Annotated in this window: 103 protein-coding genes, 3 tRNA genes and 3 pseudogenes (1 of these 109 only partly in view); 27 read left to right on the forward strand and 82 right to left on the reverse strand. The window is 46.1% G+C overall.

Annotated features, from left to right (window positions below; genetic code table 11):
• Positions 1–12: 12 nt before the first annotated feature.
• A complete protein-coding gene (locus tag H5647_RS18340; RefSeq protein ID WP_045860510.1) occupies positions 13–2,838 on the reverse strand; it encodes an insulinase family protein in 2,826 nt (941 codons plus the stop codon).
• 127 nt (positions 2,839–2,965) lie between these two features.
• Between H5647_RS18340 and H5647_RS18345 the strand changes: the two genes are divergently transcribed.
• The gene (locus H5647_RS18345; RefSeq protein WP_045860511.1) at positions 2,966–3,319 is read left to right on the forward strand and encodes a VOC family protein; all 354 of its coding nucleotides are present in this window, start codon (positions 2,966–2,968) and stop codon (positions 3,317–3,319) included.
• Positions 3,320–3,467: 148 nt separating this feature from the next.
• Here H5647_RS18345 and pckA read toward each other — a convergent pair whose 3' ends face one another.
• The 4 genes from pckA to prfB all read right to left on the reverse strand — a co-directional run bounded on the left by pckA (position 3,468) and on the right by prfB (position 8,895).
• The gene (pckA, locus tag H5647_RS18350; RefSeq protein ID WP_045860512.1) at positions 3,468–5,090 is read right to left on the reverse strand and encodes a phosphoenolpyruvate carboxykinase (ATP); all 1,623 of its coding nucleotides are present in this window, start codon (positions 5,088–5,090) and stop codon (positions 3,468–3,470) included.
• 322 nt (positions 5,091–5,412) lie between these two features.
• Positions 5,413–6,102 (reverse strand): uracil-DNA glycosylase, encoded by a 690-nt coding sequence (ung, locus tag H5647_RS18355; RefSeq protein ID WP_045860513.1) that lies wholly within the window; start codon positions 6,100–6,102, stop codon positions 5,413–5,415.
• 12 nt (positions 6,103–6,114) lie between these two features.
• Positions 6,115–7,623 (reverse strand): lysine--tRNA ligase, encoded by a 1,509-nt coding sequence (gene lysS / locus H5647_RS18360; protein WP_045860514.1) that lies wholly within the window; start codon positions 7,621–7,623, stop codon positions 6,115–6,117.
• A gap of 176 nt (positions 7,624–7,799) precedes the next feature.
• Positions 7,800–8,895 (reverse strand): peptide chain release factor 2 gene (prfB, locus tag H5647_RS18365; protein WP_121495390.1). Its coding sequence is split into 2 segments (ribosomal slippage): positions 7,800–8,822 and positions 8,824–8,895, totalling 1,095 coding nucleotides; the frame shifts between segments, so codons are not numbered across the junction.
• Positions 8,896–9,166: 271 nt separating this feature from the next.
• Here prfB and H5647_RS18370 point away from each other — a divergent pair.
• Both H5647_RS18370 and H5647_RS18375 read left to right on the forward strand, forming a co-directional pair.
• Positions 9,167–12,064, forward strand: a complete 2,898-nt coding sequence (locus tag H5647_RS18370; RefSeq protein ID WP_045860516.1) for an MECDP-synthase — start codon at positions 9,167–9,169, stop codon at positions 12,062–12,064.
• Positions 12,065–12,243: 179 nt separating this feature from the next.
• Complete coding sequence (locus H5647_RS18375; protein ID WP_045860517.1) at positions 12,244–12,480, forward strand: hypothetical protein; 237 nt, start codon at positions 12,244–12,246, stop codon at positions 12,478–12,480.
• Between the two features lie 15 nt (positions 12,481–12,495).
• Here the strand turns inward: H5647_RS18375 and recJ are convergent, their stop codons facing one another.
• From recJ to ffh, 10 genes are all read right to left on the reverse strand, one after another.
• On the reverse strand, positions 12,496–14,232 hold the full coding sequence (gene recJ / locus H5647_RS18380) for a single-stranded-DNA-specific exonuclease RecJ (protein ID WP_052692279.1): 1,737 nt from the start codon (positions 14,230–14,232) through the stop codon (positions 12,496–12,498).
• A gap of 444 nt (positions 14,233–14,676) precedes the next feature.
• Positions 14,677–15,501, reverse strand: a complete 825-nt coding sequence (locus H5647_RS18385) for a nitrate- and nitrite sensing domain-containing protein (RefSeq protein WP_045860518.1) — start codon at positions 15,499–15,501, stop codon at positions 14,677–14,679.
• Positions 15,502–15,768: 267 nt separating this feature from the next.
• A complete protein-coding gene (gene thrC / locus H5647_RS18390) occupies positions 15,769–17,178 on the reverse strand; it encodes a threonine synthase (protein ID WP_045860519.1) in 1,410 nt (469 codons plus the stop codon).
• A 28-nt stretch (positions 17,179–17,206) separates the two neighbouring features.
• Positions 17,207–18,529: a homoserine dehydrogenase gene (locus H5647_RS18395; protein WP_045860520.1), complete on the reverse strand. Its 1,323-nt coding sequence runs from the start codon at positions 18,527–18,529 to the stop codon at positions 17,207–17,209.
• 230 nt (positions 18,530–18,759) lie between these two features.
• Positions 18,760–19,599, reverse strand: a complete 840-nt coding sequence (locus tag H5647_RS18400; RefSeq protein WP_045860522.1) for a DsbC family protein — start codon at positions 19,597–19,599, stop codon at positions 18,760–18,762.
• Positions 19,600–19,873: 274 nt separating this feature from the next.
• On the reverse strand, positions 19,874–20,230 hold the full coding sequence (gene rplS / locus H5647_RS18405; RefSeq protein ID WP_045860523.1) for a 50S ribosomal protein L19: 357 nt from the start codon (positions 20,228–20,230) through the stop codon (positions 19,874–19,876).
• 50 nt (positions 20,231–20,280) lie between these two features.
• Positions 20,281–21,045: a tRNA (guanosine(37)-N1)-methyltransferase TrmD gene (trmD, locus tag H5647_RS18410; protein WP_045860524.1), complete on the reverse strand. Its 765-nt coding sequence runs from the start codon at positions 21,043–21,045 to the stop codon at positions 20,281–20,283.
• Positions 21,046–21,053: 8 nt separating this feature from the next.
• Positions 21,054–21,593 (reverse strand): ribosome maturation factor RimM, encoded by a 540-nt coding sequence (gene rimM, locus H5647_RS18415; protein ID WP_045860525.1) that lies wholly within the window; start codon positions 21,591–21,593, stop codon positions 21,054–21,056.
• Between the two features lie 24 nt (positions 21,594–21,617).
• The gene (gene rpsP / locus H5647_RS18420; RefSeq protein ID WP_045860526.1) at positions 21,618–21,866 is read right to left on the reverse strand and encodes a 30S ribosomal protein S16; all 249 of its coding nucleotides are present in this window, start codon (positions 21,864–21,866) and stop codon (positions 21,618–21,620) included.
• Positions 21,867–22,021: 155 nt separating this feature from the next.
• Positions 22,022–23,428 (reverse strand): signal recognition particle protein, encoded by a 1,407-nt coding sequence (gene ffh, locus H5647_RS18425; protein WP_045860527.1) that lies wholly within the window; start codon positions 23,426–23,428, stop codon positions 22,022–22,024.
• A gap of 265 nt (positions 23,429–23,693) precedes the next feature.
• Between ffh and H5647_RS18430 the strand changes: the two genes are divergently transcribed.
• Together H5647_RS18430 and H5647_RS18435 are read left to right on the forward strand one after the other, a co-directional pair.
• Positions 23,694–24,485 (forward strand): cytochrome C assembly family protein, encoded by a 792-nt coding sequence (locus H5647_RS18430; protein WP_045861527.1) that lies wholly within the window; start codon positions 23,694–23,696, stop codon positions 24,483–24,485.
• A 94-nt stretch (positions 24,486–24,579) separates the two neighbouring features.
• Positions 24,580–25,854, forward strand: coding sequence for an HlyC/CorC family transporter (locus H5647_RS18435; RefSeq protein WP_045861528.1), 1,275 nt, complete (start codon positions 24,580–24,582; stop codon positions 25,852–25,854).
• A gap of 30 nt (positions 25,855–25,884) precedes the next feature.
• On the opposite strand, the gene H5647_RS18440 is transcribed toward H5647_RS18435, so the two are convergent.
• Positions 25,885–26,442 carry an NUDIX hydrolase gene (locus H5647_RS18440; RefSeq protein ID WP_052692280.1) on the reverse strand — a complete coding sequence of 186 codons (558 nt, stop codon included), beginning with the start codon at positions 26,440–26,442 and terminating at the stop codon, positions 25,885–25,887.
• Between the two features lie 414 nt (positions 26,443–26,856).
• Between H5647_RS18440 and H5647_RS18445 the strand changes: the two genes are divergently transcribed.
• Entirely contained in the window at positions 26,857–27,195 is a 339-nt protein-coding gene (locus H5647_RS18445; protein WP_045860530.1) for a DUF3135 domain-containing protein, read from the forward strand.
• Here H5647_RS18445 and H5647_RS18450 read toward each other — a convergent pair.
• Positions 27,176–27,511 carry an NGG1p interacting factor 3 protein, NIF3 gene (locus H5647_RS18450; RefSeq protein WP_045860531.1) on the reverse strand — a complete coding sequence of 112 codons (336 nt, stop codon included), beginning with the start codon at positions 27,509–27,511 and terminating at the stop codon, positions 27,176–27,178. The two genes, H5647_RS18445 and H5647_RS18450, sit on opposite strands and share 20 nt — an antisense overlap.
• An 83-nt stretch (positions 27,512–27,594) precedes the next feature.
• Here H5647_RS18450 and H5647_RS18455 point away from each other — a divergent pair, with 83 nt between their 5' ends.
• A complete protein-coding gene (locus H5647_RS18455; RefSeq protein ID WP_045860532.1) occupies positions 27,595–28,446 on the forward strand; it encodes a 6-carboxytetrahydropterin synthase in 852 nt (283 codons plus the stop codon).
• Here the strand turns inward: H5647_RS18455 and H5647_RS18460 are convergent.
• The 8 genes from H5647_RS18460 to H5647_RS18495 form a co-directional block, all read right to left on the reverse strand.
• Entirely contained in the window at positions 28,430–29,152 is a 723-nt protein-coding gene (locus H5647_RS18460; protein WP_045860533.1) for an NRDE family protein, read from the reverse strand. The two genes, H5647_RS18455 and H5647_RS18460, sit on opposite strands and share 17 nt — an antisense overlap.
• Positions 29,153–29,716 carry a hypothetical protein gene (locus tag H5647_RS18465; protein ID WP_045860534.1) on the reverse strand — a complete coding sequence of 188 codons (564 nt, stop codon included), beginning with the start codon at positions 29,714–29,716 and terminating at the stop codon, positions 29,153–29,155. It lies immediately after the preceding gene.
• The gene (locus H5647_RS18470; RefSeq protein ID WP_045860535.1) at positions 29,717–30,187 is read right to left on the reverse strand and encodes a DoxX family protein; all 471 of its coding nucleotides are present in this window, start codon (positions 30,185–30,187) and stop codon (positions 29,717–29,719) included. It lies immediately after the preceding gene.
• A 1-nt stretch (position 30,188) separates the two neighbouring features.
• A complete protein-coding gene (locus tag H5647_RS18475; protein WP_045860536.1) occupies positions 30,189–31,313 on the reverse strand; it encodes an ATP-grasp domain-containing protein in 1,125 nt (374 codons plus the stop codon).
• Positions 31,313–31,897: a DedA family protein gene (locus tag H5647_RS18480; protein ID WP_052692183.1), complete on the reverse strand. Its 585-nt coding sequence runs from the start codon at positions 31,895–31,897 to the stop codon at positions 31,313–31,315. The genes H5647_RS18475 and H5647_RS18480 overlap by 1 nt, the downstream gene beginning before the upstream one ends.
• A 156-nt stretch (positions 31,898–32,053) precedes the next feature.
• On the reverse strand, positions 32,054–33,469 hold the full coding sequence (locus tag H5647_RS18485) for a M20/M25/M40 family metallo-hydrolase (protein ID WP_121495391.1): 1,416 nt from the start codon (positions 33,467–33,469) through the stop codon (positions 32,054–32,056).
• A 140-nt stretch (positions 33,470–33,609) separates the two neighbouring features.
• Positions 33,610–34,998 carry a DUF2130 domain-containing protein gene (locus tag H5647_RS18490; protein ID WP_045860537.1) on the reverse strand — a complete coding sequence of 463 codons (1,389 nt, stop codon included), beginning with the start codon at positions 34,996–34,998 and terminating at the stop codon, positions 33,610–33,612.
• A gap of 249 nt (positions 34,999–35,247) precedes the next feature.
• A complete protein-coding gene (locus H5647_RS18495; RefSeq protein ID WP_045860538.1) occupies positions 35,248–36,849 on the reverse strand; it encodes a cation:proton antiporter family protein in 1,602 nt (533 codons plus the stop codon).
• A 398-nt stretch (positions 36,850–37,247) separates the two neighbouring features.
• Here H5647_RS18495 and rlmF point away from each other — a divergent pair, with 398 nt between their 5' ends.
• Positions 37,248–38,201: a 23S rRNA (adenine(1618)-N(6))-methyltransferase RlmF gene (rlmF, locus tag H5647_RS18500; protein WP_045860539.1), complete on the forward strand. Its 954-nt coding sequence runs from the start codon at positions 37,248–37,250 to the stop codon at positions 38,199–38,201.
• 295 nt (positions 38,202–38,496) lie between these two features.
• Positions 38,497–40,605: pseudogene (locus H5647_RS18505) on the forward strand (glycoside hydrolase family 3 N-terminal domain-containing protein); the annotation flags it as partial.
• Here H5647_RS18505 and H5647_RS22505 read toward each other — a convergent pair.
• The 8 genes and pseudogenes from H5647_RS22505 to H5647_RS18540 all read right to left on the reverse strand — a co-directional run.
• Positions 40,585–40,659 (reverse strand): annotated as a pseudogene (locus H5647_RS22505) (hypothetical protein); the annotation flags it as partial. The pseudogenes H5647_RS18505 and H5647_RS22505 sit on opposite strands and share 21 nt — an antisense overlap.
• Complete coding sequence (locus H5647_RS18510; RefSeq protein WP_045860540.1) at positions 40,659–41,519, reverse strand: PA4780 family RIO1-like protein kinase; 861 nt, start codon at positions 41,517–41,519, stop codon at positions 40,659–40,661. The gene H5647_RS18510 and the pseudogene H5647_RS22505, both read right to left, overlap by 1 nt.
• 728 nt (positions 41,520–42,247) lie before the next feature.
• Positions 42,248–43,207, reverse strand: coding sequence for a transcription termination factor Rho (rho, locus tag H5647_RS18515; RefSeq protein ID WP_052692188.1), 960 nt, complete (start codon positions 43,205–43,207; stop codon positions 42,248–42,250).
• Positions 43,208–43,428: 221 nt separating this feature from the next.
• Positions 43,429–43,956, reverse strand: a complete 528-nt coding sequence (gene hemG / locus H5647_RS18520) for a menaquinone-dependent protoporphyrinogen IX dehydrogenase (protein WP_045861533.1) — start codon at positions 43,954–43,956, stop codon at positions 43,429–43,431.
• A 386-nt stretch (positions 43,957–44,342) separates the two neighbouring features.
• Positions 44,343–44,510, reverse strand: a pseudogene (locus tag H5647_RS18525) (transposase); the annotation flags it as partial.
• 464 nt (positions 44,511–44,974) lie between these two features.
• Positions 44,975–46,384, reverse strand: a complete 1,410-nt coding sequence (locus tag H5647_RS18530) for a DUF6880 family protein (RefSeq protein WP_045860541.1) — start codon at positions 46,382–46,384, stop codon at positions 44,975–44,977.
• A gap of 416 nt (positions 46,385–46,800) precedes the next feature.
• Positions 46,801–47,304, reverse strand: coding sequence for an RNA methyltransferase (locus H5647_RS18535; RefSeq protein WP_045860542.1), 504 nt, complete (start codon positions 47,302–47,304; stop codon positions 46,801–46,803).
• 350 nt (positions 47,305–47,654) lie between these two features.
• Positions 47,655–47,742: transfer RNA gene (locus tag H5647_RS18540), tRNA-Ser, on the reverse strand.
• A 273-nt stretch (positions 47,743–48,015) separates the two neighbouring features.
• Between H5647_RS18540 and H5647_RS22245 the strand changes: the two genes are divergently transcribed.
• The 3 genes from H5647_RS22245 (at position 48,016) to H5647_RS18550 (ending at position 50,907) form a co-directional block, all read left to right on the forward strand.
• Positions 48,016–48,561 (forward strand): hypothetical protein, encoded by a 546-nt coding sequence (locus tag H5647_RS22245; RefSeq protein WP_236074966.1) that lies wholly within the window; start codon positions 48,016–48,018, stop codon positions 48,559–48,561.
• Position 48,562: 1 nt separating this feature from the next.
• A complete protein-coding gene (locus H5647_RS22250; RefSeq protein ID WP_236074967.1) occupies positions 48,563–49,282 on the forward strand; it encodes a hypothetical protein in 720 nt (239 codons plus the stop codon).
• Between the two features lie 233 nt (positions 49,283–49,515).
• The gene (locus H5647_RS18550) at positions 49,516–50,907 is read left to right on the forward strand and encodes an adenylate/guanylate cyclase domain-containing protein (RefSeq protein ID WP_045861534.1); all 1,392 of its coding nucleotides are present in this window, start codon (positions 49,516–49,518) and stop codon (positions 50,905–50,907) included.
• Between the two features lie 2 nt (positions 50,908–50,909).
• On the opposite strand, the gene queF is transcribed toward H5647_RS18550, so the two are convergent.
• The 3 genes from queF to H5647_RS18565 form a co-directional block, all read right to left on the reverse strand.
• Positions 50,910–51,737 (reverse strand): NADPH-dependent 7-cyano-7-deazaguanine reductase QueF, encoded by an 828-nt coding sequence (gene queF, locus H5647_RS18555; RefSeq protein ID WP_045860543.1) that lies wholly within the window; start codon positions 51,735–51,737, stop codon positions 50,910–50,912.
• 128 nt (positions 51,738–51,865) lie between these two features.
• Entirely contained in the window at positions 51,866–52,639 is a 774-nt protein-coding gene (locus H5647_RS18560; RefSeq protein WP_045860544.1) for an ABC transporter permease, read from the reverse strand.
• A complete protein-coding gene (locus H5647_RS18565) occupies positions 52,636–53,628 on the reverse strand; it encodes an ABC transporter ATP-binding protein (protein ID WP_045860545.1) in 993 nt (330 codons plus the stop codon). Before H5647_RS18565 ends, H5647_RS18560 begins: the two co-directional genes overlap by 4 nt.
• Before the next feature lie 17 nt (positions 53,629–53,645).
• On the opposite strand from H5647_RS18565, the gene H5647_RS18570 reads away from it, so the two are divergent.
• A complete protein-coding gene (locus H5647_RS18570) occupies positions 53,646–54,083 on the forward strand; it encodes a PA2817 family protein (RefSeq protein WP_052692189.1) in 438 nt (145 codons plus the stop codon).
• Positions 54,084–54,218: 135 nt separating this feature from the next.
• On the opposite strand, the gene H5647_RS18575 is transcribed toward H5647_RS18570, so the two are convergent.
• Together H5647_RS18575 and H5647_RS18580 are read right to left on the reverse strand one after the other, a co-directional pair.
• A tRNA-Gly gene (locus H5647_RS18575) sits at positions 54,219–54,294 on the reverse strand.
• Between the two features lies 1 nt (position 54,295).
• Positions 54,296–54,371 (reverse strand) — tRNA-Glu (locus tag H5647_RS18580).
• Between the two features lie 329 nt (positions 54,372–54,700).
• Between H5647_RS18580 and H5647_RS18585 the strand changes: the two genes are divergently transcribed.
• Positions 54,701–55,492: a hypothetical protein gene (locus H5647_RS18585; RefSeq protein WP_045861536.1), complete on the forward strand. Its 792-nt coding sequence runs from the start codon at positions 54,701–54,703 to the stop codon at positions 55,490–55,492.
• A 27-nt stretch (positions 55,493–55,519) separates the two neighbouring features.
• Here the strand turns inward: H5647_RS18585 and H5647_RS18590 are convergent, their stop codons facing one another.
• Both H5647_RS18590 and msrB read right to left on the reverse strand, forming a co-directional pair.
• Complete coding sequence (locus H5647_RS18590; protein WP_045860546.1) at positions 55,520–56,194, reverse strand: DNA-3-methyladenine glycosylase I; 675 nt, start codon at positions 56,192–56,194, stop codon at positions 55,520–55,522.
• Between the two features lie 70 nt (positions 56,195–56,264).
• Entirely contained in the window at positions 56,265–56,660 is a 396-nt protein-coding gene (msrB, locus tag H5647_RS18595) for a peptide-methionine (R)-S-oxide reductase MsrB (protein WP_045860547.1), read from the reverse strand.
• 58 nt (positions 56,661–56,718) lie between these two features.
• Here msrB and H5647_RS18600 point away from each other — a divergent pair, with 58 nt between their 5' ends.
• The 3 genes from H5647_RS18600 (at position 56,719) to H5647_RS18610 (ending at position 60,775) form a co-directional block, all read left to right on the forward strand.
• On the forward strand, positions 56,719–57,933 hold the full coding sequence (locus H5647_RS18600; RefSeq protein WP_045860548.1) for a pyridoxal phosphate-dependent aminotransferase: 1,215 nt from the start codon (positions 56,719–56,721) through the stop codon (positions 57,931–57,933).
• A gap of 8 nt (positions 57,934–57,941) precedes the next feature.
• Positions 57,942–58,391 carry a hypothetical protein gene (locus tag H5647_RS18605; protein ID WP_045860549.1) on the forward strand — a complete coding sequence of 150 codons (450 nt, stop codon included), beginning with the start codon at positions 57,942–57,944 and terminating at the stop codon, positions 58,389–58,391.
• A gap of 206 nt (positions 58,392–58,597) precedes the next feature.
• Entirely contained in the window at positions 58,598–60,775 is a 2,178-nt protein-coding gene (locus H5647_RS18610; protein WP_045860550.1) for a putative bifunctional diguanylate cyclase/phosphodiesterase, read from the forward strand.
• A gap of 47 nt (positions 60,776–60,822) precedes the next feature.
• Here H5647_RS18610 and H5647_RS18615 read toward each other — a convergent pair whose 3' ends face one another.
• From H5647_RS18615 to H5647_RS18630, 4 genes are read right to left on the reverse strand one after another with little or no spacing between them, the layout of a single operon-like run.
• Positions 60,823–62,997, reverse strand: coding sequence for a class I SAM-dependent methyltransferase (locus H5647_RS18615; RefSeq protein WP_045860551.1), 2,175 nt, complete (start codon positions 62,995–62,997; stop codon positions 60,823–60,825).
• 1 nt (position 62,998) lies between these two features.
• Positions 62,999–64,117 carry a 4-phosphoerythronate dehydrogenase gene (locus H5647_RS18620; RefSeq protein ID WP_045860552.1) on the reverse strand — a complete coding sequence of 373 codons (1,119 nt, stop codon included), beginning with the start codon at positions 64,115–64,117 and terminating at the stop codon, positions 62,999–63,001.
• On the reverse strand, positions 64,114–65,016 hold the full coding sequence (locus tag H5647_RS18625; protein WP_045860553.1) for a 5'-3' exonuclease: 903 nt from the start codon (positions 65,014–65,016) through the stop codon (positions 64,114–64,116). Before H5647_RS18625 ends, H5647_RS18620 begins: the two co-directional genes overlap by 4 nt.
• Positions 65,017–65,038: 22 nt before the next feature.
• The gene (locus H5647_RS18630) at positions 65,039–65,569 is read right to left on the reverse strand and encodes an elongation factor P hydroxylase (RefSeq protein ID WP_045860554.1); all 531 of its coding nucleotides are present in this window, start codon (positions 65,567–65,569) and stop codon (positions 65,039–65,041) included.
• Between the two features lie 272 nt (positions 65,570–65,841).
• Between H5647_RS18630 and H5647_RS18635 the strand changes: the two genes are divergently transcribed.
• Entirely contained in the window at positions 65,842–66,555 is a 714-nt protein-coding gene (locus H5647_RS18635; RefSeq protein ID WP_045860555.1) for a hypothetical protein, read from the forward strand.
• A 115-nt stretch (positions 66,556–66,670) separates the two neighbouring features.
• Here H5647_RS18635 and tusA read toward each other — a convergent pair whose 3' ends face one another.
• Positions 66,671–66,901, reverse strand: a complete 231-nt coding sequence (tusA, locus tag H5647_RS18640; protein WP_045860556.1) for a sulfurtransferase TusA — start codon at positions 66,899–66,901, stop codon at positions 66,671–66,673.
• Positions 66,902–67,060: 159 nt separating this feature from the next.
• Here tusA and H5647_RS18645 point away from each other — a divergent pair, with 159 nt between their 5' ends.
• On the forward strand, positions 67,061–67,342 hold the full coding sequence (locus H5647_RS18645) for an antibiotic biosynthesis monooxygenase family protein (RefSeq protein ID WP_045860557.1): 282 nt from the start codon (positions 67,061–67,063) through the stop codon (positions 67,340–67,342).
• A 12-nt stretch (positions 67,343–67,354) separates the two neighbouring features.
• Here the strand turns inward: H5647_RS18645 and rlmM are convergent, their stop codons facing one another.
• A complete protein-coding gene (rlmM, locus tag H5647_RS18650; protein WP_045860558.1) occupies positions 67,355–68,419 on the reverse strand; it encodes a 23S rRNA (cytidine(2498)-2'-O)-methyltransferase RlmM in 1,065 nt (354 codons plus the stop codon).
• Between the two features lie 208 nt (positions 68,420–68,627).
• Between rlmM and H5647_RS18655 the strand changes: the two genes are divergently transcribed.
• Entirely contained in the window at positions 68,628–71,963 is a 3,336-nt protein-coding gene (locus H5647_RS18655; RefSeq protein WP_236074968.1) for a ligand-binding sensor domain-containing protein, read from the forward strand.
• Between the two features lie 16 nt (positions 71,964–71,979).
• On the opposite strand, the gene H5647_RS18660 is transcribed toward H5647_RS18655, so the two are convergent.
• Both H5647_RS18660 and H5647_RS18665 read right to left on the reverse strand, forming a co-directional pair.
• Positions 71,980–72,684 (reverse strand): alpha/beta family hydrolase, encoded by a 705-nt coding sequence (locus tag H5647_RS18660; RefSeq protein WP_045860560.1) that lies wholly within the window; start codon positions 72,682–72,684, stop codon positions 71,980–71,982.
• Positions 72,685–72,758: 74 nt separating this feature from the next.
• A complete protein-coding gene (locus tag H5647_RS18665) occupies positions 72,759–72,998 on the reverse strand; it encodes a YheU family protein (protein ID WP_045860561.1) in 240 nt (79 codons plus the stop codon).
• Positions 72,999–73,116: 118 nt separating this feature from the next.
• Between H5647_RS18665 and H5647_RS18670 the strand changes: the two genes are divergently transcribed.
• Positions 73,117–73,644 carry a glycine cleavage system protein R gene (locus H5647_RS18670; protein WP_045860562.1) on the forward strand — a complete coding sequence of 176 codons (528 nt, stop codon included), beginning with the start codon at positions 73,117–73,119 and terminating at the stop codon, positions 73,642–73,644.
• 12 nt (positions 73,645–73,656) lie between these two features.
• Here H5647_RS18670 and H5647_RS18675 read toward each other — a convergent pair whose 3' ends face one another.
• Positions 73,657–74,046: a DUF2721 domain-containing protein gene (locus H5647_RS18675; RefSeq protein WP_045860563.1), complete on the reverse strand. Its 390-nt coding sequence runs from the start codon at positions 74,044–74,046 to the stop codon at positions 73,657–73,659.
• 128 nt (positions 74,047–74,174) lie between these two features.
• Here H5647_RS18675 and H5647_RS18680 point away from each other — a divergent pair, with 128 nt between their 5' ends.
• The gene (locus tag H5647_RS18680; RefSeq protein WP_045860564.1) at positions 74,175–75,770 is read left to right on the forward strand and encodes an ExeA family protein; all 1,596 of its coding nucleotides are present in this window, start codon (positions 74,175–74,177) and stop codon (positions 75,768–75,770) included.
• Positions 75,771–75,788: 18 nt separating this feature from the next.
• A complete protein-coding gene (locus tag H5647_RS18685; protein ID WP_045860565.1) occupies positions 75,789–76,598 on the forward strand; it encodes a general secretion pathway protein GspB in 810 nt (269 codons plus the stop codon).
• A 54-nt stretch (positions 76,599–76,652) separates the two neighbouring features.
• Here the strand turns inward: H5647_RS18685 and H5647_RS18690 are convergent, their stop codons facing one another.
• The 16 genes from H5647_RS18690 to H5647_RS18765 all read right to left on the reverse strand — a co-directional run bounded on the left by H5647_RS18690 (position 76,653) and on the right by H5647_RS18765 (position 93,579).
• A complete protein-coding gene (locus tag H5647_RS18690; protein WP_052692192.1) occupies positions 76,653–80,342 on the reverse strand; it encodes a LamG domain-containing protein in 3,690 nt (1,229 codons plus the stop codon).
• A gap of 13 nt (positions 80,343–80,355) precedes the next feature.
• The gene (locus tag H5647_RS18695) at positions 80,356–80,802 is read right to left on the reverse strand and encodes a hypothetical protein (RefSeq protein WP_045860566.1); all 447 of its coding nucleotides are present in this window, start codon (positions 80,800–80,802) and stop codon (positions 80,356–80,358) included.
• A complete protein-coding gene (locus H5647_RS18700; protein WP_045860567.1) occupies positions 80,792–81,598 on the reverse strand; it encodes a PulJ/GspJ family protein in 807 nt (268 codons plus the stop codon). The genes H5647_RS18695 and H5647_RS18700 overlap by 11 nt, the downstream gene beginning before the upstream one ends.
• An 18-nt stretch (positions 81,599–81,616) precedes the next feature.
• The gene (locus H5647_RS18705; protein WP_045861538.1) at positions 81,617–82,090 is read right to left on the reverse strand and encodes a type IV pilus modification PilV family protein; all 474 of its coding nucleotides are present in this window, start codon (positions 82,088–82,090) and stop codon (positions 81,617–81,619) included.
• 129 nt (positions 82,091–82,219) lie between these two features.
• Positions 82,220–82,639 (reverse strand): pilus assembly FimT family protein, encoded by a 420-nt coding sequence (locus H5647_RS18710; protein WP_052692194.1) that lies wholly within the window; start codon positions 82,637–82,639, stop codon positions 82,220–82,222.
• Positions 82,640–82,676: 37 nt separating this feature from the next.
• Positions 82,677–83,069 (reverse strand): pilin, encoded by a 393-nt coding sequence (locus H5647_RS18715; protein WP_045860568.1) that lies wholly within the window; start codon positions 83,067–83,069, stop codon positions 82,677–82,679.
• A gap of 169 nt (positions 83,070–83,238) precedes the next feature.
• Positions 83,239–83,808 carry a type II secretion system protein gene (locus tag H5647_RS18720; RefSeq protein ID WP_236074969.1) on the reverse strand — a complete coding sequence of 190 codons (570 nt, stop codon included), beginning with the start codon at positions 83,806–83,808 and terminating at the stop codon, positions 83,239–83,241.
• The gene (locus H5647_RS18725; protein WP_045860569.1) at positions 83,808–85,037 is read right to left on the reverse strand and encodes a type II secretion system F family protein; all 1,230 of its coding nucleotides are present in this window, start codon (positions 85,035–85,037) and stop codon (positions 83,808–83,810) included. Before H5647_RS18725 ends, H5647_RS18720 begins: the two co-directional genes overlap by 1 nt.
• 9 nt (positions 85,038–85,046) lie before the next feature.
• Positions 85,047–86,795, reverse strand: coding sequence for a GspE/PulE family protein (locus H5647_RS18730; protein WP_045860570.1), 1,749 nt, complete (start codon positions 86,793–86,795; stop codon positions 85,047–85,049).
• Positions 86,792–88,228, reverse strand: a complete 1,437-nt coding sequence (locus H5647_RS18735; RefSeq protein WP_045860571.1) for a tetratricopeptide repeat protein — start codon at positions 88,226–88,228, stop codon at positions 86,792–86,794. The genes H5647_RS18730 and H5647_RS18735 overlap by 4 nt, the downstream gene beginning before the upstream one ends.
• The gene (locus H5647_RS18740; protein ID WP_045860572.1) at positions 88,225–89,094 is read right to left on the reverse strand and encodes an ExeA family protein; all 870 of its coding nucleotides are present in this window, start codon (positions 89,092–89,094) and stop codon (positions 88,225–88,227) included. Before H5647_RS18740 ends, H5647_RS18735 begins: the two co-directional genes overlap by 4 nt.
• A gap of 8 nt (positions 89,095–89,102) precedes the next feature.
• Entirely contained in the window at positions 89,103–90,833 is a 1,731-nt protein-coding gene (gene mshL / locus H5647_RS18745; protein ID WP_236074970.1) for a pilus (MSHA type) biogenesis protein MshL, read from the reverse strand.
• A gap of 21 nt (positions 90,834–90,854) precedes the next feature.
• Positions 90,855–91,202 carry a hypothetical protein gene (locus H5647_RS18750; protein WP_052692196.1) on the reverse strand — a complete coding sequence of 116 codons (348 nt, stop codon included), beginning with the start codon at positions 91,200–91,202 and terminating at the stop codon, positions 90,855–90,857.
• A complete protein-coding gene (locus tag H5647_RS18755; protein ID WP_045860573.1) occupies positions 91,195–91,971 on the reverse strand; it encodes a hypothetical protein in 777 nt (258 codons plus the stop codon). Before H5647_RS18755 ends, H5647_RS18750 begins: the two co-directional genes overlap by 8 nt.
• A 2-nt stretch (positions 91,972–91,973) precedes the next feature.
• Positions 91,974–92,591: a hypothetical protein gene (locus tag H5647_RS18760; RefSeq protein WP_045860574.1), complete on the reverse strand. Its 618-nt coding sequence runs from the start codon at positions 92,589–92,591 to the stop codon at positions 91,974–91,976.
• A gap of 4 nt (positions 92,592–92,595) precedes the next feature.
• A complete protein-coding gene (locus H5647_RS18765; protein WP_045860575.1) occupies positions 92,596–93,579 on the reverse strand; it encodes a hypothetical protein in 984 nt (327 codons plus the stop codon).
• 141 nt (positions 93,580–93,720) lie between these two features.
• Here H5647_RS18765 and trmL point away from each other — a divergent pair, with 141 nt between their 5' ends.
• Positions 93,721–94,206, forward strand: coding sequence for a tRNA (uridine(34)/cytosine(34)/5-carboxymethylaminomethyluridine(34)-2'-O)-methyltransferase TrmL (trmL, locus tag H5647_RS18770; RefSeq protein WP_045860576.1), 486 nt, complete (start codon positions 93,721–93,723; stop codon positions 94,204–94,206).
• A gap of 355 nt (positions 94,207–94,561) precedes the next feature.
• Positions 94,562–95,629 (forward strand): glycosyl hydrolase, encoded by a 1,068-nt coding sequence (locus tag H5647_RS18775; protein ID WP_082087118.1) that lies wholly within the window; start codon positions 94,562–94,564, stop codon positions 95,627–95,629.
• Between the two features lie 59 nt (positions 95,630–95,688).
• Here the strand turns inward: H5647_RS18775 and H5647_RS18780 are convergent, their stop codons facing one another.
• Positions 95,689–97,116 carry a succinylglutamate desuccinylase/aspartoacylase family protein gene (locus H5647_RS18780; protein ID WP_052692197.1) on the reverse strand — a complete coding sequence of 476 codons (1,428 nt, stop codon included), beginning with the start codon at positions 97,114–97,116 and terminating at the stop codon, positions 95,689–95,691.
• 167 nt (positions 97,117–97,283) lie between these two features.
• Between H5647_RS18780 and H5647_RS18785 the strand changes: the two genes are divergently transcribed.
• The gene (locus tag H5647_RS18785) at positions 97,284–99,254 is read left to right on the forward strand and encodes a VacB/RNase II family 3'-5' exoribonuclease (protein ID WP_045860577.1); all 1,971 of its coding nucleotides are present in this window, start codon (positions 97,284–97,286) and stop codon (positions 99,252–99,254) included.
• 302 nt (positions 99,255–99,556) lie between these two features.
• On the opposite strand, the gene H5647_RS18790 is transcribed toward H5647_RS18785, so the two are convergent.
• From H5647_RS18790 to H5647_RS18855, 14 genes are all read right to left on the reverse strand, one after another.
• Positions 99,557–100,126, reverse strand: a complete 570-nt coding sequence (locus H5647_RS18790; protein ID WP_052692199.1) for an SCO family protein — start codon at positions 100,124–100,126, stop codon at positions 99,557–99,559.
• Positions 100,127–100,214: 88 nt separating this feature from the next.
• Positions 100,215–102,494 (reverse strand): galactose oxidase-like domain-containing protein, encoded by a 2,280-nt coding sequence (locus H5647_RS18795; RefSeq protein ID WP_052692201.1) that lies wholly within the window; start codon positions 102,492–102,494, stop codon positions 100,215–100,217.
• A gap of 487 nt (positions 102,495–102,981) precedes the next feature.
• Positions 102,982–103,227: a zinc-binding metallopeptidase family protein gene (locus H5647_RS18800; RefSeq protein WP_162926441.1), complete on the reverse strand. Its 246-nt coding sequence runs from the start codon at positions 103,225–103,227 to the stop codon at positions 102,982–102,984.
• 278 nt (positions 103,228–103,505) lie between these two features.
• A complete protein-coding gene (locus H5647_RS18805) occupies positions 103,506–103,961 on the reverse strand; it encodes a methyltransferase family protein (RefSeq protein WP_200911606.1) in 456 nt (151 codons plus the stop codon).
• 86 nt (positions 103,962–104,047) lie between these two features.
• A complete protein-coding gene (locus tag H5647_RS18810) occupies positions 104,048–104,512 on the reverse strand; it encodes an OsmC family protein (RefSeq protein ID WP_045860578.1) in 465 nt (154 codons plus the stop codon).
• Positions 104,513–105,201: 689 nt separating this feature from the next.
• Positions 105,202–105,657 (reverse strand): GNAT family N-acetyltransferase, encoded by a 456-nt coding sequence (locus H5647_RS18815; protein ID WP_045860579.1) that lies wholly within the window; start codon positions 105,655–105,657, stop codon positions 105,202–105,204.
• Between the two features lie 46 nt (positions 105,658–105,703).
• The gene (gene gloA2 / locus H5647_RS18820; RefSeq protein ID WP_045860580.1) at positions 105,704–106,087 is read right to left on the reverse strand and encodes an SMU1112c/YaeR family gloxylase I-like metalloprotein; all 384 of its coding nucleotides are present in this window, start codon (positions 106,085–106,087) and stop codon (positions 105,704–105,706) included.
• 120 nt (positions 106,088–106,207) lie between these two features.
• Positions 106,208–106,594, reverse strand: coding sequence for a tautomerase family protein (locus H5647_RS18825; RefSeq protein WP_045860581.1), 387 nt, complete (start codon positions 106,592–106,594; stop codon positions 106,208–106,210).
• Positions 106,595–106,661: 67 nt separating this feature from the next.
• A complete protein-coding gene (locus H5647_RS18830) occupies positions 106,662–107,378 on the reverse strand; it encodes a hypothetical protein (protein WP_052692205.1) in 717 nt (238 codons plus the stop codon).
• A gap of 677 nt (positions 107,379–108,055) precedes the next feature.
• Positions 108,056–108,415: an FHA domain-containing protein gene (locus H5647_RS18835; RefSeq protein WP_045860583.1), complete on the reverse strand. Its 360-nt coding sequence runs from the start codon at positions 108,413–108,415 to the stop codon at positions 108,056–108,058.
• A gap of 45 nt (positions 108,416–108,460) precedes the next feature.
• Positions 108,461–110,926 (reverse strand): serine/threonine-protein kinase, encoded by a 2,466-nt coding sequence (locus H5647_RS18840; protein ID WP_045860584.1) that lies wholly within the window; start codon positions 110,924–110,926, stop codon positions 108,461–108,463.
• Positions 110,927–111,060: 134 nt separating this feature from the next.
• Entirely contained in the window at positions 111,061–111,414 is a 354-nt protein-coding gene (locus tag H5647_RS18845; RefSeq protein ID WP_045860585.1) for an FHA domain-containing protein, read from the reverse strand.
• Positions 111,415–111,566: 152 nt separating this feature from the next.
• Positions 111,567–112,076, reverse strand: a complete 510-nt coding sequence (locus H5647_RS18850) for an STAS domain-containing protein (RefSeq protein ID WP_045860586.1) — start codon at positions 112,074–112,076, stop codon at positions 111,567–111,569.
• The gene (locus H5647_RS18855; RefSeq protein WP_045860587.1) at positions 112,073–113,317 is read right to left on the reverse strand and encodes a PP2C family protein-serine/threonine phosphatase; all 1,245 of its coding nucleotides are present in this window, start codon (positions 113,315–113,317) and stop codon (positions 112,073–112,075) included. The genes H5647_RS18850 and H5647_RS18855 overlap by 4 nt, the downstream gene beginning before the upstream one ends.
• Positions 113,318–113,532: 215 nt before the next feature.
• On the opposite strand from H5647_RS18855, the gene H5647_RS18860 reads away from it, so the two are divergent.
• Positions 113,533–113,856: a PilZ domain-containing protein gene (locus H5647_RS18860; RefSeq protein WP_045860588.1), complete on the forward strand. Its 324-nt coding sequence runs from the start codon at positions 113,533–113,535 to the stop codon at positions 113,854–113,856.
• A 263-nt stretch (positions 113,857–114,119) separates the two neighbouring features.
• Here H5647_RS18860 and H5647_RS18865 read toward each other — a convergent pair whose 3' ends face one another.
• Positions 114,120–114,950 carry an MlaA family lipoprotein gene (locus tag H5647_RS18865; protein ID WP_045861549.1) on the reverse strand — a complete coding sequence of 277 codons (831 nt, stop codon included), beginning with the start codon at positions 114,948–114,950 and terminating at the stop codon, positions 114,120–114,122.
• Positions 114,951–114,994: 44 nt separating this feature from the next.
• Positions 114,995–115,343 carry the end of an ATP-dependent RNA helicase HrpA gene (hrpA, locus tag H5647_RS18870; RefSeq protein ID WP_045860589.1) on the reverse strand. It continues 3,737 nt past the right edge of the window, so the window shows 349 of its 4,086 coding nt (coding positions 3,738–4,086); the start codon falls outside the window, past its right edge; its stop codon occupies positions 114,995–114,997.

The raw sequence follows: 115,343 nt of genomic DNA on the forward strand, positions 1-115,343 counted from the left end.
TCTCGAGCTCAACTAGTTAGGTGCGAATGCCGTATCGGCAAAACCTGTTCCTTTCAACTGAACTACTATTTTTTGGCCGGCATTTCCCAATATCAAATCTCGATACAACTGAATCAGGCTCGCTTTGTTAACCTGTTCGAATGCCGCAATCAACTGTTGTTTGGAATCAAAGGTTAATCGCCCATCATAAAAGTCTGCCATTAAAGGCTTCATTTCTTCACCGAAATCCAGCGGTTGCTTTGTCAACAACTCCAATTGCGAACGTTTTATTTGTTCTATCACAGACTCATCAATACTGTCTAATTCAGCAAGAAATTCACGTCTAAACCGGTCGATTCGTTTGCTTACACTTGGCAGCTCGGTATTGTTACTTTGAACAAAAAACATTAAGCCCGGGTATTGATCTACAACCTTAGGCGCTGTTCCCACAACATACCCCAACTGCTCGTTAGTGCGTAATTGCGTAAAAAAGGCATTACGTGTAAGCGCGTTCAACGTCATGATTTTCGCTTTGCCAACGTACGTTTTTTCTGTCCCAATAAACAATTGAACATACGCATTATCGGTATGCCCCGTTAACGCTTCTTTGTAATGCGTTGACGCACCAGCAACAGGCGTCTTAATCGCACGCTTAAATAAAGCATGGTCAACATTCGGCTGGGGCAGCAACGCTTCAACATCGCTCACTATAGCCAAAACACGCTCTTCGCTATAATTACCATAAGCAAAAACACGTAACCGATTCGCCGAGAGTAACCCTTTATGGAACGCAACGAGCTGCTCTCGCGTTAAGCTTTCTACCGCTTGCTTTTCTGCTTCCCGAGACCAACTGTTCGCCAGAAGTTCTCGGCTTAACAAACCAAACATTTGACGATAAGGGGCCGACTTTTCTCGGTTATCCAAATCTTGACGTAAAGAATCTAGCGCTTTCGAGAACTCTTCAGCACTGACATCCCACTGACTTAACGCTTTAAATACCTTTAGGGCCAAAACATCATGTTTAGCATTAAATAAGCTCAAACTTACCGTAAGGTCATTACCATTAAAGCCAAAATCCAACCCAATTCCCGCCTGCCCTGCTCGATCAATAAGCGACAACTGCTGAGAGGTTAGAACCTTTACTAAGATTTTTGCCAGCATTTGATTTTGAACCGAAGAAGCCCCCAAATCACTGTTCAACAAAAACTCTAACGTGCCTTTTTGGTCTTGATAGCTATCGCTATGCGTTAGCCAAATTTCTGAATGCCCCTTACCTTTCAAAAGGGTTGGTGATTTAATTGTACTTGCCTCAACAATGGCCGCCTCTTTAGAAAACAAATCATTTTCAGCCGGCAAATTAAACGTAAGTGTTTCGGCAATGCTACGCCATTTTGCTATATCGGCACGCGTAATATCCTCAATAGCGTAGCCTCCCTCATGGTAAGGAATGGCTTTTTCAACTCGTTCATGTTGACTTATGTACCAGATACGTGCCCTTTCTGGCGTAAGATAGGATAAAACATCGTTAACCGCCAACTCATCAAATGAACTATAAACATACGGGTTTGAAATAACCCACTCAGGATTATATTGAAGTAGCGTTGAACTCAAATGAATGGCCGTTTTTAACGGCTGCTGCATATCTAAATTCGCAAATTTCTTTTCTTTTATCGCCTTCTGCTCAAGAAAATATTTTTTATCTACGCCCTCGCGTTTTATAAGCTCTATATAAGCAAAAATCGCTGCAATAACCTCATCACGTTTGGTCATACCTTCATCAGTAAGATCCACAAAAACATCAAAACTGCCATCGTAATCGTATGCAACTGGATCGACCTGCGCATACAACGACTTCACCAAATTCTTTTCTCGCAACTGCTGGGCGACCGTACCAGGCTCTTCTGATGCCAGTAGGCTGTTAACATATTCATTCGGTTTATTTTTCCAAAGCTCTGAATTATTCGGCATGGGAAAGCGTAGCATTATCATCTTCAAATCCATTACAGACGCATAATGAATTTTTTTCGACATTTGAGCCTCTGTTACACCTGTAACAGGGACCGCCGGCTTATCAATATTATTATTTTCAATGGCCGAAAAATGTTTTGTAGCCAATAACGTTTGCTCCGCTAAGCTTTTATTGCTTACCATAACGAGCTTCATAATATTAGCCGAATAATAACGTTCAAAAAACGCCACTAAATCCTCATTCAAGACCGAACCGGGCTTATCTGATAGGGTGTCTAAATTACCAACGGCCAACTGACTTGCTGGGTGCGCCGGGTTGCCCGTCACACCGTTTAGGTAGTTTATTATTCGACCGTCCTGACTGCGACCCATCGACCATTCACTATTAACCGCGTTCCGCTCTTTATCGCTATACTCCAAATCAAAACGCGGCGCTTTAAAATAGTCACTAAACATATCAAGAGCTTCATCCAACTTCCCTGCCGGCAACGAAAAGAAATAATTGGTGTGATCTGGTGCGGTGTACGCATTCCAGCTGCCCGAATTATGATCAATAAATTGCTGAAGCGTGTTTGGATCAGGGTATTTCTCTGTGCCTAAGAAAAGCATATGCTCTAAATAGTGCGCTAAACCTTGCTGATGCTCTGGGTTCTGAAAACTACCCACACCTAACGCTAGAGAAACGGCCGCTATTTCACTACTCGTATCTTCTACCAAGATCACCTCCATGCCATTACTGAGTGTTAAAGTTGCATATTGGCGTGTATCTTTTGGGCTTTTCTGAATAACGATGGCCGCTCTATTTTCAGCGTCTGGCTGTGAAGCGGTACACCCCTGCAAGCCCATCACAAGCACTGCTCCCAGCACAATAACAGAAAGTTTTTTCAGCATTAGGTTATCCTTTAAACAATTATTCTTTTAAGAAGCTGGATGAGAAGTTTCAACAACCCAAACTTAAACGGCCACATATAGTAGCAGTAATGCGCTGTATCCGGTCAAGCAAACAAGGAACCTCAAAGTGAACCTTCATGAAAAGTTAAATTATGTTGAATTCTCGGCCAACAATTTGACCGCAACGCAGCAATTTTTCTCCACAGTTTTTGATTGGACATTTACCCATTACGGCCCCGAATACACGGCTTTCGACTATCAAGGGCTTGAAGGTGGCTTTTATTTAGGCAATGCCTCATCTTCCCCTGAGCGTGGCGGTGCATTACTGGTGTTCTACAGTGAAGATTTAAGGCGTACTCAGGTAAAAATTGAAGCCGCGGGCGGTGTTATCGTCAAAGCTATCTTTGATTTCCCCGGTGGACGACGCTTCCATTTCTGCGAACCCAGCGGCAACGAGTTTGCCGTATGGTCGGACAACTAATGAAGGTATGGGCCTTTTGGCGGCCCCTAGCCTTTATTGCTCCATCGTTTGCACACCAATACCTGACAAACATAAAAAAAGGCACCGCCCTTTCGGGAAATGCCTTTTGTATAGCGCAGTGTTATAGCCTGTACTGCAGTGTCGTGTTTTAAGCTTCTGTCACCGCCTGCTGTGGGCCTGCAGCCACTAGCGCTTTGCCTTCGGCGTTATCAGTAAACTTCTCAAAGTTCTTCACAAACAAACCTGCTAGATTGGCGGCCTTCTCATCCCAGTCTGCAACATTTGCATAGGTGTCACGCGGATCAAGAATTGCGTCATCTACACCCGCTAGTGAAGTAGGGACTTCTAAGTTAAATACTGGAATATTCTTGGTATCGGCCTTGTCTACACTGCCGTCCAAAATCGCATCAATAATGCCGCGCGTATCTTTAATAGAAATACGTTTTCCAGAACCATTCCAACCAGTATTCACGAGATAGGCTGTAGCACCGGCCGCATTCATACGTGCGACTAACTCTTCTCCGTACTTCACTGGGTGTAGCGTTAAGAACGCTTTACCAAAACAAGCAGAGAAGGTTGGCGTAGGCTCAGTAATACCGCGTTCAGTACCGGCCAGCTTCGCTGTAAAACCAGACAAGAAGTGATACTGCGTTTGCTCTGGCGTTAACTTCGATACAGGTGGCAATACACCAAATGCATCAGCCGTTAAGAAGATAACTTTCTGCGCATGACCTGCGCGAGAAGGCGGTGGAACGATGTTCTCAATATGGTCGATTGGGTAAGATACACGAGTATTCTCGGTAACTGAGCCATCGTCGAAATCGATTTTACCATTTGCATCAACCGTTACATTTTCCAGCAACGCATCGCGCTTGATCGCCGCATAAATATCGGGCTCACTTGCTGGGTCTAAGTTAATGGTTTTTGCGTAGCAGCCGCCTTCGAAGTTAAAGACACCTGTGTCATCCCAACCGTGCTCGTCATCACCAATTAATTTACGTTTTGGATCAGTAGATAGTGTTGTTTTACCGGTGCCTGATAACCCGAAGAAAATGGCAACGTCGTCCTCTTCACCTACGTTGGCAGAACAGTGCATAGAAGCCATATGCTTTAAGGGTAGGTAGTAGTTCATCATGGCGAACATACCTTTTTTCATTTCGCCGCCGTACCAAGTACCACCGATAACCTGCATTTTTTCAGTCATGTTAAACACGGTGAATACTTCTGAATTCATGCCGTGCTCTTTCCACTTAGGGTTAGAGGTTTTGGAACCGTTCATTACAACGAAGTCTGGCTCACCAAAATTTTCTAGCTCTTCAGCAGAAGGGCGAATAAACATGTTGGTTACAAAGTGTGCCTGCCATGCAACTTCAACAATAAAGCGCACTTTCATACGAGTATCTTCGTTCGCGCCACAGAAAGTATCTACCACAAACAGACGATTACCTGACAGCTCATCAACCACCAATTGCTTTAAGTCTTTCCACGCTTCAGGGGTGATTGGCTTGTTATCGTTGTGAGCGATGTCGGAATCCCACCAGAGGTGTTCCTTGCTCACATCATCAAATACGATAAATTTATCTTTCGGGGAACGGCCAGTAAAAATACCTGTGTTAACATTTACTGCACCTAGCTCTGTTACCACGCCTCGCTCATAGCCTTCCAGATTCGGGTTCGTCTCTTCTTCAAACAATTGCTCGTAAGAAGGGTTATAGACGATCTCCGTCACATTTTGGATACCATATTTGGAAAGGTCTAACTTTACAGCCATTATGTCGTCTCCCAATTGTATTGGTGGGTAATAAAAATTTCTTTCGACTCTGCTAGAACCCGTGCGTTGTAGCGTAAAATGCCTCTTAGGGTTATTCAGCAAACTTATGTCGATTTGCCTTATCACGGTTTCCATTATATGGAAGCGGTGAATCGCAGGGAAATTTTGCGGTTGACGCACGTCAAGGAATGGCTCTACTTAAAGAAAATAGTCGCAAATTTGAACCCTCGCGCAAAAATATACGTTTTTTTAATGCCGCGCTATAAGTAACAGAATGGACGTTCCATTGAGTTATTAACCCAGCGGAAGAAAGACAAGAATACTACGCTGACCAATCGATAGGAGACAAGCCTAGAGAGGCTAAATAAACATTGGTTTTAGAGAAATGATTGTTCCCAAAAAAACCTCGGTGAGCCGAAAGCGGCGATGGATGGGGCGACGTTAAGATATAATGGCGCGCCGAATCAATGTACTGCCCCTTTTTGTGGGCATAACTACCCCACAGCAAAAATACCACATTTTTCTTATGGATATTTACCGCGTTAATAACCGCATCCGTAAACGTTTCCCAACCTTTACGCTGGTGCGAGCCCGCCTGCCCCCCTTCAACGGTTAAAGTGGCATTTAACAGTAAAACACCTTGCTCTGCCCAAGCCTGTAGACAGCCCTCTGTTGGCATAGGTAGATCAATATCCTGTGCCAACTCTTTGAATATATTCCGAAGAGACGGAGGAATGCGTACGCTAGGCAACACGGAAAAACACAGCCCATGCGCTTGGCCTGGCCCGTGGTACGGGTCCTGCCCCAGGATGACAACCTTAATATCGGAAAACCGTGTAGCATTTAACGCGTTAAAGATAAGATCGGCAGGCGGAAATAGTGTTTTCCCCGCCTGCGTTTCCTTTTCTAAAAACTGATTGAGTTGGCGCATGTACGGTTTATCGAATTCATCTCCGATTACATCTCGCCAACTAGAATGCAGTTTTAACCCCGCCCACCGTTTATTACTCACAAGAAGGCTAGCTTATTCGGGACGCATATGGGGAAACAGTAATACGTCACGAATAGATGCGGAGTCTGTCAACAACATGACCAATCGATCGATTCCGATACCTTCGCCTGCGGTTGGCGGTAAACCATATTCTAGTGCGCGTATATAATCCGCATCGAAATGCATGGCTTCGTCATCTCCCGCATCTTTTTCCGCGACCTGGGCTTGAAAACGTTCGGCTTGATCTTCTGCGTCGTTAAGCTCAGAAAAGCCATTGGCAATCTCACGCCCACCCACAAAAAACTCAAAGCGGTCCGTTACAAACGGATTGTCGTCGTTGCGACGCGCAAGTGGCGAGACTTCTGTTGGGTATTGAGTAATAAAAGTAGGCTGCTCTAAACGATGCTCTACAGTTTTCTCAAAAATTTCGATTTGAATTTTACCCAAACCCCAAATACTTTTAAGCGGTATACCCAAGCTCTCAGCCACTTTTTTAGCCGGCTCAAACTCATTAATATCATCGGCCGTTAATTCAGGGTTAAAGTGCAAAATTGAGTCGACAATACTTAACCTCAAAAAGGGTTTAGAAAAATCGTACATAACAACTTCGGGCTCTTCACCTTCTTTTGCCGGTTTAGTGCTGGCAACCTCTGTGGAACCCAAAACTGATTGGGTCAGTTTACGCAACATATCTTCGGTTAAATCCATTAGGTCGTTGTAGTCGGCATAGGCCTGATAAAACTCCAGCATGGTGAACTCAGGGTTATGTCGCGTACTCAAGCCTTCGTTACGAAAGTTGCGGTTAATTTCGTACACGCGCTCGAAGCCCCCAACCACTAAACGCTTTAAATACAGCTCTGGGGCGATGCGTAAATACATGTCGATATCTAACGCATTATGAAAGGTTTCAAACGGTCGGGCAGTGGCACCACCAGGAATCGCTTGTAGCATTGGCGTTTCTACTTCGAGGAAGTCACTGCTATTGAGGTAATCGCGAATAAACTGAACTACTTTTGTTCGTGTAACGAAGGTATTACGCACTTCGGGATTTGCAATTAAGTCAACATAGCGCTGACGATACCGCATTTCTTGATCGGCCAAACCGTGGAATTTATCAGGCAATGGTCGCAACGCCTTGGTGAGTAATTGATTGTCATCCAAGCTTACATATAAATCGCCTTTGCCTGATTTATGTAATTGGCCGGTGACGCCCACAATATCGCCAAGATCGAGCGATTTGGCAAATGGCCGTGCTTCTTTGGTCACATATAATTGAATCTGACCACTCACATCCTGAATAACCATAAAGGCGCCACGATTACGAATGACGCGTCCAGCAACCGAAAATACCATCGCTTTTTCTTCGAGCGCCTCTTTGGTTTCTTCACCATAGGTATTTTGTAAATGTTGCGCTTTGGCATTGGGACGGAAGCTATTGGGAAATGCATTCCCCTGCTCACGTAGACCAGCCAATTTAGCACGACGTTCAGCGATTAACTTGTTTTCGTCTGGCTTTGCGTCGTTTGGGTTTTGGTTGCTCATGGATCAAGTTTTCCTAAAAAAATAAATATTTCAATTGGCACAGTCTAGGAGAGATTGGCTAGTAGCTTCCGGGACCGTCGCCGACAGAACGTCGGCGTAGAGCTTACAGGGAAGCATTTACAGCGTATCCCAGTAGCTGCTACTCAAGCGCTCCTACTCGAAGCGCTCTTTAAAGATCAAAGGCCCGCTTTAAGGCTAGCCTCAATAAACTCATCCAGCTTGCCGTCGAGTACCGCTTGGCAATTACTGGTTTGAACGTTGGTGCGTAAATCTTTAATGCGCTGGTCATCCAGCACATAAGAGCGAATCTGGCTGCCCCAGCCGATATCTGACTTACTGTCTTCCATCGCTTGTTTTTCGGCATTACGCTTTAACAGCTCTTGCTCGTAAACGCGCGCCCGTAACATTTTCCACGCTTTGTCGCGATTGGCGTGCTGCGAGCGTTCGCTTTGGCACTGTACCACTACACCACTAGGTTCGTGAGTTAAACGTACGGCAGAATCCGTTTTGTTAATGTGCTGACCTCCCGCGCCGGAGGCACGGTAGGTGTCTGTGCGTACATCGGACGGGTTAATATCTATCTCAATATTGTCATCGATTTCTGGGTAAACAAATACAGATGAGAACGAGGTATGACGACGACTCCCCGAATCAAACGGCGATTTGCGCACTAAACGATGTACGCCCGTTTCTGTACGTAACCAGCCGAAAGCGTATTCACCTTCAAATCGAATAGTGGCGCTTTTAATGCCTGCGACATCTCCAGCAGACGCTTCTTCAAGTGTCGTTTTAAAGCCTTTATCTTCACCCCAGCGTAAATACATGCGCAAGATCATTTCTGCCCAGTCTTGCGCTTCAGTACCGCCAGAGCCCGATTGAATATCTAAAAAGGCATTGTTAGGGTCCATTTCACCGGAAAACATACGACGAAATTCAAGTTTAGCTAATTGCTTTTCTAAGCCTTGAGCTTCAGATTCAACGTCGGCAATACTGTCTTCATCGTCTTCTTCTACCGCCATATCAATCAAATCACGGCAATCATCAACGCCTTGCTCTAAATTTTCGATGGTTTCTACCACCAATTCTAAAGACGATCGCTCGCGCCCTAACGCTTGCGCACGCTCTGGCTTATTCCATACATCCGGCTCAGCCAGCTCTAATTCAACTTCTGCTAAACGCTCTTTCTTTTCAGCATATTCAAAGATACCCCCTAAGCACGTCAGTACGCGCTCGCAGATCGGAGAGGATGTTAAGTAAGGGACTAATTTCCATGAAAGCGGCCGTTTGAAAGTGTCAATAGAAAATCCGGCTAAAACCGAGTAAAAAATGCGCGCGCATTGTAACTCAGGGGCGATATTTCACCAAATAGAGTATTGTCTGATTGCGCATGCTTGGTAACATAGGCGAGATGGCCCACAACGAAATAATAAGGGCGCACATTAATAGACTGGTGTAAATCGCTACGCAAGCAAACAGGTAAAGTAAAGAATCTAGTTTACCTCGTCTACACTTACACAATAATAACTTATAGAGGTTTAGAAACATGGTTAACAGCCGCATCACGCTCGCATTGCTCGCGAGCCTACTACTGCTAAACGGATGCTCTAACAACGATAACGAATTAGCCGAAGGCGAGATAGCGCCAGCTGAAAAAACCTACGTTATTTTTAGCCCCGGCACCAGTGAATTACCTATTCCAAACGACTTGCTCTTCGCAAGCGAGCCTTTAGCAGACGGCACCATGTACGCCGGTGAAGCTGGCGGAAACCCTGTTGTAGCCGGCATTGACTTTCTCGATGGAAACTCTGTTTTGACGCCTATCGATATCGCATTTTCTGCGCCACTCGATGATTCACAAATTTTAGATGCAACAAGCTTTATCGCTATTGATGGCGCCGTTATTCCCAACCCCAATCAAAACGTTTTTTTGTTGCCTCTAAGCTATCCTGGAGGCGATGCTTTACTTCAAACCTCCGTTAACGGCACTAGCGTTGAAATACCCACTTTTGCTGATGCTGTCGCCTTTCAAACCGGTGTCGCCACTCAAAATATCGCATTGCTAGGTGAACTGGCTGTACCAACCGCCCGCGCCGAGCTCATCAGCCTAGACGGCGGGTCGAATAATATTATTCGTATTAACCCTCTCAAGCCGCTGATGCCCGAAACCAAATATTTGGTTGTACTGGCGAACATACAAGACGCGATGGGCAATGCCGTATCCTCTTCTATTGCCTACGATTTTATTCGAGACCCTGAAAGTAATTTGGCCGATACCAGCTTAAATGGCGTGCGCGGTGCAATCCAAGGCTGGGAGCAGCTGGCGAGTGGTTACTTTGGTTTTATGGCCACCGTATTTGAAGCGGCAAGCCTACCCGTTGAAGCACCAACAGCAGAAGACATTATTTTTACCTTAACGTTTACAACGGGCAGTACCGATTCGGTGCTAACAAGCTTGGCTGCGCCAGAAACATTTTTTGAAAAATCGTTACGCACGGGTTTCAAACAAGACGCTATTGCAAAACTGGTAACTGGGGTTTACAACGTGAGTGGCGACAATAGCGCCATGACATCGGTAACCGATGGCGCGATTAATAGCACGATTAATTTCCTGCTCACGTCACCCTTACTGCCCGATGAAACGCCTAATGCGCTCTACAATGAGAGCATTGCCGGCGCCGTTGCGAGCGGTGCAGATTTTGCCACTATTGCGGCTGATCCAACAGCGGCCTATATTATGCAACGCGCCGCTGCTGAAGCCGCTCTGTCAGTACACGACAGCGCTGCTGCTGAACTTGGCGATGAATCACCGTATGTGAGCATTAGCGCTCAAGCGATGGGCACAGTACAACAACTGGCCGCCGGTGCTGGCGCGCCAGTAAATGCCATTTTCCCCGTACCCGCTCCTCGCGCTAACAGCTTCTATCGCGTCGACCTAGCGTCGGACCTAAACGCACTACTCAGTGCACCAGCACTGGTATACCAAGGTCAGATAGCATTGCCCATCTATCAACCTCTCCCTGAAGGTGCCGATGGCAGTAATATTACTTCTGGCAACTGGATAGCCGATACCACCATTGGCTTTGTTATCGACGCAGGTCTGGGAAATGACGCAGGCACTACGCCTCCCTCTCAGATGATTACGCATCGCTACCCATTTCCAGCGAAGCAAGCCGATGTCACCATTCCCTTACTGGCCGTGCTGCCAGAAGCCAACACGCTGGCTTCTCTTGGTGTCACCAAACCAGACGCGGGCTGGCCTGTGGTTATAAATATTCCAGGTATTACCGCTGAACGAAGTACAGCACTCCCTGTTGCAGATGCTATGGCTTTCGCGTGTATTAACCCAGAAACGTTCGCTGCGACGGGCGCACCGTGTTTTGCCTCCATCACTATCGATAGGCCGCTACACGGAATCGCCGCTGGAGGCGCCTTTTTATCGGGGCTGTCCAGCGTAACCGACCCCAGCGTCGCTATCGTACCGAATATCGAGGGCGCCACCGTAAGCGAAAGTATTACGGAACGTCACTACGATTTCACCGCAGATGCCACGGCCAACGCTGTGCCTATGGATTATTCAGCTGAATTTGGTTCATCAGGCTCACTTTTCATCAACCTACTCCACTTTGCTGGAACACGAGATTCCCTGCGTCAAATGGCGTTGGATCTTCTTAACTTAAACGCCTCACTAGCAACGATGGATGTAGACGGCGACGGCGAGCCAGACTTTGATACCAGTAAAGTGTATGTGTACGGTGTTTCTCTTGGTGGAATTGACGCGGTTAATTTCACGGCTCTGAATAATCAGTTAGCGGTATTAAACAGCCCTTTCAGTAGCCAACCCAAGATCCAAGCCGCTTCAGTGAATGTGGCCGGCGGTAACGTCACTCGATTACTCGTCAACTCACCTTCGTTTGCACCCACAATATTAGGCGGGCTTGCCGCTGCCAGTGAAGAATTAGTGCACGGTAGTAGTGGCTTAGAGTCTTACTTTAATGTGTTCCAAGGTGTGGTCGATTCAGGAGACCCCGCAAACTTTGCTAGCCGCTTGGCAAAAGACGGCAACTCCAGCGTCCTTTTCTCTCAAGTGGCCGGTGATGTGGTTATTCCGAACGCAGCAGACGCCATGTGGGGAGAGGGTTATGGCCCCCTACAAATGGTCACTGAGGCTGGATTTATGATTGATAACTTTCCATCACCTCTCGCTAGCACGGAGCCTATGCTAGCAATTGCGGGCGCCATTAAGACGGCTGACGCGGCCTATACAGGCGAACCTGTCCGCCTCGTTAGCCGCTATACCGAAGGCGATCACGGCTCTCCCGCGAGCCCTGCCGCAAGCGCGGCGACCTTCTTCGAAATACTGCAGCAATCCATAACCTTTTTCGCCCTGGATGGCATTGTGCCGGGTTCTATCGTGACTAACCCTAACGTTATAGAGCCCTAGTTAAGCGCTACATAAATCTCTAGATAACCGCATCCTCACGGATGCGGTTTTTTTTCGCCTCAAACAAACGTTAATTACAAAAATTCTTTCAATATCAAGGTGATACAGGGATTAGTTGACAATCAAGATTAAGAAACTACAATAACCTACTGAAACAACCAATCAGTGAGTTAAACCGTATGGAATTCTTAGAAGCTGACCACAGTGAATGGCTGCAAATGTGGGAGGAACTCGCAAAAGACAGGATAAATGAAGAGGACCCTATCTGCCTCTTCGTGGGAAATTGCTGGGAATACATGGGCTCATCAGAAGACCATCACCATTTTCGTCATCAATTGCATCCACGCACAGGCAAAATAGAATTTGCTTATATTGAACGTAGACGCGCAGCAATCAGCTGGGCACACACAGCCTAGAGCGAAAGCGAACCTTCACACCGCAGGTTCGAGATAGTCGACCATTAACTGTAATGTTTGCTCTCCACGGTATTCATTTACGCTCAATTTATAGACCAGTGTCGCTTGCTGAATATCATTATTCGGCCATACGTCCAAGTCTACATTGAAGGCAATAGCCGCTAAGGCCACGCCAGAATACTCCGCAGGAGTAACTTGCAATTTTAGGTGTTTTTCGCCAACTATCCGTTGTGAAATGATTCTGAATGCCCCATCAAAACAAGGCTCTGGAAACAGTTGCCCCCACGGCCCAAAACTTTCAAGTTCTCGAGCACTATCGAGCGTAAACCAATCATCCTCTAAGCCGCCATCGGTTAACAGCTCCGCTTCTGGAGCCTTACCATCTAGAAGCTCTCCCACAACCGTTTGAAAGGCCACTTTAAACACTTCCAGCTTAGACTCATCCAACGATAGGCCTGCAGCCATCGCATGCCCGCCAAACTTCGTCAGCAAGCCAGGAGAGCCCGTTGCGATCCTGTCCAGAACATCACGCAAGTGAATGCCGGCTATAGAGCGCCCCGAACCTTTTAAGGTACCGTCGCCACTCGATGCAAATATGATTGTAGGGCGATGTAGCTTGTCTTTGATACGCGACGCTAGAATACCGATAACACCCTGATGCCAGTCGTCTTTATATAAACAAATACCCAACGGCCACGGCTTATTGTGTAACAATAATTCATCGAGATACTTTATCGCTTCAACTTGCATCGAACCTTCAATAGCCCGGCGTTCACGATTAAGGCTATCTAGCTCAACCGCAACCTGCCGTGCCTCGTTATAAGTATCCGCCAAGAGGCAACGTATACCCAAAGACATATCATCCAACCGGCCCGCCGCGTTCAACCTTGGGCCAGCAACAAAGCCCAAATCCGTTGCCGATAAACGTGGTAGCGCCCGCCCGCCCACCTCAAACAGCGCGCGAATACCGTGCGCACAATGGCCTGCTCGAATCCTTCGTAAGCCTTGATCGACCAATATTCGATTGTTCTGATCTAAAGGTACAACATCGGCTACAGTCCCAAGTGCAACTAAATCTAGATAATCGGCCATACGAGGCTCAACAAGTTGATGGTCCACAAACCAGTTCAGCTTTCGCAAATACGCCCTAAACGCATTCATAACATAAAAAATAACCCCTACTCCAGCAAGGCTCTTACTGCCAAAATTGCAGCCCGGCTGATTAGGGTTCACTATCGCTTCTGCTACGGGTAAGGTTGCTCCCGGCAAATGATGGTCAGTCACCAGAACCTTCATACCATGTCTCTGCGCAGCAACCACCCCCTCCAAACTGGCTATACCGTTATCAACCGTTATCAACAAGTCCGGAGACAGTGTCGCAATAACCTCGACAATCTCGGTTGTTAACCCATAACCATACTCAAACCGATTCGGCACAATATAGCTCACAGACTGAAAACCAAAAGCCCGCAAACAACGCACGGCAAGCGCAGTACTCGTTGCCCCATCAGCATCGAAGTCGCCGAGAATACACACTCGTTTTTGCGTGGTTAGCGCCTCAAATAGCAGTTCAACTGCTGCGTCCAAGCCGCCCATTGCCCCCGGAGGCTGTAGATTACTTAATGAGTAATCTACAGCAACTAGGTCAGTAACACGTCTATTCAGCAACACTCGCCGAATAAGTGGAGGCAAAGCCGCTAAACCTTCATCCTCTGAATTAATGGGGGTACGCCTGCGTATTTTTTTTATCATGGGGAAGTTTTGAAAAAAGAAGAAAGTAAAAAGGAAAGGTACAGATTGAAAATTGATCGACCTCATAAAGTGTAACGCTTTTGTATGCTTCAATGTACATCGGTAGAGAGCGTTAGCGCTACACAATATAGTGATCTAACCTAATCTATTTTCTCAAGGCGTTCTCAGATTACAACGCATCTCGACGCTACGCAGACACCATCCGTAAAACGGGCGTCCTCGTAGCCATCTCGATGCACAGACACTCTCATTCGAGAACGCCTTTATTTTCTCTTATATGAGGGTTCTAATCATGCGTATTTTCAGTAAAAATGTCTTTTACATTGTATTTCTGTTCGCTTACATAATGATTATTGCTCTAAACCCCTCCAGCACTGTGCCGATTGAAAATCCCACGTCTACTTCCACCGTTTTATCGGCGGATAAATAAAGCTCTCAGGTCTCTCACTCTATTCGCCGGTGAAGCCGCAGCATTTCAATATCATACTGCTCATATACAATTTCAATAACGTCGCTGGCGAAGTTAAAATATTCTATCGCCGACAGATCGCAATCACCTTCAAATAATTGCTCGCGTAGAAAAGTAAGAAATTGCTCTACACAAACTTTACATTGCCCGCTAAGATGGCGCTGACAAGCTGGGCTTTCGAGATAAACCGTAATAGTCGTCACAATATTTTCGATGTTTTTTCGATATTTTATTAGCTCAGTTAACGTTAAATTGCCCGCTAATACGTGTACGCCTAAGGCTCTGCACTGGCCAATAATTTCCCCAGTGTGTAACAACTCTTTCCACATGATCCGTGTATCGGAATAACGCGGATGATCATCCACCTTAAAATAAGCCGCTATCTCATTCAGCAATTCAATAAGCGACGCGATCAAGCGTGAATGTTGATCAAAACTAGCGTCTACAGACAATGCCTCGCATGTTACCGAGAGCGCAGCCCAATGACGCGTTATTCCATGCCAATTTTCGTTCTCCGATAACCATTCATTTAGCGCTGCCATTTTTGCCATATCCTCCACGATACAACATCTCAGCTCAGGCAATTCAGATACCCTCTGCTCACAACCGGCTATTTTTGCAGCGCTCAGCCCTCTATGACGCTGCAGGTGCACCAACAATATTCTACCCGCCTGCAACAACTGCACGGCTGTTAAAAAATTTACGCGATATCGTTCTCGATGCATCAGCGCCAGCGCCAATAACGACAGTATAAAAATACTAGACGACAACCAAACAACGAATGTATAAGAAGCGTTCATCACCGTAACCTTGCGCCCTAACCGATAAAGTTATTCATACAATACGCAATTAATATTCCATTGTCGTTTTTGTGTTACTCCGCGGGCCTACCTTGCTCTGCACGTCTACACCCTCTACAAACCTGCCCTACAATAGAGCAAATATGCAGAGCACTTTCCACTTTAAGGCAAGAACACGTTTTTTTAAAACGAAAAAACCCGCAAACACGTTAATGTTTGCGGGTTTATAATATTATGGAGCAATACTACCTTTATAGCATAGTGAATCTATATTTGAGATTGGATAAAGGCTTGCACACCAGCAATATCATTTTCTAGTATTTCATACCGCTCTTCACGATCAAACAAATCTTTCATATGATGAGGCAATGCAGGATCTTCTGCCTGACCCGCTTTTTTAACGGCTTCAGGAAATTTAGCTGGATGCGCGGTAGCCAAGCAAACCATAGGAACCTCAGTTGAACGACGCGTTTTACGCGCGGCTTGAACACCGATCGCTGTATGCGGGTCTAACAGATACTCTGTACTGTCAAATACATCACGAATAACATCGATTGTTTCTTCGTCGCTCAAACGATAACTACTAAACAACGATTGCGCTTTCTCCAATACATCATTCGATAGTGACAAATCACCGCCGTCTTTAAATGTATCCATCATCTGCTTGATTACCGCGCCGTCGCGGCCATGCAAATCAAATAACATACGCTCAAAATTACTCGATACCATAATATCCATACTCGGCGATAAAGAGTGTACGAGAGGCTGTTTAGTGTGATCGTTATTGCTAATGCAACGATGCAAAATATCATTACAGTTTGTTGCAATCACAAGCTGGTCTATAGGCAAGCCCATTTGCTTAGCCAAATACCCTGCGAAGATATCGCCAAAGTTACCAGTAGGCACAGAAAAAGACACCGAGCGATGAGGACCACCGAGCGCTAATGACGCATAAAAATAGTATACAATTTGAGCCATAATACGCGCCCAGTTAATGGAGTTCACCGCCACCAACTGTCGACCATCAGGCAAAAAGGACTGGTCAGCAAAACTTGCCTTTACCATATTCTGACAATCGTCAAAATTACCCTTCATTGCAATATTGTAAACATTATCTTCCAATACTGTGGTCATCTGTCGACGCTGAACATCCGAGACTCGCTGATACGGGTGTAGAATAAAAATATCAACATTTTCGCAATCTCGACAGCCTTCAATGGCCGCCGAACCAGTATCGCCAGAGGTTGCCCCCATGATTACAACTTTTTGATCACGTTTTTTCAGCACGTAATCTAATAAGTTGCCTAAAAACTGCAAAGCAAAATCTTTAAAGGCTAAAGTGGGCCCCTGAAACAACTCCAATACCCATTCGTTATGACCCGTCTGGATGAGCGGCGCAATTGCCTCATGCCGAAACCCTTTGCCCGTTTTGGTATCATAAGAAGCGTGAATCAATGCCTTCAAGTCTGCGTCTGGAATTTCGCCGTCAACAAACGGCGCAATGATATTAAACGCAAGTTCTTCGTAGCTAAGACCCGCCCATGATGCAATTTCCTCTTTCGAAAAGTGCGGCAAGGTTTCTGGAATATACAAACCACCATCGCTAGCAAGGCCTGTAAGTACTACCTCTTCAAAACTTAAAGCGGGGGCTTCACCGCGGGTACTGATATATTTCACAGTCGTAGTTCTCTTCGTAAATATTAGTTTATTTTAGCGATTCAACGCGAATGCGCACCACGCTATCTGCGACGGAGTCTAACTGTTCAATTTTACTAATCGCCGAGACAATTTGCTTTTCCACTGCGCGATTAGTCAACAAAATAACAGAGACATGCTCTTGCCCATCTATAGGCTCTTTTTGAATTAACGCCTCTATGCTAATACCGGCGTCGCTTAATATCTGCGTCACGTTTGACAGTACACCTGGGCGATCTAAAGCGGAAATACGCAAGTAATACGCCGTTTCAACCTCTTCTATCGGTAAGATGTTGTAATCACATAAATGATCTGACGCGAACCCCAAATGCGGGACACTTGCATCATAATCCGAATTGTTGCGCTCAGCATTAAGTGAACGGCTGACATGTACTATATCTGAAATCACTGCTGAAGCCGTAGGCTCTGCACCAGCGCCAGCGCCGTAATATAGCGTTGGTCCTACCGCGTCGCCCTTTACGAGGACAGCATTCATAACGCCATCGACGTTCGCAATTAATCGGCTAGACGGAATTAACGTGGGATGCACGCGCAATTCAATGCCGTTATTCGGTCGACGTCGAGTAATACCAAGATGCTTAATGCGATAGCCTAGCTCATCCGCATAAACAACATCTTCCTGTGTAATACCCGTAATACCTTCTGTAAACACTTTATCGAACTGTAAGGGCATTCCAAACGCTATAGACGCCAATATAACCAATTTGTGTGCGGCATCTATGCCTTCCACATCGAATGTAGGGTCTGCCTCTGCATAGCCTAATGCTTGCGCCTCTTTGAGTACGTCTTCAAATGCACGGCCTTTATCTCTCATTTCGGTGAGAATAAAGTTACCGGTGCCGTTGATAATACCGGCCACCCATTCAATTTTATTCGCGGCTAGCCCCTCGCGCATCGAACGTATAATCGGAATGCCGCCCGCAACCGCTGCCTCATAAGAAACCGTGACATGATGCTTAACGGCCTCCGCGAAAATCTCATTTCCAAACTCTGCAATCAATGCCTTGTTAGCCGTCACAACATGCTTACCGTTTTGAATGGCCTTAATCACAAGGTCTTTCGCCACAGTGGTTCCACCAATCAACTCAACCACGATATCCACTTCGGGGTCATTCACCACGTCAAATATGTCATGACTAAACTGAATACTAGATGTATCACAGTCAGGGTTTAGCTGACGTGCTCCCACATGGGTAATATTAATTTGCCGCCCGGCTTTTGCATCAATATCGATTTTGTTTCTGGTCAGTACATTAAATGTACCGCCGCCAACGGTACCAAGACCGCAGATGCCGACATTTACCGGTTTCAAAGTAATTCCCTCAATTTCGCTTGGATGAACCACCCCTTTTTGAGGGCAGCATATAAAAGAACCGCAACCTTACTGACGCCAGTATTGGCTGTCAATGCGCTACCACCAATGAACAGTAGATTCTGCACGCGCCCCATAAATCGTCTATTCTCGCTGCACAAAAAAGGGGCTTTCGCCCCTTTTATATCACTAATGTCCAGAGCCTCTAGAACCCTAAACAACCATCAGCATTATATACCGATTCGCTCAGCCAACTGCGCTGCCGGCATATAACCAGGGATCATTTGACCATCTTGCATAATAATCGACGGAGTACCCGTTACGCCCATTTGCTGACCCACTTCGTACTGAGAAGCAACAGGGTTTCCCTCGCAAACATTCATCGGTATTTCTTGACGATTTTTTAAGCGAGTAAGTGCTTCTTGCGGGTTATCGGCACACCAAGCCGAGGTTATTTTATTATACGAATTCGAATTCACGCCTGCACGAGGGTAGGCTAAATAACGAACCTCAATACCCAACTCATTAAGAGCAGGAACTTCCTGATGAAGCTTCTGACAAAAGCCGCAATCTACGTCGGTGAAAACAGCAATACTGGCTTTAATTTCACCTTCAGGTGCAAAAACGATGGTATCTTCTTTTTTAATGTCGGCCAACAAATCAGCTCTAACACCGACCATACTAAGGTCTGTAATGTTAACAACTTCCGTACCCGCGATTTGAAGCATTTTCCCATCGATAAAATAGTTGCCTGTTTCTTCCATATACACGATGCCACGCCCCATTATTTGCACCTCGTACAAACCGGGTATAGCGGTTGGCTTGATAGCGCGAATACGTAGGTTTTCATTTGCGGCCAATAAAGCCTTAGCAATAGTGTCGGAGGCTGTTTTTAGCTCATCGGCACTCACCTCGCCGGTTTTGGCTGGCGCTTTAACAACGCCCTTCGGGCCTTCGGATGCGGCGGCAACGCCTGTATCGGCTTCACCTTTACAAGCAGACAAGCTCAATAGAGAACAGGTAAAAGCAAGGCCAAGTAGGCGCGAGGACAAGGGGAATCTGATTTTCATAGCAACCTCATAGGGTAGTTGTAATTTCTTGTTTTTATGTAGGTATCCACTTCTTCCTATGTAGGAAGTCAGTGCTTAGTAAGCGCTAGTACGGCATGCTTAGAGCCGCAAAGTTTAGCACGGTTCCGTAAATCAAATGTGCAAGCACAGAGATTTTCAATTATTCCATTACTTGCCCTTCAAAAGCTAAAGGCAAAACGCAAAAAAGCGGCCATTCAGCCGCTTAATCGTAATATCTGAGTCTCGCTAGCGTTCGAATCTAGCGGTAGACACCTTAGCCTAACTTTTCTTTAATACGTGCTGCTCGACCTGTTAATTCGCGCAAGTAATACAATTTAGCTTGGCGAACGTCACCACGACGCTTAACGGTAATGCTATCAACTTGCTTACTGTGTGTCTGGAACGTACGTTCAACACCGATACCGTGAGAAATTTTACGCACGGTAAACGCTGAGTTTAAGCCCCGGCTACGAATACCGATAACCACACCTTCGTAAGCCTGAAGACGCTCACGAGTACCTTCCTTTACTTTAACCTGAACAACCACGGTATCGCCGGGGCTGAACTTAGGAAGCTCCTGCTTGAGCTGCTCGTTTTCCAGCTCCTGAATAATTGTGTTCTTAGAACTCATGGCTTGCTCCTGTCAAATATGTAGCCTCTCGGCTAGTAAAATCGTTAAATTCAGTTATCGTTGCCTGGCAAAGCCTGCTCTCGAATATAAAGATCAAGCAGTTTTTGCTGTGCCGGGCTAAGGTTTATAGCGCCTATTAAATCGGGCCTTCGTTTCCAGGTTCTACCTAATGATTGCTGCAAACGCCAATTTTCAATTCTTTTATGGTCTCCAGACATCAGTACCTCTGGTACTCGCTGCCCTGCGACCTCTTCCGGGCGAGTGTAATGGGGACAATCTAACAACCCCTGCTCGAAAGAATCCTGCTCTGCCGACTGCCGATCTCCTAGCGCACCAGGAATCTTTCGTATCAGAGCATCTAGCAATACCATGGCTGGTAGTTCACCACCACTCAGCACATAGTCGCCGATAGAAATTTCTTCATCAACATGAGCATCGATAAAACGTTCATCGATACCCTCATAACGACCTGCGATCAACACCACATTCGCATTGTCGCTTACCGTCGACACTACCGCCTTAGTCAAAGACTGACCCTGAGGCGATAGATATATAACCTGTACGTCTTTACGAGCCGCCTTCATTTGCACGCAGGCAGCTGCGAGAGCATCCGCGAGAGGCTCTACCCTCATCACCATTCCGGGACCACCACCGTAAGGTCTATCGTCAACCGTTTGATGCTTGTCCTGAGTGAAATCGCGAGGGTTGAGAAAGCTAAGCTCCATCAAACCCTGCTCGATTGCCCGACGGGTAATACCACTTTCAGTAATCGCCCGAAACATTTCCGGGAATAGCGTAATAACCGTAACGCGCATAGCGCGAGTCAAAATTCAGGATCCCAATCGACCCGTATTTGCTCATTTTCAATATCAACGTCTTTGATATAAAGATCTAGTACATAAGGCACGAGTCTTTCTCGATCATCGATACTGTCGTCACTGGGTTTCACGGCCAACACATCGTTAGCACCCGTTTCCAGCAACTTGTCAACAACACCTAAATTAACGTTGCTGCCTTCGTACTCGCTATAGACATTTAAGCCTATAAGCTGATGCCAGTAGTAATCGCCTTCGTCGAGATCGGCCAACTGGCTTCTCTCAACGGCAACGTCAACCAAGGTATACGCCGCTGCTTGATCGCGGTCATCGACACCTTTTATGTGAACAACCAGACCATTGCTATGCAATTGATGGTCGTCAATTTCTACCGGCTTTACACCATGGCGCGTTTTCAGCCACCAAGGGGAGTACTGCAATATGCCATCTTCAGGTTCAGTGGAGGACTTAACCTTCACCCAACCTTTGACACCAAAAACGCCCGTGAGACGCCCAACCGAAATCAAGTTTGAACGTTTCATTGTCACCGACGTATAGGCCTGTGAGCTAGCTTATGCAGCTGCTGTGGCTTCTTTAAGTAACTTGGCAACACGATCAGAAATCTGTGCGCCTTGACCCGCCCAGTAATCTAAACGTTCGTTATCTATACGAAGACGTTCTTCTTGGCCACGAGCAATTGGGTTAAAGAAACCAACGCGTTCAATATAACGGCCGTTACGTGCTTTACGACTGTCAGCAACAGTCAAGTGATAAAAAGGACGCTTCTTGGAGCCGCCGCGAGCTAATCGAATGCTTACCATGTAAGTCTTTCCTGTCATTAATTCTTGTAATCAGGCACCCAGCTTTTGACGTTGGGGGACCTGCGAAAGGCGGCGTATTTTAATGGAAAGCCATACCCTTGTATAGAGCTAATTTGGCTAATTATCCATCTTTATGCTACCGCACAATTTAAGGGTTACCGGCCCATACCGGGCGGCAAACCTCCGCCACCCATGGGCGGAAGGCCACCAGGGCCACCGCCACCGAACATTCCGCCCATACCACGCATCATTTTCTGCATGCCGCCGCCCTTCATTTTCTTCATCATTTTGCTCATTTGCTTATGTTGCTTGAGCAAGCGATTTAAATCTTGGACCTGCGTTCCTGACCCAACCGTAATACGGCGCTTACGAGAACCGTTCAACAAGTCAGGGTTTTTGCGTTCAGCGGGCGTCATGGAGCTTATAATGGCGTCCATCTGCTTAAACTGCTTACCCATATCGGCTTGTTCTGCCATTTGCGCCATATTGCCCATGCCGGGCAATTTTTCCAGCATTGCGGTCATGCCGCCCATATTATTCATTTGCTGCAACTGATCACGTAAGTCTTCCAAATCAAAACGCTTACCGGCCTGCACTTTTTTCGCTAATTTTTCAGCCTTCTCTTTATCGACTTTTTGCTCGACGTCTTCGATTAGCGACATAATATCGCCCATTCCAAGAATTCGAGAAGCAACGCGATCAGGATGGAACGGCTCTAGCGCTTCGGTTTTTTCACCTACACCCATAAATTTAATGGGCTTACCGGTTACGTGCCGAACAGATAACGCTGCACCACCACGCGCATCACCGTCAGTTTTGGTTAGAACCACACCGGTTAACGGCAACGCCTCGTTGAATGCTTTTGCGGTATTTACCGCATCCTGGCCGATCATAGAATCAATCACGAACAAGGTTTCAACAGGATCTAACACCTTGTGCAGGCTCTGAATTTCGGCCATCAATTCGTCATCGACGTGAAGTCGACCAGCGGTATCGACCAATAATACGTCGGCATGAATTTTCTTAGCTTGAGAAACGGCTAATTTAGCGATATCGACGGGTTTTTGATCGCTCGTTGACGGAAAGAAATCAACTTCAACCTCACTTGCCAACGTTTCTAACTGCTTAATAGCAGCAGGACGATAAACATCTGCACTGACCACCATCACCTTCTTCTTTTCTTTCTCTCGAAGAAAGCGCGCCAGCTTAGCCACTGTGGTTGTTTTACCCGCACCCTGCAAACCAGCCATCAACACAACGGCTGGCGGCTTGGAGGCCAAGTTCAATTTTTCGTTTGCCTCCCCCATTAACTGGGTCAATTCGCTCTCAACAATTTTCAAGAATTGTTGGCCGGGGCTTAGTGAACGAGCAACCTCTTGCCCTTGTGCACGCTTGCGCACAAGCCCAGTAAAGTCTTTAACGACAGGCAGTGCCACATCCGCTTCTAGCAATGCTTTGCGCACATCACGCAAAGCCTCCTGAATATTGTCGTGATTAAGACGAGATTTACCGCTGATTTTCTTCAGCGAACGCGTCAAGCGATCCGATAGAGTTTCAAACATAAGGCAATTTGACGTTTATTGGCTGTTAATGGATACATATGAAAGCCGCGACTATTAGCGGCGGGCAAGTATAATCGTTGATGATTACAAATACGAGGCCTCCATCTCCCGCGAAGAGAGTTACGCCCCTAGAGTAAAAGACCTCTTGCGTAGCAGTAATATAAGCATGATGAAATTTAATGGTCCCGCGAAACCCAGCCTCTTGCCATTTCATGCCCGAAAGCACTACTCTGTGAGGTTTTAGGGCCACGAGAATCACATGCCTATGTTTAGCGCCATCACAATAACCCTTTACCTTGCTGCATGGGCTTTTCTACTGCACGCAACTTTGCGCAGAGAAACGCTCAAAGAAAGGCGCCTTCTGGTGTTTATTGCATTAGGTGTACTGGCGCACTTCGTTACGGCCTTTATTTCCATGCGCACAGAGTCAGCCTATCAATTTGGCTTCGTTAAGGTGCCATCGTTGTTTTTTGCCGTTATCAACGTCGTGGTACTGCTAAGCAGTATGCGCAAACCACTCCACAACCTATTTCTATTTATCTTACCGCTTAGCATTACAGCCATACTTATATCAGGCGTAGAGCAAGCCGTAATGAAAACCAGTGAACAGCTTAGCCTGGAAGTTATCTCGCATATTCTGCTGTCTATTCTTGCTTATAGTCTGCTGACCATCGCTAGCCTACAAGCCCTGCTTCTCGCTTATCAAAACTACCAGTTAAAGCACAAACACTTACGCGGTGTGATGGGGCTACTCCCGCCACTGCAAACAATGGAAACCTTACTATTTGAACTGGTTTGGGCGGGAGAAATACTCTTAACGCTTTCAATTATTACCGGTTTTCTATTCACACACAGCTTTTCTGAACAACATCTGTCACATAAAGCCGTATTCTCCATGATATCGTGGCTCATTTACGCCATGCTACTGTGGGGCAAGCAGACACTGGGATGGCGCGGTGCTGCTGCCATTCGTTGGACGCTTGGCGGTTTTGCGGCACTCATGCTCGCCTATTTTGGAAGCAAGCTGGTGCTTGAAATTATTCTTGGGCGCGTCTAGCCACATACTGACTATTCCTACGCACAGCCCCCTTGAACACACCTTAAAAGTCGTTCAAGATAGCCCTACCGCGTATCTACAGGCAAACACTTCATTGGACAGCATTTCCCCGGACCTCCTTATTGGGATTTTGGTCGCCCTTATCGTTCTTTCTGCTTTTTTCTCCAGCTCCGAAACAAGTATGCTTTCGCTCAACCGTTATCGGTTACGGCACCTTGTTAAAAAGAAGCATAAAGGTGCCGTTAGAGCCGCTCGACTACTGGAACGGCCAGACCGACTTATAAGCGTTATTCTTATTGGCAACAATCTCGTAAACATTGTTGCCACACTTATCGCTGGCACCATCACGACCTACTACTTCGGGGAGTGGGCGACGGTATTCGTGTTGCCGATTGTACTCACACTCGTCATTTTGATTTTTGCAGAAGTCACCCCCAAGTCGGCTGCTGCAGTGTACCCAGAAAAAATAGCCTTTCCGGCAACACTCGTTTTAACCCCGCTACTCTTTATACTTTACCCTGCTGTACTTTTGGTCAACGCCATATCCAACGGTATCGCGCGCCTGTTTGGCATGGACCCTTCCCAAGCACGCCGCAGTGACCACTTGCGTATGGAGGAGTTGCGAACGGTCGTTGACGAAGCTGGAGAGCTTATTCCTGACCAACACCAAGGGATGCTACTGAACGTTCTCGACTTAGAGAAAGCGACGGTTGAAGACATTATGGTGCCGCGCAATGAAGTTGAAGGTATAGATCTAGAAAACGACATGAGCGTCATCTTGGCGATACTGCGCTCCACAGAATACACCCGCTTACCCGTCTATGAAGGCAATATTAATAAGGTCGTCGGCATACTGCATATGCGCAGTGCACCTAGATTTTTAAAGGGTGATGACAACCAAATATCACACAGCGATATCCGACAACACTTAACCGACCCTTACTTTATTCCCGAGTCAAACCCTCTTCCCACTCAGTTAATGAACTTTCAAAAAGAAAAGCATCGCATTGCAGTAGTGGTAGATGAGTACGGTGATGTGCAAGGGATAGCAACGCTCGTCGATCTCCTGGAAGAAATCGTTGGCGACTTTAGTACCGACGCTGCAGAGGATGCGTTTGATGGAATAGTAGAGTGTGAAGACGAGTGGTACCTAATTGATGCCTCTGAGTTTATACGTGATGTAAACCGTAATTTAGGCTGGCAATTACCCACAAACGGCCCCAAAACAGTGAACGGTATTATTGTTGAACACCTAGAAAACATCCCAGACGCATGCGTGAGCTTTAAGATAGGTAGCTATCAATTCGAAATTGTAGAACACAGCGAAACACGCATAGAAAAAGCGAAGATACTCGAACTAAGCGCCTAGACCTAAGCACCTCAATGCTACGTTAAGCCATTATTGAAAGGCGATTTCAGGCGCACAGTGATGCGCCCGGCCTATTGTAATACCATAAAAATGTGCCATAAAGTCCACTAGTACTCTCGCGGTAAACCCCCAAATGATATAGCCCTTATATTCATAAACTGGCGCCCAATACTCACGCCCCCTCACCTCAAACACTTCTGTCCTTACTCGCAAATCAGCCTTGAGCACGGCCAGCGGTAGCCAAAAGATATCGGTCAATTCATCAAGATTGGGGGTGAGAAGGCTATCCGCAGGCACCCGACCAATATAAGGCGTTACTCGCATACCCGCGCGAGTATAGCTAGGCGTTAATTCAGCAACAACCTCAACAAACCGAGGGACTAAGCCGACCTCTTCCTCCGCTTCCCTTAACGCGGTATAACGCAAATCAGGATCTCCGGGCTCCCACTTTCCACCCGGAAAAGCAACCTCGCCACTGTGGCTGGACAAGTGCTGGGCACGCAAGGTGAGCAATATTTCTTCCTCGCCCTCGGGCCTATCTGAAATAGCTAATAATACGGCTGCCTGCTGAAATAGAGCGTTACTCATAAACACTTCCACCATTATCCAATGCTGTTATTATCCAACAAATCCGCCCTTTCTCGCCACGCCAAAATTAGCGTCAACTGTACCTAGACACTCAACACCGATCGCCCAGCCCGCGCCAACCAAAAATAACGCTATGTAGATATGGCCGCCAATCCCCCGTGCTGACTGCTTATAACTTATTCGTATAGGTTACCCTATACACATTCCTTATTGATTTTTGGTAGCATGTTTTTCACACAATAAAGAATGGCTCATCAATTTACCAATGGCTTGGTGAAGCAATGAGGTAATCATTAGGGGTAGAGTGCGAAAATGTCTGGCCGGGGGGCCGTTCATTTTTCGTCACTGCCACGTTGTACTTATGGGCGCCACTATTCGTTAAAGGTGCCAGATATTCCGTAAGAGGCAGAAAAAATGAGTGATTGGCCCAATATAGATCAATTGATAAACATGGCAAAACATCAGCCCGAAGCGCTGGAGGCATTTCGTCAAAAAGAAATTAACGCACTAATAACAAGCGCACCAAAAGAGATGCAGCGTCGCCTACAAGGCTTACAGTTCAAAATCGACTGTCAAAGAGAGCTGCATAAAACCCCCATGGGCACCTGTGTGGCGATCTCTAACATGATGCACGATTCAATGTTGCAACTTAATGAGCTGCTGAATAACGAGAATGCTCATACGACATCCACACAATCCGCCACGAATAGCCACACACCTGCGGCGGGGCAACTTATTCCCTTTCCAGCATAACGCTGTCATCTAGTCGCCATAGAGAAAAGGCAGGCTCCTCGTATGGGTGCGCCTGCCTTAACGCCTCGATTACCGCTATTTTACGGCGCCCTTCCAACACCAATTCAACACGATGTTCAGGTACCGTCTGAAGGCTGCCTACCGGGCCAATAAACGGTGCACTACCTTTCATTGGCCGAAACTGACCCTCGCCTAAGATTTGCCAACTACAAGCGTCATAGCTACCAACGCACCCGCCTCCAACGCTAAATATCGCTGCTTTCACCGACTCTGTATAACGCTCAGGAACATAAAAAACTAACTGATAGAGTGCCATTTCGCTCCTTAGGATTTTCCCTCTACTAGATTTAGGGTGTACCATAGCCGCCCGCAATTTCATCCCGCCAGTCTGAGAGTATTATGCGTTTATTTGTCGACAACCTCACCAATGTAGATTTTAGCTATCTCGACGCACAGCGTGGGCTCGTCGGTGAAACTTGGCTCGCCAGTATTGAACTCGACGGTGCGCTAGACGAACAGGGAATGGTGTGTGATTTCGGTATCGTAAAGAAAAAACTTCGCCACTGGCTCGACACGGTTCTCGACCACTGTCTGCTTGTTCCAGAAAAGAGCAGCGCACTCCAACTTCAAACTAAGGACGGCCAGCAGGGTATCAATTGGCACCTTACTACTGGCGAACTACTGAAATGTGCCTCGCCAAACGAAGCCATTACGCTTATCGCAACTGAACAAATCACGCCTACTTCAGTGGCCAACTGGTGCATTGAACAATTGCGTTCAGAATTTCCAGACAGCATTGAGAGCTTAAAGCTCACGTTTACCAATGAAAATATTGATGGCCCTTTTTATCACTACAGCCACGGCCTTAAAAAACATGCGGGGAATTGCCAACGCATTGCGCACGGACACCGGTCTAGAATCGATATTTGGCGTAATGGCTCTTTGAGCTTATGTGATATGGACGCTTGGGCGCTAAAATGGCAGGACATCTATATTGGTACCAAAGAAGACTTATCCCATACCTCAGACTCGGCATTCGATACGGATAACTACGCGTTCACCTATCATTCTCAACAAGGCCATTTCAGCCTATCGCTCCCCAAAACACGCTGCTACTTAATGGCAACCGATACTACCGTCGAATTTATCGCCCAACATATTGCGCTAACACTCAAGCAACAATACCCAGACGACACAATAACGGTAAAAGCATATGAAGGAATCGGTAAAGGCGCTATCGCGCAAGCTTAAAGGTTTCAATAGGCGCTGTGCCACAAGCCGCTCCGTCTTTATAACGAAAAACCACATTTGTAGCCGATACTTCTATGTGCGAAAAGCTAACAGTACGCGCGTCTTCCCTGTGCATACAAATGCTTCTTGCTGAAGGGCATTCGCCATGGTGCTGATGCAAACGATAAAAGCTGTCTACCGTACAATCTTTCGGCTTACCAACCAAAGTACGGTAATCAGAGAGCCTCGATAAAAGCACTTCTTCAAAAAAACGAGCCGACGAAATAATAGGGCTAGCAACTGATTTTTTCTGTAGAGCGCGACCGTCCCACTGCCATAACACAACCGATTGCTGAGCCCCGTCAAACGTCGGCAAAAAAATTAACAAGGAAAACGGTGCGTACTTTGCGAGCGACAAGGTCTTTACCGCACGGTTAATATCTTCAAGTGTTCCAAGTGCCGACAATTCACGTATAACACTGCCACGGGATGTCAATCGGCCTTTCGGTAAGCGGCCTTGATAGAAGTTTAACAACGCCAATGTAATACCCGCCGTATTCACAGCAACCCAAGACCCTTCACCTTCCGGGTCTATAGGCATTAATCGGGAGAAACCAGGCGCGCTGAAGAGTCGAGGCGCAAGAGCGCGCTCACGCGTTATTTGTTCGTCTCGATTAAAAAACACATGGTAGGAGTGCGACTGGTACAACCAACTAATCGTGCACATTTACGCGTTCGTCTTTGCTTGATCTCGCAAAAAAGTTGCTGTGGCGGGCGCCACACCCAAACCGCTATCAATATTTATACACTGTACATTCGCCACCATAGAAATAATGGCGAGATGATGTACCGCATGGCTAGACGCAAAGATTAATTCACGTAATAGGCTCGAACCAACAACCACACTGTTAGTCTCTTCCAAGGCAACCTCTGATTGCACCCAAATGCAGCCGAGAATTCTCTGTTCATCCAAACCTTGCAACCAACACTGCAGTGCTGCAATTTCGCTTTTTGCCATAGCAATATCACGCTCACAACTGGCACCTCGACGACGCTTGTCATAATTAACAAGCGGCCGACTATCGCCACTAATTTCCGTATTATGAGATTCGGCCAGCATTAGCGCTCGATAGATATCAAGTATATGGCGGAAATGAGAACCTAAAGAACTCACCACAACGGGAGGCTGTACCAACGTATAGTGTGTGTCCGTTACTGTGTTAAGTACACCTAGGCATTGCTGTAACGCCTCTTTATTCCCCTTAAGCACCGCGGCAATCACACTATCCATTTAACGACTTCCCACTCTATTTTGCGGTAAAACTGACCGAAGCTGACTATTTTCCGATAGCCAATCAGTCACTATCAATGCAGCAGCACTCGCACATGTTAAGCAGGCCATAATAAAAAGTGCGCCGCCGTCATCGCCAATAATGGTGCCGTTTTCATTAAACACGGGCATCAATAAACCCAAGGGGGTAAACACGTGAAAAACAATGGCACCACACATTATTTCGAATGCAAGCACCGCACCCCAAACCTGTAAGCGGCTAAATAAAAGCAGTGCTGCCACCAATTCCGCCACGCCCACAATGTAGGCTCCGTAGATTCCAAACCACAGGAAGCCAGACCACTCCCCCAAAATACCGAATATATGCTGAGTTTCAGGCGATCCCGAAAATTTAAAGAATAGCGATTGAATAAAAACAAATGCGATCCATACGGATAACAACAACCGATAATGACGATGAATAAAATTCACGTTACGAGCCCCTCTTTAATTCGCCAACCCAAATGCTGAGCATAGCCCAAACCGACGGCACCTTATAACCACGAGTACGCAGCTGGTCACCAATACAAAATAATGTTTTATATTGTACTAACAAGGTGCCTAATGCGTCTCGAAAGCGCGTATTGCTATCCCATATATGGGCTTGCTCACTACTCACACCATTTATTTCAATAATACTAAAATCTATACCGCGCTCAAGTTGCGTAATATTCCGGAACTTAACATCTAAACGGCCATAATAAAATTCAGGCAAGCCCTGCATTAATGAGTCTATTGCCTGTGTTAGCGGTTCAGAAATATAGACGTTGCCATTGCGAAAAATACTCCCCCGACAGTGGCTGCCCGCAAACTCCAAAGACCACTCTTCACCACAAGCAAGTACCTGATCAAGATTCGTTTTGTTCTTTTCACAATGCCGCTTGGCGAGTTTGTGCGCTCTGGGATGAGCATAAATTAATTGTTTAATCGTAGAACAACCATCGCCAACGATAACGGGACGATATTTTAACGCAAGAGAAACAATTTTCCCTTTTTTGTCAGAGGGATTACGAACATAAAAGATACCCGCTTCAGCCGCATAAGGCGCTAGCTTCTGCACCATTAACTCATGTGAAGGTATTACGTTTTCTAAATATTCCTGCAGCTGAGACTCGGTTTGAATTAAGCTAACCCCACTACCTCGGCAGCCCATATCCGGTTTTATCACAAACGGAAGGTCAATTCCTGCTACGCTCGCGTGTCGAATAATCACCGCGCTCTGCTTATTACCGAGATCGCTATCAGGCTTCACCACAATAAACGGCAAAATCGTTTTAAACAGCGCAGGAGCGGCTTGATTAAAAATATCTTTTTTCGACTCGCCAATCATTCCACCTAAAGGAATATGTGGATTCGCCAGTAAAGGCAACCCTAAGCTGCGGTAGCGAATAGAAAGGTACAACCAGTAAACCGCAACGGGAACGTACATTAACCATACTGGCCAAAACTCAAAAAATGATGTCGTTTTTTCCTTAAACACTAAAGGCGGTAAACCCGCATTTACCCCCTGTTCTAACCAATCGCGTGCCGCAGTTGTCTTACTATCAGATTCTTTCATCAATTCGGTTTCACCGTTATTGTCATTCTGGACGCCCGTACATTGTTTATTACAAGCAACAACAACGCAAACCCCATTAAAGCCCACTTCCAATTTGAATCCCGTACGGTATCACTCATTCCAACCAAGTTAACCAAAAGAAAGACAACGGCTATCCAGACTACGCCTGCACCCACCATAGCGAGAGAAAAACGCAACAGTGGTACACGCCATAAACCACAAAACGTAAACCCTAATGTACGCAACCCAGGCACAAAGCGAATTAAAAAGATATTGGATAGGGTTCGATTATGGAATTTTTTTCGCAGCATTCGCCCCTTAGCTGAGCCTAACAACCAACCTCGCAACCACCGCCACCTTCGACCATACCTACCCAGCAAATACAGTGCAAAATCACCCGAAGTAATACCCACCAAACTGGCGATTAACGCTAAAGGTAAAGATATTTCGCCCTCTAACGACGCTATTGCTGCAAAAAAAACTGCGGCGTCTTCCCATATCCACGCTATTACGATAATCGCAAGTACGAAAACACTCCAATGCTGGCTTGCAAAACCCATCGCCTGCTGAATTAGTTCGTTCAAAGCTATCCTTAATTACGCGCTATAAACCCGTTAAAACGGTAACAATAGACTAAGGCTTTATTGTAAGGTTCCGTCAATAAAGAAAGGTACTGTTAGCGCAGGCTAACAGTGTAATTTGACCTTTTCGTGACCACGGCACCTCGCCCCTAAACCGCACTATCGAAAATCAATATCGGTATTCGCAACAAGGTAAATAAACGCCGCCCACGCCGCTATATTTTGCTGCAATGTCTCGATTGAAATTTTATCCAAGGTATCGTCTGCCGTATGGTGATAATCAAAATAATCGGTGCCATCTTGTTTTAATTCTATGACAGGCACACCCTCGGCTTTCATAAACTTAAGATCCGGCCCACCGTAAGATTCATTATCACCGGGCACTACATTCAATCGCTTTAACTCACCTTGCAATGCGGTCACGCCGCCGAGTTTACTCTCCTGTACGTTTAACGAGCCTAAGCGCCATACCACACCAGCACCAAAATCGGACTCTGCAATAGCGACATGCTGAGCCAACGTTGCCTTATGTTTTTCAGCATAACGCTGCGCACCTACCAGCCCGACCTCTTCAGAGCCAAACAACACCACCCGAATCGTTCGGCGAGGCCCTTCTGGAAGCGCTTCAGTCACTAATTTGGTCGCTGCCAGCACGATAGCGACACCCGCTCCGTCATCAATAGCACCGGTACCCAAATCCCACGAATCGAGGTGAGCCCCGACGAGCACAATTTCGTCTGGTCGTTCACGCCCCACAATATCGGCCACGATATTGCCAGAAGCAGCACTAGGACGAGTCTCCGTTGTAACGGTAAGCCTCAGCCTTACGTTGTTATCTTTCGCTAACATGCGCATCAATTGGTCAGCATCCGCTGCGGCCAAAGCCACGGTTGGAACACTAGGGGCCGCATCGTCCGTTACTCTTCGCATTTGCCCTGTATGTGCAAAGCGATGCGTAGACGTACCAACCGAACGTATTAAAGCCCCGATCGCGCCCACCCTATGCGCTTCATATGCGGTTAAACGACGCTTCGCTACCGCCGCCCCGTAACCAGAACCGTCCTGCGTGCGGGCCATAGTATCGTTAATAAAAACAATAGCCCCTTTTAAACCGTTATCATCCACCAACCCCAGCGCTTCTATAGCGTTAAACACCACCACCTGCCCCTCAACACCATCCGGGCCCGTCGAAACACTTCCGCCGAGCGCGGTCACAACAAGCGGCTGCGGAAATGGTGCTAGCACTTCTGCACGCTCGATACCACGCTGCCAGAACGGTAATATAAAGGGCTCTTCCTTTATACGGTCAAAATCTAATTGCTCCAATGTCGAAACGGCCCATTCTCTAGCACGCGCTTCTGCCTGCGACCCAGCCAAACGAGGGCCAACTTCCGTCGTTAACGATTCAACAATTTGATAACCTCTTTTATCGACCAAACCTTTATCAATAATCTGTTGGGCTTTTATTTTTTGCGCTGGGGTAAAACTATAGGCCTGCACTCCCACCGGCAGCAGTGTAATACCAATAACCAAAAGCGCGGTCATTACACAATGTAAGTGAATCGGGCGAGACATAGAAAGATCCTTGTTTGAAAAAAAATAAGGTGAGCTCTATCACAAACTGCTCATGAAGCAGTGCCCCACTCAACCGCTGAATTGCGCAAAAGACACAGCCAAGAACTAAATTAGCCGCATCATTTCGTCTCTAGAATTTATTAATTATCAAGCTCATCGAACTTAGCCGCCATGGTGGGGTTACGTCGAGTCAGCTTTTTAATGGTTACATCCTGTGCTTTGTCATTTGCTAGCCGGAGGTTTCTATCCGTACCTAACAGAGCGTCCTTAGTTTTTTGTAAATGGGTAATCGACTTATCAATCTCATCAATTGCTGTTTGAAACTTCTTAGAGGCAAGGTCATAATTTTTTGCGAATGCCGTCTTAAAAGTATCTAAATCGTTTTCGAAATTGGTTATATCGACGCTCTGCTCTTTAACAAGCGCTAGCTCCTTTTTATATTCCAGCGACTTCATTGCTGCATTTCGAAGTAGCGTAATGATGGGCAGAAAAAACTGCGGCCGCACGATATACATTCTTGGGTAACGGTGAAACACATCGACAATTCCAGAGTTATAAAGCTCGCTATCGGGCTCAAGCAGGGACACCAATACAGCATACTCACAACCCTTTTCTGTACGATCTTTGTCGAGTTCCTTTAAAAAATCTTCGTTCTTTTTCTTGGTCGCAGTGGTATCGATTTCATTCTTCATTTCAAACATAATTGAAACAATTTCAGTGCCAGTGTCGTCCGTGTCACGAAAAATATAGTCTCCCTTGCTGCCACTTCGCGCATCATTATCTTTTTCGAAATAGGCCCTCGGAAACGCTGTTGCTCGAATGCGGTTGAACTCCGTATCGCAGTGCTGTTCTAACGTTTCGCCAACCATCTTGGTCGATAAACGGGCCTTCATATCCCTAAGACGCTCTATCGCGTCGTCGCGATCCTTAAGCTGCGTCTCGTATTTATCCTGGAGCGACTTTTCGGCAAGCTGCTTTTCAAGCGCGACTTGTTTAAGACCGCTCTTCAGTTCGTCGCGCTCCTTCTCTATTGCACTAACAGCACCAGTAATAGCTACCTTCTGTTCAATTACTGTGGTGTCGAGCTTAGCTTTTAAATCCTGTATTTCTTTATCTTTTGTTGCGGTAGTCTCCTGCAGCGCCTTAGCAAACCGCGCATCGGCAAGCTCAGAAGCGGCTTGTTTATCACGCTTAATCTGTTCAAGTTCACTCAGTAACGCGTCTTTCTTTTTTTCGATTTCACCTAGAGCCTCGGTCACCGCGAGTTTCTTCGTGACTTCACCGGCCTCTAATTGGGCTTTTAACGCTTGGATTTCCGTATCCTTTGCTGCGGCGGCCTTTTGCATCTCACCACCCACTTCACTCTTGGCAAGCTGAACTGCATTCAGCTTTTCCTTCTCGGCTAATTCTAACCGTGCATGTAATTGTTGTTCAAAATCACTATCGCGAACCTGCTTTAGAATATCGGCATACCCCGCTTCATCAATCTTAAAGGCTTTATCGCAATGCGGGCATATGATCTCATGCATGTTTTACTCTCTCACTTTGACAATATTCGTATTGATAATTATTGGGTATGTGCTGGCATACTGTTAACAATCGCTCACCCGCACTCTACGCCTAGCGAACAAACAACTAGCCATGGCTACTCGAAACGTGCCCCCGCAGCACCAGTATTTACAAATGCCGGCGTCTAAATTAGGCTATAGTTTTTTTACGCGGAAACGCCAAAAGATTTTTAAAGCATATACCGTGCGCCTTAAAATTTATTAACTTATTTATTTACTTACGAAACTCTGAAGCTCATTGGCGAAGCCCAAACCGGCCTCTGTGTAGATATTGAACGTATGCTCAACGCCAACAGCTTTTAAGGCATCTTCCTCATCACGAAATTTCGTCGTTGCCGCGATACGGCCTCGATACCCCATATCTTTGAGTCGCAGTGCTGCATTCATATTGGCGGTATGTGTAGGCAAGGTCAACAACACCCAATCCAACCCCACAAGTAACTCCGGTGCCCTTGTCCAAAAATCCGGGTTAGTCGCATCGCCGTAAACCACGTTCCTTCCCTCTGCGCTGTGCTGCGTCGCCTTCTCCTGATCGAGCTCCACACCGACCAAATGACTAGGGTCATCCAGCTCCATCGCATTATAGGCCGCGGTGCCCATACGACCCATGCCGAACACCACCACCTTGACGCTACTCAAATCCAGATTCTCTTCGCCCGACAAACGCTTATACCGCTCGAAGCGTTTCAGCGTGGGCCGCCATGTTTGGTACAAACTATCCCGAATATTGACTAACGGCGCGGCAAAAATAAAGGAGACCGACATCACTACGGCAAATACGGCCAGCCATTCTTTCGGTAACCAGCCCGACGAGACTGCGATAGCGCCTACGATTAAACCGAACTCGCTATAGTTCGCTAGGTTAAGAGAGGTGCGCCACGAGCTACTCGCCCTAAGGCTGAACAGGTTAAACAACCCAAAGTAAAGCGCAACCTTTAGCGGCAAAAACACAATGAATAACAGTGCAATCATCACTTCGGTCCAACCCGGCATAACTGTCATGCCAACACTAAGAAAGAAACCCACCAAAAACAGCTCCTTAAAACCAAGCAGCGCTTTTGCCATCTCGGGCGCTTTGGCATGGCTCGCGAACAACATGCCAAATACCAACGCCCCTACATCCGCCTTAATCCCGACCAGTTCGAAGATATCTGCACCCACCAGTGCCAACGTAATACCGAATAAAATCAGTAACTCCCCATGCCCCACCTTGTCGAGTATTGTGTACATTAAGAAACGTAAGGGTATGAGCGCGACCAATGCCAACGCCAGAGGCGTTGGTAGCTTTCCCATCGACACCGCGATAAACACAACTGCCGCGATATCCTGCACCACCAGTACACCAATGGCGATACTGCCGTGCTTGGCACTTGTCGCGCCTAGCTCCTCCAAAATTTTCACCGCGAACACGGTGCTGGAGAAGGACATTGCAAAGCCAATAAGTATGGCGGTTCCCAACTCAATATCAGACAAAAGCGGCAAGCGGGTGTACGAAAGAAGCAGCACCATCGAGGCTACCAACAAAGTGGTAACCGACATATGCAGGGTCGCGACGCCCCACACTTCAGGTCGCACTAACGACTTTAACTTGAGCTTAAGCCCAATGGAGAACAGCAACAGCGTAATACCCAAGTCAGCCATCGCACCCAAAAATTCACCACCCTCAGCTCCTAGTGCGTTGAGCAAGAAGCCCGCGGCCAAGAAACCGACCAGAGGCGGCAAACCCACCGACCTTGTCGCTAAACCACAAACGAACGCGATGGCGATCCAGAGAGGATCACTATAATGAATAGAAATGAGTTGTGTATCCATAACCTGCCTATGAAATAAGCCGTGAGTTCATTTGTAATTTGAAGCCTAGCACTTCAACCCAGAAAAACGCCGCCGTACAAAATACCCTATACAGCGTAATCCAAAGCATGAGCCAAGCCCAACCAAGGCCTAACGTGCCCAACGAACAATTGGTGAGGTCTTCAGGCTCAAAGAGTCACTCACTTTAGTCATTTAACCTTAATGACGCTATACACTTTTGCGAGGCTGCGAATACATTTAGAGAGGAAAGATTACATAGATTACAATAACGCCTTACCCACCATCAATTTGCGAGAGCAGCAACAGACTATGATACCGAGCACATAGTTTAAGATTATAATCACGGGCTCAACCAATTGCCCCCCCCATTACTTAATCTAAACCTCGGACATATTACTGTGAGCACGCACCTTCGAAGCAAAAATAAACAAAGCAAACCGAATAACAAAGGCTTGCACTCGAGGAATATGCACCAACAAGGCTATGACCTTCCATCCCTTGTAAAAAGTTACCCGCCACTAGAGCAATACCTTAAGACAAACACGCACGGTAACCTTTCCGTAGAATTCGCAGAGCCTCTAGCCGTAAAAGCCCTAAACACTGCACTACTAAAGCGACACTACAATATTGTCGATTGGGACATCCCAGAAGGCGCGCTTTGTCCACCCATTCCTGGCAGAGCCGATTACATCCATTACATTGCAGAACTGCTTGGCATCGACGTACCTACGCCCAGCAAGGTCAATACACAACCCAGTATTCACTTGCTCGACATTGGAACGGGTGCAAATGGCATCTACCCACTGCTAGCCTGTCAAATATACGGCTGGCAGTGCGTTGGTAGTGATATCAACCCTCTGTCACTTAAAAATGTTGCCTCAATTATCACAAGTAACCCAACACTAAAAGACGCCTTTATATTGCGCACGCAACACGATAAAAATCGTATTTTTGACGGTATCATTCAAACGGGAGAATACTTCGATGTCAGCGTATGCAACCCTCCCTTCCACGCCTCGCAGGAGGAGGCTCACAAGAGCAACCAACTTAAAATCAACAATCTTGCGCGTAATCGTGGCGAACGCACAAACTCATCACCCACTCTAAACTTTGGCGGCCTAGAAGCAGAGCTTTGGTGCAACGGTGGCGAACGAATGTTCCTAAAAAAACTAATAAAAGAAAGCCAAGAATTTTCATCTCAATGTCGATGGTTTACCAGCTTGGTATCGAAAGCAGATAATGTAAGACCTGCACAAAAACTAATACGCAAACTCGGTGCTACTGACATTAGGGAAATCGAAATGAAACAAGGTAAAAAAATTACACGGCTACTGGCGTGGACATTCCTATAAAAACTGTCAATTGAAGCTTTATACACTACCCCTCTTTTAACTCATCCTTTACGTACTCAATGGTATACACCCACGCTTGCACTTTACTTACTCATTGTCTTTCTGCGCGAAAATCCAGGGTCTATCTATGCTTACTTCAATGTTTACTTCAGTTCGTTCCCACCTTAGCCCACTATTCCCTCTATTAGCGTCTGTGTGGGTTAGCAGTTTTACACCTACCGTGGCCGCAGCCAGCAACGAGTATTTAAAGAGTACATTGCCAACCAATCAACGCGTAGCCGCATTACTGGCCGAAATGACACTTGAAGAAAAAATAGGACAAATGAGTCAATTTGTAGGCGAGGCCGTAAAAGAAGAAATTAACACCCAAGATACCGTATTAGACTACACCCTAGCGCTGGGCGAATTGGCCGACTGGGTTCGGCAAGGCAAAACGGGCTCCTTCTTGAAGGTGGCAACATATGAAGAAGCCAATATTTTACAAAAGCTCGCGCTGGAATCACGTTTAAAGATACCGTTACTGATTGCTACCGATGCGCTCCACGGCCATGGTATGTATAAAGGGGCACCAACAATATACGCCACTCAAATAGGCCTAGCCGCCAGCTTTGACCCCGATCTCGCACAACGTATCGCACAGTATACCGCTGTAGAAATGCGCGCAACCGGTTATCACTGGGCGTTTTCGCCAAATATCGAAGTCGTGCGCGATGCACGTTGGGGGCGTTTTGGTGAAACATTTGGTGAAGACCCACACCTAGTAACCGAAATGGGTAATGCCATGGTGCGCGGGTATCAAGGAAAGGATTTCAGCCAAGCCGATAACGTAATCGCAACGGCGAAACATTTTGTTGCTGGAGGCATTGCCTATAACGGCGTCAATGGTGCTCCCGCCGATGTTTCCGAGCGTAGCTTACATGAAATATTTTTCCCGCCGTTTATTGGTGCAATTAACAATAACGTTTACACCATTATGCCCGCACATACCGACTTGAACGGCGTGCCCTGCCATGCCCATGGTGAATACTTAACGGCATTACTCCGTGAGCAATGGGGGTTTGAAGGATTTTATATTAGCGATTGGAAAGATATTGCCCGATTACAATCGGCCCACCGCATTGTGGCAACCGAAAAACAGGCCGCCGAAGTTGCCGTAAACGCCGGCATAGACATGAATATGCATGGCCCCCAATTTTACAACGACCTACTGGCCCTCGTAAAAGAAGGTGCAATTTCCGAGAGCCGCATAGATAAAGCCGTTAGCAAAATTCTATTCGCCAAATTCCAGTTAGGCTTGTTCGAAAATCGAATAGTGAAAAAGGCAGAAATCGAAACCGTTTTACGCAACCCTACTCACCTACAGACAGCGCTCGAAAGCGCACAAAAATCTCTGGTACTGCTCAAAAACAACCACAACACTTTGCCCATTAACACTTCCGTTAAGCGACTATTCGTAACAGGCCCAAGCGCGAACAACCAAACCATTCTGGGCGAGTGGGCCCAGCTTCAAGCAGCCGATAATGTGACCACCGTACTAGAGGGGTTTCAAGCCCTTGTCACGGAAAGTAAAGCAAACAAAGCGCCACCATCTTTTGACATCGATTACCTCGCGACCCCAGGTTATCAAGAATATTCACAAGACACCCTCAAAAAAGCCGCTCAAAAAGCGCAACAGGCCGATATTGCTGTGGTGGTGGTTGGTGAAAATTCACTACGTTTCGACAAGACCAAAACCAGCGGTGAAAACCTAGACCGAGCGAACCTAGATTTAGTGGGCGACCAACTCAAACTTCTACAAACAATAAAAGCAACGGGCACTCCCCTAGTGGTTGTCTTGATCAACGGCGGGCCAATTGCTTCTGAATGGTTGTACGAGAATGCCGACGCGATTATAGAAGCGTGGGAGCCGGGAATGTTAGGCGGCAAAGCCATTGCGCAAGCAATTGTGGGGGAGTACAACCCGGGCGGCAAATTGCCCATCACCATTCCTCGCTCTGCCGGCCATGTGCAAAGTTTTTACAATCACAAACCTTCCGCATTTCATCGTGGCGGTTTTTATAACAGCCAACGAACACCGCTCTACGAATTTGGACATGGGCTCAGCTATACGCAGTTTGAGTACAGTCATTTACGCGTACCCGCCCATCTTTCTAGTACCGATGCATTATCGATAACGGTTAAAGTCAAAAATACGGGTAACCGCAATGGTGACGACGTGGTATTAATTTACCTAAACGATAAGGTGAGTAGCGTAACCACTCCCGTAAAGAAACTGGTCGCCTTTAAGCGAATTCATCTGAAGGCTGGCGAAACCCAACAGGTTAGTTTTACGCTAAATAGCCACCACCTTGCACTCTATAACGCAAAAATGGTGCCTGTAATAGAACCCGGTGATTTTGACATTATGGTTGGCAACAAAGGCCCCAGAGCAACGTTTAGCTACCGTGCGCGAGCACACTAGAACTCGCCATCCCGTGCAGCTCGCTCTCGTTCTATTCGCTCATCTTCTTCCTGCTTAGCAAACTCAATGATGCGCATCATGGTGGCAATATCCGTATCGACATCAGCTTCGGAAAACTCACCTGTCAATTTGCTATCAGGTTGTAGGTTGCCGTGTTCGTAGAGCTCCCATATCTCTTCGGCAAAATGCGTAATAAGCAAGGTAGGATCGTAACGGCCAAAATACTCGGTCATATTTTTAACATCGCGCGCTAACATCATTTGCGCATTGTTATTGCCAGCGGCGTTCACGGCTTGGGGTAAATCGATCACTACCGGCCCCTGTGCGTCTACCAATACGTTAAATTCCGACAAATCTCCGTGCACAAGGCCCGCACATAACATACGCACAATTTCGACCATCATTCGGCTGTGATAGTCGCGGGCAAGTTCGGGGGTAAAGGTTACGTCGTCTAGACGGGGGGCGGGGTCGCCGTCTGCGTCTTGCACTAAATCCATGAGCAATACGCCATCTACAAAACCGTGGGGCTGGGGTACCCGCACGCCAGCTGCGGCTAGACGGTAGAGCGCATCTACCTCGGCCGTTAGCCATGCATTTTCTTGCTCCTTCTGGCCAAAGCGCGTTCCTTTTGCCATGGCCCGCGCGCGGCGAGAATTGCGTACACTTCGCCCTTCTTGGTACTGCACAGCCTGCTTAAAACTGCGCTTATTTGATTCTTTGTACACTTTGGCACAGCGAATATGCTCGCCACAACGCACCACAAATACTTGCGCTTCCTTACCACTCATTAACTGAAACAGTACATCATCTACTAGGCCATCTTCCACCAATGGCTTTAATCGCTTGGGTATTTTCATAAATTAGGGGTAAAACTTGTTCCTGTCATATAAAACTGAGACGTTGCCAACGGAGTTGAAAAGCAACCGCAATCCACTTTGTGGCCTTCTGAAGAGGACATAATACCTTAAGCAAGCCATGGAGGCAGGCACTTACAGACTTTTGGACCTATATAGCCCCCTCAATTGTCAAACGAACGGCCCCTAAAACCTTGAAAATTAGCAAGGTTTTTCGAAGATCAACATTCCTTCATCCTAATTAATCGCTTTTGGCTTTAAGAAGGCGGTAACGAAGACCTATATTCGGCGTCAACTATGAAAGAAATTATGTTCTATTCATACCTTGGAAATGTCACGCCCAATACTGGCTAGAATAACAAGCCTCCATTGCCATGCGCACGCTTAACCGCGCTACCCTACGCGTGTGGAATATCGAAAAAAGGCGCTTAAAGCTTTAAATACTGCATTCGCACTAACGAGGAAACTTATCGTTTAAGTGGACTTAAGGTGTAATAGCGGTAGTGAGTGATTAACGTGGACGCCCAACTATTCCCCTCACCAAAACACAGATAAAGTGCCTGTCACTTTTCTTACTTTACTTTTACGCCTCTGCAGATTAGCTCTAGCAATCCCTACAGAAAATTCTGGTTCCCATGCTCCAGCGTAGGAGCCTTGGGTCGCTGTACTGTTAGATAGCCTCTCTATAAATAGATATTTAAAACCCCGCACTAATCTACTCTCTTGGTTACCTATCCTTTGGGGGCAAAATGGCTCAACAGCTCAGTATTTGAAGGGTACTTCTTGAGTAATTCAACTAATTTAGTGGCGCCCTCTTCGGGTTTAAGGCCTGAAAGTGCTCTTCGCAAAACCCTTATATTTTCAATGTCTTTGGCTTCAAGAAGAAGCTCTTCACGGCGCGTGCTGCTTTTAGCGATATCCAATGCCGGGAAAATACGCTGATTGGCAATCTTCCGCGACAAAACAATTTCCATATTACCTGTACCCTTAAATTCCTCAAAGATCACCTGATCCATCTGGCTTCCGGTATCGACGAGAATGGTCGCCATAATAGTAAGCGACCCACCATTTTCAATATTTCTAGCGGCGCCAAACATTTTTCGTGGTATTTCCATGGCCCTAGCGTCAAGCCCACCCGACATAGTGCGGCCACTGCCCTTTCGCTCTGTATTATGTACTCGTGCTAGCCGTGTAAGAGAATCAATCACAATCATAACGTTGTGACCCTCACCCGCTTGCTCAGTGGCGCGACGAAGAAGATTATTGGCCACACCGACATGCTGCCCATAGCTTTCATCTGAGGACGAGGCATGTACTTCTGCAGGCACACTGCGCTTAAAGTCAGTCACTTCTTCGGGTCGCTCGTCAATCAGTAAAGCGTACAGCTTTATCTCTGGGTATGCCTTACCGACCGCCTGACAAATATATTTTAAAATAGTGGTTTTCCCAGAGCCTGGAGGAGCAACAAGCAAAGCTCGCTGACCCATGCCGATTGGCGAGATCAAATCTATCGCGCGCGTAGTCGGCTCCGGAGAGCCTAATTCAAGCCGAATGCACGGAGACGGATGGATAGCGACGCCATTTAAAAAGCGTTTCTGTGGGTCATTTTGGGATTCGTCACTCACCGCCTCACTGACTTGCTCAGGCGCGTTGTTCCTTTTCACTTTCAAGCGTAATGTTTTTTTCTTCATGATAATAATTTATAACTCTAAAAAATGGAGGGGTTTTATAGTGGTACAAGATGACTGTACCTCTGGCTCGTTCCCACACTCTTGCATGGAAACCCATACGCACTACCCTATAAATGGTCGTATATTAAAAAAGGGTATATAGCAGGTTATCCACAGGGCGCCTCTACAAGAGGTTCAAAAAAGTTCAGTCAATATTTTTTCTCTGAAGAGCTACCTTACCGCTACATATCGTTAATCCACTGGGCAAAATTCTCGACTTTATTCCAATCTGTAAATTCAACAATAACGGCAGGATCAGTAGGCCCTTTGGTTATCCACATGATAGAGCGGATCATTAAACGATCCCAAAAACGATATTTTGGATAGTCAACTTTACCGGCAAAAACGGCCAGGCCTTTAGGTTTCCAATTTATTTTATTAAGAAATATTTTTAAATACGGATTCGTTTCCGGGGAATTTCTCTCTGGTTTTCGGGCAACAAGATTAACCGTAAAAAAGGCATTTGGTTTACTATCCAAAACCTTCTCATTGTTTTTTATAAACTCATAGATTTTCGGGCTATGTTTTCCATATCGGATACTCGCACCGACAACAATCTTGTCAAATTGTTTAACATCTAAAACGGCTTCGTCAGCAACAGAAAACAACGCCACTTGGTTGGCCTGTAGCTCGATTTTTTCCTTTAATCGCTGACAAATTTCCAGCGTATGACCATCGGTTGTTGAGTAAACAATTAAGATCTTAGCCATTTTTTGTTCCGTAAAATATCCTCGGTATGTTTGTGCACATAATCTCGCAGTCAAAAGCAATGACACGCCAAAAGGGACAGGCGCTATACAGAATAACTCCGGCTCCATACCCCTACGCGATAATCTTACTTCTGCGTACAAGTAATGAGCCTAAAGTGGCTGCCCCTAATGGCTCCCTGCCAAGGTAATATTCCACTGTAAAATACGATCAAATTCCGGCCATAATGTTGTATCGCTCAAATGGGAATAAAGTACCTGACTAACAGTTACTCGCTTAACCCAATGGTCGCATTTACAATAGTCTCTTCTTTAAGAAAAAGGCCTTCGCGGGTTAAGCGCTTGTTTATTACCGCAAGGAGTACATTCCCCAATTTATGCTCTTCGAGTCAATGTCTGAACTTGAGCATTGTCGTTTCGTCAGGAATGGGGCCGCTGAGTTTTAAACCGGCAAATTGTCGCATTGACTCTATTTCATAAAGTGCATCGTCCATCACTTGGTCACTCAAACTGTAAAATAATTGCATGCAGTAAACACGAAGTATAACGCTAAGCGGATAAGGTTTTTGGCATTTCCTTCTTTTGCGTAATGTCGCCGTACTTTATTTTACAATTGCTTCCACGGAATCAACGCATCCATTTTCTCGAGAAATATCGGACGGCGAGCTTTCCGTTTCTTGACGTTATATTAGGCTTCGGAGAATGGTAGCTAATCCATAATTAACTCGAGCATGATAATTTTGTGTATTATGCCAAATTCCGGGTCTTAATCGGAGACTCCCTAGCTGCTTGGCTATGTTTCATTCCATTCGTTAGCCCGTACTCTACCTTACGCCAAGAGCACACAGCACATAATTTTAGGGGCTGTACGTACGCGCGCCCTCTAAGCTCCCGTCTAAGCTCCCGTCTAAGCTCTAAAAGTAAATGTCCCACTTATAGGAATGTAGCGCAACAGCCCTCTCCTACTGTGCTTTTTTGTCGTTTTTTAGAATAAGGCGACTGTACCTAAAGCCCTTTAACACTACTCCTTGTTGGGGTAATTGGCCTCGATCCAAAAAGAACGCTTACGCCAGTGCTGCGTTTGCAGCTTTTGTATAAAGCTTTGTGCATTGTCTAAGGTTTTATACGTGGCTATTTTTTTATCCAGCTTTAATAGTTGGTGAAAATAACGTGCGCCGTGATGGTAGGCTTTGGTGTAACCCCGATTGAGCACATCGTTTAACAAGCAGCGGTAACACACCACACAGGCGAGTGTTTTTCCTGCTGAATCGAACTGTTTTAGCCAAGCCAATAGCTTACCGTAGTGAAGGGTTTCAAGCTCGCTTGTGCGCGTGAGTATTAGCGCTTCGGCCTGTTTTAGATTGTCCACAACCAGCAACATGGCGATGACGTCGGGAAGATTTTTGGCGCCTTCGCTGAATTGAGTAACACGTTGGCGAATGTGCTTTTGCTCTGTTTGGGTTGCAAGGTGCCAGTAAGGCGCTAAGGTCGTCTCACTGGGCTCGGCTGCAAAATCATCTCTCAAAAAAACTTTTAGTGCTTTTTTGTCGCCCTTAATTTCAAGTAGTTTGTTGCGCAGGCGCCGATAACGTGGCGGATCACATTCCCATTGCGGTTGAGCCAACCAATATTCGGCGCGTGTAAAATCACCAATAGATAAAATAAACGTAACAATTTCTTCTATTTCCAATATATTTGGGTTAGGGCTAGTGATTAACGTGGCTTTTTCAAACAGCTCTATATCACCCAAAGCTTCTGCAACCGAGCCAAGACCAATACACGCGTGAGCGGCTTCGTGATTGTAGATATTGGTATTATTGCTATTTTTTAGCGCTTTTCGCGCCTCGTTTTCGAACCGCCATGCTAGCTGTCGTAGCTCTGCTTCGGCCAAAACTTGACGACTGTTGCAAAGAATATTATCGAAACAGCCGTAGTCATTTTGATTAAAGAATGTCAGAATTTTTTCTACCCATTTTTCGCTGTCATTGAGTTCGCTACGCAGCTCTGCGGCGATATCTAACCACTGCTCAACGGCCACCATAAACACACCGCCGATATCTCCGTTGGAGTCATCTGAGCGCTCGAATACAGATTCACTAAGCCACAAAAATTCCTCTGTAGCTTGTAGGGCTTGCTTAAGGTTTTGTTTGCGCAATACGGTGTCGATGTCGACTAAAAGTCTGTCTAGGTGATCAGAAAATTGGCCGCTACGGTTGCAGTCAATAAATGTTCGCTCTTTTTTAATGCGTTTTAACTGACTTTTTACGGTGTTATTAAGAGCGCTACTTGAGGTTTGTGTCTCAGAATTTTGGGTAACCGATATTTTTCGGTCTATCATCGCGTCTATTTCATCATCAATACCATAGAGGTCGCCAATGAGGTCCACTAACGCGGCTTTTTTTAATTTATTTAATTGTTTATCCATACTCATTTGCGCGTCTCGTGTTTATTTGCGGGTAACGCTGTTTGCCTTTAAGGCCGATAGCCGTAGCAATACGATAGGTTGATGAGTGTTTCCCTGAGGTTTTTGGCATACGACGCTATTGGTGACAAAACATATGCCGCCACTAGCCTTATGTCAAATGGGGAATACCTTTCCAGGGTAATGGTTTTCTTATACCAGGTACACATGCTGACGGGGCACGAGAGTGCCCATGCCAATAGCGGCTTAGGTGGCTGATGCGGATGCCTTTGGGTGGAGGTTTGCAAGACGGTCGCTGACCAACGAGTGGCCACCGGCGGAAGCATAACGTTAGAACCGTCAGGTAACCCTAATGCACGATCTACGCTGATAACCGAACGACTGCTTGAGGCGCTTGATGAAGATGACCAACGCCGTAAGAGGTATCATTCCGCTCTAACTTTATCTGATTTTTTCTTAATTTTTAACACGTTTTGATGGTGAGAGAAGTTGTCTCCCTTGGCGAGGCGGTCGTACAGCACTACATTTACGGTGGCGGCTAAATTCATACAACCTTTAGTTGGAATGTAAACAATGTCCTCGCAAAAATCGGTAATTTCTTTCTTTAGGGTGCCGTCTTCAGGGCCAAAGATATAAAAAGCTCTGGCTGGATGTTTGTAGGTCGTCAGTGACTTCGCGCCTTCGATCAGCTCAACGGCTACCGGGACACAGCCTAACGGAACAGAGTCTTCTAGTTCTTGAACGCCAATGAGAGGCAGCGTTTCATAGATTTTTTGGGTATCGGTGTAAAACGGTTTAGCGCAGTCGTAACGCTTGCCGGTATAAAGAACGGAGCTAACGCCATAGCAGCCAGCGGCGCGCATTACGGAGCCAACGTTCTCAGGAGATTTAGGATTGAACAGGCCAATACAGGCATAACTATTTTTCATAGGGATTAACGATTGATACCGGTTTATTGCTGATAAATTAGGATAATTCGCTAGGGGCTTGGCCTTACAGTCTTAAAAACACACTTTTTCTTAGCCTATGCCGGCCGCTTGAATGACGCCAATATGACGCTGCAATTCTAATCAAGCCCCCATATCAGTACACTTTTGGGTGCCAACAGTTAACGTTTGGCTAGGCTATAAATTGTAACTATGGCTCTATTTTTTACAGGTAAAAAAAAGGCTGCCTTAAGGCAGCCTTTTTTTTAGGTCAGGTATTTAGTCCAAAACAGCCCTACATTAGCCCTGTTTCACTACCTTCTGCCTAAAACCACATGTTAAGTGGCATTGTATGGCGGTGAGGGAGGGAGTCGAACCCTCGAAGACTTGCGCCTTACACACTTTCCAGGCGTGCTCCTTCGGCCACTCGGACACCTCACCATTACGATTTCTCGAAAGCTATAGCCCTCGGAAGGCGGCACACTCTACACAAACAAGGCGAGAAAGGCAAACCCCCAAAAGTGCAGTGGCCTAGCAGTGGTCTATAGACTGTATGAAGAATGAGCGGCTGGTGCTTTATCAGCTATTAGAGGCTAAACGGTAGAGCTATATACCTTTTTTTCGATTTTGATGCATTTGTGACCCATACTGGAATGGTGATCTCCACAAGGCTCCAGCAGCAGGCCATAAACTCGCTAACAAAGGAATTCGTAAATGCCCGCTTCGAGCATCTACCTCATAGCCACCGTAGAAGTTGCTGCGGTATTGCTGCTGCTGTGTGCATTCCTTCTATTTCAAAACCACTCGCTCAAAAAGATTCTTAAGAAGCTGCAAAATCGTATGGAGCAGCTCGTTATAGATCTACGTGCAGCTAGAGCCTCTAGCACCGAACCACCACAAAGTGCCGAAAAGAATGATTCCAGCTCCTATAAACAACAACTCAACAAACAGATTGAGCTGACCCGGGAGCACCACGCCACCCTCGGCCCTGCGCACGATATCGCATTAGATATTGACCCCGAAACCCCCTTGCCGCGTCGAGTTGCCGCGATGCGTTATGCGCTGCTACAGGCAGAAAAAGAGGCTACGGCGAACCGACCTAACGACTTAGCCGATTGGCTTGCCCTACAAAACCGCTACGAAAGCCTATTTGCATTTCAAGCCGAATACACGCCCGAACAGGACAATACCAGTACGTCTCTTGAAGAGATGGAATCGCTAGCCCAAGAGCTAACCGCGGCAAAAAAAACGCATCAATAATTTGGAGCGTTTCAAGGCCCTCTATTTCGACTTAGAAGAAAAGTGGGAAGCCTGTAAAGATCAAGCTCAAACGCACATCCATGAGATTACACAATTAACGGCAGACACCCAAAATGCAAACGCTATCGAGAACGCCTTAAACGCTTATCAAGCGACCTATGGCGATCTTGGCGAGCTGATAGAAGGTGGAATTGAAGGCGCCGCAATTGTCAGCCCTTCACAGCTTTCAAATGACAGTAGCCACGAGGTTCGACACTTACGAGCCGTTGCCGCGGATCAGCACAAGATTATCACCGAGTTACAGAAGAAACTGCTGTCTTCCACTACGGCAGAAGCCAAAGAAGAGGTTGTTAACGAGCTTCAAGACCAACTGCAAAAGCAAATCCGTTTTGTTCAAGAATCCGAAACCTGTATACAACTGCTGGAAGATGAACTCACCACCGCCCACAAAGAGCTCGAGCAACTCCAATCGCGCGCGAATACCCTCCCCCAAATCAAGTCAAAACTCAAAGAGCTACGCGATCAGAACGATGATTACGAGCTACAGCTCAGCAACCTACAAGCTGAAAACCGTCGCTTAAAAAACGCGGCTAAAAGTAGCAACAATGCACCCCCTGCGGACACCGGCGATAGCCGAGAACTCAAGCGTGAACTCACCGAATTAGAGGCTCGATACGCTGAGCTAGAGGAAAAGTTCCTAGATTTGAAATTAAGCCAATAACCCCTCTTCCTCAAACTACCCATTTGTCAAGCTCGATACCTCCCTTCCTGCTATTGTTGCGAACCCACTCGACCGCTAGAATACGGCGCTACCCAAAGGCTTGTGAATAACACATTAAAAAGAGATTTTGACGCCATTGCGATAGCTTTCGTGAAATGGGCATTTCTAACGTGTCTTCAACCTTTACAATTCAGCGTTTTGTAAACGACCCACCACCATCATTAGGATATTCAATGGCCGGCCCTACTTACCAGGTCTCCGAAAAACTCGCAGCAGAATTCTCTCTTCGCCAGAATGATATTCGGACACTTATATGCTTTGCTGCAGCCGGCACCCTTATGGTGACGTGGAGCTGGCCTAACATCCCTCAAATTGACGGCCTCTTTACACTCGGCATCCTTATCTATACGGCCGGCACCTATTTGTTACTGCGCAAACGCGTCTATGACAACAATCGAGGCAAACTTTTTCATAATGTTATGACGCTAGATGCGGCCGTAATTGGTTTTGTTCTAGGGCTATCCAACTTTAGTATTTTACCGTCAATACTGTTTATCACCATGATTCAATTTAACGGGCTAATTAACGGTGGAGCAAAAAAATGGGTGGTCGATAACATCGCATTTATCGCAGGCGTGTGTAGTACTTTTTTAGTGAGAGAGCCAAACTGGACGCTATCGAATAACATGGCCGTCAGTATTGTGAGCTTAATCGGCATTTTTACCTATTTTTGTGCCTACGCCCTATTTGTCCATACTCGTTTTCGCAAGCTCGATCTCCATACAAAGCAACTGGTTAACGAGCAAACACTTTATAAATTGCGCACGTATAAGTTAGCACGCTACCTAACACCAACTGTTTGGCGTGCTATTAACGAAGGCCGCGAACAAGCACTTGCCTCAGAACGCAAACGAGTAACGGTATTCTTTTCCGATATTCGAGGTTTTAGCTCACTCACAGAAGAGCTAGAAGCCGAAACCCTTACCGACCTGCTGAACACTTATCTTACCGAAATGGTCACCATAGCCACCAAACACCGAGGCACTATTGATAAATTTATGGGTGATGCCATTATGGTTATTTTTGGTGATACACAAAGCGAAGGCTTAAAAAAGGATTGTATTCGCTGCCTGGCTATGGCTATCGCCATGCGCAAAAAAATGAAGGAACTTCAAACACGCTGGTACAACCAAGGGATTAAAAAACCACTACAAATTCGTATGGGCATCAATACGGGCTATTGTACGGTTGGATCATTTGGCACAACACAATACATGGACTACACCGTACTAGGCACGCACGTGAACCTTGCAAGCCGATTAGAGTCGGCGGCAGACGCCGGTGAAATACTGATTTCCCACGAAACGTGGTCCTTGGTGAAAGATGTGATTATGTGTCAAGACAAGGGCGAAATATCAGCAAAAGGCTTTAGTCACCCAATAAAGGTTTATCAGGTGGTTGACTTTCGAAAAGTTCTTGGCAGGCACCAAAGTTATTTCGAAGAAAATGCCGAAGGTTTTTCCATGCATATGGATTTAGAGAAAATCAAAAACTACGATAAAAATAAAGTTGTCGATGCCCTAGAAATTGCAGCGGAGCGTCTTCGCGATAAAATTATTAAATAACCTTATTGTCGGGCGATTCTAATATCGAGCCACCGCTCTAACTGCGCAGCATCAACATTCGCCGAAGCGCGTGCAGGGTTGATATCCAAACCTCCTCTGCGCGTATATCGAGCGTATACCATCAGTTCGTCAAAACACCCTACCGCCATTAAATCACAGTATATTTTTTCCACGCAATTTTCATGAAAATCCTGATGCTGACGAAAAGATACGACATAACGAAGAAAGCTTTCGGGCGAGATTTTATACCCGGAATAGCGAATACTGATTGTGGCCCAATCCGGTTGCCCCGTGACAGGGCAATTGCTTTTCAATAAATGGCTGTATAACGCCTGTTCCAAAACCCGCACCGGCTCACATTCGATTAACTGTCGATTAGGCTGGTACACGTCAATGTCGACATCCAGATCGTCAACACACAATCCCTGCGATACAGTGCCCTCCTTACGATATTCATCAATCGCAAAAAGCGTCACCTCTACGGCGCCGCCACAAGCGGCACTTAGCTCTTTTATCAAAGCCTCGACAACAGCACCTTTGTTATCAAAAGCGGTTTGGTTAAACGAATTCAAATAATATTTAAATGATTTTGACTCGATAATGGCCGCGCTATCACAAGGAAAACGAAACTCACCAATGGCTACGCACGGTTTTCCTTTGCTCGTCAGCCACGAAAGCTCATAAGCCGTCCATATATCGACACCTACAAATGGCAATGTCTCTTCCAGCAGCAACGCCGAACGCGAAAGCTGCCGAGGAATAGCTTCCAGCAACGCTGGATTATAGTGAGAAGAATAAGGCGCTTCTTCGCCTAGTTTTACCGATACCACGCCGCTAACCCTCTACATTTACTATCAAAAAGAAAACTGAAACACGAACACTGAATACAGCGCAAGCCGATGATTACATCTAAGCCAAGAAACTACTTAAGCATAGAACGGCTTATTAGCTAAGCAATTTAGTTACGCAATCTTTTCCCGTACTCCAACAAATACAGGCAGTACGCTAACAAAACCAGCAAAAATGCGATGATACCCAAAAAAGCACCCGTGATACTAACATCCGATACACCTAAAATTCCGTAGCGAAAAGCATTCACCATATACAAAATGGGGTTCAGTTTAGAAACGCCTTGCCAGAATTCGGGCAACAAACTCATTGAATAAAATACGCCGCCCAAATAGGTCATGGGTGTTAGCACAAACGTAGGAATGACCGAAATATCATCGAAAGAGTTGGCAAAAATGGCATTAATCATACCAGCGATTGAAAATAATATTGCCGTTAAAAAGATAACGGAAATCGTGATGGGAAGGCTATGAATCGATAAATCAGTAAAGAAAAGAGACACTACCGTAACAATGGCGCCTACCGCCAAGCCTCTTAGCGCTCCACCCGACACATACCCCGCCAGTATTATATAGTTGGGAGTGGGGCTTACCTGAAGCTCTTCGATACTTTTGGTAAATTTCGCTGAATAAAACGATGACACCACATTCGAATACGAATTGTTAATAACCGCCATCATGATAAGGCCCGGTACGACGAACGACATGTAGTCAAACCCGCCCATAGGGCCAATGCGGGAACCAATAAGGTTACCAAAGATAACGAAATACAATGCCATTGTAATCACCGGCGGGATAAGTGTTTGCACCCATATCCGAGTGAAACGCCGAATTTCTTTTGTCACAATGGTTTGATAGGCAATTAATTGTTGTGACGCTTTCATTCTGCTCTTACCCCTTTTTTGTTGCCGTCGCTAGACGCCACAAGCTCCACGAACAACTCTTCTAGCCTATTCACCTTATTCCGCAAACTAATCACATCCACCCCCTTAGCGGATAATTGTGTAAACATTTCATTCAAGGAGCGTCCACTTTCTACGGCCGCTTCTAACGTTGTTTCATCTGTTTGCGTTAGGTTGTAACCCTCTACCACAGGGGCTTGCGATAGCGGGTTTTTAATGTCCAATACAAACGTTTCTTTATTCAGCTGTTTTAACAACGTTTTTACGCTCGTATTTTCAATAATTTCACCTTGATTAATAATCGCTATATTACGACACAAGCTTTCAGCTTCTTCCAAATAGTGTGTCGTTAATATAATGGTTGTTCCCGCTTCGTTTATTTCCTGCAAGAACTCCCACATGCTGCGGCGCAACTCTATATCAACGCCCGCCGTAGGCTCATCTAAAATAAGCAACTGCGGTTCATGCACAAGCGCACGCGCTATCATCAGGCGCCGTTTCATTCCACCACTAAGCGCTTTGGCCGCCTGCTGTCGTTTATCCCACAAGCCTAACCGTTTTAAATAACGCTGCGCGCGCTCAGCCGCAATGGAGCGAGGCAACCCATAGTAACCGGCCTGATTCATGACAATATCTTCAACTTTTTCGAACATATTAAAATTGAATTCTTGAGGCACTAAACCGAGGTGCTGTTTTGCACCCGAAAAGTCTTTATCAATATCGTGACCAAAAATAGACACGTGGCCCGAGGTTTTTCTAATCAGAGAACAGAGCACCCCAATAGTGGTAGACTTGCCCGCGCCGTTGGGGCCCAATAAGGCGAAAAAATCGCCTCGTTCCACGCGTAGATCTATACCTTTAAGAGCTTCAAAAGACTCGCCATAGGTTTTTTTCAATCCGTGAATATCTAACGCCAAAACGTCCGCTCGTACCGCTGACGTTGTGTGATTGTATGTATTCGCTTCAGACATTATTAGGTAATAACTCCATGAGTGATGTATTAGGTGCAGAGTATCGTGATTTCCATCAGCAACTCGTTATCGAGCTACAGGCTAAAATCAAAACTCTGCCCCCCTTCAATTCTACTGAAACCGGCATTATAGACCCAGATAACGCATTATTTGTGACCCGCCTCAATGCACTAGCCTCAGACCTGAACGCACAAGAGGATGGTGTTCCTCTCGGCCAGTGGCTCGTCAGCAACGTTATCATGCGCTACCCCCATATTACGCCCGAAATACCGCGAGACCTATTCTGGTTTTTCGGTGGAGACTGCATGCACTTTCTAGGCGAGGAGGAAATCGAAAAATTTCAACAACTGGAGGAAGCCTTCCACGACAACACTGCCACTTCCGACAACCCTCACACTTACGCTTCCTTGCGAACCGCTCTATTCGGCGTTAGAAAGCTGTTTAAAGCCCCCTAGCAAGCACCCCAAGGCCGTCTATGCTGCGGCTATTGGGGTACAGTAATATTCTCGGCAAAAAAAAAGCGCAACCCGAAGGCTGCGCTTTTTTTAAATGCCAATACTCAAGAGTATTGTGGCCGAACTTCCGAAAATTGGAGCGGGAAACGAGACTCGAACTCGCGACCCCAACCTTGGCAAGGTTGTGCTCTACCAACTGAGCTATTCCCGCGTGGCGTCCCCAAGGGGATTCGAACCCCTGTTACCGCCGTGAAAGGGCGGTGTCCTAGGCCTCTAGACGATGGGGACACATTGATCATCACTGATCTGACGTGCTCGTCATTTCGGAAGAGCGCGCATTCTATTGAGAGAGCCCGAACCTGTCAACACTTTTAATGACGATATTTCAAAAACATTTCACTTAACCCTCTAGGCTGCTCGTTGTATCACCAGAATGAACATTAAGCGAATACTTAGTTTGAATATCACCCATTCAACGATACACCCACTCAGGAAAAAGCATTCGAAAACAATAGCTTGCACAAAAAACAACCGCTAAGGCTATTTGCAATCCCCTCATTGTGCAACTAGCCTTTAAAGAGGCTTCTTCCCCAATAACCGGTAGCGCAAATACACTTATGTCAACCGTTAGTGTCATCGCCACAATCATTGTGCTGCTCTCAGTGCTCGTCTGCTACGCGTTTGTCGCGCAAACGGTAAAGCAGAAGCGCGAACAGCGTAATAGGCTGCTAGCGGCGTTAAAATCACGCTCTCGTAGCTTTAAGTTCATCCTTAACGGCTTTCCCGAGGGCTTTCTACCACGAGAACTCACTCTACTGGTGCAGCGTAGTCTCATAGAGTTATGCGAACAGCTTACTCGGCTTGAGCCAAAAGACACCACCCATATGCAAGATTTACAATCGATTTCGGCTCTGCTTGCCGAGACGCAACGTCACACGAAACCCGCCTCACCCGTAACGCTCGAAAGCCCGCAGCAAATCAAAGAGGTTAAAATATGCCTCGAAGAGCTACACCGCTTTGTTCTACAACTTGAGAACAAAAATGGCTTAAGCCGCAATCAAGCCGATACCTATCGTAACCAAATCAAACAGCTAGCCCTACAGCTGACCGTTGATGGCTATGCCCTTCAAGGTCGCCTTGCTCAGCAGGGCGGTAAAATAAAGCTTGCCGCTCACTATTACGATTTAGCGGTTAAATTACTGATACGCGAAGGCAAGGCGGGCAAAATAGAAGACCGTGTCGCCAAACTCAAAGCTATTCACACCGCGCTAATAGAGCAGCTCGCCAAAGAAAATGAAAAAGAAGCTGCCGGCGAGGACGAGCAAATCGAACAAGAAGAAATTGCCGACGAATGGGATAAGTTCGGGGAAGACAATTCCGAATGGAAGAAAAAGAACATTTACGACTAAATTTTACGCCGCATTAAACGCTCCACACTAAAGGGCTGCAGTGGTCATTGAGATAATTCGACTGATTGCTGCAAAACTACGCTTACTTTGCTGTTGCCACTCCAGAAAGGCCGCCTCGACTAACCGGAGGTCTTTCTGGGAGGTTGGCACTTTATCCACCACCCCTTGAGCAACCAAAACTGCCACTACATCGCGTGTCAGCAAAAAGGTATCTTTGCCTACCATTCGCAAAAAATAGGGCCCTGACATCCCCCCCAGTTGTGCCCCTTGTTTTTTAAGGTACAACCATAAGCCCACAATATCGTCGGCGGGCCAATCGGCCAACCATTGACCAAAACTGCCATATTCATCGGCAAGGTTTCGCACAAAAAGCCCGTTTCGTCGCACGGACTTAATTTTTCCCAGGTGCCGTATTATGGCTTTATTGGTCATCAACCCTTCAATATCCTCATCACTTAACATTGCACACGAAAAAGGGTCAAAACCTCGAAATGCCGTTTCAAAGGCCGGCCATTTGCGGTCAACCATCTCGTGCTTTAATCCTGCACGAAAAATTCTAAGTGACATACGGGATAAGTAATAAGCATTCGGCTGCGCGCACAAGTCCGCGTGCGTCTGGATATGAGGCAAGTATTCAGCCACTCGGTGTTCGCCGCCCTTATGCAAAATAGCGGTTTGATATAGCTGATCAAATTCAATCATTACTGCCCCCAAAACAAGCGTTGATACCGTATTGCATTACTAAACTCCAGCGCAGCTGCGCCCTAGAGGATTAGGCCTCAATAAATAGAACAGATGCTGAATTCACGCAATAACGTAAACCCGTAGGCTGAGGACCATCAGTAAAAACATGGCCCAGATGGCAACCGCACGAATTACAGGTAACTTCTGTGCGCACCATTCCATGTGAACGATCCATGACTTCCTGAATACCAGAGCGCTCGAGCGGCTGAAAAAAACTGGGCCACCCGCACCCAGAATCAAATTTAGCGGCGGAATTAAACAACGGTTCACCGCAACATTTACACTGGTAAAGCCCCTCTGTAGTGGTATCCCAATACTCACCAGAAAATGCCGGCTCCGTGCCCTTTTGCCTACAAATACGGTATTCCTCTGGCGTGAGCTTTCCACGCCACAAATCATCGTCATTTTTCTTTTGTTCTGACATAATCGCTCCTTAAGTTTAATTCGCACACTTGGGCATAAAAGTGAGATCACATCCTAAAATGCAACCGCTAAAAAAATCCACCAAACTCGAAGGCGTATGTTACGACATACGTGGGCCAGTTCTCGACCATGCTGTTCGGTTGGAAGAGGAAGGGCACAAGATCGTCAAGCTGAATATAGGCAACCCTGCACCTTTTGGCTTTGACGCACCCGACGAAATTATTGCCGATGTTATTCGCAATATTCGCAACGCCCAAGGCTATACCGAATCTCGTGGTTTATTCTCTGCACGCAAAGCCGTGATGCAGGAGTGTCAGCGACTACAAATCCCTAACGTCGATATAAGCGATATTTTTCTCGGTAATGGTGTTAGCGAACTTATCGTAATGGCCAACCAAGCACTCCTGAATGATGGCGATGAAGTACTTATACCATCACCAGACTACCCCCTATGGACCGCCGCAGTGCGCCTCGCCGGCGGCAAGGCCGTACATTATACCTGCGACGAGCAAGCCGACTGGTTTCCAGACATTAACGATATCCGCAGTAAAATCACCAAACGAACGCGGGCTATTGTCGTTATCAACCCCAATAACCCTACTGGGGCCGTCTACAGCCGCGAATTGCTAGAACAAATTATTGCGTTAGCACGCGAGCACGACCTTGTTATTTTTGCCGATGAAATTTACAGCAAAATAATTTACGACGATGCGCAGTTTACGCCTATAGGGCGCTTGGCTCACGATGTGGTCTGTGTGTCATTTAATGGCCTCTCCAAGTCTTACAGGCTTGCAGGCTTTCGTTCTGGCTGGCTGGTATTAAGTGGCGCCAAACACCGCGCACAAGCGTTTATGAAAGGTATCGAGATGCTCGCATCTATGCGCCTTTGCGCCAATGCGCCCGCTATGTACGCGGTTCAAACAGCGCTAGGCGGCTACCAAAGTATTAACGAATTAATACTACCTGGAGGCCGCTTGCGAGAGCAACGTGATATCGCCATAGCCGAGCTGGCTAAAATTCCCGGCATAAGCTGTGTTGTGCCCAAAGGGGCTATTTACCTCTTTCCCAAAATAGACCGCGAAGTTTACGCCTATAAAGATGATCAGCAACTTATCCTCGATTTTTTAGTAAAAGAAAAAATTCTACTCGTTCAAGGGTCGGCGTTTAACTGGCCAAATGGTAGTCACTTCCGTATTGTATTTCTCCCTCAACCAGAAGACTTGAAAAAAGCAATACAACGGTTTGGCAATTTTCTTGAGTCATATAAACGATAGGCGGACACGTGGCAGATATTCATATTGATGACTTTTGTCGGGATGCTGCCAAGACACTGTCCCTACTTTACAAAAAGTTCCCCCAAAAACTAATTGTATATGTAGAAGATATAGCAGGACCAGATACGCCCGACGAATTCGGTTTACATAACCCCCGCTTTCTTGCGGGGTTTCATGCGTTACAATGGCTAGCCGAAACGGATTATATTCAATACAGCCAACCCATTCGTCAAGAAGCGATAGAAGACGCAACACTCTCTCACAGAGGGTTTACCTACTTAAGTGGGCCAGACACAACGGCGTATCAAACGTTAACCGAAAAACAGCTTGGTAGCCCTCTCCCCCATCAACTGCCAAGGCGTATCGATACGCTGCGACAAACGTTGAAATCTGGCAGCTCTGACCAACTCTCGCAACTGATGCTACGCTTTATGAGTGAATCACGTCAGTTTTCGTAAAATATGCTCGCACGCACCAATTTCACACAAATCAATTACACTCTTTTTCTTGTCTAACAAGGCAAAGATATGTCACGATTTTCTACAAATATGCCGTTTAGTTGATCCTCTTTCTAGGCGCGCGCAGCAGAACACGTGAATACTGTACGCCATGCTGACTACACCCCCAGCAGCCTACTCTAAGACACCTTAAATCAGGTTAACTTATGCCCGCTTTACCCGGCAACCTAATGCTTATTACCGACCTCACACTGATTTTGGTGGCGGCGGTATTAACAGCACTCTTCATTCAGCGACGCAAAGAACTCAACACGTACAAAATTATTCGCGCCTTCGCCCTGCTCAGCAATGGCGTAGTGCTATTGGCATGTGGTGCAGTACTCCATTTGTTAACCGCTAATCTTATTCCATGGCTCCCTCTCTCGCGCGAGGTCGCCGCCAATCTGGGCTCTTGGTTACCGTTATGTATAGGCGTGGGTTCATTGCTGATTTTCTTAGGGCTTGAGGTATTGATAAATCGCGTTATCCCAAAATCGACACTGCGCTTTACTCAACTCGAAAAAGCCCAACGGCAGCTTGCGTCCTCCAACGATGAATTAGCTCGAACAGTCGCAAGCCGCAATCAAGAGTTAGAAATCAATAACATTACGCTTCGTCAGGTTTTAGAAGACCAACAAATTTCGCGCACGGCGCTACTTCAAAGCGAAAAGAAGTTTCACACATTATTCGACAAAAGCCCTACCCTCTTTCTAACGCTCGACAATTTACACCGTATTGCCGATATTAATATGTATGGCGCTCACTCTCTTGGCTACGATGTAGTCTCGCTTGTAGGGCAGCCATTTTCAAAAGTGGTCTCAAACGAAGACGCCAACAAACAACAAGATTTTGTTGATTTTGGGCTTCGGCATCCCACAGGAAAAACAGAGACAGAAATTCGGTTAGTCAAAAACGACACTCATAAAATATGGGTAAAAGTAACGGCAAACATGATTTTGGAAGAAGGGAACAATCATTTACTGCTTGTCTGTCAGGATATTACAGAATCAAAAAAACTGGCCGAAAGCCTATCGTATCAAGCCAAGCACGACGACCTTACGGGCCTCTATAACCGCCGGACGCTCGAGACATTCATGAGGAATGCTCTCCTCACCGAGACCAATCCATCGAATTTAACGGCACTCATCTATATTGATGTCGACCAACTCAAAATTATAAACGACACTAGCGGGCATAATGCTGGCGATGAATTTATTCGCGCGCTTGTTCAGCAAATCAATATCCACAACCAACAATTCGATTTTTTTGCCCGTATCGGGGGTGATGAGTTTGCGCTCGTTAAGCTAGCCTCCACAGAACAGCAAGCCATAGAGCTAGCAGAACTCGTACGTAATACCGCCGAAGACTTTTCTTTTCAGTGGCGAGACGTCACCTTCAGGCACACGGTAAGCATTGGCGTAGCACTCAATTCTCGCACGACTCATACCTTTGGCGACATTCTAGCTTACGCCGACGCAGCCTGTTATTTAGCCAAGCAGTCTGGTCGTAATAAGGTAGTACTACACGAAGATGCCGCAGAAAAAACCCATTCAAACCGCAACGAAATGCTGTGGGTTACGCGCCTACAAACCGCCCTAATGCGAGATAGATTTGAACTGTACTTTCAACCCATACTTTCGTTAGATACAACTCAAACAGGGTATATTCACTACGAAGTATTGCTAAGATACGTTGATGATGACGGCACCCATATTTCTCCCGACGCATTTCTACCTGCGGCGGAACGATTCGGCCTTACCAATCAAATTGATTTATGGGTATTGACGACAACCTTAGATTTCCTTCATCGCAACCCAACCCATACACAACAGCTGTCGTGCTGCTCTATCAATTTAAGTTCTCAATCGCTTTCAAGCCATCAATCTCGCTTAGCCATTAAACAGCTCGTTATGACGGCGGATTTTGCACCTACAAAAATTTGTTTCGAGATTACGGAGACAAGTGCCATACACAACCTTTCCGAAGTGATTGACTTTATACAAGAACTGAAAGCTTTCGGTTGTCGGTTTGCACTCGACGACTTTGGTACAGGCTTTTCATCTTTCAGTTATCTCAAAAACCTGGATGTTGATTACATTAAAATCGACGGATCTTTTATTCGCGACATCACCAACGACAAGCTTGGGCAAGCAATGGTAAAAGCGATGAGTTTAATTAGCCAAGAGCTTGGCATTAAAACTATTGCAGAATACGTAGAGAATGAACAAGTGAGAAGCGAATTACAGGCAATGGCCATTCATTATGGGCAAGGTTATGGTTTAGCTAAACCTCTCCCCATCGAAAAAGCCCGAGAGTACTATGCCCTCACCCAACGTATTCGCTAACACGCTGGGTGAGGATTAAAACTCAGCATACACGATAAACCCGTTGTTTAGCTCTCAGAGTCTTTCCTACGGTACACCATCATTTTCAACGATTTTTCAGGGTCACAGTCTAAAAATTCGGGCTTAGATTCTAGGCGCTCCGTAAAAACAAACTCTTCACACTCAGCATTTATCAGTTGTTTAAACTCACTCGCCGCAACTTCAGGAGCATTCAGACACGCAAGAAAAACACCGTTATCCGACACCAGAGACGCCATTTTTCGTAACACTTTCGCATAATCTTTTTGTGCGACAAAACTACCTTTCTGAAAGCTGGGAGGATCAACAATGACGATATCATACGGGCCGTTTTTGCGTAGTTTCCCCCAAGATTTAAAAATGTTATGAGGTAAAAACGTCACCGCCCTCACATCTAAATTATTGGCGCGATGACTATCCCGGCCAATGGAGAGCGAACGGCTACTCATATCAATATTGGTTACCGCTTTCGCGCCAGCGGCCATTGCCACCACAGAAAAAGCACAGGTATAGGCAAAAAGATTGAGCACCGTCTTTTGCTTACAATTTTTTTCTAGCCACTCCCGAACAGGTTCTATATCTAGAAAAAAACCAATATTTTGCTGTGTCGCCGAAAGCCCGAACGTCAGATTTTTTCGTTTAGCATTCCACGCTTGCGGTAATTCGCCCACCTCACTCGTGATGGGAGAGGCTTCGAGGTAACGGCACTGAACCAAGAGGCAGGTTAGCGTTGCATCTTGCGAAAAGACTATTTTCTCTAAACACTCTAACAAGGCGCTAACAAACCCTTCTGGCGGCTGACGAAACAATGTCACGAGCAAGCACGGCCGAATATAGTCGATGACACAATACTCTAACCCTGGCCATCGCCCTCCGCGCCCATGGAACAGCCGCTTACTGTCTCCTGTTTCTCTAACACCGGCGATATTTTTCTGGCATTCATCGATAATTTTTTGGAGCAATACTGTAGTCTCGTTGGTCATAGTCGATGATTGCTTGTCGTTGGAAAGATTATATTGCCAGCCAAAAGGGTAAAGAACGGAATCTTGGAACCCACAAAGCACCGACACAAAACCGCTCCATTCAGCATCGAGTACAGGATCACCGGAATCCATAAGTAGCGGCCTACGTTTCAAGTTTTCTAATTTAGTTTTTGTGGCCACTACCCATGTATTCTCTTTACCAACACGCCTAAGCACTGCAGGAGACAACTGTTGATTACCTCGACCAAAAACATGCCCCTGCCCGCCGATGGCGGTTACAACAAGTCGCACGACTGTATTATTGTCATCCACAAGTTGCTCTAACTCACTCGCAGAAACATCTTCTTGCTCCGAACTGAATCCATTGTCGGGGCAATAGCGCACGACATCCACGCCTAATAATGTCGAGGGTAATGCAAATTCTTGTTGGATAAATTGTGTAGTCGAACCCGGCCCAAAAATGATGCGAGTAGGCTTACCTAAAAGCTCTATACGTTCTCGAATTTCCGCGGCCATGTCCATTAACACTAATTCTTCCACTTCTAAACCACCTTGTTTCACTTGCTGTACAAAATGGTTTTCGCTAGGCACTAACATTTCACCGAAATGCTGGCTGCGTACTCGCCCTTCGCGAAAAGCACACTCATCAATATCACGCACTTCTTGCTTACTCACCGTGATCAAATCAGCTAACAGCAGTTTCGCCACTATGTCGGCAGCAGGTTCCGGTGCGATAGCAAAAACACCTGAATGCATTTTTACTCCCGACGGGATACCAAGAACGGGAACCTCCATGCCTACCGCGCGGCAAATATCACGCGCAGTACCATCACCGCCCACAAAGATCAGCAAATCAATTTTTTTGTCTAACATGAAACGCGCTTGGGTCTGGGTATCGTGGGCATTTGTAATTCGCTGAAGCGCAATATCCGTAACACGATAAGAAAAACACATGCTGGCGCAATAGGCTTCACCCATTGTGCTGGGAGCCACTAAAAACTCGAATGCTGGAATATCAGGAATACTGCTCGCTAACAAAGCCGTGAGCTGCGCCAAAAATTGCTCGGCCCGAGCCGGAGCACGCAATGCAATTTCGCCACGTCGCGCGCGATTTTGTATGGCAATGTCATCGCTACCTTTGTTGCCTGCAGGGCCACCAACACCGGCCATTGGGTTAACAATAAACCCGATAACAATTGTTTTGGTCGACGATGCGTTCATCTTATGCGGTCATCTGTATTTTAAAACCCAACGCCTCGTAAAAATCCAACCAGTCATCGGCGGGGTCGATCACACTATAATGGCTAAATTCTCGCCTTTTAGGGTAATGCTTTCTTAATAAATCAAATTCTGTGGCGACCGTATCTTTCACCGCGCGCAAACGAGCATCATCGTCTACTATGGGGTACGTTTTCAGTATCATTTCTCGTACTGAATCGGCGGTAAGCGGCACTGTATCGCCATAGGCTTTTGTTTTCACGTCCAGCATTCGGTCTTTTATGTCGTTCTCTGGATGTTGTAAAAAAGTCGATAGCGCTTCAAAAATCATTAACGATCCATTCGTTTTACCTTCATAGCTATAACCCGCAATATGAGGGCTCGCCAAGCACACATACTCCAATAGTGCCGTATCTAGATCTGGCTCTGGCTCCCACACATCTAACACAACGCTAAGCTTATTTTGATTGCCTTGGCGAAAGTACTGAAGCAGGGCATCATTATCAATAACCGCTCCTCTGCCCGCATTTAGCAATAAGGCACCCGGTTTCATGTGATTAAAAAACTCGGTACTCATCATGTGCCACGAAGGATGAGGGCCATCGGTAGTTAAAGGTGTGTGGGTGCAAATTACGTCGCATTCGTATAACGATTCCCAAGGTTGCAAATCAGGGATTTCATTCTGCGTTAAAAACGGATCGTAACAAACACAACTAAAACCAGCCTTAATAAGCGCGCGATAGAGACGCCCCCCAACATTTCCACAGCCAATAACACCTATTTTTAGCGTTTTATCGAGTTTGTTCAAATGCGCCAACGCCGCAAAAACGTACTGCACTACACCGTACGCGTTACAACCGGGGGCACTGCTGTAAGAAATTGACTGCTTATCAAGGTATTCCTTGTCGAGATGATCCGTACCTATGGTGCAGGTACCCACAAACTTTACTTGGCTGCCTTGCAATAAGGTTTCATTTACTTGAGTAACAGAACGCACGAGTAGTGCATCGGCATGCTTCACATCTTCGGGGCTAATATTACGCCCTGGTAATGTCACAATTTCGCCTAATGAGCCGAAAAGTTCGTATACAAGTGGAATGTTTTCATCGGCAATAATTTTCATAACGTTGGAAATACTCGATTAATTGAAGAATTAAATTGCGGGCCAAAACCCATCGTTTCACCAAACTGCTGGAGGGCCTTTTTTTTAGGTTTGCTAACCGATAATGAAAAACGTCGGCCTAGGGGCGCGTTGGTTACCACCCGCGTCAACTGAATAGCCATATCAACTTGCGACTCGTACTCGACAAGCTTGTGAGCGAGTGTTGCCGCTCCTCGAATAGGTAGCTGGGCTACATGTGCCATGTGTTGCTTAATATCGTGCCAACTAGGGTAATGACGAAGCAACGCTGAAGCAGTCTTTGCGCCAACTCCCGGCACCCCCGGAATATCGTCACTGGCGTCCCCCACTAACGCTAAATAATCAGCCACTTGGGCTGGGGCCACCCCTAACGTTTCAATAATATCTGACGCATACAATCGGTCTCCCTCTGGGGCGTCCCACATAAAATCACTTTTCCCCAGCACCAATTGCGCGAGATCTTTATCACGGGTAACAACACCTACAGACAAGGATTGCGCTCTACACCGTGACGCTAACGTTGCCAACAAATCATCGGCCTCATGCGTACTGGAGACATAGCTGGGAATGCCCAGCAACTCTGTAACCCGTTGACACGCTTTTAACTGAAACGCTAACAATTCGTCTGGCAAGGCTCGACTGCACTTGTAATTGGGGTAAAGCGTATTCCGAAAACAACTTCCCAGGCTCTCATCGAAACAAGCGGCCATTTTTGACGGACTATTGGCCTCCAACAAACGCAGCAACCAATAAGAGTAACCATAAACAGCCCCCGTTGGGGAGCCGTCTTCAGACCACCAATTATCCGGCATCGAGAAATAATATTTAAAAATATAGATTGAGGCGTCTATCAATAAAACCGGCGAAGTATTTGATTTCATTTAACCCCTTTTAGCCACTACGTTATAGCCGCGATACGGTGTAAAACGAGGCATCTAACACGCTTGCCGTTTTATAACTGTGCGTAAGTGCCTTCACAAACGTTTTGGCTCGAACATTCAACCCTTTGTCACAATACCGCTTTGCTTGATCGCTAATGGCTTTTTTAAACGTAACCGACGCTCCCAGCCCAGCCATAAGATTGTCGGCGCTGACAGCAAATGGGTGGCCACACGCAACGTTTAATATCCACTCTAGCGCTTGGGGTTTAATTTCAACACGTTCAAATTCTATTTGCTGCCGTTCTGTACGGCCATCCGGCGCATACCAGTAGCCATAGTCCTCCTGTAATCGACGCGCCTCTCCTGCGATACACCAATGGCTTATTTCGTGCAAAGCACTTGAGAAATAATCTGCCCTAAAAATAATACGCGCGCTATCGCCAGAATGAGCAGGTAAATAAAGCGGTTCCTCCCCTCCCCCTACTAAGCGAGTATTATGGGAGCTTAAGAACGTTCGATTAAAAACCTCTATTATCTGCTGACAAGAATACATATAGGTCACAACGACGACTAACTCTCTATTATTAACAATTCCAGTACGTAATAGCCGCACCCGCGATAACTACATTTCAACGCAACACTAACGTAAAACCACACATCTGCTCACATTACCGAACAGAAAATAATTGTTCGGCCGGCTATTGTGTTCTCTAAGGAGTACCTATACTGTAGCCAGTGATGGTTTACCCAATCGTCTTGTCCACCCTTAGGCTGCACGTCGATCTTGACGGCGGCTCTCTAGGATCTCAATCTGGAGGTGGTATTATGAAGACCTCAATCGATGGTCACAACTCAGATAACGTGATCGATCTCTTCTCGGGAAAGCCTTTATCCTCCCTCAGCGACTCTCGTATTATCCGACTTTCCCCTGAGTTAGACGGCTTAGAGATGCTTTATTCTAACGAAGCCAGTGAAGATAAGTTCTTCAGCTTAAAAATATTGTGCTGGGGCTTACTGGCTAACGGCGATGTTATCGGTTTAGTCCCATGGCTGGACGATTTAGTGCCTTGCCCTAAAATTGAAGACCCGCTTAACGGCGCTTGGGAAGGCTACTACGATCCAGGCATCGATGAGGTATTTTTCGAGCCGCCCATTCATAAAATCGTCGAACTTGAGACTGCCGCAGAGTATTACGAACTTCAATGCGAGAACGACAATGACGTTGTGCAAGAGATTCCCGATATTATTGGCACCCACGCGGTACTCGCAAACCGAACCGAGAACGAAAATAGCCTAGCACTACAAGAAGTGGTGAGCTGGCGTTTATTCTACGACGGGACCGTTTGCGCGATGCTCGTAGATGACAAAAAAGTAGAGAGCACACCGGTGCTGCCTGGCGATAGCTGCCTATACCCTGCGCAAGTACAGGAGCGATTCCGCTACTTTTTTCAACATCACATTGCGAATAAAATCAAATCTAAAGACCCAGAGGCCATGGCCGCCATTTCGCTCTTGGTTGAAGATTCATCTCAAGCGTAATAACGACACGTTTAAAAGCTGCCATTTAGCTCAAGCACATATCTCAGTATTAAGGCTTTCTTTCTCACGCCGTTGCGGGCCAGCGTTGACCACCCTCGCTTCGCACGACCAGCCCTTAGCCTTTTCTCACCCAAAAAGTAAACTGGCCTTCCTTCTCTTCATGGGCGTCTAAATGATGGCCGAGGAAATCACAGAAACGCGTGATATCGCGAACGGTTGACGGGTCAGTTGCAATGATCTTAATCAGATCGCCAGTAGCGGCATCTCGTACGGCATTGTGTAACATCATCACCGGTTCTGGGCAGGTTAACCCGCAAGCATCCACTAGCACCTCGGGGCCGCTCATATTTCCACCAATCGTTGTTTCGTTGGCGCACATTGTCTACTAGGCAATTCACAATCGCAAAAATGTTTTTTACAATTCATTGACTTACTTTCAATATTCAACCCAAGGTTCTGCGGTATATTATCGATATAGCGACATCGCATCAAAAGGTTAAACCCCATGGTACATATTTTAATCGAACGCCATTTACATGAAGACCAGCTCGCCACCTATATGGAGCAAGCAAAAATCGCACTTCAGCGCACCTACATTGTGCCTGGTTTTATTTCAGGTGAAGCCTTTGCCGACATTCAGGACGAAAACCACCGTTTTTTGCTCTGTAAATGGAAGTCCTTAGAAGACTGGCACCGCTGGGCAACCAGCGCAGAACGCAAAGAACTGCTTAGCCCTATCCATTCGATACTTAAGCAACCCGAAAAAGTATGCGTTCTAGAAAACTAGCGAGTCGGCCCGCTACAGAAATAACCTCAGATGACCGGTGACTTCTTCCCGGTCATGGTAAAGCTGCTTAAACCGTAACTGATGAGAGATGCCCTGAGCCTTCAGGCGCTCACTTATAGACGATTTACACTTCATCACTTCTTGATAGCGCTGTTTCATCGGCAACTTTAAATTAAATACAGCCTCGGTAAACCAGCGCTGTTCTCCCCATCGGGCAATCATACCTGCTGTTCTAGAGGGCTTATCAGCAATATCACACACCAACCAATCTACCGGCTTGTTCGGTTTGTATAAAAAGCCATCCAACAAATGATGCGTGACCTGCCCGGTTTCCATTAACGAATCGGCCATAGGGCCGTTATCAACGGCGTCTACAAACATGCTTCGATTAACTAATTGCCATGTCCAGCCACCCGGCGCCGCACCCAAATCGACAGCCTTCATGCTAGGCGCTAACCTTACATCCCATTCTTTAGCCGGCACAAAATGATGCCAAGCCTCTTCTAGCTTTAAGGTCGCTCGGCTAGGCGCTTGTCGAGGCAAGCGGAGCCTCGCGATTCCTGCCGGCCATGGGCTACTATTGTTTTTGGGGTACAAGCCTACGAAGGCCGATTGCCCCGTGAGAAACACCAATTGCGCACGACATTCAGCCGACGATTTAGTTTTATGTTGCACGGCGAGCTGGATATGCCGGCCCACGCCTTTCGCCAACTTGGCCAAAGCTTTACCGTCATTGGTGTCCGTATTAATCGGTTCAACCGATTCAATTGCTTTCACCTTAAATTCCAACATCAATTGTTGTAGCGCTTGATGCAAAGGGGTGGCTCTATCTTCGGGATTCAACTCTTCAATTACACCATTCGTCACAAACCAGTGACGAACAAACACTAAATGATCGAACCTAACCTCGCTTAATAGCGCCAGTGCTTGATCTGGATTATGTATGATAAATTCTACATAGCCTGAGTCACTTTGCGCTTTGGCGTAACCCGCAACCCCCCGTTGAGCACAAACATCTGTCAACTCAGCGGCAACCTCTTTTTCAAATCCAGCTCTACAAAGAGCAACCAATTGCACAACTCTGCACTCCAATATAAGACAAGGGCGGCAAGGATACCTGTAGGGAATAACAATCAACAAGTCGATAAGTGCTTAGATCATTGCATTCGGGCACAAAAACTCCTTTAATTAACGAGCTGTATTGCTTTAATCATAATAACGCTTAGGTACCCAATTGCTGGACGCAAACCTGACACGCCATACTTGTCGCGAAACTCATTTTGTTGTGAGTGCGATCCTACTACTCGCCGTCATTGTTTGCTGCGCTGCAGCCCGTGCGGAGATTCCACCACAAGTAAAATTCAAACCAATACTGACCAATAAGCTGGAAAAACTCGGCTATATCAATGACATCTTGCAAGACAAAGAAGGGTTTCTTTGGTTTGGCGCCATCCAAGGCCTCGCGCGCTACGATGGTTATACGGTTAAAACCTACTTGCACAATGTGGATGACCCTCACTCACTAAGCCATAATTGGGTTAAATCACTTCTGCTCGATAACAACGGCCAGCTGTGGGCGGTAACCTACTCTGGCCTTTGCCAATACCTCGATCAAAACGACCATTTTGACTGTATCAAACTCCCAGGGTCCGACATCCAAAGCAGTTTCTACGCATTATTTAGAGATAGCCAAAACCACTATTGGGTGAGCACTGGCAGTGGAATTTTATGGCTCGATATAGAACAACGCCGCTTTATCGAAGCTCCCCAGGCTATTGTTCAAGCACTACGACCCTCAAAAGATTCCGAAGACAATTTTGTTCACGAGATGGCCGAAGACTCAAAAGGGAACCTTTGGTTTGCCCTTGAGGGCAATGGTCTTGTTCGTTTCAATACTCATACCAGCATAGTGACTCACTTTAAAGTAAACGCCGAAGACCCAACAAGCTTACCCGACAACAAGATTCGCGCACTGCTAGTCGATTCAAATGACAATCTATGGATAGGCTCTCTCGGCGGCGGCATCAGTCGCTTTAACACGTCAACAAGCCAATTTACGCACTTCAAACACAGCGGCAGTGAAAAAGCTGATACCGTTTGGGAAATAATGGAAGACACCAATGGCATGCTATGGATTGGCGACGGCACAGGCATGCACATATATGACCCTAATACGGGTGATTTCGCGGACTACACCTACAGTGACGGTAACAACAGTGGGCCCGGTAATTTTGTGGCCCGCGACATGTTTCTGGACGATGCAGGCGGTATATGGGTGGGCTACTTCCCTAGCGGCGTCGACGCTATCGATATGCAGGCGTCGCAATTTTTAAATTACAATCATAACCCGAGCGTGACGACCTCGTTGGCCGATGGCGGCGTACTCTCAACCCTCGAAGCACCCAATGGTGATATCTGGGTTGGCTGTGGTTTTGGTCTTAGTTTGCTCGATCGCAAAACAGGTCAGTTCCAGCGATTCAGCCACGACCAAAGCGACCCTACAAGCATTAGCGGTAGCACTGTACTCGACATGGCAATAGATAACACAGGCACGTTATGGATAGGCGCATGGGATCGAGGGCTAAACCGACACATTCCCGGCACCAATCATTTCAAACACTACGTATACGACACCAATGACCCACACTCACTCTACGGTCGAGAACCGTGGAGCACACTAGTGGCTGCCGATGGCACTCTTTGGGTAAGCACAGAAAAAGGTATCAACCGTTACCGCCCCGAAACCGATGACTTTCAAAGACTGCTACCCTTTGATGACAACAACGTTATTTTAGATAGTGTGTATACACGTCACCTCTTCCAAGACCGAAACGGCATTATTTGGGTCGCGTCGTTTAACGGGCTTTATGCCTTAGATCCTAAAAAAAACGAGTTCATTCAACATTATCGTCACAACCCTAACGATGCCTCCACCGTCAGTTCAGACCAAATATTAACGGTATTTGAAGACCACGACGGCGATATTTGGGTTGGCACCAACGGAAATGGCTTAAACCTTTTAGATCGAGAGCAAGGCACCTTTAAACGCTTTTCCGCAGAGGACGGACTGCCCAACCCTACGATTACCGGTATCACAGAAGACAATGATGGCGCACTTTGGTTAAGCACTTACCAAGGTTTAGCGCGATATAACAAAAAGAGCGCCAGCTTTTCAACCTTCGATAAGCGGGACGGCCCTATCGGCAACCTCTACAACCGTAACTCACCCTCTAGATTACGCAGTGGAGAACTGGTATTTGGTAGTTCTCGCGGGCTAACCATCTTTAACCCAAAGCGTTTGCACCCAAACACGCACGTTCCGCCAGTGGTTATCACTGAGTTCTCCATCTTTAACAAAGCCGTATCGCCAGGAGATGGCGGCCCTCTGCAACAAGCCATCACTCAAACCAAGAGTATTGAGCTTACTCATGAACAGTCTGTATTTTCATTCGAATTTGCCGCACTAAGCTTTCGCTCCCCCGAAGAAAACCAATACGCCTATCGCATGAACGGCTTTGAACGGAACTGGAATTTTGTCGGCAACCGACGCTCGGCTACCTATACCAACCTAGATCCCGGCGAGTATTTCTTTGAAGTAAAAGGCTCCAACAACAGTGCGGTATGGAGCCAATCGTCAACAGCTATTAAAGTCACGGTGGCGCCTCCCTTTTGGCGTTCACCGCTCGCTTATGTCCTATACGGTTTCGCCTTCATTGGGGTAATCGCGCGTAGCTGGGCTGTACACAAAGCGAAATTGGCTGGCCAACGAAAAAGCCTAGAGCAAGAGCGTGCACTTACAAAACGACTCAAAGAAATTGACGTAATGAAAGACGAGATTAATCGAGAACTAGACAAAAAAGTCGCGGAAAGAACAGAGGAACTACGTCAAGAGCATGAGCGCCTCATTGCGACACAGGAAGAACTGCAAGGATTAAACGAAAAACTGGCAGGCGTCAGTGTAACGGATCAATTAACCGGCTTAAAAAATCGACGTTTTTTACACCAGTCTATTGGCGAAGATACTGCCATCGTTACGCGACAATACGCTCACAACCCTAACCTCGACTCCCAAGATGACCTCACCTTTTTATTGCTCGATCTCGATAAGTTTAAAAATGTTAACGATCGCTATGGCCACAGTGTGGGCGACGAAGTACTTGTTCAGCTCGCCAAAATTTTAACCCGTGTGCTAAGGGAATCAGACTATATCGTGCGCTGGGGTGGCGAAGAGTTTGTTATCGTTATACGTTATCTTCCGCGCTCTCAGGTCGCCACAATTGTAGAGCGCCTTATTGCTGCGGTGAAGCATCACGCGTTTGTCATCAACGACGAGCTAACGCTTCATCAAACCTGCTCTATCGGCATAGCCGCATTTCCGTTCTTTACGAATGAGCCCAAACTTACCCATTGGGAGCAAGTAGTGAATTTGGCCGACAAAGCGCTCTATTGCGCAAAAGCCTCCGGCCGAGATTGCTGGGTGTGGATAGAAAGTACCGACAACACGCAAAACGCCGAACGTCTACTCACTAACATAGAGAATCAAGGCCTAAGCCGAGTTGTAGCGGACCAAAAGCTGATAATTAACAGCTCTCTCCCCAAAGACAAACTGGTCTGGCAATAGCCTTGCCTTCTTGCGGTTATGGCTGACGCTCTATAAGTGAATGAATCCAACAACCTGCTTTGCGCGCAGCTTCGAGGATAAGATCTTGTTGCGATCGACCGCTGCGTTTGAGCGGTTTAAAATCATGGTCGCCCGTATCCAGCCAGTTAAGCGTTACGGAATCACTCAGGGAATAAGTCAACACCTCAGAGGGCTTACCGAACGGGTCCCGAGTGCCCTGAAATATACTCAGCGGTAACGCTAAAGACTTTAAGTGCCCCACTCGCGTTTTTTCGAGTTTTGCCGGAGGATGAAACGGATAACCAAAGCACACTGCCGCGCAAATTCTTGGCGTGACCGCAGTCAATACACCCCCCTCATTTGCCGCCACTAAGCTCGCGGTGCGCCCGCCCATAGACTTGCCGGACAACACTAACGGCAATGTCGTATGCTCCTGCGCGCAATCTAAAAGCTGCTGCCAAAACTGTAAGAGCTTTGGCATGGGGCTTGGAGGCGATTTTTTCCCCGTTGTGCGCCTTTGTTGCATATACGGAAACTCAAAACGCACAACATCAAAACCCTGCTCCGCTATGGCCAAGGCCATCAACGACATAAAGTCTGAATCCATAGGGGCGCCGGCCCCATGAGCCAAAAGGAATGCTGCCTTCGCCGGAACGATACTCGCCGTAAGTAAAATGGGGATATCGCCCCACAATGTGGGCACAGTTGTCGCTGGGGGCATGTCGCCTCGTTAAATTTTACAGGTAAGTGAAGATACGAGAGATATTCCTCGCCCAAAAATGAAGGGTTTAATCGCTAGCTGTCAGCTGAATTATCTTCAGCTTGAATATCCTGTGGCAACAACACATTCACAGAGTCAGAGACGTCATCATATGAAATAATGACCTCGCCTTTATAAACTAATGGCAATAATTCGGCGACTTTATCTTCCAGCGACAGTTCTCTTTCGCCATAATCTGTACCCTCTCGGGTAATATAGGATTCAAGTAAATTTTTCAGTACTTCTTCTGTAAGCTTTTCTGGCGGGATGATCATACTATTACCTCAGGCGAGCCTACACTTTACCAAAGTTTACTCGCGATAAATGATATTAGCCGAAATTATGGCGCTTACATAACAAAAACCATTGCACCCAAAACCAGAGGTTAAAAACATGCTTAAAAACTTAATCGTGACACTTATAAGCGATGATAAACCGGGCATTGTGGAATCTGTCGCGAGTGTCATAACCCAACATCATGGAAATTGGCTCGAAAGCCAGCTGGCTAAACTTGCGGGTAAATTTGCCGGCGTTGTGCGCATACAGGTAGACGCATCGAACGAAGCGGCTTTAGCTGCCGCACTTAACGAAATGTCCAACCAACGCATGACCGTGCTTGTCGATGAATGTAACGAAACAACAGCTTCTGCCGACACGAATCAAACACTTCATTTTCACGCAACAGGCCCCGATAGGCCCGGCATTGTCAAAGAAATTTCGAGCGCATTGGCTCTCTACCAAATAAACCTCGAAAAACTCGACACTCGCCTTTCAAGCATGCCCTACAGTGGAGACCCTCTGTTTGAAGCCGAAGGTATTATGGCCGTACCCACCTCGCTGAACCGAAGCGATTTGACTGAAAAGCTCGATGACATTGCCGATGAGCTTGCCATGGATATTGTGCTTGAAGAGACTCGCTAGCCTTTCTTAGCGCTATCGATCAAGACGTTCAATTTCTATATTGATCGCCTTGGTCGAGATCTGCACTTCATACAGCGAACATAGCAATGACACTGTCAGCATCACCAAGCTTGTACCGAATAGAATCTTACCCAGCATTATCCAATGTAAGAACAACGCAAACATCGATAAAGTACAAAGAAGAAAAGACACCACACCAAATACCTGCATAGCCCGAATGATCTGTAATCGAGTTCTTAAGCTTGCAATCTGCCTACGCGTGAGGTCCTCGGCATCGGCTGCATCGAGCTTACTTAACTGCCGAATAACAGACGTCAATGTGACGAATCGATTGGTATACGCCAACAGCAATAAAGAAATAGCCGGGAATAACAGGCTAGGTGTTGTAATGGTCATTTCCATAGATAACGCTCAGTTTAAATACCCTAATTTAATCGGTATTGAAGCCCCATTTTTGATAAATAGGCGCTCATGCTAAAACACGCTATTATAGGCGCGTCCGCGTAATCATACTCAGAATAATATTAGCGATGTATCACAACTATTTTGGCCTAACAGAACAAGCATTCTCCATTGCCGTTAACCCGCGCTATTTGTATATGAGCCAGCAACACAAAGAAGCGCTGGCCCATCTGCTTTACGGTGTAAAGGGGGGCGGCTTTGTCTTGCTATCAGGAGAAGTGGGCACCGGTAAAACCACTATCATTAAATGCCTGCTAGAGCAGCTCCCAAACAATACCGATATCGCGATTGTACTGAACCCTATGGCAGACGTAACCGATATGCTTTGCACTATTTGTGAAGAACTCGGGGCAGCGTACGACAAAACAAAGATTACCGTTAAAGACCTCACTGATTCTTTACATAAGTATCTGATCGATAATCATACAAACGGTCACAATACCGTTTTGTTAATTGATGAGGCACAACTACTTTCGGCCGAAGCGCTAGAGCAAATTCGCCTACTGACGAACCTCGAAACAACCACACAAAAACTGCTACAGATTATTTTAGTGGGGCAGCCAGAAATAAACGAATTGCTGGCCCAGCCACGCTTACGGCAGTTGTCGCAACGAATTACTGCACGCTTTCATTTAGTGCCGCTTACGTTAGCCGAAACACAAGCCTACATTCAGCACAGATTAAAAGTGGCCGGCATGCCTCCAGGGCGATCCCCCTACCCGACAGCTATTGTGCGCAAAATCCACCGTTTTACGGGTGGTATTCCTAGGCTCATCAACATTCTATGTGAGCGCATGCTTATTGGTGCCTATGGCCACAATAAGCCCATTGTCGATCGCGCCATATTCACGATTGCCCGCAATGAAGTTGCGGGCAGCTTGGAAAATGCGCCCTCCTATTCATGGCCCCTGTCCAGCCGAATCATGGCGGCTATTATCGGCACCATAGTCGCCGTTCTTATTATCGCAATAGTATGGCAATCCAACCAAAACACACCCGCCGAACAGGCCAAATCACTCGCAAGTGTTACAGCCGAAACGGGAAGTGCACCCACTACCGATACACCTCACCCTTACCGCATCAACCATTACACTCACGCTCAATTTCAGTTACTCAGTTATCTCGGTCTCTCGCTAGAAACCGAGAGTCACCCTTGTTGGGCGTTAGCAGAACAGCATATTCAATGTAAAACAGATACCTTCGAGACATGGCAAGCCATTCGCGATCTAAACCGCCCTGTGGTTCTCGTACTCACTACGCCCGAACGATTTACTTCACATGCTGTAGTCACTGGTTTAAACCTTACCTCGGCTGAACTTCTCACCCTTCAAAATAAAAAGGTTCAAGTTTCACTGGCCGAACTAGGCCCGCTATGGAACGGTAAAATTTTCTATGCCTGGCATCGCCCAAAGAACTTCACAGAGCCCCTTATTCTGGGCCAGCGTAATGAGGCTGTACGCTGGCTGGCTGAACAGTTTGCGCTACTGGACCAGCGCCAAGAACCACTCACCAATAATTATTTTAATCGTGTGCTACAGCAACGCGTCAAAATTTTTCAACGCAACCAAGGCCTTAGGGACGACGGAATTGTGGGTGAACAAACTCTAATGAAAGTAAACGAAGCGTTGGGTATTGATAAGACCCTGTCGTTACTGCAGGACTAACCCGATAACAGGTACACCATGTCATTAATACTCGATGCGCTCAATAAGGCAGACCAAGAAAGACGGAAACATGATGATCCGCCAGGGCTCGGCAGTCATCATGATGATGATTTTCCCACGCCCAAGCATAATCGCTTTACGTTCGGTATCGCAGTTGCGTGCATAGGCATAGCGATTGCGTTTGCTGCGGCTTACTGGCTGTGGCCCACGAAAAGCACCTCCAACATCGCTCCCCTAAACAACGGTGAATCTGACAATACGGTTCAACAATCGGCAGCGACCCCAACGCTAGAAGCAGCCTCTATACCGGTTACGCATACTGCTGCAATACCGGTTCCAGCAGGCTCTCACCTCCCGCAAGCCCCAGACAGCAATACGAATGATGTGGAAGCACTTTACCAGCGAAGTGAAACCCCGCTGCCAACAGATGCATCGCTCGCAAGCACAGTACCTGACAACAGCAGCCCGCCACCAGTCGTAGCGCTATCGACAAAACCTGCCGAAGTACCCGTCAACCCGATACCTACCCCGAGCCCGACGGTAGAACCGGAGCCACGACACCCAACACTGGCCGATTTCGCCTCAGTAGGTAACATCCGTAGCCTTTCATGGACGATTCAAGAAAAAATTCCGTCATTGAATTACAGCGATCATCGTTATATGCCTAACGAGAAAGGGTTTATTGTGATTAATGGCCAGAAAGTAAGAAAAGGTGGCCTAATAGAAAAAGGTTTACTGCTAGAAAGCGTTCTACAAGATGGTGCGCTGATGAAGTTTGAAGGTAAAATATTTAAGATTCCAGCCCTTAATAGCTGGGTGAATATGTGATTGTTACGGGAGGGTATTTTTCATACCCTCCGTATTGATGTCCATTTAAACGACTTAGTTTAAAACTTCTTGCCAATAGATAATTCTATCGTGTCCACGATAACTCCCGAAACTGAACGTTGCTGTAGGCAATACTGTATCCGTAAAATCACCGTCATCATTCCAATCAAAACGCAGCCACGGGTAATTCGTTAAATCTATATCGACTTGAAAACTACCCGTATTACCAGCACCAGGCGCAGAAAAAAATTGGCCAGCATCGCCACCCGAAAAAAATACACTACCTCCACTGATCAGATCATAATTACCGGTTGTGGTGCCACCCCCCACTGTCACAACTCGATTACTCAAGGTATCTAGAGAGCCATCAGGGTAATTAATATCGGCCAGTAAAATACTCGTACACGCATCGTCCGTATTGTGTTCCCATGAAACACCGTTCCAATAATCGGTAACAAAAACCACGGGTAAATTAGCGGTTTCCGGCCCAAACGAATCTTCTAACCTAAGCCTACCAAACACAACACTTGTTTGGCCCATAAGAAAATGGTCGTTGGCTGTATCATTATCCGCATCAAGATCGAAATCAGCACTGATAAAACCGACGGCATCGGCATCACTCATATCTACACCGAGGTTCAGTAACGAATAAGGGCCGTCAGGCGCGCTGGTTCGGAACAAAGTTAAGGTTGCATCCACATCGGCTTCACCATTTGTCCATACAACGTCGGTAAAGCCACTTAAGCGAGACGATAAAGGCGTCGATAAGACAACGTCTATTGCGCCATAATCCACGCTTCCACCGCCCCCATCAGGGTTCCAACGAGCAAAATCACCGGTATAGTTTTGCGTACGCTGCGCTGCAGGCAATTGTGCATTAAACGCTTGCAGAGAGTATTCCGCTAAAAACGGCTCACCCATGTAGCTGTAGCCCCCTAGGTTGCACGAAGGAGTAATAGCGTCGAGAACAAAAGTGAAGTATGCCGGAGTAAATCGACCTACGTGCCCGGAACGGCCCTGAATACGATCCGTGTAAGCCGCGCCTGCGCCCAAGTAATCACCATCCAAACTTACTGCCTCAATTTCAATAATGCCCACCTCGGCATAGTAAAGGGTACTCGTACTTCCAACGCCCAACGAAAAGTTAGCAAGCTGCCGTCCATCGGCCGGAGGCGTGGCGCTGGTTTCTAACCCAGTATCATTACCCGCAACCGGTAGTAATAAACGAGACGTAAGTTGCACACCTTCACCCGGCACTTCGAGCCCAACACTCGCGATAGCGGCGTTATTAGCTAGGTTTGCATTATTATTAGGGTTCGTATCATTGTGACCATCCGCAATACCATCATCATTCGCGTCGTCGGCCAAACTCCACGCCACAGCCCTTACCGTTGCAGAAAAATCATCGCCCGCTGTAGCTAATACTCCACCAGTTGCCCCCGTCGCAGCCGGGTTGCCTGTAACTTGGAGATCAAAAGCAAAGGGACGAGCCACAAATGTGCTGCTCCCTCCCACAATAGGTTGATCAGAATAACTTAAACTATCGTCTTGAAAACTAAGTGCATACCGCCCCACATCCGTCGTTTGCAAACTAAAACTCGCTATACCAGACACAAAGGGGAGCGTTAAATTAGGGGCAGCAGGCGCGACACTCGCCAGCGCTTGAGTCTCTGTTGCACTAATGACCGATGGCGCCGCACCTGCGGGATCCGTTGCCGTGCGACTAACCCACGCTTTAACATCCGCTACTTGGTAATCAGATGCGATAGCGCATTCTCCTGTATCGGGATCCTCTCTTAACATTTCAATCATGAATTCATGATTGCGTCCAACGACCACATCGTCCAACAAGCTATCGACAAATCGCACACGAAAAGCATTCTCACTAAAGACAATATCTGCCGAGACAGTAATAACACCGGCATCACTATCTTCTATGGACAGGCTTAACGTCTCCGCATGCGAATTCTCAAGGCTCAGCACAATACTGCCTTGATCTAGTTCAGCTACTTCAAATTGATATTCTGCAACCCCAGAATCTAACGCGCCTGTAGTTAATACCCCCTGAGCATCACTCGCATTTGCAGTCTTACTCCAGGTTCCGTTTGAGGTCGATGTTGTAATGTCTATGGTGCCGGTATAATCGAGTAACGTAGTGTTACTGCTATCTTCTGCTGTAATCGTTATTTCGGCCGGTACACAGGTACTCGCCGAACCAGAGCCAATGTCTATAACAAAATGATCGACAGGGTTTAACGCACAGGGATGGGTTTCATCCATAACGTCTCCGACTTGATCCAATGTTAGCGGGCCCTCGTATATCCTTACTTCATCAATTAAACCGTTGAATCGCCGAGTCTCGAACCCTAAGTCCATCCCGATAAGTACGGGATCATCATTCAGCGTAATAGCCGGCGTGGAAACAACACCCGAACCTTCAACATCCCCGTCGATATAAATCGTTTGTATGCCCGACTCATAGGTGATCGCGATGTGATGCCACTCGCCAATAGGCACCGAAGCGGTCGTTGTAATCTCGCGGTCCCCACCTCCCCACCACCAATTAATTTGGCCTGCGCCATTGATATGGAATTCGAAATTCTCATCTTTCGACACGATCGTCGCCAGATCAGACGTCGCCCATTCGCTGGGGTTAATCCATGCGGTAACCGAAAATTCTTCAAGATCTAGCGCCGAACCCGGGCCAGGATCATCTATACGAACATAGCCATCATTTGTTGAACTAAAACTACCGTAGCCGCAGGTACCGGGATTGCTGGAATTTACAGGTGAGCTATATTCCGTTGAAGGAACCGCTCCTCCTACACTAACGCCAATACCGTGAAATTCGTTTCCCGAGCTATCAAGCACTTCACTCCCGTTTCCTAACCATTCCGACTCATCAAAACGCCATTCGGCAAGCAATGCAGGAGGAGCTGGAGGGGTTACAGTACAGAAGCTGTCGTACTCAGTATTGGCAACGGCCGAAGAATCAAATACCACCGTCGAAGCTGACCCTAAATTAATATCGTCAATCGCGGTAACGGCACCCGTAACGATTGCGCCGTTTTGCATGGTCACATCGTTTTCCGAATAAATAACGCCATGTACATCCGTATTCGAGCCTAACGTTACACTGAAATTCGCGTATAAAAATACATAACGATCGGTGTTTGCTGAATTTATGCTGGCCGAATCTCGCAGTGTAATATCACGTCGTGCAAAAATAGTAACCGTGCCAGGCCCCGACACAATAATTTCAGAACTCGATAACATATCAAACGCCTGGCTAAACGTATAAACACCAGGCTCCATCGTAAGCACAGCATTAGAGTTTATAGTCAAACGTCGATAGTCCCCAGGAGATACGGTTGCCGAGGCACCGAAACCCAACGTGATATCTGGCAGTGAGCCACCACCGTTTGGGAAATCCTCATACTCTCGATCGGTTACAACATTCCCCGTTTGAATGCAGGTGACACCGTCGCAACCACCAAACCAAAACCACGCATTCGCATCCGTTAAAGAGGTGGTATCTACCTCACTACCCGGAGCACCATTAATAGCAGACCCCCAGCCCAGAGTAACCGACCCATCCGTATCACTATTTTGAACGGGGCCAGGAAAGGTGTCCGGGCATCCTAACGAAAAAACCTTCATTGAAAACAATAGCAAGCTAATGGCCAAACACTGCAGGGCACGAAGAAACTTAAATTGCCTGTTTAAAAAAAAGGCTGGCGTCATAAAAACACTCTACTCATTGCATAAAAGCCGCAATTTCTATTTCTCGTTCACCCATTAACTGACCACCGCCACATTGAGCAACGCTATTAATATAATAAAAACTGCGTATGTCGCTGCTATCAATTGCCCGTCGACAAGTAACAATTGCAGTACAACTGGCCAACCCTGGAACTGCATAATTGATCGTAACACTCGCCATAGCTACACAGTTCGCGTCAACAAGCGCGCGAGTTCCCGCACTCCCATAGAGGCGGCTCATACCATATTGAGCACCACTTTCTGCGGCATAAAAAGCTTGTGTTGAAATACCTTCAATAATCGCATGCGTACCACTCTGGCCACTCATCCGATTAATCGCGATAGCAAGAAAAGAAATACCCACTAACATAATTAATGCTAACGGAATTAGAAAGCCAGATTGAGCAGCAACAGTAGATAACGTTCTATTTTTAAGGGACATTGCGTACTAACACCGTTCCGTCTAAAACCACACTCTCTTCGCGCTCCATAAATTCCACCTCAATCGTAATAACGGCGTTGCGATTTTCACTGCCAGGCGACAACGTAAAAACATCACCGACAGAAGCAACGTTCGTAGCGAGGAGTAACGCAGCGCTCCCTGAAGGGCTACTATCCGTTATCCCGCTGACACTGAGACCGTAGCCATAGTATTGAAGCAACGCTCCCCCAGTTAAACAAAACCGCTTTGGGAAGTCCGTAAGGTACACACGCTTATTAATAGAGTTACGATCAAACCGATGATTGGATGCAAGCTGAATTGAGCTATAAGGCGAACCTCCCGATACACTGGCCGCGGCGAGCGAGGTAGAATTAGAATAGATTTCAGCGGGATTAAATACGCCAATCGCTGCGTAGCGCACCTCTCCCAACCCAATAACAAAAGGCGCTGTTGGAATAACATTACTCGGCGTCACAATTCCATTTTCGTCATCAGCCACCGTAGTAAGGTAGTTCGCTCCCCCCACAATGGGGATATACTCCAAACAACTACCGCTGGCACTCACACGAACGCTATTTGGTAACGCATTGCGTAGCTGTCTCACCATCTGCTCAATGGATGCCCGCCCTCGAGAAATCAACTTCATTCGCAGCTCTGTCTTTCGATAGCTGTCGACCGTCGTCACGATAAACTGACTACCAATACCGGCAACAATACCCAATATAACCAACACCGCGACTAACTCCACTAATGTGAAACCTTGCATCGCAGTAACATGAGACCTATTTAGTTTCATTGGAAATGATCACGTCAATTAAAAATTCGCACGATAAGTACTTAACATCAAAGCATCACCACCAGGAATTCCCACTGTAACCGTGATTAAACGAGCAGGCACTTGGGCACCGGTAGGCCCAAAGCTAACAGCACTAACCGAGACGCTCACAGGGTAAAGAGGATCTGAGCCATCGACAAAGCCATTATAGTCACCGACGTCATTAAAACTTCCGTCTGGAGCAACGCCTAAACAGGCGACTCCGGAAGGTGAGTCACACGCGGGAACACCGCCTGTGGGTGTATTCTCGTCAAATTTACGCGATAGAATATCGTCAAGCTGCGCCTGAGCTATTTCAATGGCTCTAACACGTACCACGGGGTCAGCCGACTTAACAACGCTTTCATTAAAAACTAATAATAAAGCCGTTAAGGCCACACTCATGATAACCAAGAAAAAAATAGTTTCAATAAGTGTAACGCCACGGGACGCTGAAAACGTTCTATTTATCAATAGATTAACCCTATGATTGAACAGCACATAAAAGCACAGAGACATTCCACCTAAACGTTAAAAAAGTGGCGGAAAGTAGCGAAAAGTGAAGAGGCGATTCGATAACAATTAAACAGTATAAACATCCCGCTAAAAGCCGCGGACATAACCAGATTCTTGTACATCGATTGAGACAACTCGACCATTTTGGCTGAGCATCAAGAAACCAGCGGAGGTATACCCTAACCGGTCATAGAGGTAGGTTGTGGCAGTCAATGTTTGCCCATCTATTAACGTAAAAGGATAACTCACACCGCCCACAGTGACGCTACTTCCATCTACGTGAATATCAACTTGAGTAGTCGTTGTAATCAGTTCAACAGTGCTGAGCTGAGTCATTGCCAACTGCTGCGCAGAATAAAAAGCCGCGACAATTGAATCGCGGCTGGCCTGTAATTGCATCGTGCTTGAAGGCTGTAGACGGCCGAACGCTGAAACAGCAAGAACACCCACTATCAGTAATATTGCGACTAACTCAACTAGGGTAAACCCCGCCTTGTTCAATCTCACAACACGTCACCTTATGCACACCGCAATACATTAAGGATTATTGAGCACCAATTAAGGCAAAATCTGAGGAAACGCCATTGCTGGTTAAAGTACAAACTTCAGTCGCTTTATCCGTAATTGTTGCAGCACCCGTAACGGTGTACTTAGTCGCATCCAAATCTTTACTCAATAAGCTATTAGAAACCGCAAGCGTACAAGCGGTAACCGTCTCAAAGGAATCCGTAGATAAATTCGCTTCGTTAGCAATATCAACAGCATGGTTTAGCGCAGAAGCACTTTCCAAACTACCGGCAATACTCGCGACCGCAGCGACTTGTGCTTCGTCAGACAAATCAACAAATTTTGGTACAGCCGTAGCCGCCAAAATACCCAAAATAACTAATACAGCAATTAACTCTATAAGAGTAAAGCCTGACTGTTGTTTTACCATTGTGATATCTCCAAGTTTCTTAGTAATACGTAATTAATCCATTTTGATTGTAAACAATTTGCTCTTTGCAAATTGCGAGTTAAATCCTTAAATGTTTAGGCCACTAACGCTTTAAAGAGTAGCGTATATTGTCAATTACTTGACAGTTTTTGTCGGCTAAAACACTATTTCAACCACCGTAGACGTCCACTCTGCCCGAACTTAAATGATAGTCGAAGAAATATTCTCCATTTGGGCTTCGATTAAGCTCATATCGGCATATCCGGCCATTTATTGAATAAACACGGAAATCTTTCCTGCTCTGGCCGCTATTGTCTTCCTTAGAACCAGCAATAACCGTGCCGGGGGCATTAGAAAACAAGCCATGCCAAAGACGTTCGCACTCCTCCGGCGACTGGTTATACGATTTTACGGATGTTCGGCGTTCAGCGGTCGCAGGCCAACCTTTTTCATTAAGATAAATAGTTGAATCCATTACCGATAACGATTGAGAATTCGAAATTTTCGCTTGACCGTATAGGTTTCCGACAGCCCGAGAAAACGTAGCGGCTTGAAACTCAATTAACGAAGATTTAGAATTTTCTATCGTTGATAAATAATATTGAGTGCTAGACGAAACTAACAGCCCAACAACAATTAATACAATCGTTAATTCAAACAAGCTAAAACCATTTTCTCGTCGCACACGACACAAACAACCTTGCGAAACGTATGGTGTAACGTGAGTTTTAATTTTCACTAACCGGCACCTGTTTGAACATCGTACATATTCCATAATGGTAGGAATATTCCCAACGCTAGAACCGTTACAAATCCTGCCATAATAATAATAAGAATAGGTTCTATTCGGTCGGTTAGTGTTTTTAAATCATACTCTACTTCACGCTCGTAAAATTCAGCGACCTCTTCCAGCAGTTCCTCAACTTTACCACTTTCCTCGCCTACTGCCAGCATCTGTAAGACAAGCGGGGTAAATAAATTTGCCTGAAGATGCGTTCGCAATAGTGAATCACCTCGTTCAATACCTTGGCGAATGTTTCTAATTTTTAACGAAAGATAAGCATTATCCATAGCTGCGGCACATAACCCCAACGATTGGTTTACCGGCACACCCGCTTTAAGCATTAAGCTAAGGCTTCTTGAATAACGTGCCATTGCAGCACGTTCAATTAAACTGCCAATAACCGGTAATTTTAATTTTCGTCGCCCCCAGTCAATAGCGCCGTTTTCTGTTTTTAAATAGTAGACAAAAGATCCAATAGTGAGCGTTCCACCCAGTAAAACATAAGCCCAGTAGTGGGTAAAAACATGCGACGTACCAATTAATATTTGAGTCACAATGGGTAAATCGGCACCAAATTGTGCGAACATTTCAGCAAACGGCGGTATCACATAGACATTAATAACGAGCATTGCTGCCGCAAGCGCAATTAACACAAAAATAGGGTAACGCATTGCGGCCTTCACACGCTTACGTGTATCTTCGTCACGCTCTAAATAAACCCCTATTTGCCTAAATACTTCGTCTAGCTTTCCACTACTTTCACCAACACCAATCATATTCACAAACAGTGAATCGAAGACATCGGAATGCTGGCGCATACTCCGCGACAAGCTCATACCGGCTTCAAGTCTATCAGCAATATCGTTTAACACTTCTCGGAAGTGTTCGTGGCGAATACTGGCGGCCAACCCTCTAATACCTCGTGTTAACGGAATGCCCGCCTTGGTGACCGTGTACATTTGCCTGCAAAACATCACTAAATCAACTACAACAACTTTTTCTGCGCCCAGTAGCCGATCAATTTTTCTAACATAGGACGCGCCCAAAGATACTTCCGCGATGTTAACCGGCGTTATTCCGCGACCGATCAGCTGTGCAGCTACCGCATCAACCGATGAACCAACCATTTGCCCGTCAATGGTCTGCCCCTGATTGGTTCTTCCGGAAAACTTAAACTGAGCCATTAAGCATCTCTAACTCTCACTGGGAAAATCAGCCAATTCAGCCAAACTTTCATCTTCGATCTGCGCTGAAACACGCAGCACCTCATCTAATGTTGTAATACCTTGCATCGCAAACTCCAAAGCACTGAGACTCAACGGCCGGTAGTACTTGCTGTTATGTGCAGCATCATTAAACGCTCTTACGTTGTTATCCCGTAGCGCATTGGCCATTTCACTGTTTAACTCTAATAACTCGAAAACACCAATCCGACCTCGATAACCCGTGTTATAACAATGAGCGCAACCACTACCGCGACGAAATGTAGCGCCTTCTATATTGCTATCGCGCTTTAATGAATGTAATAAATTACGCTCATAACTATTTAACGTATGGGGTTTCGCGCAACTTTCGCATATTTTACGAACCAATCGCTGCGCAACAATGGCTTTCAAACTACTTGCTACTAAATAGGCATCTACCCCCATATCAACCAAACGAAGCGCTGAGGTAACCGCGTCATTAGTATGCAATGTAGACAACACCATGTGGCCCGTCATGGCGGCGCGAAGCGCAATCTCGGCAGACTCAGCATCTCGGATCTCGCCCACTAATAATATATCGGGATCTTGTCGTAAGGTCGCGCGTAATACGGTACTAAAGTGCAGACCAATTTTTTCGTGTACCTGCACTTGGCTTATACGAGGCAAACGATACTCTACTGGGTCTTCCACTGTTATGATTTTGCTTGCAGCCGTATTCAGCTCGGAGAGCGCGCCGTATAACGTGGTTGTTTTACCACTACCAGTTGGCCCCGTAACCAAGACCAAACCATGTGGGCGTTTAATTATTTTTCGAAAACGCTCAATGTAATGTTCAGGCATACCCACCTTTTCCAAGGCAAGTACGCCTTCGGTATGATCGAGCACACGCATGACTACAGACTCACCAAATTGAACAGGCATCGTCGATAGACGCACATCAATATTATGGCCACTCACTTTTAAATTAAATCGCCCATCTTGGGGTAATCGCTTTTCAGCAATATCGAGATTAGACATCAATTTAAGGCGTACAACCAAGGCGCTGGCAATACGTTTCTCGTTCATCACCTGCTCAACCAACACACCATCGATCCTTTGACGTATACGAAGCACGGTTTCATCTGGTTCAATATGAATATCCGACGCTCGTGTACTAATGGCTTCTTCGAATATTTTTTGCAACAATTTAACGACCGGAGCATCGGTATCGGTCGCATCCGTCATAATATCGGAGAGATCAACCGAATCTGCTTCAAGCTCTTCATCTAGCTGTTCAGCCAAAGAGGCAATCTCTTCCGCCCGACTATACGCAATATCCAAAATATCCAGCAATTCCGATTCACGCACTACCGCTGGTTTAATCGGTTTAGATATAACTTTTTGAAGTTCATCAATACCAAAAATATCGGTGGGGTCAGACATGCCTAGCAAAAAGCCATCGTCATCTTCGCGCAATATCATTACACGATACCGGCGCGCCAACGTCTCTGGCAACGACGCAACTAAATCCCGATCAAAACTAAACTGTTTAAGTTCTATAAAGGGTATATCGAGTTGACGCGAGAGCAGGCCTAACAGGCTGTTTTCATCAATAAATTTTAATTCTATTAACTGGCGCCCAAGCTTAAGGCCGGTATTTTTCTGCTCACTCAACGCCTGATCGAGCTGACCCTGACTGATAAGCTGCTGCGCAACTAATAAGTCGCCCAGTCGAATTCTTTTTGGATTGTCATTCATGGATTCACCGACGCTCCAGCGATTTCTGGTTGCACACTACGCTTTGACAACAACGTTATGCGAGATTGCACATATGCTTCAACTTCAGGCTTGAGCTCGCCCATGGCAAGCACCTGCTGATATGCAGCCAACGCATTCTCTCTTTGTTGTAATGCATCTACCGAAACAGCAAAGCCTAGCCAATAATTTCCATTTTGATGATTTAAGCCAAGCAAGAATTGATATTTTTCTGCCGCCATAGCATGTGCTTTCTGTCGTTGAAATAACGCGGCCTGCAAACTGTTATATTGCTCAAAAAGCACTGAATCGAGGCTGCCTCGCTTATACCGATCATGCAAAACAGCAAAACTATGTGTTTCCAACAACAATTGCGCACCGGAAAAATTGTTTTCCGCCAATAACAAACGTGCTTGAAGATAGGTCATCACGACCGTTCTTAATCGGGCCGAATCAACCAACCCTTGCGCGCTTTGATGCGCGCCTTCTTCCATGTAAATATCAAATAGAACCAAACGACTTTTTTGAGCCCGCGGAACCTCTTGAATGAACGCCATTAACGTAGATTTTGCGCTGCGTCTATTGCCTCGCTGATATTGCTCTCGTTCACGATCAGCCACCGCTTCATCGCGGGTCGATAACGTTTTTTGAATTGAAACGGAAGTAACTAAGGCTGGATTCAGCTCGGTATTAGATAGTTCCGATGCAGAAACCTCCCTCTGGGTAACTGCTTTCGTTTCTAACCCCTCTAGCCCACGCTGAAATCGCGCAATTCTCGCTAGCGCCAAACCAGAGGCCTCTACACGGCTCAGCAGATACTCCAACCGCACGTTATCCCTATTCTCCCAAGCCTCGGTTAAAAGGGCTTGATAACGCTGAATAATTTTTTCTTTTCCTGCTTTTCCCTCAGCAGAAAGCTCATCCAAAGTTAAAATTTGATTATAATAGTACAGTGCGTTATCACGTGCAGGCACGGTGAGACGGTCATTCACAAATGCCTCCTCGCCTAAGGCTACCAGCGCGCGAATAGCCTCTTGTCGAATATCGTCTTTATCTGGAGTTTCATGTTCAGCCGCTTTAGCCTCTGTCAAAGCCGTATCCGTATGAGAGACAGAAAAACTGCCTTGCGCCGGCTCAAGCAACTCCTCCGTAAGCAATGGTTCTACCACGGGCATTTGAACTGACACAACGGTTATTTCAGGCTCCGATGACGTCTTGATGCCCGACAAAAAACTAGAGGAAGCATCAATCTGAACCGTCAGCCAGCCACGACTCGCTACAGACAAAACCAATAAGGCTAGAACACCAACCAGAACCCACCAATAGCGCCTGCCCCCCTGAACTGTCTGCGCCACAAATCTTGAGTCATTTTTTTTGCTGGTAACTTTTTCACTGCGGGAATCCAAGTCGCGTAGTGCATCGTTAATTAAACTCATGACGCCGCTCCCACAACAAAAGGCCAACGGCAATGCCACGCAATCACCTTTCCTTTGAGACGGGTCTCCGAAGTATCGGCAATAGCCGCCGCTACCTGGGCAATACCAACTCGGCGCAAACCTCTACCGTAAGCACTTATTAACGCTTTATGAGCCAAAATATTAATTAAACGAGGAATTCCACCAGAGCCAACACTTAGCAACCAAAGCGCTCGACGGGAAAACAAATGCTGGTTGCCACCCGCAGAATCCAATCGATGCCGGATATAATCAGCCACACCTTTACTAGAAAAGGGCTTAAGGTATTCGGAAAAAATAATGCGCTGTTTCAGCTGACGTAAATCGGTTCGTGAAAGTAACGTATCTAATTCTGGCTGCCCCAACATCACCACTTGCAATAGTTTTCGTTTCTCAGTTTCCAAGTTGGTTAACAGCCGCAAACTTTCTATCGTTTCTCGAGGCATTGCTTGAGCCTCGTCAACAACCAGCACCACTTGCTTCCCATGATGCGCCAACTGCATTAATTTCCGGTAGATAGATGACATTAAAACGTGCGCTTGCATTTGCGGATTGTAATCGGCCCCAATTTCTTGCGCCACAAAGGCTTTCAATTCTTCCGGTGACAAGTAAGGGTTAGGAATATAGGCAGTAACGAATTTATCCTTCAAACGCGATAACAGTATTCGGCACAACAACGTTTTACCTGTACCCACTTCACCTACAATTTTAATGAAACCTTCACAATGCTGAAGCGCCACCAGCATTGTATTCAATGCCTCTCTATGGCTTTGTTGATTTAAAAAGAACTGTGTATCCGGTGTTAGCGAAAACGGATGCTCCTCTAAATGAAAAAACTCATGGTACATGGCGTATCCTAGTCGTCTCGCGAACGATATAAATCAGACATACCGCCAATGTTTCTGTCAACCCGCGACATTTCCTCGTCCCAAGTACTTTCATCGACAACGACAGGGCGCATGAGTATGACCAACTCTGTTTTAATTTTTCGCGTCTCTCTCGTTTTAAACATACTTTTCAGAATGGGAATATCACCTAGCACCGGACGTTTTCCGGCTACATCTACGGTTGATTCTTGCATTAAACCTCCCAGCACAACGACCTGCCCACTCTTTGCTCGCACGATACTGTCGGACTCTCGAACATCACGCAAGGCCAGCGGCAGCGAGAAAAATTCTTCACCTACATTAATGTTTTTAATCTGATCTTCTACCTGGCTAACAATAGGGTGAACATGCAATATCACATCACCGTTTTCCGCTATCTGCGGCGTAACATCTAGTGCAATACCACTAAAAAAGGACTCTAATTCTATTTCGGGAATATTCTGTATACTCGAGGCACTGGTGGTTGTGCTATTCGATACACCCGTAACAAAAAACTCATCAGAACCAACCCTAATAATCGCTTTTTGATTATTAACGGTAGAAATTCGTGGGCTCGATAACACTTGCACATTGCCTTGCGTTTCAAGTAAAGAAAGCAATTGTGTCACGTCCAATACATTCAACACTGACGTTACTACAGATTCATTAGCACCTTCCCCACGTAGAACCACATCGCCTAAAGTGCCAGCAGCAGAACGAGACGAGCTCATCGCAATTGAACCGCTTATAGCACCCCAATTGATACCCGCCTCAAACCCCTCATTTAACCGAACCTCGAGAATTTTGGTTTCAAGCACAACTTGCCGCTTAACACTCACCTCAGAACGCTCAAGAAAATCGCGAACTGCACCTAACTCGTTCGGCAACGCTTTAACGACAACCAGCCCTGCCTGAGGGTTGGTCATAACCATTCGGCCATCATTTGGGCCGCCAATAATCGCGTCGATAGTTTGGTGAATAGATCCCCAAAAATCCGTTTTATTCAATGTTTGTATTCGAGCTCCCGGCGTCAGGCTGGTTGAATTTGAGTTTTGTCCGTCAAAGTAGCCCAATAGATTTCCCGACTCAGACTGCCCTCCTCCACCGCTGCGACTGCCACTACCACTACCACCACTTCGGCTGTCGCTATCACTAGAGGTTATCTTGCCAATACTGACGCTCGTATCAGTCACACCCACCCTTTTGATATCGAGATAGTTGATGGGGAAAACTTCGGTTCTTAATTTACGGGCATATATCGTGTAAATATTATGCTTGAACTTATATTCATAACCGTAAACATCACGGGTAACATTTAAAACGTCGGTAATAGTGACATTTTTTAATTCGAGAGAAATAAAACCCGACACGTCAGGATGAGCAACAACATTTACACCAGAATCAGCCACCAAACTCAGAAAAAATGTTCGTGCTGGGACGCGATTTACCGAAATATCAAATCGTTCAACACTAGATCGTTGCTCTGCGGAGCTCCCAGACATTAACCCCGTAGCATTATTTAATAAACTAGCCGAAACTTCTGACGGTACCGCTTGCTGTTCATGCCCATACGCTTCATGGGTGGTTAGCACCTCAGCCATAACATCTTCAGCCGCGGTTTGGTCTTGTGGTACAGAAGAGCAAGACACCAATAATACGGTTGTAATGAGAGCCAATAATTGTTTCTGCAAGCGGCTCGAATCCATTTTTAAGTCGTTCATAATTTTCTATCTGCCCGTCGTTTAACGAGAATGCTTTACGATATTAGGACGAAGGCTAATCACGCCAGTTTGACCGTTCCGGCTATAGACAACACTTTTATCTCGAACTTTAATCACTGTAGCGCCATCAACGACGCTACCCTCACGAACTGCCTGGCCGTTAATAATGGCTTCACTTCTAGATGCACTTAAATAAACAGCCTGCAAAACCAAACTTTTTTGCGCGGATACCTTTCGTTGATACCCCAGAGGCGCAGTGGGGTCTTGGAGTGTTTCATTTGGCGTATTATTTAGATTAGCGGAAACAGCCGTTGCAGGAAAACAGGTTATTAACACCCACATAACGACGTTAAAACAATGTTTAAACACCTAACACCCCCTTATCTGTAGAAAGGGTATAAACTTCGAGGGATACCTCTGCATTAGGGTAACTCTTCACCTCATATTCAATAAAATCCCAGTATAATTTCCACGGCAATTGTTCAAGCTGTTGCAGATAATCTATTACCGCAAAATAGTCTCCTCTAAGCGACACTCGAACCGCATGCTTATAAACACCGACTATGCGCTCTTCCGCCAATCGCGCTTCATCAACGGTTGACGTCAGCTGACGCACAGAACGTTGCGCGAGCTCTTCCTCTAAAAACTCAACCTCTTCAAGCTCTACCGTTTCTACGGTTCTACTTTCCGCTAGCTGTAATTTTTTAGGTGCGATTGCACGCATACCCATTAGCTGTAGCCTATTCGATTCGCGTAACACATCGTAGAGCACTTGGGATAGTTGATCAGCAGAAAGCAAACCCACCGACATTTCTTGCAGCTCAATATTGGCGTTTTCCAGCAGCCCCTCCAAACGCAGTATTTCTCGTCGTTTGGGTGCATTTGGATCGCTACTTAAGCTATTGACAAGCACCTGCTCCTGGGCGGAAAGAACCTTCAATTCTCGATTCGCTTCTTCAAAGCGCTGAACCAACAACTCTCTCTTTGAGGATAAACCACCTTCAATGGTTAAGCTCCATACGAGATAAATTACAAGCAAACACGATACCGTAATTAATATTTTCTCTCTCATTTGCAACGCGAGAAATTTTTCTTCCACTTTGCTCCAACGCTCGGTAAATGTGGTGGCAATACTCATGGTCACTCCCTCTCCACCGCCAGTTTATAAACGGGCTCAAATCCGAGTGTAAAGGCATGTGCAGTAGATCCTTTTTTCTCTGCAACACTCAACAAGCCAAAATGAGTGCCCGTAAAACTAGGTTCAAACTGTAGTTTTTGGATATAAGTAGCAACATCTTCCGCTTTCAGCGTTTCGCCCATCACTTGCAAATACTGCCCACCGTCTGATAACGATATTTTTTTCAATGAAATACTCTTCATAGACTGCCTTGCAAGAGCCCTCATTGCATGGGCAAAACCTTCTGAATTACCAAGATTTTGTCCCTCAATAATCTCACCCACCTGTTCACGCCCTTCTAGCGCTGCACGCAAATACTTTAACCGAACGTCAATTTTATTGTTTTTAAAGGATGGTGTTTTTTTAGTGAATATATCTAACTGTTGTTTGGCTACGATCTGCTGGTTTTCCAATACAATAACTTGCTGCTCAAGGGTTTCTAGGTTAGCAATGGCAATAAAATAAAACGCAATGTAAATACCAATAACACCCACAACAGAAAACATTAAACTATTTGCGGTAAGCCATTCTTTCGCAGGTTTTAATTCTGATAGATATAAATTAACTTGCTGTATAGCCATACGTTTACGGCGCCCCCACACTATCAATATTTCCAGCAACCGAATTACGTAGAGCAGCCCCTAACGCTGCCGCACACGCATGCAGTAAAGGCTCTTTATTTTCATCATCTACCGAGACAGATGCAGTAAAATTCAAGTATTTCACAGGAACACTTAAACCGCGCAAGATATCCGTTGTAATTTTATCTTCACTGATATTATCCCCGCAAATATACAAATTTGTGGGGGGCGGCTGGCCCATTTGCCTTTCGTAGTAGTCAAGCGATCGCTGCACTTCAAGAATAAAGCTATCAATGGGGATATCATCTAGCAACCCAGCCCCATATTTAATCTGAAACTGACGTGACAAATACATATTGCCTTTTCGATAAAGAGATACGCTACCCTGCCCTTCAAGCAAGCGGACAATCGCTACCCCACGACTTTCGGGATGATCTAGATCTTGTAAGTACGCTAAATTTCGCAGCGCTAACTCACCTATATCGATCGATTCTAACGACAAGCCCGACTGATTTACCAGAGACACTAACGAGCTTAAACGACTTAATTCTGCCACTACAACATAAGCCATTTTTTTACCTCTACTCCCATCGTGAGGCAAGAGAAAAACATCTATCGCGGCTTTTGCAACGGGAATGGAAATTAGGTCTTTTATTCGCCACCTAACAGCTTCTCGCATCTCCACTTCCGGCACATCGGGTGCTTCAACGAGCAATAATTGGTAATCACTACTCGGAAGGACTAAATTGCACGGGCAAGCTGTTAAGCCATGGGTTTCGACCCAATCGGTTAACATGGTCGCTTGATCGCTAATAGATGATTCGTCTAGAAGGATGTCTGAATGGAGTATTTGAGGGCGTAGCGAAGCTACTGACTCCGTTTGAACCCATTTATCAGCACATACGGCTACAGCCAGGCCATTTGGCTGACATTCGATACCCACGTGTGTTTTGCGGGCGGAGAGTTTAGAAAGCAAATTTTTTAACATGGCAGCTAGCAGTGAGCTCCCCTTCTCGGATGATTCAGTGCAAAATAACTCGTTTTTATAATTATTACCCGACTAATAGCGTTTATTATAGACATTACTTACGCTTTTGTGTGTAAGTTATTGGCAACATGTGAGTTTTCTATGTTTAACATCGTTCTTTTTGAACCTGAAATACCCCCCAATACTGGCAATATTATCCGGTTGTGTGCAAACACAGGCTGTCGTTTACACCTTATAGAACCTCTTGGTTTTGTCTTAGACGACAAACGTCTTCGCCGTGCGGGCCTAGATTACGCCGAATGGGAAACCGTAACCACACACTCTAATTGGGATGCATTTTTAAAACATTTAAACGGTTCCACCATTTGGGCCTTATCGACCAAGGGTACCCAAACGCATTCTGATGCGGCATTTGCGGAAGGAGACTATTTACTCTTCGGGCCAGAAACACGAGGCCTTCCCGTCGATATTCGTCAATCATTACCTGCAAACAATGTACTTAGGATACCGATGATCAAAGGTAGCCGTAGCATGAACCTTTCTAATGCAACAGCCGTTATGTTATACGAAGCATGGCGCCAACTGGACTATGCTGGTGCAGTACCACCGCCCGCTATCAAGGGCTGAGCTAATCCGTCCAAAAACAACCGAACCCTGCGCGCAAAACATCTATGAACATCTTCGATTGTTTTTTAGGCCTGCAGGCCTGTGAACAATCAGCTAACACGCTAAAAGATCTTTAGTATTAACAGTTAATGCTCGATATTAATGCTAAAGAATGAACTAAACAACTGTAGAGCCCAAGTATCCAATCATTACGGTGATCAAAAGGTGCATATAAGTGCCATTTATCGAAGGTATTTTTAACTACCCTTCTCCTAATGACTGGTAGACTTGCACATGAAACCGGTAACATTGCTCGAAAACACCCTTAACATGTGGCATAAAATACCACTTGCTAGTGACGTCTGAGGAGAATCTTATGGACATTAAACCGTTAACATCGCTATTGGCTGCAGGCCTATTGGCGCTATCATTAATCGGCAGCCATTCAGCGCTTGCCGCCACCAAACCTGTCACACCCAATGCCTCGGAGGAAGCAAAAGCCCTCCTAAAATATCTCTATAAAATCTCAGGTAAAAAAATCCTGACGGGCCAGCACAATGCGCCTCTTAACGGCTCTAATCGTTTGGCTGGTATGCACAAGCAAACGGGAGAATACCCCGCAATATTCGGGCAGGACTTCGGTTTTAGTGAACCGGGTTCATGGGACGGTATAAATTTTCGTCAAAATATCGTAGATGAAGCTATTCGTCGACATCATGAGGGCTTTATTAACACCATTATGTGGCATGCGATTATCCCCACTCAGGATGAACCCGGGGACTTTGCTAACGCCATTCAGGCCCAGCTAACAGATGAAGAGTGGACAGAACTCACGACCGCTGGAACTCATCTAAACGAACGCTGGAAGTCTCAGGTGGATGTTATCGCCTGGCACCTAAAACAGCTACAGTATGCCGACGTACCCGTGCTCTGGCGACCCTACCATGAAATGAATGGCTTTTGGTTTTGGTGGGGCTACAGACAAGGCCCGGATGGCTACGCAAAGCTATGGGAAATGCTCTACGAGCGGTTAGTAACCTTTCACAAACTGGACAATTTAATATGGGTCTGGAACGCCAATGAAGTAAAAGATCGAGTGCCCGATTACAAACTATTCTACCCAGGCCACGCGTTTGTCGATGTTCTCGCAACCGACGTTTACAGTAAACGTTATGACGAAGACAACTACAACCAATTGCTTGAACTCGCTGAAGGTCGCCCCATTGCACTAGGCGAGGTAGGCGGATTTCCAACCCCAGAAATGCTTGAGCAACAGCGTGAATGGGCTTGGTTTATGAGCTGGCGTGATCCCGATAATTTCTTCTGGAATGACGGTGATTCAATGCGCGCACTGTTCAGCTACAAGCGTTCCACCTCTTGGCATGAGCTACCCTGGGTTGATAATAAAGGGCCTGTTCGCATGCACGCCCCTATCATAAAGTAGATCAACACCTAGCCTCGATACTTTCAACTAAGCGTCCTATGGGCGCTTAGTTGATTAATTTAAGAATCCTCAAGCACACTCTCACCCGCTGAATCTTCCTCCAGCTCGAACAATGGCTTCACCTCACTATCATCGCCTTCAGATGCGGGAGAATCGACAGCATCCAACAATGGCGGCGTACCACCCTCCACCCATTCAATCGATGATTCTAACCCCAAATGATAAGCCGCAAAACCCGGGTACATAACCTGATTTAATGCCATCCCAATAACCCGCCCAGCAAAAGGGGACACAACCTCTTGCCGATGATTTGTGATAGGGTCCGTTATAACGCCCAATAACTGTCCCTCTCGAACACTATCGCCCAGCAATACCTCACTAAACAGAATACCACCCGACGTCACCCTCACCCACCGTGACTGATAGTAAGCTGGCTCAGTTTTAAACTCCCAGAAAGGGCGCCTATTCAGCATTTCCAAGCCATCCAATAGCGATTCCACGCTCTTAACCCCATGATTCACGGCAGACTTCTGTAATTGGTGCGGCTGCCCAGCCTCAAAAGTGATAGCCGGAATACCGTAATCCACCGCCGCACGTCGCAAACAACCAGGTGCTCCCTCACTATGCACAGCAACCACCGCACCCATTTTTTTTGCAAGGTCTGCCACCTCGGGCAACCTTAAGTTCGCACGCAATTGAGGTAAGTTAGTGCGATGAAAGGAACCTGTATGTAAATCGACGAGCATATCGCAATGCCGAACAACGTCCTGAAAGAACGAATGAGCAATGCGCGATGCCGAACTGCCATTAGCATTACCAGGGAAATACCGATTCAAATCACGTCGATCAGGCAAATACCGAGAGGAACGTCTAAAGCCTTGTAAATTGACAATGGGTACGCCAATTACCGTTCCGGCCAAATCTTCAGCCTCGATGCTGTAGAGGATATGCCGCACCACCTCTATACCGTTTAACTCATCGCCATGCGTTGCCGCCACGAGACACAATCTTGGGCCGGGCTTTGCGCCATGAACAACTAACACAGCCGTCGGCGCAGAAATCCCCATGAAGGATACATTGGGTGACCACGATAGCCGAGTAGAGGTGCCAGCCGGCACTTCGGACCCCAAAAGAACTAGCGGAGCCTGCACGGGTAAAGACTCAACCGCTGGCAAAGGCGGATCAACAACCGTTTCGCTCTCGCCTCCCACTATTTTTATGGGAACCGAAACTGGCCGCTCATCGACCGGCATAAGCGGCTCTTTAATCTCGACACCTAGGAGCTCTGAGGCCACCATAGACTCAATGGGCGCGACTACCTCCTTAAGATCTATATTTTCGGCCTGTTTTAGCACGGTAACGTCCGGCACAGAAGCCTCGCTCACAGACAAACCGTCTTCTAGTGGCTCAGCCCAAGAAGTTTCGAGCAATATAACCATTAACAATGATACTGCCGTGAAATAATGGATAAATCTGGCTACAGCCATTGAATCTCCTAGGTTAAAACAGGTTACGGCATCTATAACAACCTCAAATTTTGAGCTGTCATGTGCGCCATTTTTCTTAAATTACCTTTCGTTCGGCATGCTTTCATCCAGTTACGCTGGAATTCTGTTAGAATCAGCCGCTTTGAAAAATCAAGGACCATGGGTCGATGCTCGACAAAGATATTCTTTCCCAACTATCTCAATTAAAAACCGATATTCAATCGTCTAAAGAATACGCCGAAGGCGCTGTTGCGGGCTCAAATGGCCGCTTCGGGTTTGTTCGGCTGGACGATGGACGAGACGCATTCCTCTCGCCTGAGAAAATGCTGCATGTTATCCCTGGCGACAGGGTTAAAGTCAGCTTAACTCAGAACGCCAAAGGCCAACTAGAGGCAACACTGGAATCGTTAATTGAGCAATCGTTACGGCGATTTCTCGGTCAATACAAGGGTTCAAAGAAAGGCCATTTCGTTGTGCCATTGGGCGAAACACCCGGCCTAAAATCCAGCCCGATTAACCGATGGATTTTTCTCCCGCCAAAAGCCCGTGGCCGATGTAAAGATGGCGATCTCGTCGTCGCACGCCTTGTTCAGCATCCTTATAAAGATGGCAAAGCTTCAGCTAAAATACTAGACCGCATTGGCCAAGACGACGACGCCTATATAGAGCGTCAGTTTGTCTCGGCAAAATACGATCTTGCGCCACGCTTCAACGAATCTGCACAAAAGCAAAGCAAGTCCATTGAGCAACAATTTGCACAGCAGGAGTGGGGCGAACAACGAGTCAACTTAACCGACCGCCCCTTCGTCACTATAGACTCAGCCTCAACAAGAGATATGGATGATGCACTTGCTCTCGAAAAAATCGAGATGGATGGCGCTACGCAATACCAACTCAGTGTTGCTATTGCCGACCCAGCGAGTTTTATCGATCAAAATTCTGCACTAGCACACAGCTGCCAAACCAGCGCTCAAAGCCTTTACTTACTAGGTGGTGGTATCAGCATGCTGCCAGAAGCTCTAGCCAATGACTGCTTCTCGCTAAAAGAAAACGAACAAAGGCCCGCTCTCGTCTGTAACCAAACTTACAACGATCAAGGCGAGCTTCTCGAGTACAGCTTCCAAAAAGCGCTCATCACCTCCCAACATAAGTTGAGTTATAAAGGTGTTACAGCCTTACTCAACAAAGATGAAGACGCAGAACTGGCAACGCTTCCCGATAACATTCAACAAATGTTACACAGTTTAGGCGAACTCTCTGAGCGCCGTACCGCGTACCGAAAACGCGAATACCTTGTCGGCGACGATCAGCTTGAATACGACATACACCTTTCAACTAAAGGTAAAATCGACGCTATATCGCCAAGATCACGCACCAAAGCCCACAGAATAGTCGAAGAAGCCATGCTCGCGACCAATCTTTGCGCAGGCGAATTACTGCAACAAAAAAATGAAGGCCTATTCACTACTCACTGCGGCTTTCGTGCAGACCGCATTGGTGAAGTTAAGGCGTTATTAAAAGAAGAAGAAATTGAACATGATGACCTTCTCACAGAAGCGGGATACCTAAACGTCATCCAGAAAATTTCGCGCTCAGAGAAATCACACCTCGTATCACCTTTGCGTCGCATGATGCCCAGCAGTGAACTTAGCCTGGAATATGGCCCTCACATGGGTATGGGCATACCGCATTACGCCACAATCACCTCCCCCATACGCCGTTTTGCAGACTTATATAATCATTGGGCGCTCAATCAAGCGCTTACGGGGTATGCACTTAAACCTCTCAAAAATGAGCAGCTCGATGCAGTAAAAGATGCGCTTATACGCGGCCGACAAGCCGACAGAGAGCTATTCCAATGGTTAATGTGCCAATACACCCAAAGCCTCGTTGGGCAAACAGGTAAAGCTAAAATACGCATCGTAACCCAACAGGGTTTCGGCGCGCGCCTTATCGATAGCGGAATAGACGGGTTTATTTTGTTTACCAAAAAACAACCTAAAGTCTTCGACGCAAAACGAATGACAATTACGGTCAATGAGATCACTTACCAGCTAGAACAGGAAGTTGATATTAAAATTGAAAGTGTCGATATGGATAAGCGCCGTATTGCTTTCAGCGTAATTACCGACGTATAAAAATTTAAGCCTGCTTAAAAACGCAATAGGGCCTCATTGGGCCCTATTTTTTTATATGTGCCGCCATCACCAAAAAACCTACAAAAACACCCTCTCTATTGTGAGAGTAATAAGCCCGTCACTTAGCCCTCCAACTGAAAACCAAACACCATTCCCTGATATCTCGCATCGGCTAACCCCCTTTACTGAGGGAAACCGTACCATTCTTGTACAAGAATTCGAGATGGAAAACCAATACACATTACGCGGTATCACCAACTTATTTTGCCATTAATTGAACGGTATTTAACAACTCTCGTTTTTTATTGTGAAACAGATTTAATCCGAGCGGCGAGATTTTTAGCTATCACTGACGCAGATGTGCCGTACGCATACTGCTCCACAATAGCCCCGGAAGGATCTAACAAGTAAGTTGATGATGAATGGCTGATTTCGTAATCCTGTGACTGCCGAGATGGCAACTTTGTTACTAGCACTTTAAATTCATAGTTGGCTTTTTTAATGTCATCAGCCGAGCCATAAAGCGCTGTCATCGCAGGGTGAAACGCCTCTGCAAACACTTTCAAAGCTGCAGCATCAGCCCTCTGGCTATCCACCGAAACAAATACCGGCACTACCTGCTTTTCGGCAATTTGGCCCAACATGTTTAATGCTTGGGCCATCGCCGACAAGCTAACGGGGCAAGTATGCTGACAATGCCGGTAGCCGAAAAACACAAGATGAAACTTCCCAATAAAAGCTGCTTCAGTAACATTAGCTCCGCCGGTATTCAGCAAAGAGAAAACAGGCGATTTAGCCAATGGCGAAGGGCTCCACAACACCACCGTTAGTAACAATAAAAGACAGCCAGCGGGCGAACAATTGATTCGCATATAAAAACCTCGTAAATAGCCTTTATAAAAATGGCGGTATAACGCCCGCCATCTCACCTTAAATACCGCATTTTTTATGCAGGCAGGATTACAAATTACTTTTAAAATAATGGTCGTAAGGATTTCCCGAATATTGAGTATTTAAAGCCGCATCATTCTGATCAACATCCTGCAAATAACAGATTTGCTCATTACGATTAAAATCAACACTCTTGCACCATGATAATGGCGAGCAAAGCGCCTGGCATTCTGCCAAAGGCGTGTCATAGTGCGTTTCAATGTTATGCCCCGGAATGCCCGCATTCGCAATTTCCGCCCAACCATACATAGACGCTAATCGTGGCTCATAAAAATAATGGTCATAGGGGTCGCCAGCGTAGTCTCGCTTTAACTCATCAACATCTTCTTCTGCTACAGGCTGCAGGAAACACACTTCAGTATCCCGTTCAAAATCGATACTTTTACACCACCCGCGATCTATACATGCCGATTGGCACGACGGTAAATCAGTATTCGCCATTATTTCCTGATTGTGCCCTGAAATACCCGCATTAAGGGCAACACCAAAACCCTCTGGCGTATGACGAGGCATATAAGAAAAGTGGTCGTACGGGTTCCCGCTATAATCATTTTTTAAACTAACATCTTGCTCTGCAACAGGCTGTAAATAACAAACGCCACTATCGCGCGCGAAATCAGCACTCTTACACCATGATCTATCGACGCACGCCTGTTTACAGCTCTCTGAATACTGGTCGTACAGTATTTCTTCATTGTAGCCAGGAATTCCCGCATTCTCGGTGATCTCGAATTCCGCATCGCCATCAATTTTCATAATCGACGCAATGGATGGCACACCGTGTTCATCAAACACAAAGAGCATATAAAAGCCCGGCGTAGCCAAATTTGGGTTAGACGGCGCACGAAACGAAATAGTCTGCCCGCTTGCTGTAAAGCTAGGTTTCAGTATTCGCTGTTCGACATTATAAGAATGCGTTACCGAACCCATTTTCACTAATGAGATAGCACTCATACTGACCGCATTCTCCACGCCTATACTAATCATCTCACCGTAATCTGCCAGTTCTGGCGCAGTATTGATAACGGGCCGTACGGCGGCACTACCATCTTCCTGAAATAAATAAGGCGGGCTATACACTTCACCATTATGCTGGATAAACGGCCCACTAAGACCTCCTCCGGCGGTTAACACTCTTGCGTCGGGTAATAAAATGGCTATTGAATGATAAAGGCGTGCATGGACGGCTGACGCGCCCGAACTCCATTGCCCTGTCTGCGGGTCCCAAATTTCGACGGCGTTATAAATAGGGGTTACCAAATCGACCTCGCCCACGTCCTTACCGTGACCGTTTCGCTCGCTACCGCCAGTAGCCAATACTTTGCCATCCGCCAATAAGGTTAATGTGAGCCATTTTCGCGCACCGTTAAGCGGTGATGTAGCGGTTACTAAAGGTTGGCGACCATTAAAATCAATAATCACAGCCTCGTTATTTTTAGCCGATACGTGCAGCGCCTTACCCGGCGCAAACATAACGGTACTGGAATACCATTCGCTATGCTCCAATACACCTACCGATTCGACATAACCCTCTCCATCGGGCCAGATATTATACATTTCACCCGCCGTGTAATCCCGGCTAGAGCCTCCGTCTGAAGCCCCGAAACCGAATATTCTGCCATCAGGTGCAACAAAATTTCGTGGGTACCAATAATCATAATTTTCAGTATCGATGGCCGTTTTTAAAATATACTCGCCGTCACGCGTGAGTATTTCAGGGTGTGCTTCACCGCCCTTTCCGCCTTGAATAAAAATATCGCCATTGGGAAGCATGCTAGGCGTCGCATACCAGCGAGGAAGCTGCATACGCGTACCTTCGCTAATATCATAAAGGCCTTCAGGATCAGAAGAGGGGCGAATAATCGTGGTAGCATCTGTTTCCCGGTTATCGTTTTTATCAACCGGGTTACTGTCACTTTCCGGCGTATAGGTATCCCCTCCCGCAATTAGCATATCGCCACTATCCGGGAGTAGTATTTGTGCGCTGCAGAATAAATCGGTTGATGTTGTGTTCTCGAGCGTCATATGAGAAAGATCGCCCAAATCAAGTGCGGGGTCCCACACATCATATAAGAACTGACCCGTTCGGCCGCGGCCGCCTCTATCAGTTCCGTCAATAACGTCGCCATCAGAACCGTAAGTAACAACACGACCATCAGGTAGCAATGCCGCGTGAATGGCCACGAAAGGCCAATCACCTACATCAGACCACTGACCATCTACATTATTGGCTTCTACAGGCATGGAAAGCAGCGCGGTGAGCACCGCTATTTTATGCATAATATTCATCGATATTCTTCCTTTAAATACAGAGTTTTTCCCTAGACACTAAATTTTTAACGGAGAGTGAAAAAATAATTTACAACATTACGAAGCATCAATAACGAAAACTTATCACTCTTAAATAACACGCCAATATACAAACAATAGGCGGTCAATTTAGACTCGTAACGCCACAGGGATAAATCTTTCATTACTGTAGCGTCAATCGAGAGGCCGTGATTATACCGACAAGCGACAAGATATTTCACTCCTCTACAGCTTTCGATTGCCTCATTTTCTTTTCTACTCTCATTTAAAACAACAACAAACCTTAATGTTCATTTAAGCAGCAATAACATTAACGTTGTGCGTATACATTCGATGAAATACAGAATAAGGAAATAATGTCGACATTATTGCACTATCGAAAGATGCCGTGCTACAACTTCACCGCTTCATGTACCTATACTTTAAATAAAAAACATCGCGGCTTCAGAGTAACCGCTCAAACTTTTTACCTACACGCCATATTTAACTCGCCGTAATAGGTGGCTTTTAGCTTTTTTGCCACTTCCATATAATTTAACGTATCTGGCAGACCTAAAGCTTGGTGATAATGTGCACCTCGGTAAAAAGCTGTATCTATCACCATCAGAGCATCATAGCCAAATGACCAATAGTTTAGATGATCGGAAAAATCGATGCCGGCCAGCGAAGCAGGAGCGAACAACGCATTAACGTCAACATTGGAATAAAACATATGTTTTTGCCATGTGGACATTAATTTACGGCTCGCCACACTACTGACAACCCCAATAAAGTTTCCCTTATCAAGATAAAACAATTTAAAAAAATTAGCAGGGTATTACTGCGGCCCAGCCGCAACAGAATAAAAACCAATCATCTCGAGGGAAATAAAAGCAAAAAATAAATGTCGGAACCATAACAACTATAAAAGAACGAAAGAGCTTAATACGAACTAACATTATTAACTCCCACCAAATTCACGACAGAAAAAAACGAACAATATAGTGTTTTTTATAACCATCGACTAACCCGATTGCTATAACGAAGAAAGGCATCACCAAAATTTTTCCTAAGGGCTTGCTCTTCGGGCTTAATCTGATACTCGTTCATATAGACAACAAACCCTACGATACTCAGCAACGAAAAAGGTGACGCTAAAGCGATGCAAAACGCTATTAAGCACATTGCAAAACCAACATACATTGGATTTCTCGAAAATCGGTAAACACCGAAAACAACCAACGCTGAAGCCTTCTTAGGGTTTAAAGGATCGACCGTTGTTTTTGATTTTCGAAAAGACCAGACTCCTGCCATACAAAAAACACCTCCTACTAACAAAATAATAGCCGAGACAATATTTTTAAACCGCCCACCGAACTCTATCGACGGCGTGCACCACGATATAGCCCAAGACAAGCCCAAAAATAGGGCTAGAACAATCACAGGTGGCACTCTATTTTTCAACATGCTCAACATTCCTCTGCCCAAAAAAGATAAAACCAGAAGCGTTACTGTATACGATACACGTTAACTCAGACAGCATAGCCTTTCACCTACAGTATGATTTCAGTCGTCACTATTGTTTTAACGGAGTTCGCGATAAAACACTGATTATGGGACTGGTGGTGCATTAACTCGATATCCTTTCTCGTTGGTTGTCTATCGCCGGCGAAACTCACCTTTGGCCGAAGCGTAACCCTTGTCATGGACATTCTTCCCGTATTATCTTCTTCCATAACACCCATTGCTTTATCGTCATATTGATTCACCACGAATCGTCTCTTGGCTGCAATCGATAAAAAAAATAGCATATGGCAACTGGATAGAGAGGCAACGAAAGCTTCTTCCGGATCAACATTCTCTGCAACTGATAACGGTAGCGGTACTATATGAGGTGACGACGACGCAGGCACGCAAGCCCCACCATCAAACTCCCACGTATGGCCGCGACTATACGCATTGTCGATATACCGCTCACTCTCCGCTCTTTTCCACTTAATGTTTGCACAATACTCCACTACCCCTCTCCCCCGTTTAAAAAAATAATTTAGCGCGACGCAGGTCTGTCAAACAGTCGCATACATGAAAACTTATTACCGAAACGGCAACACTCATTCCACCAACAATTTTATTAGACCACGCAGACAAAACATTAAAACTACATGCATTTTTTAATAACCCACGAGCGGTCGTAAAAAACGCGATCACTGCACTTCGACAATGACAACCAGAGTGATGTAGCGATTAGTTAAACTCTCTACGACTCTCGCTACGTTTAACGTAAAAAAGCAGACCTATCCCTTCGAATAGAAAGGGTATTAAAGCGCTATTTGCTATTTGCTATTTGCTATTTGCTATTTGTTTTACTTTCAAAAACTCTAAAAAAATTGCGCACCAAATACTAAACAAAGAATTACGCGTAGCGCCAGAATATATTCCTGTTCTCGTCCACTGATATAGAGAAACAAGAAGAACAAAGCGTATAAGGTAGGAAAAAGACTTATAAAATTGTACAAGATGCCGCGGTAAAGCATCGTTTTTTTGTAATCACAATGCCCAACGGCAATGTTATAGGCGTTGCATCAACCAAGATGCCAGACATGATTGCCAGACAAAAATGAGCCTATACCAATGGATTGAGATACCTTAAAACGGAAAAAGGTCAACATTTCAAATAAAATGATCCGATCAAAACAGCCTTTTTTAATTACGTTTTGTAGGTATAGCAATACCACTCAACCTTATTCGTATTGAGTGAATCGTACAGAATTTGAGCGCTGATATTGTCGGGAGCCGTTAGCCATTGCATTCTCACCGCACCATTCTCTTTTGCGTATGCACGGCAATGCTCTATCAACGCACGCCCAACACCCTTCCCTCTATGCTCTGGCACTACAAACAAGTCATTCAGCACTGCAACTTTACGGATAATTGTAGAAGTAAAACTAAAATAGACTGTTGCAAAGCCAACCACTTGACCTGACATACGGCATAGGAATTGGCAGCCAGCAGAATTCGACTCACCAAACTGTGAAAAAAATTCCTCATTGTTTTGGTCAGAAACGTTGGTATTGTAAAATTCTTGATACGCCCGAATGAGAGGCAAAACGTCTGCAAGGTTCCTTGCTGATACGGACTCTAGTTTGCCATCGTTCAATTCCATACGTCATACCCCCCGGCTGCTCTGCTATAAAGCAAAATAATTCTCATTAATTTTCGTATAGCTCCAAAGGGAGGTTGTCAGGATCACTAAAAAAAGTATATTTTTTCCCGGTAAACTCATCAATACGAATATCCTCAACAGACACCCCCTTCTTTCGTAAAGATTCAACAACGTCATTAATGGAATCCACACTAAAAGCAATGTGTCGAAGGCCTTGCGCCTCAGGGCGATTCACTCTGAGAGGCGGGTCTGGAAACGAGAACAGCTCCAACTGACTACCGTCAGGCAGCTTCAGGTCGAGCTTATAGGAACCTTTATCGCGCCGATAATTCTCCGCTATAATCTCCAACCCCAAGACAGAAACGTAAAAGTCTTTCGAAACTTTATAATCAGAGCAAATTATTGCGGCGTGATGAACCCCATTTAGCATTTATTAATCCTACCCGTTCGAAACTAAAGTTAACAAAAAAAATTTACTCACAATCGGCTAAATCAAACGTGGTAAAAATTCTGCCTAGTATCGGGCTAGGGTATTACTGCCATGTAATACCTAAACCTCTATTTTATACTGAAGGTCTTGCACTTCATCCCCGGTTATGCCTCGAAAGCCCCATTGGTGTGCAGGCTGTTCAGTAATAATGACTTCGATATCGACCGGAGAAATTTTTAGCTTTTTTTCAATCACTTCAAAAAGCGTTTTTATCAGCTTTTTTTGCGTCTCTTTCTTGCGACCTGCCATCATATTAATCTCGATAACCGTGTAAGCGTCACTTCGCCCTGCAGGATAGAAAAAATCATCCTTATTCATAGGAATAAAGCGGTGAGCCCGTTTATTTTCCGGAAAACCTAATACCTCCTGCATACACTCCTGAATAACATCCGATAGAGACTTTTTTATAGGATTAAGGTTTTCTTTGATGCCGTAGATTACGATCATAATGAGTTCTAGATTTTATTTATCGCTTAATTTTAGTGCGACTGATGGCCGCACACCTTAGTCCAACCTATTCTTTTAATGGCGTAATGCTCTGAAGCTCAGCTAGATCAATATTAAATTTTTCCAATAAGTTTTCCCATGCCCTCTCCCAGGCACGAAAATGCATAGAGCGATTGTTGATCTTTCCATTTCGAGGCGCCACTAAAAGATCACCCTCAATCATCGCAACCACACCGCGCGACGGCGTATCGGTAAGCACGATTTGATATTGCAGGGTCGCAATTTGTTCAACTGATTGTTTGCCTACCGTAGCCAAGGACGTATCCCGAAAGGCCCTGGGCATAACTTCTTTCGCTATGATTTGAACTGCCAGAACCGACTTCCCGCCTTTATCGGTAAGTAGCAATGGGCTTTTCCCCGAAAACTCTAACGCCGCGAGTTCTAAAAAACGCTCATTTATTGCTGGCATATCTTTTTCGGCAAACGATTTCCAGTTTCGACGAATTTTATATCGAGCACGGTCGGAAATAACTAGCTCTTTGGTATTGATCGGCAATACTATAATTTGATCATATTTAGAGAAATCTATGGTTTTATTCACAATGAACCGATGAAAATTCCCGCCCGACCACACAGAGAAAATATTTTCCGCTGTATTTTCGTTGCCGGCATAGGAAGCAGGAGCCACCCCTATTACTAGACTTAGCACAAACAACAAAATACCAATGCTATGCAAACGATATAGTCTGTTTCCGACACCCAACGTTCCACAAAATTTGCTCATATTATTCATACTCCTTATTTATTATAAATTTTGTAAACTGAACTTATCCAATATCCAACCTGTACAAAACAACATTCTAACGACGCAAGAGACCTCAAGCTAGTCGATAGGATAATTTGAAAACGCGAAATGGACGCTATTGGCGCCAAAATTGGCCGTTACAGCACTGCTAATACTTTTAGTTAACATATAGATTAAGACGTAAACGATGGCAGCCACGGTGAAAACAAATTGATGCCCACGCCACCGCGAGGATGTATTACCATAAAAACCAGTATAGTTGCGACCATAGGCAGCACTTCTATTATAACTTTTTTGTATAAGGCAATACCTTCCAACACTCCCTCTAGGCTTCGCCCTATTGGACGCTGTATTAAATAATACAGAAAATATTCTTCAAGCACACAAACGACCACGAAGTTCACAGCCGAAAATAAGGCAATATCCTATAATGTTTTAGCGTGGAAAGAGCTAGGGGCACAAACAGGTAGATTAAAAGACATGAGTGACACTACAGCAGGTAGTTTATTAGCACCGCTAATTTTCACGAGAGTTTTATTTTTATACAACAAGAAGAGACCCTACTAAAGGCCTCCCCTCAACGCGTTCCGCAGGGATAACCAACAACAATAGCCGCGCCCCTTTTTAGAGAAAGGTAACTCGCTATAACACACGGTTTATTGTGTTTTACTCAAAATATGCACGGTTTTATCCATGCTTGCAGGTTTATCGTCAATAAACTTAAATTTATTCCAGGCCAATCGAATCACATCGTTGTTGTGCAAACGCTGCCGGCCCTCAATACGTAAATCATTGACATAAGTACCGTTGGTACTTCCAGCATCCTCAACATAGTATTCTTTATAATCGGGAAAGTATTCGTTTAGCGTTTGAAACACTCGTGTATGCGTAGCGCTTACAGCGCTATCGTCGATAACAATTGCATTATCCAGGTGTCGACCAAGCGTAATCGTGTCGCTCGCCAATGCATGTTTATGCACAATTACGTCATCAACCAGTTGCGCTAATATTGCCATATTTAATTCCTATCGATCATTATTCGTTTTTTTTCGGCAACACTATTAGACGTAGCCCATTTTTCGCGCTTCGCTGGCAAAGTCACGCTTTATTGCTTTCTTTAATACTATCGCCAATTCGCCGGAACTTTCGTATCGCTCATCGGCATCTTTTTGTAAGCATTGATTGATTATTCGCGAGGCACTAGCCGGTAAATCTTTACGTATTGTTCGCACACCCTTGTGCTTACCGTGAATAATTTCGTAGGTAAGGCTTGCAAGGTTATCACCTACAAACGGTAACCTGCCGGTTAATAATTGATAAAACGTAACCCCAAGACTAAACACGTCAGCAGAATGATTGACCCGTTTCCCTTTTAGTTGCTCGGGCGACATATACAGCGGGCTACCTAATATTTCCCCTGTACTCGTTTTGGAGTCATCTACAAGGCGTGCTATTCCAAAGTCGGTCACTTTCACCTGATACGGCGATGGGTTGTACATTATATTACCGGGCTTAATATCACGATGTACAATGTGGCTTCCATGAGCATACTCAAGTGCCGCGGCCACGTCTGCCATAATTCTGTACACCTCAAACACTGGCAAGAGATTACCTTCATCGACAAAAGTGCTCAGGGGGCTTCCCTCTACATAATCCATCGCAATAAAAGCGAGATCTGCTTCGTCTCCCACATCATATACCGACACAATATTGGGATGGTTCAACCGGCCAGCGGCTTCCGCCTCCCGAAAAAATCGCGTCTTAATGCCCTCTAGCTGGGACGATTGGAACTGACTATACGTAAGCGTTTTAACTGCCACCAGCCTTGCAATACGGGGGTCATAACCAAGATAGACAGTCCCCATGGCGCCTCGCCCCAACTCTCGCCGAATCTGGTAACGCCCCATTACGGGCCGCTCAATATCATCTTGTTCAAGAACTACGGTGGTATCGATAGCGGCGCTATTTTTACTCTCGTCTCGCGATGGTGCAGCCAACATTGACTGCATAACTTTGATTTTCTGCTCTACATCGCGAAAACCACGCTTTTTGAGTGTTATTTGCTGCAAAATATCGATAGAAGAACGGTACTGTCGCTTTGCAGCATAGGCATTTGCAAGCTCATAATATTGTTGCAATATGGGCGCACTGTTTGAGCAACCATTCAGTACGGCCGGCACTTCTGCCAGTTGACCCTGCCCGATTAAACCCGAGGCAAGTACAACGCCCGCCTCATCAACCTTTTGTAAAAGAAAGTTCATACGGCTATCCTGACCACGCCAGACTCTCACGAGAACAAAACCCGCCAGCAACCAGGCAGATTGTGCAGCTAGAGGCAACCATACGCCTTGACCCACCACCAAGACCACTTGGGCACCCCATAGACACAAAAATACTAATAGAACCGTTAACGCACTCGACATAGCCGAAAGCCGAGCAACGACAAATACTAGCAGTAGCGTAATGGCTAGACTAATAACACTCCCCACAAGAACAAACCACCAAGGCTCAAATACAGTCTGGTTATTCAGTAAACTGTAGGTTGCTGTGGCATATCCACGAACATGGGGCGAAGAGTTTGCAGCTATAAAAACATGGTCGGGAAACGCCCCACGCGCTAAGCCTTCTTCTAACGACATAACATTAAACAAAGGCGCTAACCGCGGAGCCGCAACATTAAATGCAAGGTAACGACCTGAAGCCGATGTTGGTATCAGCTTACTCCCCAAAATTAATCCCTTATCCGGCTGCCAATAGAACGACGGGGAATTGCCATCATTGACGCCTCCCATCGATTTCGCTGCGGCAAGAAGAAAGTAGGTGAGAAAATCACCGTAATAGGCACCATCATCTCCAACACCCATTAGATAACGCTCAGCGCCATTTACATGGAGTAATGGAAAGTGCTCTAGACCTGAGCGTGGTACCTGAGTATAGAGCTCATCCGTTTTGGTTCTTAAGGGTGGCCATAACCAAGCATGAAAAAAAGAAGGGATGCGATCAAGCCTGCTCGGCTGCTGTGGAATAGGTTTTTGGCCAGATTGAACGCCTAACCGGCTAGCGACCACTACGCGCTTATTGCTGAGCGTATCAATTAATAATTGTTTGCGATCGACGAGCGCTTCGGCTTCTTCAATGAGCGCAGAGTTTGTGCTACTGGCGACGATACGCTGCAATAAACCATCGGCAACACCTTCTCCTAAATCGACAGTACCCGGCAACAGTACCCCAACCGTTGCATTGGAGCTGTGCAAAATATTAGACAGCAACGCCCCAAGCTTTCCCGCACTATTAATATCCTGCTGCCATTGCAGCAATTCATCATCTGGTACGAGTACCAAGCCAATATTGGCACCGCCTTTAGGGGCCGCCACTAAGTAGCTGCTGATCGCAAAAAACTGTTGATTGATGCTGTTCAAGCCATTGGAAAATTGCGCGGGCATCAGTGTTAAGGCTAGCCCAATAGCAAGCACCCAGGCACGGAGGCTAAGGTTAGCGATTATTCCAAACAGTTTTTTGGCCAGCATGGGCAATGACTATTTAACACGTTATAGTTAAGTGTGCGTTGTGTTGTACCATTTGTATTGTACTCTTTGGTACTTTTATTGTGCTGCACCCCTATTCTGAGCTACTTCTTGCGCTAATAGCTCTGAGAGCACACCTACTCAGTGTAATAAACACCGGGTATCCAGCTCTTTTTTATTATTAAGGTACGCTCTAGATCTTGTGGCAAATTAGCGAGATACTCAAATTCGTGCGTCCCAATGGCTAGCGTCACACCAGGCCCTAACACCGTTTCATTTACACGCACGCCGTTCGCGAAGATACCATTCGTACTCGCAAGATCCACAACCCGCCAGCCGGCATCCATTTTTTCGATTTTCGCATGTTTGCCACTTACCGTTGGATCGTCCACTTTTATGGGGCAATCATTGCTGCGCCCAATTAAGGTCGATTCGCCCAGTTCATAGAGGGTAGCGGTAGTGCCATTAACTAAATGCCGCAGGTAAGCCATAGATTAAGCTCCATACAAAATAAGCAGGTTAGCCTAACAGGTGCTCACAGGAATTGGTATTAGGGGATATCAGAAGCGGGGCGCGATTCACATTCACAATACGGCGCCGAAAGTTACTTAGCGCGGCAGGAAAATACCGCAACAAGTGAGATTTAGTGGCGTACGGTATTCTCTAGTGTATTGACCAGCTCTCTAAAAGTATCGTGGTTTGTATCATTCATGGCCATTAACAAGCGGTGAGCTTCCAATACTCGTTCCTGAACAAGCTGCTCATCGTTGATGTCGTCACCAACCGCTAGAGGCTTCGCTTGCGTGCTGTTACCTGCGGCTATGGCGGCGGGGCCATCCAAGATATGAAAGATGTCCTCGAACCCCATCGACATCAATAAGCGGGTAATACTAGGGTTACTCGACACCACTGTAGGGTCATCAAAGCTCAGTGCACGGCCTTTAATCGAAATTTTGGCCATTAGGCCAAGTGTAGTGCTATCGATTGCCTGTGCATCGGACAAATCAAACACCACAGAGCAGAACCCCTTGGACTCAAACATCTTCTCGATAAAATCATCGAATGACAAGCAGAGCGTCAAACGCACGTCGCCTTCCATTTTGATTACGAATACGCCGTTATGCTCGGCGACTCTAATTTCTCCAGAACTCATACTTCTCTCGCTGATGAAGTTAGTGAACCTCTGATCTTCAATATAGCAATATCATCCGGAACTGTTTCAAGATTATTGAGATTAAGTACTTGGCACAGTTTTTCCACGCCCTCTCCCTTCGCCGGAGCAGCCGATAACTCCAGCTGGGAATCGGCAAGCTGTTGCAGTAAATAGCTTTCTTTTTCAATGAGTTGTGGTGGAGGCAACACCTCCAAAACACCATCCGAAAAAATGACTAAGCTGAAATCTTCGGGCAGCTGTAAGACACTCACATCCCACTCGCCATCTTCGAACATTCCTAGAGGTTTACCCTTGCCATTCACATATTCGGCGCGGGAACCTGCTAAGAGCACTGGTAGCGGCAAATGGCCAGCGACGACATAACGCATTTCATGAGTTTGAGTATCGATAATACCGACGAAGCAGGTGAGATGGCAGCCCACTCGCGAATTTAATATTTCTTTATTAATGAGTTTCATTAGACCGCTAGCATCACGCTGGAACGACTCTTCAGACTCAAATATGTGATGTTCTCTAAACACCCGGCTAACCAACTGTTTCAACCAAACCGTCACAAAAGCTGGCGCTGCACCATGGCCAGAAACGTCCGTTAGGTAAAACGCGAGATAACGCCCCCCACGAAGGCTGTAGTCAATAAAATCACCGCTCAAATACAGAGAGGGAATAATTTTATAGCTAACGTTCAAAGGCCCATATTGCTTAGGTGTTTTGGGCATAAGCTTACTTTGAACACTTCGCCCCGCTTTTTGGTCGTGCTCTAGCAAACGAACATTTTCGGCTAACTCGCCATTAAGTTGCTCAAGTTCATCACGGTATAACCTGTTTTCTGCCAACAACAGGCTTCTCTCTAAAGCACGATTAATTGAATGGACCAGAATTTCTATATCAACAAGAGGCTTAATCAAATAATCAGCGGCACCATGACGTAATGCTTCGACTACGTCGCGAACAACTCCCATACCAGACATGACGATCACGGGAATATTGGGAAAGTTTTGGTGCACATCTTTAAGCGTCGCCAAACTATCACGGTCTTTTTCGGGTTTACATAAGTCCGTAATGATAAGGTCGGGCACATTAAACTGCAGCCACGCCATTCCAGAAGCCGGATCACTTACTTCGTATACGTTAAACCCGGCGTTTGTGAGATATGCAACAATGCTCTTACGAACGATAGTGTCATCATCGATCACCAGCAGCTGTCGATTAGATTCTGCCATCTACTACCTGTAGAAATTTTGTTTATTTTTTTTTGAAGGGAAGATTCGTCACACTACTCCCATATTCGTGAGCGCGCAAGCTACCCAAACCCACATTTTTGCGCTAATGTTGCACATAAGTTGAACAGTTTGTTCGGCTCACAACCATAATAATTTTGCGGCTGCTTCAGCAGCTTGTACCTTCGATAATCAACCATTACATGAAGGAATTTCTTATGCATCTTGTCAGTAGAGACTATCAGGAAAAACGCAATTTTATCCGCATGAAAGTTGAAACTCCCATTACCATTAATCTCACCAGCCATGATGAAGCCCATCAAGGTGTGTGTATCGATTTAAGTGGTGGAGGTATGTTAGTAGAAGCACCAGCGGCTATACCCATAGGTACTATTGCGGACGTTTCAATTAAATCCGATCATGGGCATAGCCCTATGCTACAAGCACGCGTTGTGGTGAGGCGTGTTGAATCCCGACCGGATACCAAGATGCACCCTTGTTTACTCGGCATGGTAATTACATCGGTGCATACCGACGGCTAACGTCACTTTTTCGGTTAAAGGTTTTAACTACCGATTAACCCTATGCGCCGCACCCTAAAAAATGTGTTTAACAGTGATGTGGTATTGCGTCGCTGTTAACTCAAAGAATTAAGCCAGATTACCGCTCTTTACGATGACGGGATGTTTAGTTCGGCCAAATTCAGACTCTGTGATGAGCATTCACCACAGCGGAGCCGTTTCCTCTAAATTCAGCACTCTTCCCTGCAGTGCTCACCTTTAAAACAAACACCAACGGTTGTTGACTAAAAATCAAACGATTCTTCCCCGCCGTCGTTAAATCCACTGCCAAAATCATCTTCGACAAGGCCATCTTTCACAAGGTATTCCCGCCGCTGCATATAGGCATCGCGCACAAAGACGTACACATCACCGGACATCAACTCTTCCGTTTCTAAAAATCTCGAGCGAAGGTGCGTGCGATCAATTGAAAAAATAGCATAGCGCGCAGTATTCGATTTCAAATACGATACGGGGTTTAACTCCCAGTCCAAGGGCATGCCTATAGCTTCCGCTACAGTATAGGAACCTAGAAAGGGCAGCACTATGTAAGGCCCCTGAGGCAGCCCCCAACCCGACAAAGTTTGCCCAAAATCTTCGCGTTCGGTTTCTTCTAGCCCGGCATGTTTCGCAACATCGAATATACCCGCTATACCTACGGTCGAATTGATAACCAATCGGCTAGCGTCGGTACCCGCGGCTTTCCACTTCCATTGCAGCACATCATTAAAAACATCTCGTACTTCATTTAAATTGGAAAACACATTATCAATACCAGTTTCCATGGCATCTGGCGTTATTGCGATATAACCCACTGCGACTGGTTTAAGTAACCAACGGTCAAGCGTCATATTAAAATCAAAAACCGCACGATTATACTGCTCAAATGGATCAATACTGTCGTGCTGCCTCGTTTCGCTTGTGTTATCAGCAGCGCCTGCCGTCACAATCGTTTCATTATCCACTGCATTTGGCGCTTGAGATGTCGCGCAACCACACATTATCACCATGACGATATATAAAAACAGCGCCAAAAAACGCCCAAATCCCTTTCGGATGTTACTATTTTGTCTCATGCCTTGCCTCATGCAATGTACATCTAACCCCAGGTAAAATGGCATCAACCCGTTATGTCGACTATTTGTTGCCACTGCTTGTTTAAACGCTTATCCGAGACAGGAAACTGGGTTTTTAATTCCTGCGCAAAAAGCGATACACGAAGTTCTTCTGTCATCCACCGGTAGTCACGCCAACACGTTATCTCTTCGTAGCGCGCATGCCCCATACGCTCCAAATGGTCTTTATGACGCCGCCAATGCCCTTCAAGAGCGGCAATATGCGTTTTGTCTCTTTGCGTATTTTGCGGTGCTTTTTCTAACCGCGCCAGAATAGCACGTAGATAGCGAGGAAAATGTTGCAGCCATTTCCACGGTGTGGACTGTAAAAAACCGGGCAAGAATAACTCACTG

The organism is Teredinibacter purpureus (assembly GCF_014217335.1).
GTDB lineage: Bacteria > Pseudomonadota > Gammaproteobacteria > Pseudomonadales > Cellvibrionaceae > Teredinibacter > Teredinibacter purpureus.

What these genes read in the sequence shown, in the direction of transcription:
- H5647_RS18340 (WP_045860510.1), bottom strand. Translation starts at nt 2,838, where the DNA reads ATGCTGAAAAAACTTTCTGTTATTGTGCTGGGAGCAGTGCTTGTGATG.
- pckA (WP_045860512.1), bottom strand. Translation starts at nt 5,090, where the DNA reads ATGGCTGTAAAGTTAGACCTTTCCAAATATGGTATCCAAAATGTGACG.
- lysS (WP_045860514.1), bottom strand. Translation starts at nt 7,623, where the DNA reads ATGAGCAACCAAAACCCAAACGACGCAAAGCCAGACGAAAACAAGTTA.
- H5647_RS18370 (WP_045860516.1), top strand. Translation starts at nt 9,167, where the DNA reads ATGGTTAACAGCCGCATCACGCTCGCATTGCTCGCGAGCCTACTACTG.
- H5647_RS18375 (WP_045860517.1), top strand. Translation starts at nt 12,244, where the DNA reads ATGGAATTCTTAGAAGCTGACCACAGTGAATGGCTGCAAATGTGGGAG.
- recJ (WP_052692279.1), bottom strand. Translation starts at nt 14,232, where the DNA reads ATGATAAAAAAAATACGCAGGCGTACCCCCATTAATTCAGAGGATGAA.
- H5647_RS18385 (WP_045860518.1), bottom strand. Translation starts at nt 15,501, where the DNA reads ATGAACGCTTCTTATACATTCGTTGTTTGGTTGTCGTCTAGTATTTTT.
- H5647_RS18400 (WP_045860522.1), bottom strand. Translation starts at nt 19,599, where the DNA reads ATGAAAATCAGATTCCCCTTGTCCTCGCGCCTACTTGGCCTTGCTTTT.
- rplS (WP_045860523.1), bottom strand. Translation starts at nt 20,230, where the DNA reads ATGAGTTCTAAGAACACAATTATTCAGGAGCTGGAAAACGAGCAGCTC.
- trmD (WP_045860524.1), bottom strand. Translation starts at nt 21,045, where the DNA reads ATGCGCGTTACGGTTATTACGCTATTCCCGGAAATGTTTCGGGCGATT.
- rpsP (WP_045860526.1), bottom strand. Translation starts at nt 21,866, where the DNA reads ATGGTAAGCATTCGATTAGCTCGCGGCGGCTCCAAGAAGCGTCCTTTT.
- ffh (WP_045860527.1), bottom strand. Translation starts at nt 23,428, where the DNA reads ATGTTTGAAACTCTATCGGATCGCTTGACGCGTTCGCTGAAGAAAATC.
- H5647_RS18430 (WP_045861527.1), top strand. Translation starts at nt 23,694, where the DNA reads ATGTTTAGCGCCATCACAATAACCCTTTACCTTGCTGCATGGGCTTTT.
- H5647_RS18440 (WP_052692280.1), bottom strand. Translation starts at nt 26,442, where the DNA reads ATGAGTAACGCTCTATTTCAGCAGGCAGCCGTATTATTAGCTATTTCA.
- H5647_RS18445 (WP_045860530.1), top strand. Translation starts at nt 26,857, where the DNA reads ATGAGTGATTGGCCCAATATAGATCAATTGATAAACATGGCAAAACAT.
- H5647_RS18450 (WP_045860531.1), bottom strand. Translation starts at nt 27,511, where the DNA reads ATGGCACTCTATCAGTTAGTTTTTTATGTTCCTGAGCGTTATACAGAG.
- H5647_RS18455 (WP_045860532.1), top strand. Translation starts at nt 27,595, where the DNA reads ATGCGTTTATTTGTCGACAACCTCACCAATGTAGATTTTAGCTATCTC.
- H5647_RS18460 (WP_045860533.1), bottom strand. Translation starts at nt 29,152, where the DNA reads ATGTGCACGATTAGTTGGTTGTACCAGTCGCACTCCTACCATGTGTTT.
- H5647_RS18465 (WP_045860534.1), bottom strand. Translation starts at nt 29,716, where the DNA reads ATGGATAGTGTGATTGCCGCGGTGCTTAAGGGGAATAAAGAGGCGTTA.
- H5647_RS18475 (WP_045860536.1), bottom strand. Translation starts at nt 31,313, where the DNA reads ATGAAAGAATCTGATAGTAAGACAACTGCGGCACGCGATTGGTTAGAA.
- H5647_RS18485 (WP_121495391.1), bottom strand. Translation starts at nt 33,469, where the DNA reads ATGTCTCGCCCGATTCACTTACATTGTGTAATGACCGCGCTTTTGGTT.
- H5647_RS18490 (WP_045860537.1), bottom strand. Translation starts at nt 34,998, where the DNA reads ATGCATGAGATCATATGCCCGCATTGCGATAAAGCCTTTAAGATTGAT.
- H5647_RS18495 (WP_045860538.1), bottom strand. Translation starts at nt 36,849, where the DNA reads ATGGATACACAACTCATTTCTATTCATTATAGTGATCCTCTCTGGATC.
- H5647_RS18510 (WP_045860540.1), bottom strand. Translation starts at nt 41,519, where the DNA reads ATGAAAATACCCAAGCGATTAAAGCCATTGGTGGAAGATGGCCTAGTA.
- rho (WP_052692188.1), bottom strand. Translation starts at nt 43,207, where the DNA reads ATGAAGAAAAAAACATTACGCTTGAAAGTGAAAAGGAACAACGCGCCT.
- hemG (WP_045861533.1), bottom strand. Translation starts at nt 43,956, where the DNA reads ATGGCTAAGATCTTAATTGTTTACTCAACAACCGATGGTCATACGCTG.
- H5647_RS18530 (WP_045860541.1), bottom strand. Translation starts at nt 46,384, where the DNA reads ATGAGTATGGATAAACAATTAAATAAATTAAAAAAAGCCGCGTTAGTG.
- H5647_RS18535 (WP_045860542.1), bottom strand. Translation starts at nt 47,304, where the DNA reads ATGAAAAATAGTTATGCCTGTATTGGCCTGTTCAATCCTAAATCTCCT.
- H5647_RS22245 (WP_236074966.1), top strand. Translation starts at nt 48,016, where the DNA reads ATGCCCGCTTCGAGCATCTACCTCATAGCCACCGTAGAAGTTGCTGCG.
- H5647_RS18550 (WP_045861534.1), top strand. Translation starts at nt 49,516, where the DNA reads ATGGCCGGCCCTACTTACCAGGTCTCCGAAAAACTCGCAGCAGAATTC.
- H5647_RS18560 (WP_045860544.1), bottom strand. Translation starts at nt 52,639, where the DNA reads ATGAAAGCGTCACAACAATTAATTGCCTATCAAACCATTGTGACAAAA.
- H5647_RS18565 (WP_045860545.1), bottom strand. Translation starts at nt 53,628, where the DNA reads ATGTCTGAAGCGAATACATACAATCACACAACGTCAGCGGTACGAGCG.
- H5647_RS18570 (WP_052692189.1), top strand. Translation starts at nt 53,646, where the DNA reads ATGAGTGATGTATTAGGTGCAGAGTATCGTGATTTCCATCAGCAACTC.
- H5647_RS18585 (WP_045861536.1), top strand. Translation starts at nt 54,701, where the DNA reads ATGTCAACCGTTAGTGTCATCGCCACAATCATTGTGCTGCTCTCAGTG.
- H5647_RS18590 (WP_045860546.1), bottom strand. Translation starts at nt 56,194, where the DNA reads ATGATTGAATTTGATCAGCTATATCAAACCGCTATTTTGCATAAGGGC.
- msrB (WP_045860547.1), bottom strand. Translation starts at nt 56,660, where the DNA reads ATGTCAGAACAAAAGAAAAATGACGATGATTTGTGGCGTGGAAAGCTC.
- H5647_RS18600 (WP_045860548.1), top strand. Translation starts at nt 56,719, where the DNA reads ATGCAACCGCTAAAAAAATCCACCAAACTCGAAGGCGTATGTTACGAC.
- H5647_RS18610 (WP_045860550.1), top strand. Translation starts at nt 58,598, where the DNA reads ATGCCCGCTTTACCCGGCAACCTAATGCTTATTACCGACCTCACACTG.
- H5647_RS18615 (WP_045860551.1), bottom strand. Translation starts at nt 62,997, where the DNA reads ATGAACGCATCGTCGACCAAAACAATTGTTATCGGGTTTATTGTTAAC.
- H5647_RS18620 (WP_045860552.1), bottom strand. Translation starts at nt 64,117, where the DNA reads ATGAAAATTATTGCCGATGAAAACATTCCACTTGTATACGAACTTTTC.
- H5647_RS18625 (WP_045860553.1), bottom strand. Translation starts at nt 65,016, where the DNA reads ATGAAATCAAATACTTCGCCGGTTTTATTGATAGACGCCTCAATCTAT.
- H5647_RS18630 (WP_045860554.1), bottom strand. Translation starts at nt 65,569, where the DNA reads ATGTATTCTTGTCAGCAGATAATAGAGGTTTTTAATCGAACGTTCTTA.
- H5647_RS18635 (WP_045860555.1), top strand. Translation starts at nt 65,842, where the DNA reads ATGAAGACCTCAATCGATGGTCACAACTCAGATAACGTGATCGATCTC.
- tusA (WP_045860556.1), bottom strand. Translation starts at nt 66,901, where the DNA reads ATGAGCGGCCCCGAGGTGCTAGTGGATGCTTGCGGGTTAACCTGCCCA.
- H5647_RS18645 (WP_045860557.1), top strand. Translation starts at nt 67,061, where the DNA reads ATGGTACATATTTTAATCGAACGCCATTTACATGAAGACCAGCTCGCC.
- H5647_RS18660 (WP_045860560.1), bottom strand. Translation starts at nt 72,684, where the DNA reads ATGCCCCCAGCGACAACTGTGCCCACATTGTGGGGCGATATCCCCATT.
- H5647_RS18665 (WP_045860561.1), bottom strand. Translation starts at nt 72,998, where the DNA reads ATGATCATCCCGCCAGAAAAGCTTACAGAAGAAGTACTGAAAAATTTA.
- H5647_RS18670 (WP_045860562.1), top strand. Translation starts at nt 73,117, where the DNA reads ATGCTTAAAAACTTAATCGTGACACTTATAAGCGATGATAAACCGGGC.
- H5647_RS18675 (WP_045860563.1), bottom strand. Translation starts at nt 74,046, where the DNA reads ATGGAAATGACCATTACAACACCTAGCCTGTTATTCCCGGCTATTTCT.
- H5647_RS18680 (WP_045860564.1), top strand. Translation starts at nt 74,175, where the DNA reads ATGTATCACAACTATTTTGGCCTAACAGAACAAGCATTCTCCATTGCC.
- H5647_RS18685 (WP_045860565.1), top strand. Translation starts at nt 75,789, where the DNA reads ATGTCATTAATACTCGATGCGCTCAATAAGGCAGACCAAGAAAGACGG.
- H5647_RS18690 (WP_052692192.1), bottom strand. Translation starts at nt 80,342, where the DNA reads ATGACGCCAGCCTTTTTTTTAAACAGGCAATTTAAGTTTCTTCGTGCC.
- H5647_RS18695 (WP_045860566.1), bottom strand. Translation starts at nt 80,802, where the DNA reads ATGTCCCTTAAAAATAGAACGTTATCTACTGTTGCTGCTCAATCTGGC.
- H5647_RS18700 (WP_045860567.1), bottom strand. Translation starts at nt 81,598, where the DNA reads ATGAAACTAAATAGGTCTCATGTTACTGCGATGCAAGGTTTCACATTA.
- H5647_RS18715 (WP_045860568.1), bottom strand. Translation starts at nt 83,069, where the DNA reads ATGGTAAAACAACAGTCAGGCTTTACTCTTATAGAGTTAATTGCTGTA.
- H5647_RS18725 (WP_045860569.1), bottom strand. Translation starts at nt 85,037, where the DNA reads ATGGCTCAGTTTAAGTTTTCCGGAAGAACCAATCAGGGGCAGACCATT.
- H5647_RS18730 (WP_045860570.1), bottom strand. Translation starts at nt 86,795, where the DNA reads ATGAATGACAATCCAAAAAGAATTCGACTGGGCGACTTATTAGTTGCG.
- H5647_RS18735 (WP_045860571.1), bottom strand. Translation starts at nt 88,228, where the DNA reads ATGAGTTTAATTAACGATGCACTACGCGACTTGGATTCCCGCAGTGAA.
- H5647_RS18740 (WP_045860572.1), bottom strand. Translation starts at nt 89,094, where the DNA reads ATGTACCATGAGTTTTTTCATTTAGAGGAGCATCCGTTTTCGCTAACA.
- mshL (WP_236074970.1), bottom strand. Translation starts at nt 90,833, where the DNA reads ATGAACGACTTAAAAATGGATTCGAGCCGCTTGCAGAAACAATTATTG.
- H5647_RS18755 (WP_045860573.1), bottom strand. Translation starts at nt 91,971, where the DNA reads ATGAGTATTGCCACCACATTTACCGAGCGTTGGAGCAAAGTGGAAGAA.
- H5647_RS18760 (WP_045860574.1), bottom strand. Translation starts at nt 92,591, where the DNA reads ATGGCTATACAGCAAGTTAATTTATATCTATCAGAATTAAAACCTGCG.
- H5647_RS18765 (WP_045860575.1), bottom strand. Translation starts at nt 93,579, where the DNA reads ATGTTAAAAAATTTGCTTTCTAAACTCTCCGCCCGCAAAACACACGTG.
- trmL (WP_045860576.1), top strand. Translation starts at nt 93,721, where the DNA reads ATGTTTAACATCGTTCTTTTTGAACCTGAAATACCCCCCAATACTGGC.
- H5647_RS18775 (WP_082087118.1), top strand. Translation starts at nt 94,562, where the DNA reads ATGGACATTAAACCGTTAACATCGCTATTGGCTGCAGGCCTATTGGCG.
- H5647_RS18780 (WP_052692197.1), bottom strand. Translation starts at nt 97,116, where the DNA reads ATGGCTGTAGCCAGATTTATCCATTATTTCACGGCAGTATCATTGTTA.
- H5647_RS18785 (WP_045860577.1), top strand. Translation starts at nt 97,284, where the DNA reads ATGCTCGACAAAGATATTCTTTCCCAACTATCTCAATTAAAAACCGAT.
- H5647_RS18790 (WP_052692199.1), bottom strand. Translation starts at nt 100,126, where the DNA reads ATGCGAATCAATTGTTCGCCCGCTGGCTGTCTTTTATTGTTACTAACG.
- H5647_RS18795 (WP_052692201.1), bottom strand. Translation starts at nt 102,494, where the DNA reads ATGAATATTATGCATAAAATAGCGGTGCTCACCGCGCTGCTTTCCATG.
- H5647_RS18800 (WP_162926441.1), bottom strand. Translation starts at nt 103,227, where the DNA reads ATGTTTTATTCCAATGTTGACGTTAATGCGTTGTTCGCTCCTGCTTCG.
- H5647_RS18805 (WP_200911606.1), bottom strand. Translation starts at nt 103,961, where the DNA reads ATGTTGAAAAATAGAGTGCCACCTGTGATTGTTCTAGCCCTATTTTTG.
- H5647_RS18815 (WP_045860579.1), bottom strand. Translation starts at nt 105,657, where the DNA reads ATGGAATTGAACGATGGCAAACTAGAGTCCGTATCAGCAAGGAACCTT.
- gloA2 (WP_045860580.1), bottom strand. Translation starts at nt 106,087, where the DNA reads ATGCTAAATGGGGTTCATCACGCCGCAATAATTTGCTCTGATTATAAA.
- H5647_RS18825 (WP_045860581.1), bottom strand. Translation starts at nt 106,594, where the DNA reads ATGATCGTAATCTACGGCATCAAAGAAAACCTTAATCCTATAAAAAAG.
- H5647_RS18830 (WP_052692205.1), bottom strand. Translation starts at nt 107,378, where the DNA reads ATGAGCAAATTTTGTGGAACGTTGGGTGTCGGAAACAGACTATATCGT.
- H5647_RS18835 (WP_045860583.1), bottom strand. Translation starts at nt 108,415, where the DNA reads ATGGCAATATTAGCGCAACTGGTTGATGACGTAATTGTGCATAAACAT.
- H5647_RS18840 (WP_045860584.1), bottom strand. Translation starts at nt 110,926, where the DNA reads ATGCTGGCCAAAAAACTGTTTGGAATAATCGCTAACCTTAGCCTCCGT.
- H5647_RS18845 (WP_045860585.1), bottom strand. Translation starts at nt 111,414, where the DNA reads ATGGCTTACCTGCGGCATTTAGTTAATGGCACTACCGCTACCCTCTAT.
- H5647_RS18850 (WP_045860586.1), bottom strand. Translation starts at nt 112,076, where the DNA reads ATGAGTTCTGGAGAAATTAGAGTCGCCGAGCATAACGGCGTATTCGTA.
- H5647_RS18855 (WP_045860587.1), bottom strand. Translation starts at nt 113,317, where the DNA reads ATGGCAGAATCTAATCGACAGCTGCTGGTGATCGATGATGACACTATC.
- H5647_RS18860 (WP_045860588.1), top strand. Translation starts at nt 113,533, where the DNA reads ATGCATCTTGTCAGTAGAGACTATCAGGAAAAACGCAATTTTATCCGC.
- H5647_RS18865 (WP_045861549.1), bottom strand. Translation starts at nt 114,950, where the DNA reads ATGAGACAAAATAGTAACATCCGAAAGGGATTTGGGCGTTTTTTGGCG.